This is a genomic window from Tenacibaculum sp. 47A_GOM-205m (genome assembly GCF_000518405.1).
GTDB lineage: Bacteria > Bacteroidota > Bacteroidia > Flavobacteriales > Flavobacteriaceae > Polaribacter > Polaribacter lutimaris.
The window spans coordinates 57,672-173,014 of the sequence record NZ_JADN01000008.1; the positions used below are offsets into that span (position 1 = coordinate 57,672).

Genomic DNA, 115,343 nt, shown 5'->3' on the forward strand with positions numbered 1-115,343 from the left:
GTTTAGATAAAAACGATATGAATAATGATGGTAATTTAGACGGGGTTGTTTTAGAAAGCGAATTACCTATTAATACACCAGAAAATAAATTTAGTCTGGGGTTACATTATGGAGGGAAGAAGTTTTATGGGGCTCTTTTCGGACGTTGGGTGCAAGATTACGACTTCTTTTCAGGAATCAATGTTGCTGCTAAAACGCAAGATTTAGATGGAGATGGAGTAAATGAAATTGTTGAAAATACACGTGTAGGAAGAACATGGAATTATGGTCCTTTAGGTGGGTTTACTGTAGATGCTAATTTAGGGTATAATTTAAATGATAATATATCTGTTGGTATGAATGTTACTAATATTTTCGATGCAAGTATAAGAGAATTTGTAGCTTCTCCAGAGGTTGGAAGGTTAGTTTCATTCGAGCTTAAATATAACTTTAACGCATTTAAGAAAAATTAAAGTCTAATCCGTTAAGCTTATAAAGTATGCCGAAAGTAAAAGTAAACAATATAGAGCTTGATTATGAAGAGTATGGAAAAGGCGAGGTTCTTTTGTTTCTTCATGGATTAGGTTCTACCAAAGCAGATTGGGATGCGCAAATCCCTTTCTTTTCAAAAAAGTATCGTGTTGTGGTAGTAGATCTTAGAGGGCATGGAAAAACTTCTATTCCCTCTAAAGATTACGGAGTCGAGTTCATGACCGAAGATATTAAACAATTACTAGATGTTTTAAAAATAGAAAAAGCCACGGTTGTAGGTTTTTCTATGGGAGGAGCAGTAGCTTTTCAATTGGCTTCCAGTTATCCTGAGTATATTAATAATCTGGTTATTGTAAATAGTGGTCCCGATTTTAATAATATGGGTAAAATAGGTGAAGAGTTGTTGAGTTCACGAACAGAGTTTTTAAAAACTAAAGGATTACTTCCTTTGGCTAAAGAAATTGCTTATAACATGTTTCCTGAAGGTAATCAAATTGAAATAAGAAACCAATTTGAAGAAAGGTGCAAGGAGAATGATTATAGCGCGTATTATAACTCATTTGTTACGTTGATGAATTGGGGTTTAGGAGATAGATTAAATGACATTACAGTTAGAACACTAGTGGTAGCTTCTGATATGGATTATACGCCTGTTTCTTTCAAGGAAGAATATGTAAAGAGAATGCCAAATGCAACGCTGTCTGTGATTGAAAACTCAAGACATGGAGCGGTAATAGATCAACCAGAGGCTTTTAATAAAATACTCGAAAATTTTCTGAATCATGAATAAAGTAGCGTTGATAACAGGAAGTACTAGCGGTATCGGTTTAGGTGTTGCAGAAGCTTTTGCGAAAGCGGGTTACAATATTATGTTTCATGGTTTGGAAGCAGATGGAGATACAATAGCAAAAAGCGTAGGAGATAAGTATAATGTAAAAGTTTCTTTTTCAAATGCGAATTTACTTGTTGCTGATGAGGTTGAAGAATTAATAGAGCAAACAATAAAAGTATTTGGAGGGCTGCATGTGTTGATTAATAATGCGGGAATACAGTATGTAGCTCCAATAGAAGATTTCCCTAATAATAAGTATGAAAATATTATTGCTATTAATATGAATGCTGCTTTCTATGCTTCAAAAAAGGCGTGGAGCTTTATGAAAGATCAGAAATTTGGTAGAATTATCAATGTTTCGTCAGTTCATGGGTTAAGAGCTTCTGAGTTTAAAACAGCGTATGTGACAGCAAAACATGGTGTAATTGGTATGACTAAGGTTTTAGCGTTGGAAGGTGCGCCTCATAATATAACCTGTAACGCAATTTGTCCTGGATATGTAAAAACACCGTTAGTAGAAGGGCAAATAAAAGATCAAGCCAAAGCGCACCATATGTCAGAAGAAGAAGTAGTTGAAAAAGTAATGCTAAAAAAACAAGCAGTAAAGCAGTTTGTTTCGTTAGAAACGATTGCAGATATGGCTCTATTGTTAGCAAAAGACACTTCTTCAACTATTACTGGAACTTCATTTGCTTTAGACGGTGGCTGGAGTGCGCAGTAAAGTTTAATGAAAATCTTTGTTTCATTAATTTAGTATATACAAGAGCAGAAGTCTAGCTTACTAAATTGTTAGTAGGTTGGGCTTTTGTATAATTTTAAGTTTAGGTAAAATGAAAAATCCGATTTACAATGTAAATCGGATTTTTTTGGCTCCTCAACCTGGACTCGAACCAGGGACCCTCTGATTAACAGTCAGATGCTCTAACCAACTGAGCTATTGAGGAATGTTCTTGTAGAACAATCTATATGTGTTGTAGAAATTATCGGCTTCTACGTTGCCTTTGGCTCCTCAACCTGGACTCGAACCAGGGACCCTCTGATTAACAGTCAGATGCTCTAACCAACTGAGCTATTGAGGAATTTAAAACATACTTGTCTTAAAATGCGAGTGCAAATTTAAGTCCTTTTTTTATATCTGCAAATTATTTTTAGTAAAAAGTAAAACTATTTTTTCTTAATGCTGAAATTCAGTGCTTTATTTTTGATGAAAAGAGGTGTCTTTAACTCAAATTTAACAAAAACTAAAAACTCGTTAAAGAGTTTAAAATTAGGCTAAAAAGGAGTGCTATATTTGTTAAAAGTTGTACTTTTGTCAACATTATTCTTATAGACAGAAAAGTATAACAAAATATATGGACAAGTTTTCGTTCTTAAACGCAGCACACGCAGGTTTTATAGGTGATTTGTATGAACAATATCAAAAAAATCCTGATGCGGTAGAACCAAGTTGGAGAAGTTTTTTTCAAGGATATGATTTGGCTAACGAGAATTATTCATTAACAGATGAAGAAGTTTCGGTAGAAGTCCCTGAAGAAGTACATAAAGAATTTTTAGTAATCGATTTAATCAACGGTTACCGTACACGTGGACATTTGTTTACAAAAACAAATCCAGTTCGTAACAGAAGAACTTATACACCAACGTTAGAAATTGAGAACTTTGGGTTAAATCAAGGAGATTTATCCACAGTTTTTAATGCAGGTGAAATTTTAGGTATAGGTCCTAAAAGTTTAGCTGAGATTATAGATTATTTAAAATCTGTATTCTGTGAGAGCATCGGAGTTGAGTATATGTATGTACGCAACCCTGAAGAGTTAAAGTGGTGGAATGAGCGTTTAAACAAAAATGCAAACCATCCTAATTATGATGTAGAATCGAAAAAGTATATTCTTACCAAATTAAACCAAGCGTCAACTTTTGAAAGCTTCTTGCAAACAAAATATGTAGGACAAAAGCGTTTCTCTGTTGAAGGAGGTGAAACATTAATTCCTGGGGTAAGTGTAGCGCTTAGAGATGCAGCTGAATTGTATGGGGTAGAAGAATGTGTGTTAGGAATGGCACACCGTGGACGTTTGAATACCTTAGTAAACATCTTTAAAAAACCAATTCGCGATTTATTTAGCGAGTTTGAAGGGAAAGATTTTGAAGACCAAGATATTGATGGAGATGTGAAGTATCACTTAGGGTTAACCTTAAGTAAAGCGTATCAAGGAGGTCAAAAAATGAAAATGAATTTAGTTCCTAACCCATCTCATTTAGAAACAGTAGATGCTGTTGCTGAAGGAATTGTTAGAGCTAAAATAGATAAAGATTACGAAGGAAATGAAAACAAAATCCTTCCAATCTTAGTGCACGGAGATGCTGCAATTGCAGGTCAAGGAATTGTATACGAAGTTGTGCAAATGGCACAATTAAACGGATACAAAACTGGAGGTACTATTCATGTAGTAGTGAACAACCAAGTAGGATTTACTACTAACTATTTAGATGCACGTTCAAGTACGTATTGTACAGACGTTGCTAAAGTAACTTTATCACCAGTATTACATGTAAATGCCGATGATGCAGAGGCTGTTTGTCACGCAATGGAAATGGCAGTTGAATATCGTATGAAATTCAATAAAGACATTTTTATTGATTTATTAGGATATCGTAAGTACGGTCATAACGAAGGAGATGAACCTCGTTTTACCCAACCTAAACTATATAAAGCAATTTCTAAGCATAAAAACGCTAGAGAAATTTATGCTAATAAATTAATTGCAGAAGGTAGTATTACTACAGAATATCTAAAAGAGATTACTGAAGAATTTAAGGCACATTTAGAAACTGAGTTTGCTGAGTCTAAAAAGAAAGAAACAGCAAAAGTTCAAGAGTTTATGCCTGATGTTTGGAAAGGTTTTGTACGCAAACAGTTGCAAGATATGTTGCAACCTGTAGATACAACTTACTCGGTAGAAGACTTAAAAGGAATTGCAAGAGTTATTTCAAAAACACCAGAAGGACATAAATTCGTTCGTAAAGCAGAACGTATTTTAAACGGCCGTGAAAAAATGGTTTTTGAAGATAACTTGTTAGATTGGGGTACTGCTGAAAATTTAGCGTATGGTACGTTATTAGAAGAAGGATATGATGTTCGTATTTCTGGAGAAGATGTAGAAAGAGGAACATTCTCTCACCGTCATGCAATTATGCGTGATGAGGAAACCTTAGAACGTGTTAACTTATTAAATACAAACCCTAAGAATAAAGGAGAGATGACTATTTACAACTCTCATTTATCAGAATATGGAGTGTTAGGTTTCGACTATGGGTATGCTATGGCAACTCCTAATACGTTAACAATTTGGGAAGCTCAGTTTGGTGATTTCGCCAACGGAGCACAAATTATGTTCGACCAATATATTTCTTCAGCAGAAGATAAATGGAAGTTACAAAACGGATTGGTAATGTTATTACCTCATGGGTACGAAGGTCAAGGACCAGAGCATTCATCAGGTAGAATTGAACGTTTCTTACAATCATCATCAACAGATAACTGGACAATAGCAAACTGTTCTACACCAGCAAATATGTACCACATTTTGCGTCGTCAAATGAAACGTGACTTTAGAAAACCATTAGTTGTTTTCACTCCAAAGAGTTTATTACGTTTACCAAGAGCAGTAAACCCTATTGAAGATTTAGCAAACGGAACTTTCCAAGAAGTAATTGATGATACGATTGATACTTCTAAAGCTAAGAAAATGGTGTTCTGTACAGGGAAGTTTTACTATGATTTATTAGAAGAGCGTGAAAAACTTGGTAGAGAAGATGTAGCTTTAATTCGTATTGAACAGTTATTCCCATTACATAACGATAAAATTAAAAAGGTGATGGATAAGTATCCAAATGTAGAGCGTTACGTTTGGGCACAAGAAGAACCTAAAAATATGGGAGCTTGGAGTTATATGTTAGAACGTTTTGAATTAGCTAGGTTAGAATGTGCTTCAGAAGAGTATCGTTCGGCACCAGCAGCAGGTTCAAGTGCACGTTTTAGAAGACGTCATCAAGCTATTATTGATAAGGTTTTTGATTAAAAAATAAATGCGTTAGGGATTGAAGCAAGCTACCGTGTAGCGCGAAAAGCCCGACCCGATAGGGAAACGCCCAAATAAAAGAAATAAAATAATTCAGATATATAAAATTTAGAACTGATGGTTTTAGAAATGAAAGTTCCTTCTCCGGGGGAATCAATTACAGAAGTAGAAATCGCAACTTGGTTAGTTGAAGATGGTGATTACGTTGAGAAAGATCAACCAATTGCCGAAGTAGATTCTGACAAAGCAACGTTAGAATTGCCTGCGGAAGAAAGCGGAATAATCACTTTAAAAGCTGAAGAAGGTGATGCTGTAGCAGTAGGAGCTGTAGTTTGTCATATTGATATGAGTGCTGCAAAACCTGATGGAGCAGCAGCACCAAAAGCAGAGACACCAAAAGCTGAAGAGAAAAAAGAGGCGCCAAAAGCTGAGCCTGCTAAAGAAACGTATGCTACAGGTACAGCATCTCCAGCAGCTAAGAAAGTTTTAGCTGAAAAAGGAATGAGTGCAGCTGACGTTAAAGGAACTGGTAAAGATGGTCGTGTAACAAAAGAAGATGCTGTAAAGGCAGTTCCATCAATGGGAACTCCAGGTACAGGTGCACGTACTAGTGAGCGTAAGAAATTATCTATGTTACGTCGTAAGGTTGCTGAGCGTTTAGTTTCTGTAAAGAATGAAACAGCAATGTTAACTACGTTTAACGAAGTAAACATGCAACCAATATTCGACTTACGTAACGAGTATAAAGAAGAGTTTAAAGCGAAACACGGAGTAGGTTTAGGGTTTATGTCATTCTTTACCTTAGCAGTTGTAAGAGCTTTAAAAATGTATCCAGATGTAAACTCTATGATAGATGGAGATTACAAAATAAGTCACGATTTCCAAGATATTTCTATTGCAGTATCAGGACCTAAAGGATTAATGGTACCTGTAATTAGAAACGCAGAAAACTTAACGTTTAGAGGTGTTGAAAGTGAAGTAAAGCGTTTAGCATTACGTGCACGTGATGGACAAATCACAGTGGATGAAATGACAGGTGGTACTTTTACAATCACTAACGGTGGTGTATTTGGTTCTATGTTATCTACACCAATTATCAACCCTCCACAAAGTGGAATTTTAGGGATGCATAACATTGTAAATCGTCCAATGGCGGTGAATGGAGAGGTAGTTATTCAGCCAATTATGTATGTAGCATTATCATATGACCACAGAATTATTGATGGTCGTGAGTCTGTTGGGTTCTTAGTAGCTGTTAAGGAAGCCTTAGAAAATCCAGTAGAATTGTTAATGGATAACAATCCTACTAAAGCATTAGAAATGTAGTCGAAAATTTCGACTTATAAATATCTAAATCCCGCACAGATAGTGCGGGATTTTTTTATTTAGTTTTGATTCTAGATGATAAATAATTATATTAGTTGAAATGCTTTTTAATTGCTTGAAATGAAAAATATTGTATTTATAATTTGTTTGCTCATAGCTTCTTTTAACACCTACTCTCAACAAGTTGAATTTGAAAATGAATTTGGACAAGAAAATGTAAAAATTTTAAACTCACTTCTAAAAGATTTTGAAACCAATACGTTAAAAAAGGAATATCCGAATGTTACATTAGAAAATGCTTATAAAGAGTTTCTAGAAGCTATTGTTGAAGAAAATTATTCGGTTCTAGAAAAAAGTAGAGGTAGTTTTAAAGAAAATAACTTTAAGCTACATATATATTGTGTTCCAGATTCTGCTTGGATTGAAAAAAGGCTGCCTTCTTCAGAAAAAAAAGGATTTTTAATAAAAGAAAGGTATAAATACTTAACAATAAATAATACGATTGGATATACAGAATCAACCATATTTTGCTGTGATAATAAGGATAAAACACTTGAGCTTTTGAAAAAGGATAGAGTTCAGGTACATCTTTCAGGATTGTATATAAAGGCTTTAAAAAAGATATCTAACAAATCAGAATTTATTAAAAACTATCTTCACTACATCCAAATTACTGCTGATCCAATTCATCCTAATACAATGTCAAATTATATTCTCATGAATGATATTGATGTAAACGATTATTTTGTGAAAAGGATATTATTTATAAATAATGTTTATAGATAAGACGGGGTTTTTATTTTGATTTAATTTTTTAGTAACTTTAGTATCTATAAAATCAGGTGATTATGAAAGTCATTAAAGAAGGATTTACCGTTTATCATAATTTTCCTATAAAGGCATTGTCTAATGAAGTTTTTAAGGCTATTACCAATCCTCAAGACTTGGTGCATTGGTGGCCGCTTAAGTGTACCGGTATACCTAAACTTGGAGCTGAATATAATTTCTTTTTTGGAGAACCTTATAATTGGTATGGTGAAGTAGTAAAATATGAAGAACATTCTTCTTTTTACATAAAAATGACAAAGTCTGATAAAGATTGGAGTCCTACAACGTTTGGTTTTAACTTGTATGAAAAGGATGATGGAATCACTTGGGTACACTTTTTTCACACTGGTTGGATAGAAGAGAATGATCATTTTAAACACTCTTCGTATTGTTGGGCATTATTACTAAATGGACTTAAAAATTACGTTGAAAAAGGAATCATTATACCTTTTGAAGATAGAAATTAAAAAGATATATAATATGAAACTAGGGGCGTTTTCAATTAGTTTATCGGTGAAGGATATTGATAAATCGAAAGAGTTTTATGAAATGTTAGGGTTTACAGTTTTTGCAGGTCAAATAGAAAAGAATTATTTGATTATGAAAAATGGGAATTCGTTAATTGGTTTGTTTCAAGGTATGTTTGAAAATAATATTCTTACGTTTAATCCAGGGTGGGATGAAAGTGCAAACAAGTTAGATGATTTTGATGATGTAAGAACCATTCAGCAACATTTAAAAGAAAATCACATCAAATTGAAAAGAGAAGTTGACGAAGGCACTTCAGGTCCCGCAAGTATTATATTCTTTGACCCTGATGGAAATACCATTTTAATAGATCAACATGTGTAAAATAAAAAGCGGAAAACTTATATAAGTTTTTCCGCTTTTTATTTTATTGTTATAACTTCTACTTCTTACCCCAAAAAGAACTAAAGGCAATAGCTACTATACCAATAATTATGGTAATATATGAGCCAGTATTGTCTTGTACTTTTAATAAATCCACATCTCCTACAGAAAGTTGAGTTTCTGGTTGTATAAGAGTATAAACTCCATAAGCTAAAATTACGATGCCAGCAATTAATACTATTGATTTAAAGTTTTTACCCATAATTAATTGTTTTTCATAAAGATATGAAAAAACAACTTATAGTTCAAAACCAATATTAACGCCTAATTTATTAGCAATTAATTGGGTAATTCTTTTTTTAACTTCAGGTATTTTAACACTTTCTAAAACTGTGTTGGCAAAAGCATACATTAATAAAGCGTTCGCTTCCTTTTTAGGAATTCCTCTTTGTTGCATATAAAATAATGCTTGGTCGTCTAATTGACCAATAGTACAACCATGTGAACACTTAACATCATCAGCAAAAATTTCTAACTGTGGTTTAGCATTTATGGTAGCTTTATCACTAATTAATATATTGTTGTTTTGTTGATAAGCATTGGTTTTTTGAGCTTCCTTTTCAACAATAACTTTTCCGTTAAACACTCCAGTAGAGCGATCTCCGTAAATACCTTTATAGTCTTGGTGGCTCTCACAATTAGGTTCAATATGATTAACCAAAGTATGATGATCTACATGTTGCTTACCTTCAATAATGGTAATTCCTTTCAAAATTGAGTTGATATGCTCTCCTTTTTGATAGAAATTTAAATTATTACGAGTAATATTTCCACCGAAAGAGAAGGTGTGTACAGAACAGGTACTCTCTTTTTGTTGCTCAATGTAAGTGTTGTCTACTAAAGAAGCATTTTCATTGTCGTTTTGAATCTTATAATAGTCTACTGTAGCATGTGTATCTGTAAAAATTTCAGTTACAGAATTTGTTAAAACAGCATTACTATTAAGGTTTTGATGACGTTCTATAATTTGAACATGTGCATTTTTTTCAACAACAATTAAGTTACGAGGTTGTAACATTGCTGCATTTTCTTTTCCTGTATTAAAGTTGATAATTTGAATAGGTTTTTCAACTTCAACATTTTTAGGAATGTGAATAAAAGCACCTTCGGAAGCAAATGCAGTGTTTAAAGAAGTTAAATTATCTTGCTTAGCTATTTTATTAAAATACTTCTCTATTACGGGTTTGTATTTGTCTTTTGAAAAAGCAGCTGATAATAAACAAACATCTTTTCCGTCATGAGTAGTGCTTGATAAGAAAGAACTGTATTTACCATCTACAAAAACAATTTTATAGCTGTCAATTTCATGAATAAAATACTTCTTTACATCTGCTAATTCTACTGCGGCTTCACGATCAGGAAATATGCTGTAATCTTCTTTTAAAATTGAATTTAAAGAAGTGTATTTCCAAGCTTCTAACTTTTTAGTAGGAAACCCTAACTTTTCAAAGTTCTGTAGTGCTTTTGTTCTAATTTCGTGTAAATCAGAGTTGATGTTTATACCGTTTTCAAAAGCTACGTATGATGATAATATTTTTTCTTTTAACTCCATTGTTTCTTACTGTCATTACATCCTAGCGGTAATTAAAATTAATTACGCTAATTCGTTTTTAATCCAATCGTATCCTTTTTCTTCAAGTTCTAAAGCAAGAGAAGCATCTCCTGTTTTAACGATTTTTCCATCGTGTAAAACGTGTACATAGTCAGGAACGATATAATCTAATAAACGTTGGTAGTGTGTAATAACTACTACTGCGTTGTCTTTAGATTTTAATTTATTAACTCCATTAGCAACAATACGTAGTGCGTCGATATCTAAACCAGAATCTGTTTCATCTAAAATAGCTAGTTTAGGCTCTAACATTGCCATTTGAAAAATCTCATTACGTTTTTTTTCACCTCCAGAAAAACCTTCGTTTAATGAACGAGATAAGAACTTACGATCGATTTCTAACAATTCTGATTTTTCACGAATCTTTTTTAACATGTCTTTAGCAGGCATTTCTTCTAAACCTTTTGCTTTACGAGATTCGTTAATAGCAGTTTTGATAAAATTCGTAACAGTTACTCCAGGAATTTCTACAGGATACTGGAATGATAAAAATACACCTGCATGTGCTCTTTCTTCAGGAGCTAATTCGCTAATATCTACACCTTCTAATTCAATAGAACCAGAAGTCATTTCGTAAGTTTCATTACCAGCAATTACAGATGATAAGGTACTTTTACCAGCACCGTTAGGTCCCATAATTGCATGAACCTCTCCTGCTTTTACTTCTAAGTTAATCCCTTTAAGAATATCTTTACCTTCTACTTGTGCGTGTAAGTTTTCTATTTTTAACATGTTTCTATGTCATTTCGCTTTTTTATCAAAAAGCATTTTTATTATTTTGAAGTTTTCAAATTAACAGATACGTTAATTATCCAACACTTCCTTCTAAACTAATTTCTAATAATTTTTGAGCTTCTACAGCAAACTCCATTGGTAACTTATTTAGTACTTCTTTACTAAATCCGTTTACAATTAATGCAATGGCTTTCTCGGTATCAATACCACGTTGGTTACAATAGAATAATTGGTCTTCACCAATTTTACTAGTGGTAGCTTCGTGTTCTATTTGAGCCGATTTATTTTTTACTTCAATGTAAGGGAAGGTGTGAGCACCACACTCATTACCCATTAATAAAGAATCACATTGCGAGAAGTTACGCGCGTTTTCTGCTCTAGAATTAATCTGAACTAATCCGCGGTAACTATTTTGTGATTTTCCAGCAGAAATTCCCTTAGAAATAATAGTTGATTTTGTATTTTTTCCTAAGTGAATCATCTTGGTACCTGTATCTGCTTGCTGGTGGTTATTGGTAACTGCAATTGAGTAAAATTCACCAACAGAATTGTTTCCTTTTAAAACACAACTAGGATATTTCCATGTAATTGCTGATCCTGTTTCAACCTGAGTCCAAGAAATTTTAGCATTGGTTTCACACAACCCTCTTTTAGTTACAAAGTTGAAAACACCACCTTTTCCTTCTGAATCACCAGGAAACCAGTTTTGAACTGTTGAATATTTTATTTCAGCATTGTCTAAAGCAATAAGCTCAACAACTGCTGCGTGTAATTGATTTTCGTCACGTTGTGGAGCGGTACATCCTTCTAAATACGAAACATAACTACTTTCGTCAGCAACAACTAAAGTACGCTCAAATTGCCCTGTTCCTCCTTCGTTAATACGGAAGTAAGTTGATAGTTCCATTGGACAACGAACCCCTTTTGGAATATAACAGAAAGATCCGTCAGAGAATACTGCTGAGTTTAATGCAGCATAAAAGTTATCAGTTGGTGGTACAACTGAACCAATATATTTTTTTACTAATTCTGGGTGCTCTTGAATTGCTTCAGAAATAGGCATAAAAATAATTCCTTTTTCAGCAAGTGTTTCTTTAAAAGTAGTAGCTACAGAAACAGAATCCATTACAATATCAACTGCTACGTTAGCTAATTTCTTTTGTTCCTCTAGAGAAATTCCTAATTTTTCAAAAGTGGCTAGTAAATCAGGGTCAACCTCATCTAAGCTGTTTAATTTAGGTTTCTTTTTAGGTGCTGAGTAGTAAGAAATATCTTGAAAACTCGGTTTTTTATAGGTAACATTAGCCCACTCTGGTTCTTCCATTTGTTCCCAAATTCTAAAGGCTTCTAAACGCCATTCAGTCATCCATTCTGGCTCGTTCTTCTTTTTAGAAATGGCACGAACGACATCCTCGTTTATCCCATTAGGAAACTTTTCACTTTCAATATCAGTATAAAAACCGTACTCGTATTCTTTGGTTTTTAATTCTTCTCTTAAATCGTCCTCGGTGTATTTACTCATCAGTTTTTTTGTATTCTTTTTGATGTATAGGTTTTATAGAGAAAAGCTTTCTCCACAACCACAAGTTCTGTTAGCATTAGGATTGTTAAACACAAAACCTTTACCGTTTAAACCTCCAGAATATTCTAAAGTTGTACCCACTAAGTATAAAAAGCTTTTTTTATCGACAACAATTTTTACCTCATTGTCTTCAAAAACTTTATCATTTTCTTGTTGGGTTTTGTCAAAAGTTAAGTCGTATGATAATCCTGAACAACCACCACTTTTTACTCCAACACGAACAAAGTCGGTTGTAGTATCAAATCCATCATCCGTCATTAGTTCAATGACTTTCTTTTTTGCTGTGTCTGAAACTTTTATCATCGTTTAAATAGATTAAATCTAAGTGAATTGCAAAGATAATGACAAAATATGATTTATATCATGTTTTGAAATGAATATAGTTATTAAACAATAAAATTTGTTTATACCTTAAAGCCTGTAGTAAATTATTGTTATATTATTGCTGAAAATCAGGATTGTTTATAAAATTATTATCAGAAAGACTCAAAAGAAAAGTTTTTAAATCGGCTTTGTCTTTGTCTGAAAGTTGAACACCTCCTTGGTTTACTTTTTTCATCAAAGGATCGATAGTTAATGATTGTTTTAATCCTTCAGAATAGTGATTAATTACCTCATCTAAAGTAGTAAATCTACCATCGTGCATATAGGGAGCGGTAAAAGCTAAGTTTCGTAGTGAAGGACTTTTAAACTTTCCATTGTCATTTGGATCTCCTGTAACAGCACCTAAACCTAAATCATTAAAGGTTTCGTCTAGCCCGTTGTTATGAAATTGATTGTCTGTCCAAAGTGGATTGTTGTCGCTACCATGACAATGAAAACAATCACCGCGAGCTTCATCCATGAAAACATTAAAACCGTTCAATTCTTCAGGAGTTAATTCAGTCTTACCTAAAAGGTATTGATCAAATTTTGAGCTTCCTGAAATCAAAGTTCTCTCAAACTGAGCAATTGCTTTTGTTACATGAGTTGAATCTATTTTAGAGGTTCCAAAAGCTTGCTGAAAAAGTGTTGGGTATTCAGTATGTTCTTGTAGTTTTTCTGCAACATTCTTCCAGTTGCTATGCATTTCAATTGGATTTCGAACGGGTGAAAAAGCCTGATGTTCGATGCTGAACTCTTTTCCATCCCACATAAAACGTTCGTCAAAATTCCATGCTAAATTAAATAAGGGCATTGAGTTTCGCGTTCCTAGTTTGCCATCAACACCTTCACTAAAACGAGTATTATCAGTAAAAGCTTTTTTGGGATTATGACAAGAGGCACAAGATTGTGTGTTGTCTTTTGATAAAATAGGGTCAAAAAATAATTTTTTGCCCAAAGCAATTCCTTCTTCGGTTAACGGATTATTTGTTGGGATAATTGGGGCAATTAATTTTTGCTGAAAAATTTCGGGGATTTTTAAACTTACTTGGACTGGAGTATATACATTTTCTATTTCTTCTTTTGAGGAGCAACTCATTAAAAGAAATAAGAATGAAAATAGGTATATACTTTTTTGTTTCATGTTTATTGTGTAATGGTTCCTAAACTAAAAACACCACTTCTTCCGTTTTCAGAAATATCTTTTTGAGCCTCAAAATCACCCATCAAATCAACGCTTTTTTCGTTTAAATTCCAGTCGTTAGGGGATTTAAACCATCCGGCTGCATTCATTTTAATTTCAATAGTAGCGTTGTTTTTTAACAAGATTGAGCCTGTTTCAATTGAAATAGAAGTGTCAACAATAGAGTCTTTTTCACTGTTGTAAGCTCTAACTGCATGGAAGTTGTAAGGATTTTTTACGCCTAAAGTATCTTTGTATTGACCATCTAGTTGCATAAAATGATATCCTCCACCCATCATATCAGGCACATTCCAATCTACAGAGTTTAAGTCGGTATAAGCACTGCTTATATTGTCTTTATCAATGAAGCCAAAAGTAAATAGCAGTTTATAACTTCCTTCTGATATTTTTTCTGGAAGAGCTAGTGTTAAATTATCAGGTTTGTTAATGTCTACTAGTTTATAACTATCAAATTTAGTAGTGTCGCTAGCGCCGTTAACAAGACTTACGCGAGAAATTAAATAACGTAGTCTACTTATGGTTAATTTACTTCCTGTTTTATTGGTAAACTCAGTGTTTTCTAAATCAGATCTTTCAATGATTGTACCATCCCAGTTTTGGGTAAATTTCAATTTTACTGAAATTTCTTTAATAGGTTCGTCATTGTCTGAGCTACAAGAAAGTATAACTAAACTGAATATAGTAAGGATTATTTTTTTCATTGGTTTATTTTATGTTAACAACTACTAAATCAGAAAAACCTTTGTTGGTTTCAATATCATAATTTGAACTCCAAGACTCCCCAACCACAATAATCTCTTGATTATTTAATTGAACAATTCCGTTGGCAGTATCAATTTCACTACCTCCAATAGATTTTTGCCATTCGAGTTTTCCGTTAGTAGCTATTTTTAGCACCCAAATATCGTTATTTCCGTTGTTATTCGTAAGGTTTTTATCACTACTTCTTGAATTTCCTACGATAAAGAAACCACCATCTAGAGCAGGAATAATTCCTTTAGAAACATCAAATGAAGTTCCTCCGTATGTTTTTTGCCAGATTAAATCTCCATCCGTGTTAATTTCAATAGCCCAAATATCTGAAGAACCATGGTTGCTGCTCACTTGTTGATTATTACTTCTAGTATTGCCTGTAAGAATAAAATTATTTTGAGGTGTTTTGGTAATAGCAAAAGCTTCATCTATTTCACTACCGCCATAATTTTTTTCCCAAAGAAGCTCACCTTGATTGTTAATTTTTACCACCCAGAAATCATAACTACCTCGGTTATTTGAAATGTCAACATCATCGCTGTCGCTAGAACCTACCAATAAAAAATTATTATTTTGAGTTTCTATCACATCGTATAGGGTATCGGTAAACGTACCACCATAGTAGCGAGACCATTGTTTTTCTCCATTAGAATCGAGTTTTATCACCCAATAGTCACCTCCTGCATGCCTATTAGTACTACGAGAGTTTCCTTCGCCTCCAGAAGCACTTACGTCTAACGTGCCACTGAGTAAAAAACCGTTATCAGAAGTTTGAATTATTGAAAAAGCTTGATCGGTTCCAGAAAAACCATAAGTTTTTTGCCAAAGTAAGTTCCCGTTACTGTCGGTTTTTAGTAGCCAAAAATCATAAGAACCGAAGTTTTCAGTTACATCTCCATCAATACTTCTACTAAATCCAGTGATTAAAAAGCCTCCATCAGCAGTTTGGATGATATCTTTGCCACGATCGTCATCACTCCCTCCATAGGTTTTAGTCCAAGTTAATTCGTTGTTACTATTGAATTTTAGTAGCCAATAATCATAACTACTGTTTGTTTTGTCGGTAATATCGTAATCAGTGCTTTGAGTGTGTCCAATAACAGCATAACCTCCATCAGTAGTACTAATTACTGAATGCCCAGCTTCGTTTAACGTACCTCCATATGTTTTTATAGATTGAATAGTGCCCGAATAGTTATTGGTTGGAGGATTATCATCTTTAGAACAAGATATAATCAGTAATATAAAAACGATATAAAATTTAGTAAATTTCATAAAATGGTTAAGGTTATTTTTTCTTCAAAATAAATAATCCTTTTTCAATATCACTCACTACAATATTTCCACTGTTAAAGAAAGGATACACACTCCAAACCCCATTAAAATCAGGGTTATTGTTTTCAGGATAAGTATCAAAATACCCTATTTCAGTCATTGTTCCTGAAGCAATGTTTGAAATGTCGTGCATTCTAACGCCAGCTCTGTAATTAGCTAGGTAAAAAGTATTGTTTTTTACATACCCATTATGGTCAATAGCTTCTGTAGGTCCATAGTATTCATTTAATAACTGAGGATTGTCTAAATCAAGCATATCAAAAATTAAAATTCTTGTTTTACTTACATTTCCTTTTAACTCATCATATTCGTCGCCAACAATAAAATAACGTTGATCATCGGTAAACCATCCTTGATGTGTGTAAGCTTCATTGTTATAGGAAATCTTAGAAATATTAACAGGGTTGGCTTTATTGGTAACATCAACTACTACAACTTCATTAGTTCCATTTACTTCTCCATTACTTCCTACTAAAATTTCCTTTCCTGTATAATCACTATCAGGACCTTTATAGTTGATTACTTGTGCATCGTGAGAATATCCGTCAGCAGCATACCCATCAGCTGAAACTGGATTTTTTGGGTCCTGTATATTAATAAAAAGTGGTCCGCCACTATATTGTGTGCTGCCAACTACGTAGGCAAATCCTGAATCTTCATTAATTACAATGTTGTGTGCTTTACCAAAAGTTGTAAAATGTGCATCAGTAGTAAAGGTTGCAGGAGGATTACTTACGTTACGAAGCCTAGTTAAATCAAAAACCTGCATTCCGTGAGCATTATCTCCTCTGTTATTATCGGCAACAATAAACGCATGATTGTTATATACTTTAATATCTCTCCATGGACTGCTAATGGTTGCTGTAGGTAGTTTTCCTAAATATATAGGGTTTTCAGTGTTGGTAATATCAATAAAGGCAGTACCGTTATCTAATCCCATAATAGCATATTCTTTGTTGGTTGTGGAATCTGTCCATCCCCAGCAATCATTTCCTTCAGCAGCTTGAAAAGTGTTTATTGGAATATGAAGTAGTAAGTCATAACCGTTACAAGGAAATTGCCCTGCAAAACCATTTTCACAAGGAATTTTATTTGTAGTTACACCATTATCACTATCGCATACATCACCAATGCCATCATTGTCTGTATCTTCTTGATTGGGGTTAGCAGTATCAGGACAGTTATCTTTTGTGTTTACTATTCCATCGTTATCTAGGTCTTCATCAATAAGTTTTATTTTAGGAGAAGAACAAGCTGCAAATGCTGCAAAACAAATAAAAAAGAAAATAATTTTATAAAGTTTCATGAAAAGGGATTTTAAAAGCACTAAATTAGGTAATTAACTGTAGATATAACATTCAAAAACAGCAAAACCCTATTTTTATTTTATGTGGATTCATTGAAGGAAATGAGTTTGTTTATTTACTTGTCATTATCTTTGCAACATGTTAGAAGATAAAAACCAAGAAAGAACTTCGTTGGCTGAACTTGGAGAGTTCGGATTAATCAACCATTTAACAAAACACTTTAAAATGTACCATTCTTCAACAATAAAAGGTGTTGGAGATGATGCTGCTGTAATTAGTGCATCTGATAAAGAAACTGTTATTACAACAGATTTGTTAGTAGAAGGGGTGCATTTTGATTTGAGCTATATGCCGTTAAAGCACTTAGGTTATAAAGCTGTAATGGTGAATTTGTCTGATGTATACGCAATGAATGCAACAGCCGAACAAATTACAGTATCAATAGCAGTGTCTAATCGTTTTCCTTTAGAGGCTATTGAAGAGTTGTATGCAGGAATTCAGTTAGCATGTGATACGTATAAAGTTGATTTAATTGGAGGGGATACTACTTCGTCAACCAAAGGAATTCTTATTTCTATTACTGCGATTGGAACAGCAAAAAAAGAGGATATTGTATATAGAAATGGAGCTAAACCAACAGATTTAATTGTAGTTTCTGGTGATTTAGGTGCTGCATATTTAGGATTGCAAGTTTTAGAGAGAGAAAAACAAGTATTTCAGGTGAATCCTCAAAATCAACCTGATTTAGATAATTACACGTATATAATTGAGCGTCAATTAAAGCCAGAAGCGCGTAAAGATATTTCTGAGTTGTTAAAAGAATTGGAAGTAAAGCCAACTTCTATGATAGATATTTCAGATGGGTTATCTTCTGAAATTATGCATATCTGCACCCAGAGTAAAACAGGATGTAAAATTTATGAGGATAAATTACCGTTAGATCCACAAGTGATTGCCACTTCAGAAGAATTTAATATGGATAGTACGATGATTGCTTTAAGTGGAGGAGAAGATTATGAATTGTTGTTTACAGTTTCAATTGATGATTACGATAAAATAAAAGGAAATCCCAATTTAACAGTTATTGGTCATATTACAGAGAAAGACCAAGGAATAAATTTAGTAACTCGTGCTAATCAAGAAATTGAATTAAAAGCTCAAGGTTGGAATTCTTTTAAAGATTAATTAAGAGAAAATATTTTTTATAAAGCACACTATGTCAGTGTGCTTTTTTAGTTTAGAAAAATAACATCTTTAAATTATTTAAGATCATATATTCTGGTATAAAAATTGTATCTTGGTCAGACAGAAAATTGAATATTAACAAAAAATCAAAAAAGAGAATGGGAATTTTTTCATTTATTAAAAATGCCGGAGCTAAAGTTTTTGGTGTAGGAAAAACAACTGAAGAAGAAGCTGCTGAAAAGGCTGCGAAATTAGTAGATGCAGTACATAAATTAGAGCTTTCTGTTGAGAATCTAGCAATTAATGTAGATGACGATAAAGCTGCTGTTACAGGAGAAGCAGCAGATTTAGCTACAAAAGAGAAAGTAGTTTTAGTAGTAGGAAATACTGAAGGGATTGCTTCTGTAGAGGATAATATGACAGTTAAAGAAGTTGAGGTTATTGAAGAAGCTGCTATGGCTCAGTTTCATACAGTAGTTAGTGGAGATTCATTAAGTAAAATTGCAAAAGAGTTTTATGGTGATGCAATGAAGTATCCTGTAATTTTCGAAGCAAACAAACCAATGTTAACACACCCAGATAAAATTTATCCAGGGCAAGTATTAAGAATACCACCTTTAGTGGACTAATCAAAAGTTAATCAACCAAAGGGAAAAGCACTGCATTTGCAGTGCTTTTTTAGTTGTAAAATATGTTATTTAGTTGTGAGTATAGGTTAAAAAAGTAACAGAAAAGAAGAAATTAATTGTCATCTTTGCAGCTGTTTTTAAAACTAGAAAAATGAACCAAAGAGCGTTAGCACTTACGGCAGCATCTATTGCAACACTTATTTACGGAGTTACATTTACAGTGGCCAAGGAAGTGATGGAAGGATATATTCAACCTTTCGGTTTCATATTACTTCGTGTTGGAGGAGCAGCTATAATTTTTTGGTTGTTAGGGCTTTTTGTAAAAGCACCATCTATAGAGAAAGCAGATTATAAAAGAGTGGCAATGGCGGCTTTTTTTGGTATTGCTTTTAACATGCTAACTTTTTTTAAAGGGCTAAGTTATACAACACCAATTAATGCATCGGTAATGATGGTAACTACGCCTATTTTAGTATTGATTTTTGCTAGTATTCTTTTAAAAGAGAAGCTTATTTTAAGAAAAATTGTGGGAGTTGTTGTTGGTATGGTGGGAGCTGTAATTTTAATAGCTTATGGAAATCCACTTAAAGGAGGGGCAACAAATATGGTGTTAGGTAACTTCTTGGTGTTTATTAATGCAGCGTCGTATGGTATGTATTTGGTGGTTGTAAAAAAACTAATAACAAAATACAATCCCATAGTTTTTGTAAAGTGGCTATATCTTTTTGGGTTAATAATGGTGCTTCCTTTTGGTTTCTTTGAATTGTTAGAAGTACAGTGGCAAACAATGCCCGTTTCAATTTTCTTAAAAGCAGGTTTTGTGGTGTTGTTTACGACCTGTATTACTTACTTGTTTAACTTATTTGCTTTGTCAAAATTAAAACCAACAACAGTAAGTGTTTTTATGTACTTGCAACCTGTAGTAGCGGCTATTTATGCATTGATAGTAGGAAGTGATCATTTAGATGTCGTTAAAATAGGAGCTGCGTTATTAATATTTTTTGGAGTATTTTTAGTAACAAAGCGTCCTGCTGAAACTCCCAATAAATAAACGTATCTTTGCCGATTATTAAACCGAAGTTATGATACAATCTATGACGGGGTATGGTAAATCCGTACTACATCTACCTTCTAAAAAAGTTACGATTGAAATTAAATCGTTAAACAGTAAAAATTTAGACTTAAACACTCGAATTCCTTCTTATTACAGAGAAAAAGAACTAGATGTTCGTAAAAAACTAGCAAGCAGTTTGGTACGAGGTAAGGTAGATTTTTCTATTTATGTAGAAATGACTGCGGATGAAACTTCAACTACGGTAAATACTGGTGTGGTACGAGAGTATATGCAACAGTTAAGAAATGTAACACAAGTAGGTTCTTCTAATGATGTAGAGTTAATGAAAATGGCAGTAAGAATGCCAGATGCATTAAAAACAGAACGCGAAGAATTAGATGAAGAAGAGTGGAAGCAAATAGATATTCATATTGATGAAGCTTTAAAGGAAATTATTCAATATAGAAGAGACGAAGCACAATCGTTAGAAGAAGATTTTAAAACAAGAATAGCAAATATTCAATCAGCTTTAGAAGAAGTTAAAAAGTTAGATGGTGATAGAATAGAACATGTTAAAGAACGTTTGCAAAAAGCATTAACAGATTTAAAAGTTGAGGTTGATGAAAATCGTTTTGAACAAGAGTTAATTTACTATTTAGAAAAGTTAGATATTAACGAAGAAAAAGTACGTTTAGCTAATCACTTAGAATATTTCTTACAACAATTAGCAACAGAAGATTCAAATGGAAAAAAATTAGGATTTATTGTACAGGAAATCGGAAGAGAAATCAACACAACAGGATCAAAAGCTAATTTTGCACCGATACAAAAATTAGTTATTCAAATGAAAGACGAGTTAGAAAAAATAAAAGAGCAAATTTTAAACGTTTTATAAAAATGTCGGAAGAATTTAAAGGGAAATTATTTGTGTTTTCAGCACCATCAGGTTCAGGTAAAACCACTATTGTACGTCATTTATTGGCGCAAGAACGTTTTAATTTGGAGTTTTCTATCTCTGCTACATCTAGAGAACCAAGAGGAGAAGAAGTTGATGGGAAAGATTATTATTTTATATCAGCAAAAGAGTTCAAGCAGAAAATAAAAAACGACGAGTTTTTAGAGTGGGAAGAAGTATATCGTGATAACTTTTATGGAACGTTAAAAACTGAAGTTGAACGAATTTGGGCACAAGGAAAACATGTAATTTTTGATATTGATGTTGTTGGAGGATTACGTATTAAAAAGAAGTTTCCTGAGGAGACTTTAGCTGTTTTTGTAAAACCACCTAGTGTTGATGAATTGAAAATTCGTTTGAAGAAAAGAAGTACCGAAAGCGAAGATAAAATTAACATGCGTATTGCTAAAGCTTCGGTAGAATTAGCAACAGCACCACAATTTGATAAAATCATCAAAAACTACGATTTACCTGTAGCTTTACAAGAAGCGGAAGATTTAGTAGATGATTTTTTAGGAATAGAAAAGAAAGTGAAAAACTGATAAAGAACAAGTCTAGTATCTATAAATATGAAAAATATCGGATTATACTTCGGAACTTTTAATCCAATTCATATAGGGCACTTAATTATAGCCAATCATATGGTTGAGTATTCTGATTTAGATGAAATTTGGATGGTGGTAACACCTCACAATCCATTTAAAAAGAAAAATTCTCTGTTAGATAATCATCATCGTTTAGATATGGTGTATTTGGCTACTGAAGAATATGAGAAAATTCAACCGTCAGATATAGAGTTTAGGCTTCCTCAACCAAATTATACAATCAATACGTTAGCGCATATTTCTGAAAAGCATCCAAATTACACATTTAGTTTGATTATGGGTGAAGATAATTTGAAAAGCTTGCATAAGTGGAAAAACTATGAGGCTATTTTAGAAGATTATAATATATATGTGTATCCTAGAGTTTCTGAAGGAATTGTAGAAAATCAGTTTAAGAATCATAAGAAAATTCATAGGGTTGATGCTCCAATAGTAGAAGTCTCTTCAACCATGATACGAAATGCAATAAAAGAAGAAAAAAACTGTAAACCTTTACTTCCTTTTAAAGTTTGGAAGTATATAGATGAGATGAACTTTTATAAAAAATAGTTTCGCCACTTTTTCGTTGTATATTTGAATCCCAAACAAGTATAAAACGTGTCAAAAAACAAGAAAAAAAGAAAGCTTAAACAGAAGCTTACAGATAAGTACAGGCTGGTAATTTTAAATGAAGATACATTTCAAGAACGATTTTCTTTAAAATTATCAAGGTTAAATGTATTTGTTTTTAGCGGAGTGTTTTCAATACTTCTTATAGTTTTAACAACGCTATTAATTGCATTTACAGGAATACGAGAGTATATACCAGGTTACTCTTCTACAGCATTAAAAAAGAAAGCTACTAGGTTAACTTATGAAGCCGATTCTTTAAGAAATAGGTTGGCAGTTATAGAAAGTTATACTAAAGCATTAAAACCAGTGTTAACGGGTGATATTGAACCTGAAAAAATAGACTCTATAACAACCGAAATGCAAACAATCGTTGTTGATGAAAGTAAGCTACAGGCCACAAAACAAGATTCACTTTTTAGAGAAAAGATAGATAATAAAGATCTTTTCCCATTGTATGAAGGAGGAGAGAACAGAATTAAAAACGTATTCTTTTCGCCTTTAACAGGTACTATTTCTCAGCCTTTTGATTTGAATGAAAAGCATTATGCAATTGATATCGTGGCACAAACAGGTACACCTGTAAAAGCTGTTGCAGACGGAACTGTAATTTTAGCTGAATGGACAGCAGAAACAGGATATGTGATAACAATTCAACACCCTAATGAATTTATTTCTGTGTATAAGCATAACGGAACCTTGTTAAAGGAGCAAGGTGATGTAGTAAAATCAGGAGAGGCTATTGCAAGTGTAGGATCAACAGGAGAGTTAACTACTGGGCCACATTTGCATTTTGAATTATGGAATAATGGATTTCCAGTAAATCCAACAAATTATATAGATTTTCAGTAGATGAGTATAAAATCAGTATTAGCAATTCCTTTCGCGAAAATTGTACGAAAGCAAGTGTACAAATGGGCAAATAATCCGCATAAAACACAAGAAAAAGTATTTCAGTATTTAGTTGCAGAAGGATGTAAAACAGCTTTTGGGAAAGATCATGATTTTGTGTCAATCAATAATTATGAAGATTTTAAAAAACGTGTTCCTATTAATGATTATGAAGGATTACGTTCTTATGTAGATAGAGTGGTTGAAGGAGAAGAAAATGTTTTGTGGAAAGGAAAACCATTGTATTTTGCTAAAACTTCAGGAACAACTTCGGGAGCGAAATATATACCGATAAGTAAAGAATCCATGCCAACACATATTTCTGCAGCACGCAACGCTTTGTTATTTTACATAGCAGAAACAAATGACGCTAGTTTTGTTGATGGAAAGATGATTTTTTTACAAGGAAGTCCAGTTTTAGAAGATAAAAACGGAGTGAAATTAGGGCGTTTAAGTGGAATAGCAGCACATTATGTTCCAAATTACCTCTTAAAAAACCGTTTACCGAGTTGGGAAACCAACTGTATTGAAGATTGGGATACCAAAGTAGATAAAGTAGTTGAAGAAACGTTGCCAGAGAATATGACGGTGATAAGCGGAATTCCGTCGTGGGTACAAATGTATTTTGAACGCTTAAAGGAGAAAACAGGTAAGAATGTTTCTGAACTCTTTCCAAACTTTAATTTTTTCGTGTATGGTGGAGTAAATTTCGAGCCTTACAAGAATAAGTTTGAAGCGTTGATAGGAAAAAAAATAGATTATGTAGAGTTATATCCTGCTTCTGAAGGATTTATTGCATATCAAGATTCGCAAACCGAAAAAGGTATGTTGCTACAATTAAATTCAGGAATGTTTTATGAATTTATTCCAGCAAATGAATTTTTTGATGAGAACCCAACAAGAATATCGTTAAAAGATGTTCAGTTAGGAGTAAACTATGTGATTATATTAAACACTTCTGCTGGTTTATGGGGGTATAATATTGGTGATACTGTAGAGTTCACTTCTTTAAAGCCTTATAGAATTAAAGTAACAGGACGTATAAAACACTTTATTTCTGCTTTTGGGGAGCATGTAATAGGAAAAGAGGTTGAAAAAGCATTAAATGATGCTATAAAAGGAACAGATGTTAACGTAAGTGAGTTTACAGTAGCCCCGCAAGTAAATCCAGAAAGTGGACTACCATATCATGAGTGGTTTATTGAGTTTGAAAATGAACCTGAGAATTTGGATGAGTTAGCATCTAAGATTGATGCTTCTATGCAAGAGCAAAATGTATATTACTTCGATTTAATTGAAGGTAAAATTTTACGCCCTCTTATCATTAGAAAAGTGAAAAAAGGAGGTTTTCATGAGTATATGAAATCCATAGGGAAGTTTGGAGGTCAGAATAAAATCCCACAGCTATCAGATAATAGAAAAATAGCGAATGTATTACAGAACTTCTTAGTTGAATAAAAAATAAAATGAAAATTGTAGCTACTAACATAGGAGAAAGAAAAGAAATTGATTGGAAAGGAAAAATCGTGACGACAGGAATTTTTAAATTCCCTGTTGAAACTCCTATTTTTTTAGATGTTGAAAAAGTAAAAGATGATGCTATTTGTGATAGAAAGTATCATGGAGGAATAGACCAAGCAGTGTATGCATATTCAGAAAAACATTATGCATATTGGAAAGAGTTATACCCTAATTTAGATTGGGAACTTGGAATGTTTGGTGAAAACTTGACTGTTTCGGATTTAGAAGAAAGTCAATTGCATGTAGGAGATACTTTTAAAGTGGGAGAAGTTATTATTGAAGTTACGAAGCCGCGTCAACCATGTATGAAACTTGGTGTACGTTTTAATAACATGAAAATTGTAAAACAGTTTTGGCAACAAAACTTACCAGGAGTCTATTTTAAAATACTTCAAACGGGTTTTGTAAAAGTTGGAGATAAGTTTGAACAGATTAAAAGCTGCCCTCAAAACCCAACCATTGAAGAAGTTTATATGACAAAAAGGAAAGAAAAAGGTATGTAGTTAATTGTTTTTATGCAGGAGTATTCCAGCCATGTATAAAGTTCTTAATAATTAAACTAAAGAATTCAAAAGTTACAATTATAGCTGTAATCGCTCCAATTATTCTTAATGCTTTCTTATTCATTCTGCTTTTGTTCTAACTCAAACACTTTTTGTAGCATCTTATCGTCTTGTTGATCCACCTTATACAAACCTTCGTCACTAAAAAGTTCGCGAGCTATCAACACTTTTAAGTTACTACGAAGTTGATTTTTTGTTCTTTCAGAAAGTCTGAAATCTTTAATTTCTTCTAGGAATTTATTAGAAATGCTATGGTCTTTATCAAAGTTTTTAATAAAATCATCTACCGTTATAGTGGCTAGTTTTTTACGGTTATCGTCTACATACGAAAAAGCAAAATCATTTAAAGGACGGAAGAATATTGTAGGAATGTAAGAAGAGGTGTCTACGGCAACAAAGTAATCAGGGATGATTCCACCACCGCCGTATACTATTTTTCCTTTAGGAGTTGTGTATTTTAAACTATCTACAGTTTTGATACTGTCTTTGTTGAAAAGCTCACCGTTTTCTAGTCGGTGTTCAAAGTCATGACTGTATTCTTCAGAGTCAGTTTCTGCTTTATAAGGTTTTTGAATAGATCGTCCTGTTGGAGTGTAATACCTAGCAGTAGTTAATCGCACTGCAGAACCATCACCTAAATCCATTTCTTGTTGCACTAATCCTTTACCGAAGGAACGACGCCCGATAATTATTCCTTTATCATTATCCTGTAAAGCACCAGCCACAATTTCAGAAGCAGAAGCAGAATTTTCGTCAATTAGAACATACAATCCGCCATGTTCAAAATCACCTTTATTTGTAGCAAAAGACTCAACAACATCACCTTTATTGTTTTTAGTGAATACAATAAGTTTTTTATCTTCTAAAAACTCATCTACAATGTCATTAGCAATATCTATAAAACCACCACCGTTACCACGAAGATCTAAGACTAAGTCGGTCATTCCTTTCGTAAGTAATTTGTTTAAAGAGGTTTTAAATTCTACATAAGTGTTACGAGCAAAACGGTCTAGTTTTATATAACCAACACTATCGTTTAGCATATACGCAACATCAACACTTTTAATATTTACTTTACCACGATTAATAGTGATATCAAAAATACTGTCGTTGGTTTTTCTATAAATCTGTAAATCAACTTTAGTATCTGGCTTCCCTTTTAAAGCTTTCATTATTTGGGAAGTTTGTAGGTTTCTTCCGTATAGCGTATCCTTATCAGCAAGTAAAATTCTATCACCTGCTTTTATACCAGCTTCAATACTAGGGCCTCCTTTAATAGGTTCAATAACTGTTATAGTATCACCAATCATACGAAATTGAACACCAATTCCAACAAAATTACCTTGCATGTTTTCGGTAACTAATTGCAAGTTTTCCTTTGGAATATATACAGAGTGTGGGTCTAATTTACCTAGCATTTCAGCAATGGCACCATCTAATAGTTCGTCAGTGTTTACATTATCAACATAATCACTTTGAATGTAATCTATCAAGCGTTTTATTTTACGTTCACTAGAAGTGCTTTTATTGATAAAGTTGCTTGAGCCTCCACCGCTAAAAAAAGTTCCGATAAGAATACCGAAAACCACTGCGATAGATAAATATATAGGTAAATTATTCTTGTTCATTTGGTAAATATGTCAATTCAACACCTGCTTTTTCTAAAAAATCCAATCCTGATCGATCTTTGTATGCTTGTGAATATACTACACGTTTTATTCCTGCCTGATGTATCAATTTACTACATTGTTGGCAAGGTGATAAAGTTATATACAAGGTAGCACCTTTGCACGATTGTGTAGAAGAAGCTACTTTTAAAATAGCATTGGCTTCGGCATGCAATACATACCATTTAGTGTAGCCTTCTTCATCTTCGCAAAAATTTTCGAACCCAGAAGGAGTGCCATTATAACCATCAGAAATAATCATTCTATCTTTAACAATTAAGGCACCTACTTTTTTGCGAATACAGTGAGAAAGTTGTCCCCATTCTTTTGCCATTTTTAAATAGGCAATGTCATATTTTAATTGTTTTTTTTTCAAAATATTTAGTGTGATTTTTTCTTAGTTAAGCTAAGGTAATTAGATTTGAGTTGGTTAGGCGTTAATTTTTTACCAAAAAACACGGTCAAACATCATTTGTAAAGCGAAACCGATAACGATAGACGACATGATTAAAATCCAATCACGACGGTTTACACTAAAGATTGATTGTACTAGAGCTCCGATTAATAAAATACCTAATACAATAATAATTTGTGCTACTTCTACACCTAAAGCAAACTCTACTAAAGGTAAAAACTTATCAGAAGTTTTACCAATCATAATTTTAAAATAGTTGGAAAAACCAAGTCCGTGAATTAGTCCAAAAAATAAAGCAAAAAATAAATTCTGATTTTCTTTTCCTACCGATGCTTTTTTAGCAGTTAATACATTCATTAATCCAGTAATAAAAATGGTTAGTGGAATTAAAAATTCAATTAAATCTGCTCGTACGTTCAAAATCCCGTAAGCCGAAAGAGCTAACGTTATTGAGTGTCCAATAGTAAATAAAGTAATTAACCACAAAACTTTAGTCCACTGCTTAAATTGATATACAACAGCTAATACGATTAAAAATAAAATGTGGTCATAGGCTTTAAAATCAAGTACATGAAACAAGCCCATTTTAAAGTAGAAGATAAAATCGTTCATTCGGGGTTTTAAATTTTTATTTGTCGATCTATTTGTTGGTCTAAAGATATAAAAGTTTCGGTTCTTGAAACTCCTTTTATGGTTTGAATATCCTTATTTAACAAGTGCATTAAATCTTCATTATTCTTACACAGTATTTTAATAAAAATAGCATAGTTACCCGTGGTATAGTGGCTTTCTACAATTTCAGGAATTTCTTTTAAACGTTTAATAGCTGAAGAGTATAAACTGGCAGAATCTAAAAATACGCCAACAAAAGCGGTAGTAGTATAGCCTAGAGCTTTGGGGTTTAACACCATTTTATAACCTTCGATCAAATCTGATTCATCTAATTTTCGTAACCGTTGATGAATCGCAGCGCCAGATATCCCTACTTCTCGAGCAATACTTAAAATAGGAGTTCTAGCGTCATTAACCAATCTTTTGATAATGATTTTATCTATTCCGTCAATTTTCAATTTTTTTGCCATGTAACAAAAATAGAAAAAGTTAATTAGAGTACGTTTTTTAATATTCTGTACCTTTACAGTTATGTATGCGTTGGTAGATTGTAATAACTTTTATGCTTCTTGCGAACGGGTTTTTAATCCGAATTTGCAAGGAAAACCAGTAGCCATTTTAAGCAATAATGATGGTTGTGTTATTTCAATGAGTGATGAAGCAAAAAAGTTACAGCTTCCATTTGGGGCACCAATTTTTAAGTGGGATCAGTTCTGTAAAAACAACAATATCTCGGTACTGTCCTCAAACTATCCACTATATGGTGATATGAGTGCTAGGGTGATGAAGATTTTAGAACAATTTTCTCCAGATGTAGAAGTATACTCTATTGATGAAGCTTTTTTACAATTCAAAGGTTTTGATGAGTATGATTTTAATTCCTACGGGAAAGAAATTAGAGAAAGACTATTGAAGTGGACGGGGATTCCAACCTGTGTAGGAATTGCACCAACAAAAGCGTTAAGTAAAGTAGCCAATAAAATAGCTCGTAAATTTCCAAAAGAAACAGGAGGAGTATATGTAATAAATTCCGAAGAAAAAAGAATTAAAGCATTACAGTGGACTCCTATAGAAAGTGTTTGGGGAATTGGAAGAGGTATACAGAAGAGGTTGCTCGCCAAAGGATGTAAAAAAGCATATGATTTTACCCAGTTAGATGATAATTGGGTATTGAAAAATCTTTCTATAACAGGCTGGAAGTTGAAAAAAGATTTAGAAGGAGAGTCTAAAATAGAATTAGATGAACCTACTAATAAGAAAGCAATAGCAACAACCCGAAGTTTTGAATATATATTTTCTGACTTAGATAATATTAAAGAAAGAATTTCAACCTTTGCAGTAAGTTGCGCAGAAAAATTACGCAAACAAAACTCTAGTTGTCATATGGTGATTGTTTTGCTACGAAGTGATTATCATAAAAAAGATACTGAACAACATCGAGTAAGTAAAACAGTTGTGTTTCCATATCCAACAAACTCTACATTAACGATAAGTAAAAGTGCAGTACAAGCGGTAACAACTATATTTAAAGAAGGAATAAAGTATAAAAGAGCAGGAGTTATTGTAACAGGATTGGTTCCTTCAGATAATTATCAGATAGATATGTTTGCAAGCGAAAATCCGAAGCATGCCTCTTTAATGAGTGCGATTGATAAAATTAATCAAACTTATAAAGCAGATAAGATTAAATTAGCCAATCAAGATTTACAACGTACTTGGAAGATGCGTCAAGAACGATTATCGCCCAAATACACTACAAATATTAACGATATTATTAAGGTAAAATAAGTTTAGTTAAATAACAAACAATAAGATGTTACGAAAATTAAAGCCAGTAAAAGCATCAGAGGCATTGACTTTTTTCTTACCAAAAGAGTTAAATGAAAGTGAAGGAGCTATTTTTATGGATACAGGTATTTCTGCAGGGTTTCCTTCACCTGCTGATGATTTCAGGGAAACGCGTATTTCGTTAGATGAAGAACTTATTAGAAATAAAGAAGCTACTTTTTTTGCACGAGTAAGTGGACAATCGATGATTGGTGCAGGTTTGGATGATAATGATTTATTGGTGATTGATAGAAGTATTCCACCTACAAATAACAAAATAGCAGTATGTTTTTTAGATGGTGAGTTTACCGTAAAACGTTTGCGAGTTGAAGGTAGTGAAGTTTGGCTACAACCTGAAAACCCAGATTATCCAATTATAAAAATCACTGAAGAAAATAATTTTATCATTTGGGGAATTGTAACCAATGTAATTAAGAAAGTATAAAAAAAATCCAGCATTTGCTGGATTTTTTGTCTTTGTTCTTTAGTACAAAAGGTTTATGCCTAGAATGTCTTAACAAAACTCGTCGTAAGCAGCCGCTAAGTTCTGAGCAATTGCTTCAGCAGAACGTCCTTCAATATGATGACGCTCTAACATGTGTACTAAATTTCCGTCTTTAAATAAGGCAATTGCAGGTGATGATGGAGGGAAAGGAATCATATATTCTCTTGCCTTCGCAGTAGATTCTTTTTCTACTCCTGCAAAAACAGTTGTTAAATGTGTAGGAGTTTTATCAGCTCCTAAAGAAGCAATAGCTCCTGGTCTTGCAGTACCTGCTGCACATCCACAAACTGAGTTTACCATTACTAACGTAGTTCCTTCTTTTGCTAAAGCATTGTCAACATCTTCAGCAGTATATAAAGCTTCAAAACCAGCGTTGATTAATTGGTCACGCATTGGTTTTACTAATTCTTCTGGATACATATTTTTGAATTAAATTTTAAAGCAAAGATACTGCTTTTCATGGCAACAATCAACTTGAAATAGCCATGGTTGTAGTTGCTTAATATTTTATCTTTGCATTTTTAAATTTTATAAATGGGAAAATTTGCAAAATGGCTTGGGGCTGGAGCAGGCTTTACATTAGGAGGCCCAATTGGGGCTATTGTAGGATTTGTTGTGGGTAGTTTTATAGATGGGATTTCAGTAGAAGATTTTAAAGAAGAACAACAAGAGTATCAAAAAAGACAACATCAAGGAACAAGAGGAAGAGCTACATCAGGAGACTTTGAAATTAGCTTACTAATATTAGCATCGGTAGTTATAAAATCGGATGGTAAAATAGACCAACGAGAGTTAGATTATGTTCGTATGTACTTTGTAAAAATGTACGGAAAAGAACGAGCAAATCATGCATTTAAATTGTTTAACGGAATTATTAAAAAACAAATTTCAACACGTCAAGTTTGTTTGCAAATCCGCCAGTACATGTCGCATGCTACGCGATTACAATTAGTTCATTTTTTATTCGGAATAGCACAAGCAGATGGACAAGTAACGGGTAATGAAGAGCAAGAGATTAGAAAGATAGCAAGTTACTTATACATCAACGAATATGATTATTCATCAATAAAAGCCATGTTCTATAATGAATCTGATAGCGCTTATAAAATGCTTGAAATAACTAAAGAAGCTACGAATGACGAGGTGAAAAAAGCATATCGAAAAATGGCTAAAAAGCATCATCCAGACAAGTTGCAAAACTTAGGAGAGGAGCATAAAAATGGAGCAAACGAAAAGTTTCAAAAAATTCAAGCAGCTTACGAACAGATTAAAAAGGAAAGAGGAATTAATTAGTTTGTTTGCTTAAAAATAGAATTCACAATAAAAACGCCTTTTTTAAGGCGTTTTTTTATATCTCAAACTCAACAATTACAAGAAAATACGTAATTTCGCACATTCAATTAATAAACCGACAAAATGAGTAAGAAGTTTACTGAATACAAAGGATTGGATTTACCAAAAGTAGCAGAAGAAATATTAAACTATTGGGAAGAAAACAACATCTTTGAAAAAAGTATTACTACACGTGAAGGAAACGAACCATTTGTGTTTTTTGAAGGACCACCTTCAGCAAACGGTTTGCCAGGAATTCATCACGTAATGGCACGTGCCATTAAAGATATTTTTTGTCGTTATAAAACCCAAAAAGGATACCAGGTTAAGCGTAAAGCAGGTTGGGATACGCATGGTTTACCTGTAGAATTAGGAGTTGAAAAAGAATTAGGAATCACCAAAGAAGATATCGGAACAAAAATTACAGTTGAAGAATACAACGAAGCTTGTAAAAAAGCTGTAATGCGTTATACCGATATTTGGAATGACCTAACTCAAAAAATGGGATATTGGGTAGATATGGAAGATCCATATATTACCTATAAACCAAAATATATGGAATCGGTTTGGTGGTTGTTAAAACAAATCTATAATAAAGATTTGTTGTACAAGGGCTACACAATTCAACCGTATTCACCAAAAGCTGGAACAGGATTAAGTTCGCATGAGTTAAATCAACCAGGAACGTATCAAAACGTTACAGATACTACAGTAGTAGCTCAGTTTAAAACGATAAAAGAAACATTACCAGACTTTTTACAAGTTGATGGAGATGTACACTTTTTAGCTTGGACAACTACACCATGGACACTTTCATCTAATACAGCATTAACGGTCGGACCAAAGATTGATTATGTTTTAGTTGAAACAAAAAATCAATATACTGATGAACCAATAAAAGTAATTTTAGCTAAACAACTTATCAAGAAGCAATTTGATAAAAATTTTATAGAGGTTAATGATTTTAAAGGAAGTGCTTTAGAGATAATAAGTAATTATGTTTCCAATAGTCCTTCTTCAGAAGATCAAAGTTTTTCATTTGCAATTGAAAACTTTTCTGTAGGGTTTGATAATGCATTAACTGATTTTTTCACAAAAAAAGGGGCGTTCAATTTATCAAATCTTCATCTATCTTCCGAAGAAATAATAATGAGGAAGCTTACAGCATTAGATAAACTACTAAAAAAGATTCCTTATAAAATAGTAAAAGAATTTAAAGGAGCCGATTTGGTAGGTATTAAATACGAGCAATTATTACCATTTGCTTTACCATATCAAAATCCAGAAAATGCTTTTAGAGTAATTTCGGGAGATTTTGTAACTACCGAAGATGGTACAGGTATCGTACATACAGCCCCAACATTTGGTGCTGATGATGCTTTAGTTGCAAAACAAGCAACTCCAGAAGTGCCGCCAATGTTGGTGTTAGATGAAAATGAAAACCCAGTTCCACTAGTAGATTTACAAGGGAAATTTCGCCCAGAAATGGGAGAATATGCAGGTAAATATGTAAAGAATGAATACTATACAGATGGTGAGGCTCCAGAAAAATCGGTAGATGTAGAATTAGCAATTCAACTAAAAAGAGAAAACAAAGCCTTTAAAGTTGAAAAATATGTGCACAGTTATCCGAACTGTTGGCGTACCGATAAACCAATTTTATATTATCCATTAGATTCTTGGTTTATCAAGGTAACCGATGTAAAGGATAAAATGTTCGATTTAAACGAAACTATTAACTGGAAGCCAAAATCAACAGGAGAAGGACGTTTTGGTAACTGGTTAAAAAATGCGAATGATTGGAACTTATCACGTTCTCGTTTTTGGGGAATTCCATTACCAATTTGGCGTACTGAAGACGGAACAGAGCAAATCTGTATCGGTTCTGTAGCTGAATTAAAAGAAGAGATTCAAAAGTCAGTTAATGCTGGCGTAATGTCTGAAGATATTTTTGCTGATTTTGAAGTAGGAAATATGTCAGAAGATAACTATGATAAAATTGACTTACACAAAAATGTAGTAGATAAAATTATTTTAGTTTCTGCCTCAGGAAAACCAATGAAGCGTGAAAGCGATTTAATTGATGTATGGTTCGATTCTGGTTCTATGCCATATGCACAATGGCATTACCCATTTGAAAACAAAGAATTAATTGATAATAAAGAAAGTTATCCAGCGAATTTTATTGCAGAGGGAGTAGACCAAACTCGTGGGTGGTTCTACACTTTACATGCTATTGGAACTATGGTGTTTGATTCTGTAGCTTATAAAAATGTAGTGTCTAATGGATTGGTGTTAGATAAGAACGGACAAAAAATGTCAAAGCGTTTAGGAAATGCTGTTGATCCGTTTACTACGTTATCAGAATATGGTCCAGATGCTACACGTTGGTATATGATATCAAATGCAAATCCTTGGGATAACTTAAAATTTGATTTAGCAGGAATAGAAGAAGTAAAACGTAAGTTCTTCGGAACTTTATATAATACCTATTCATTCTTCTCTTTATATGCAAACATTGATAACTTCACCTATAGTGAAGCTGAAATAGCTATTAATGAAAGACCGGAGATAGACCGTTGGATTTTATCTGAATTAAACACGTTAGTTCAAAAGGTAGATAAATTCTATGCAGAATACGAACCAACCAAGGCAACTAGAGCTATTTCTGATTTTGTACAAGATCATTTAAGTAACTGGTATGTACGTTTATGTAGAAGACGTTTCTGGAAAGGAGAATATGCGCAAGATAAAATTTCAGCATATCAAACGTTATACACTTGTATGTTAACGGTAGCTAAATTAGGTTCTCCAGTAGCACCTTTCTTTATGGATCGTTTGTATAAAGATTTAATAAAAGCTACAGGAAAAGAAAGTTTTGAAAGCGTACATATAGCAGAGTTTCCTAAATATAATGCTGATTTAGTAGATAAGTCGTTAGAGCGAAAAATGGAAAATGCACAAACAATATCTTCGTTAGTACTATCTTTAAGAGCTAAAGAAAAAATTAAAGTACGTCAACCGTTACAAAAAATTATGATTCCTGTATTGGATGCAACGCAGAAGGAAGAAATTTTAGCAGTAGCAGACTTAATAAAATCAGAAGTTAATGTTAAGGAGATAGAATTATTAGACGATGCTTCAGGGATTTTAGTAAAACAAATCAAACCAAATTTTAAAGCTTTAGGGCCTAAGTTTGGTAAAGATATGAAGTTGATAGCTAATGAAATACAAAGCTTTACACAAGAAGACATCTTCAAAATAGAAAAAGAAGGAGAAATTTCTGTGGAAGTTAATAATAAAATGATTACTTTAGGAACCGCTGATGTAGAGATTTCATCAAAAGATATCGAAGGTTGGTTGGTGGCTAATGCAGAAGGGTTAACCGTTGCTTTAGATGTTACAATAAACGACGAATTACGCAAAGAAGGTGTGGCAAGAGAATTGGTAAACAGAATTCAAAACGCACGAAAAGACACAGGTTTAGAAGTAACCGATAAAATAAAATTAACCATTTTACAAGCTGATGATTTAAGAGAATCGGTATTGGCAAATGAAAACTACATTAAAGCAGAAACATTAACAAACGAACTAGTTTTTGTTGATGATTTAAAAAATGGTACAGAAATTGAGTTTGATACCATTAAAAGTAGAATGTTAATTGAAAAAATATAGCATTATGGATGATGTTAAAATAAGATATTCAGATAGTGATTTACAAGAATTTAAAGAAATCATCTTAAAGAAAATTGAAAAAGCAGAAGAAGACTTAAAATTATTACAAGCTTCTTATAAAAACGGATCTGATAACGGTACCGATGATACTTCACCACAATTTAAGTCGTTTGAAGAAGGATCGGATACGATGGCTAAAGAAGCAAATATGCAGCTAGCTATTCGTCAAGAAAAGTTTATTCGTGATTTAAAGAATGCCTTAGTTCGTATTGAAAATAAAACGTACGGTATTTGTAGAGTTACAGGTAAATTAATTCAGAAAGAACGTTTAAAGTTAGTGCCTCATGCTACCTTAAGTATTGAAGCAAAACGAAAGCAATAAACCGTAAAAAAAATAGATAAAGCCTCTTTTAGAGGCTTTTTTTGTATGAAAAAATATACATTCTTATTATTTCTAGTCAGTAGTCAACTTCTTTTTAGTCAAGAAAAAGTAGTGCAGAGAAGAAGCATGACAGCACATGAATTGGAAGTTCTTACTTACGGACTGGATGATATTGTTATAGAGAATTCTGAAAATAATGAGTTAGAGGTAATTCTATTTGATGAAAATCCGCATACACATAACATTCTTTTTAAAGAGAAAGGAGAAATTTTAAAAGTAAGTTTTGAGCTAAATATTCCTCTACTACAAGATAAAGTTTTTAGAAAGTACATTACCAGAAGACTTGAAAGAGCTCGTGTAGTGATAAAAGTTCCAAAAAATAAACATATCACAGTTCATGGTAAAACGATTGGAGTAACCTCAAAAAGCTATTTAGGAGATTTAGAAGTGTATATTGAAAGAGGAAATGTAAAACTGAATACTATTTCAGGAAATAGTAAAGTATATCTTTTTCAAGGGAATGTATTTGCTGATACATTTAAAACGGATTTAAGCCTTACTACAACTAAAGGAGTAATTTTAGTTAATGACAAAAAGAAAGTTTCTCCATTTCAAGAAAAGTATCCGCCTTCCTTAAAATCATTTACTGTAAATTCTATTCACGCTAATATTACTGTAAAAATTAAGAAAACCTGATAAAAATACATTACTTTCAATCAATAAAAAGAGAACAATATGATGAAAGAAAATTAGGTGTGTTTTTCTGAAATTTAACTGTAAAAAACATAAGAATAGTTTTCTTATTTTTGTTTCCATTAATTTGAAATAATGTCTAAAAAACACATCGCAATACTTACCGTAGTTTTGGCAATTTTAATTGACCAAATAAGTAAAATATATATCAAAACTCATTTTCAATTAGGATATGAATTCAAGGTGTTGGGTATGGATTGGTTCAGAATCCATTTTACCGAAAATAACGGTATGGCTTGGGGCTTTGAATTCGGAGGTAAAGCTGGAAAGCTATTTTTAACATTATTTAGAGTAGTTGCCGTTACAGGTATTGTATATTGGTTATGGCAAACTATTAAGAAAAAATCGCATACAGCAGTAATTATAGCTATTTCGTTAATTTTAGCCGGAGCGGTAGGTAATATTATTGACTCTGTTTTTTACGGAATAATTTTCGATACTTCATATCATAATGTAGCCACACTTTTTTCTGATAATCCTTACGGAGAATTGTTTCATGGAAAGGTAGTTGACATGTTGTATTTCCCAATATATGAAGGGGAAAGCTTCACGTTTTTCAATGCTATTTTTAACGGAGCAGATTCTTGGATAACCATTGGTGTTGCGTTATTGTTTATATTTAATAAACAAGCATTTCCCAAAGAGGAAGAAGAAACTAAGAAGGTTTCATAATTCTCACATACTTTTTTTATATTTATAGAAAAAGAAAACGATGCGTTTACTAAAATACCTTGCTGTTTTTGTACTAGGATTTTTAATTGCAAAATTTTGGTATGAAAAGAAAGAGGAAAAGTATGAACAAGAAGAAATTCAAGTTGTTTTAAACGGAATTCAAAACTTGAGCAAGTTAGTGGTTTCAGAAGGAAATTTTTCTGAAATGTATAGCTTTACCGATGCAAAAAAGTATTTCTATGGATACGTTACCTTTGAAAAGAAAGCAATGCTCTCAGTAAATGCTAAGGTTGAAGTAGGGTATGATTTATCGGAATTAGAAATTCAAATAGATAGTGTAGGTAAACAAATTATCATCAATAAAATTCCTAAAGAAGAAATTCTTATTTCTCCCGATATTAAATATTTCGATTTACAGCAGAGCCAGTTCAATACCTTTTCTAAGCAAGAACTAAATAAGCTGAATGCTAAAGCTATTGAAAAAATTCAATCGACAATTACAGTATCTCGACTACAAAAAGATGCTAAAACACGTTTATTTGAAGAATTGTCTAAAATTTACCAGCTCTCTAAAATTTACAATTGGAAAGTGGTAGATAATACCAATTCAAGGGTCTTTGACTCGTTATTGCTAAAAGATTAATGAGGTAATTTCTTACTTAATAACCCGTAAATAAAAGTGCCTAAAAGGGCTCCTAAAAGTACAATAACCATTGGGAGTATTCCGTGTCCTATTAAAACAAAAATAGGAGCAGGACACGCACCTGCTAGCGCCCAACCTAAACCAAAAAGAGTTCCTCCAACTAAAGTTCTAATAAAGCCTTTTTTCTTTTCTTTAATATTGATTTGATTACCTAAATAGTCTTTAATTTTTCCACTTTTAAAGAAATACATAAATACAGCAGAAATAGTTACAGCAGAACCAATAATTCCATACATGTGAAATGATTGAAATTTGAACATTTCGTAAATACGATACCAAGAAACCGCTTCAGATTTAGACAAAATAATTCCGAAAACTATACCTATAACTAAAAATTTCAAATTCTTCATCTTAACCAAATATTAAAGGGAATAGTACCCAAATCATAATTAAACCACCCACAAAAAAACCAATTACAGCAATTAAAGAAGGTAATTGAAAACTACTCAATCCTGTAATAGCATGCCCAGAAGTACAGCCATCAGCATAACGCGTTCCAAAACCAATTAAAATTCCGGCAACCAATAAAATTGCGAAACCTTTTAAGGTCAACATGTTTTCTATACTATAAATTTCGCTTGGAACATACGCTTTTCCAGCATCAGCAAAACCTAGTTCCGCTAATTCGCTAACGGTGGTAGGGTTTAAATCAATTCCTGGTGTAGCAGATAAATAATTAATAGCGATATAGCCTCCAATTAACAAACCAACTAAAAAGACAATAGCCCAATCACGTTCTTTCCAGTCTTTTTTAAAATAATCAGAGATTTTGCCTGCACCAGCCATGGTACACATAGTTTCTAAGTTAGTTGATACCCCAAAATTTTTTCCGAAGTAAAAAAACAAGAAAAGTATTATTGAAATAAGAGGGCCAGATACATACCAAGGCCATGGTTGTAAGATAAAATCCATTTAATACAGTTGTTTTATAAAGTGCAAATATAAAGGATAATTCTTGTTTTAATGTTTGTGTACTAAGAATACACAGCCTATATTTTCTTATTAATATAGAGAGTTTATTTAAAAAGAAGTACTTTTGAACTCTAGAAAGTTTACTTAATTTCAGTATAAGATGGGAATAGATTTTGTGGTTACTTGGGTTGATATGGATGACCCTAAATGGATTAAAGAGTTTTCAAAATTTTCTGATAAAATAGATAATTCTGTTAACGAAAAATCAGAAGCACGTTTTCGTGATCATGGTTTTTTAAAATATTGGTTTAGAGGTATTGAAAAATTTGCTCCTTGGGTAAGAAAAATTCATTTTGTAACTAGTGGACAGAAACCTGAGTGGTTAGATGAAAATCACCCTAAAATTAATTTAGTAAGTCATTCTGATTATATTCCGGAGGAGTTTTTGCCAGTTTTTAATTCTAATTTAATTGAAATTTACATGCACAAAATTCCTGATTTGTCAGAACAATTTGTGTATTTTAATGACGACTTTTTTATAATTAACGATGTTCCTGAAACTCGTTTTTTCGAAAATGGATTGCCGAAAGATATAGCTACTTTTAGAACAAATACAGGTATTTCTCAGTTTGAAAAAATGTTAAAAAATAACATACGACTTATCAATAAACATTTTGATAAGAAGGAAGTTTTTAAAAGAGATCATGACAAATGGTTTCATCCTTCGTATGGTTCAAGAGCGAGAATTACAAAATTATTAAAGTACTACAATAAGTTTGTAACACTTCGTACTCCACACAATGCACAGCCTTTTTTAAAGTCTACTTTTGAAGATGTTTGGAAGCACTGCGGAAATGAACTTACAGGAATGTCTACACACAGATTTAGAAGTGATAATGACTATACGCCAGAATTGTTTAAGACTTGGCAGATATGCAAATCAAACTTTATACCATATAATACGTATCAAGATACTAAGATGTTTTCTTTGGTTATAAAGTCGAAACAAGCAATTAAAGCTTTAAGAGAGCAATCGTATAAATTAGTTTGTTTAAACGATAATATACATATAAGAAACTATGATAAAGTAATGAGTGAAATTAACGACGCTTTTGAAAGTATTTTACCAGAGAAATCAAGTTTTGAAAAATAGAAGGTAGATTTTTACCTTTTAAAACTTAAAAAAAGCCTAATGTTTTAAAACATTAGGCTTTTTAATATGATTATTTTTCCATTTCAAAATCCTCCATGAACTTAGTGGTATAATTACCAGCTACATAATCTGGATGATCCATTAATTGTCTGTGGAAAGGAATAGTTGTTTTTACACCTTCAATAACATACTCATCTAATGCACGTTTCATTTTGTTAATCGCTTCTTCACGAGTTTGTGCAGTAACAATTAACTTAGAAATCATTGAATCGTAGTTTGGTGGAATCATATACCCAGCATATACGTGAGTATCGATACGAACACCATGACCACCTGGAGCATGATAAGAGGTTATTTTTCCTGGAGCAGGTCTAAATCCATTATAAGGATCTTCTGCATTAATTCTACATTCAATTGAGTGTAATTGAGGCTTGTAGTTTTTACCAGAAATTGGTACACCAGCTGCAACTAAAATTTGCTCACGAATTAAATCGTAATCAACAACTTCTTCAGTAATAGGGTGTTCTACCTGAATACGAGTATTCATTTCCATAAAGTAGAAATTACGGTGTTTATCTACTAAGAACTCAACAGTACCAGCGCCTTCATATTTAATGTACTCAGCAGCTTTAACAGCAGCAGCTCCCATAGCATCACGTAATTCTTCTGTCATGAATGGAGAAGGAGTTTCTTCAGTTAATTTTTGGTGACGACGTTGTACTGAACAATCTCTTTCAGATAAGTGACAAGCTTTACCGTAAGCATCACCAACTACTTGAATTTCGATATGGCGAGGCTCTTCAATTAACTTCTCCATATACATATCGTCGTTTCCAAAAGCTGCTTTAGATTCTTGTCTTGCAGAATCCCAAGCGTCTCTTAAATCTTCAGCTTTCCAAACAGCACGCATTCCTTTACCTCCACCTCCAGCAGAAGCTTTTAACATTACAGGGTATCCTGTTTCTACAGCGATTTTCTCACACTCTTCAAAAGTGGTGATAACACCGTCACTACCTGGTACACAAGGTACACCAGCAGCTTTCATGGTAGCTTTAGCATTTGCTTTATCTCCCATACGGTCAATCATTTCAGGAGAAGCCCCGATGAACTTAATATCATGTTCTTCACATAATCTTGAAAACTTAGCATTTTCAGCTAAGAAACCGTATCCAGGATGAATTCCGTCTGCGTTTGTAATTTCAGCAGCAGCAATGATACGATCCATTTTTAGGTATGATTCGCTACTTGGTGCAGGTCCAATACAAACCGCTTCGTCAGCAAATCGTACGTGTAAGCTTTCAGCATCTGCTTTAGAGTAAACAGCTACTGTTTTAATACCCATCTCTTTACAGGTTCTAATTACACGTAGCGCGATTTCGCCTCTATTGGCAATTAATATCTTTTTAAACATGTCTTTTAGTTTATGAGTTTATTGGGTTTAGCTGTTTAAGAGTTTAGTGCATAACTAAACTTCTAAACTTAAAACTTCTAAACCAAAAATTATGATGGGTCTACTAAGAATAATGGTTGATCAAATTCTACAGGAGAAGAATCATCCACTAATACTTTTACGATTTTACCAGATACTTCTGATTCAATTTCGTTAAATAATTTCATTGCTTCAATAATACAAACAGTATCACCAACTTTTACTTCAGTTCCTACTTCAGCAAAATTAGGCTTGTCTGGAGAAGGCTTTCTATAGAAAGTACCAATGATAGGTGATTTTATAGTTACATATTTTGAGTCGTCTTCAGTGTTAGCAGGAGCAGCTGCAGCTGGTGCTGCTGGTTGAGCAACAGGAGCTTGAGCCATCATTTGAGGAGCTTGAGCCATAGGAGCAGCAGCTTGAATAATAGTAGTTTCAGCAGCTTCGCCTCCAGTTTTAATGGTGATTTTAATATCTTCCATTTCTAGTTTTACTTCACTTGCACCTGACTTTGCTACAAATTTTATAAGACTTTGAATTTCTTTAATGTCCATTTTCCTAAATTTTAGTTGTTTAGTTTATGAGTTATATGCCCATTTTAAATAGATAGCTCCCCAAGTGAAACCACCACCAAATGCGGCAAAAATTAAATTATCTCCTTTTTTCAACTCTTTTTCATAGTCGGCAAGTAATAACGGTAAAGTAGCAGAAGTAGTATTTCCGTACTTGTGAATATTCATCATTACTTTATCATCTTCTAAGCCAACTCTATTAGCAGTAGCTTCGATGATTCTTTTATTAGCTTGATGTGGAACTAACCACTGAATGTCTTCTTTTGTTAAGTTGTTTCTGGTTAACATTTTTTCAGAAACATCTGCCATGTTTGATACGGCAAACTTAAACACAGTTCTACCTTCTTGGTGAACAAAGTGTTGCTTATTTTTTATGGTTTCTTCTGATGGAGGTAAGATTGATCCACCAGCATCAATTTTTAAGAATTCACGACCAATACCGTCACTTCTTAAGTATTCGTCTTGTAATCCTAAACCATCATTATTTGGTTCAAATAAAACAGCACCTGCACCGTCACCAAAAATTATACAAGTAGCTCTATCAGTATAATCAATAATTGATGACATTTTATCAGCACCAATTAATAATACCTTTTTATAACGACCACTTTCAATATACCTAGCAGCAGTAGACATACCATATAAGAAACTAGAACAAGCAGCTTGTAAATCGTATGAAAAAGCATTAACAGCTCCAATTTTAGAGGCAGTATAAGCTGCTGTAGAAGCTACTGGCATATCTGGTGTAGCGGTTGCTACGATTACCATGTCTATTTCTTCAGGGTTTGTGTTTGATTTTTGTAGTAAATCTTCGGCTGCTTTAATAGCCATGTAAGAAGTACCAAGGCCTTCACCTTTTAAAATTCTTCGTTCTTTGATTCCTGTTCTACTGGTAATCCACTCATCGTTGGTGTCTACCATAGTCTCAAGCTCTTTGTTGGTTAGAGCGTATTCGGGAATATATTTTCCTACCGCCGATATAGCTGCAGTTATTTTAGTCATAGTTGTTTGTTTTGTAGTAAAACGAGTTTTCAAAGTAATGAAAATTATTTCACTTTTTTGTAGAAAAAAACATCAAAAAATACACTTTTTGACGTAAAAACATAAAAAAACCCTCAAAATAGAGGGTTTTTTAATTTTTTAAACTAGTTCTTAAGCCTCAGCAGTAGCGCTTTCTAATACTACTTGACCTCTGTAATAAAGTTTTCCTTCATGCCAGTGAGCTCTGTGGTATAAATGAGCTTCTCCAGTTGTAGGATCAACAGCTATTTGAGGAACAGAAGCTTTATAGTGAGTTCTTCTTTTGTCTCTTCTAGTTTTAGATATTTTTCTCTTTGGATGTGCCATTTTATGTCTTATTTATCTGTTAGTAAATCCTTTAATTTATCCCATCTTGGGTCTGTTGAGTCTTCTTCAACAGTTTTCTCTTCGTTTATTCTTAATTCTTCTAATCTCTTTAAAGCATCTGACTGCATTGAACCATCAGTTACACTTGGGTGTACTCTTTTGGTTGGAACCGATAACACAATTAATTCATATATATATTGTGCAACATTGATTTGATATGCTTCGTGTGGAAGGATCAAAATTTCATCGTGCTCGTCATTAAACTCAGGTCCAAATTTAACAACTAAATCTAAACTACCATTAATAGGTAGGTCAAATAATTCATTAGTGACATCACAAGGAACATTAACGGTTCCATTTACAGTAAAGTTAAGCTCAAATAAAGTGCTTTTTTTTACAAAGGTGATATCAGTTTTAATGTTTACGTCATTAAATTCATCAAACTGAAAAGCTTCAAAGAACGTTTTGTCAATTTGATATTCAAATAAATGACTTCCTTCTTTTAAACCTACAAAAGGTATGTTGAATTGTTTTAAGTCTTTCATCTACAACTATCAATTTGAGCGTGCAAAGATATAAAAAATGTTTTTATTTTTATATTTTGTGTAAAAAAAATGCACTATTTTACGTTTAAAGCATTTTTAGTGAGTTCTTGGTACTCTTTTCGGTTCTTAAATATTTGTAATGAGGTAAATAAAGCTTCTTTAAACGACGTTTCATTTGCTTTATTTTTACCTGCAATATCAAATCCTGTTCCGTGATCTGGAGAAGTTCTTACCTTAGCTAAACCTGCGGTGAAATTTACACCATTTCCAAAGGATAAAGCTTTAAAAGGTGCCAAACCTTGATCGTGATACATTGCTAAAACACCATCAAATTGTTCGTAAGTTTTAGAACCAAAGAAACCATCAGCTGCATACGGACCAAAAACTAATTTACCAGATTCCTTAATTTCTGCAATCGTTGGACGAATAATTTCATCGTCTTCAGTACCTATAATTCCGTTGTCTCCACAATGTGGATTCAAACCTAAAATGGCAATTTTAGGTTTGTTGATGTTGAAATCTTGCTTTAATGAATTATACATGATTTCAACCTTCGATTTAATAAGTTCAGGAGTAATGGTTTCGGCTACTTTTGAAACAGGGATATGTCCTGTTATTAAACCAATACGCAATTCATCTGTCATTAAAATCATCAAACTTTTTCCGTCTATGTTCTCTTCCAAGTATTCTGTATGACCTGGAAAGTTAAATTCTTCCGATTGAATATTTTCTTTACTAATAGGAGCGGTAAGTAAGACATCAACTTGATTTTTCTTTAAAGCAGCTACTGCTCCTTGCAAAGATTTTAAAGCATATTTACCACCTTCTTCAGTAATTTTACCTAAATCAATTTTAGCCTCCTCTTTCCAAACATTCAATAAATTGACTTTTCCGTGAACTAATTTATCTATTGAAGTAATTCCATGGATACTATTATTAAGATTCAACGCTTTTTTGTGGTATGAAATCAGTTTGTTTGAAGCAAACAACACAGGGGTACAGAAATCTAACATTCGTTTGTCTTCAAAAGTTTTTAAAATAATTTCGATACCAATTCCGTTGATGTCTCCAACTGAAATTCCAACAATAATTTTGTTTGCTTTATCCATAGTTTACTTTCGTAGGTAAAGTTGTATTTTTGATGCTAACAAAAGTAACTAAATTTTTATAGAATGTTTACCGGAATAATAGAAACTCTTGGAACGGTTAAAGGAATAGAGCGTGAAAAAGAAAATTTACACCTTACAATTCAAAGTACAATTACCAACGAGTTAAAAATAGATCAAAGTGTGGCTCATAATGGAGTTTGTTTAACAGTAGTAGCAATTAATAATGATGAATATACCGTTACAGCAATAAAAGAAACTCTAGATAAAACCAATATAGGTGATTTACAAGTAGGTGAAGAGGTAAATCTTGAAAGAGCTATGAAATTAGGTGCTCGTTTAGATGGACATATTGTTCAAGGACATGTAGATGGAACAGGTGTTTGTAAAAGTATAGAAGATGCTGATGGAAGCACAGTGTTTACATTTTCATATAACTTTGATGGAAGTAATGTAACGATTGAAAAAGGTTCTATTACTATTAACGGAGTGAGCTTAACGGTTGTGAACTCTAAAAAAGATGAATTTAGTGTGGCAATTATTCCTTATACCTTTGAGAATACTACGTTTAAAAATTTTAAAGTTGGTAGCAAAGTAAACTTAGAGTTTGATGTTATAGGAAAGTATGTTGCTAGACTTTACGGATTAAGAGAATAGTGTTAATTTAAAAAACTACATAAAAATTGCGTTAAGAAATGGAATTATTCAAATCTATTGCCTTGTGTTTTTCAGGAGGAGGGTATAGGGCTGCTTGTTTTTCTTTAGGAACATTGTCTTTGTTAGAAAAAGTTGGGTTACTAGAAAATGTAAAAGCAATTTCTACTGTTTCTGGAGGAACAATTACGGGAGTTAAATATTCACAATCACAATTAGAAGGAAAAGATTTTCAAACATTTTTTGAAGAGTATTATCAATGGTTGCACAAAGATGAGTTAGCAGGTAATGCGCTTGATCATTTAAGATCTCCTTTAATATGGAATCAACTAGAAAATAAACATAAAAGAAAAAACCCGATTAACGCCTTTGCTATTGAGTATAATAAATTTACAAATCATAGAACTTTAGGTGAGGTTCAAGATGCTATTAATGAAGGAGAAACGCATTTAAAAAGAGTCATTTTTAATGCTACGGATTTTGATAGTACACATCAGTTTAGATTTCAAAATATAAAAGGAAATAGAAAAAGGTTTGGAAATGGGAAAGTACATAAGAAGTATAAAGATGTTATTGACGATATTAAGTTAGGAGATGTAATTGCAGCTTCAACTGCTTTTCCGGGTGGATTTGAACCTATGGGTTTTCCGTACGATTTTAGTTCTAAACATGACGCTTTAGAAGAAATAGGTTTGATGGATGGAGGAATTGTGGACAATCAAGGAGCTTCTGTGTTTGTGTCGGAAGCAAATGGAGAAAAAGGCGAAGAACACGATATGTACTTTTTGTGTGATGTTTCTTCACCTTACCCAGGTGAAGGGTTTAAGTTTGCGTCAGATTCAAGGTTTAATAAGTACGTTTCTTATATTTCAAGCGCTTTTACATTATTATTTATATTACTAACTACGGTGTTTTTCGGAATGCAAAAGTGGTGGGTGTTGTATACAATTAGTGTGGTTATACTTGCATTTTTAGTTTGTATTCATTTTTTGTTTTTTTCGTTATCTAGATTAATGCAAAAGGAAACAGGTATAGATCAAAAATTATACTTACCACCAAGAAGAGTAGGCTTTTATGTATTAAACAGAGCAAAATCTTTGATGCGTATGGCAAGTGTGGTTTTTCTTAAAAATGATAGAAGGCAACATGCTAATGCTATTTATAGTACATTTCCCAATAAAACTGTTACGTCTACCGTGTATGAATTGCGATGTGAAGATGTTTTAGGAAATCAAAGAAATAGACCAGAAAATAAGAAGAACTGGAAAGAAATAGCTGAATTTACAGGAGAAATAAGTCCTGCTATTATTGAAAACTCTAGAAAGAGTACTTCTTTTGGAACAACTTTATGGTTTACCAAAAAAGATAAAGCAGAAAATATGTTAGATAATGTTATTGCTTGTGGTGAATATACCGCATGTTATAATTTATTATCGTATATGATTGTTCAATATGGAAATCAAGTAAAAGAAATGTCTCTTTTTAACGAGCTAATGCTTTTGTGGAAAGAGTTTCAGGAAAATCCAAAGTTTTTAATAGAACAACGTAAACAAAAAACCTTATAGATCTCTATGAGGTTTTTTGTTTTATGATAAATATCATGGGAATCAACGGGTTATATTCGTATCTTTGAGAGAATGTATAAAACTACGAGTTATGGATATATCGGTTTTTTTATTAAAATTTTGGGGCTGGTATTGTATCATTTTCTTTTTTGTATTGAGTTTTAACCCAAAAAGGGTAAAACAAATAGTAGATAATTTAAAAGATGCCCGATTTTTAATTATTCTTTCGCTTTTTGCAATTATTATAGGGTTACTTAATGTGTTAGCTCATAATATTTGGGAGCCAAACATTAAGTTGTTAGTAACTTTATTTGGTTGGTTAGCCTTAATTAAAGGAATTATTCTATTTACTTTTCCTAAGCAAACCATTAGCTTATTAAAACAAACCAATTTAAAGTTTATACAGGCATTATATGTCTTACTGTTTTTTTTAGGGCTGTTCTTGTTAAATGAAGCTTATGGAATTGTGCCTTTTTAAACTGAATTCTGACCTAAAATGAGAAAAAAGATTTTACTACTAACCGATTTTTCAGAAGCGTCATATAATGCAATTGTGTATGCTTTGGAGCTTTTTAGGGCAGAAAGGTGTAGTTTTTATGTGTTAAATGTTTTTAAAACAACATATAATTTAATAGAAGACTTGGTTCCTCCAAAACCTGGAGAGAAAGGTTATGATGAACCAAAGAAAAAGTCGTTAGAAGGACTTAATAGAGTATCAAACTTAATAGCATCAAAAGAAGAAGGGAATCCTTTTCATGAGTTTGATTATATATCACAAAAAAATAAATCTTTATTGAATGCAGTCGAGGAAATAGTGGAGCAGAAAGATATAGAAATGGTTATAATGGCTACGAAAGGACTAACTAGCGATAATAGTTCTGTATTTGGAAGTAATGCAATACAGGTGATGGAGAAGATTCGTAATTGTCCTGTTTTAGTAGTGCCAAAACAAGCTAAGAAGCAAATACCAAAAGAAATTGTTTTTCCTACGAGTTATAAAACCCATTATAAAAAAAGAGAATTAAATTATTTAATAGATATAGTTAGCGCTTGTAACGCTTCTTTAAGAGTGTTGCATATTACTAATAATGGCGATATAGATGAGAATCAAGAAGAGCACAAAGAGACGTTAAAAGAATACTTTGAAGGAGTAAAATATTCTTTTCACACATTGTCTTGTGTTACTGTGTCTACAGCAATAAAGTGTTTTGTTGAAAGTAGAGATAGTGATATGGTGGCTTTTGTAAACAAAAAGCACGCGTTTTTTGATACTATATTCTCAAAGCCTTTAGTAAAAGAAATAGGGTACAAGTTAAAAGTACCTGTATTAGTATTACATGATCTAAGAAATTAAAACGAAAACGATGAAAAATGTAGGTGTTTGGTTAGACAAAGAAAAGGCTTTTGTTGTAACCATTGAAAATGGAACAGAGGATATGAAAACAATAGAATCTAATATAGAAACATTTCATATTCATGGAGGTTCAGGAACTCGATTTAAAGGAGGACCACAAGACGTAGTTCAAGATAGTAAGTATTTAGAGAGAGAAAAACATCAAACAAAAAGATATTTTAATAAGCTTGCAGAAGAGGTTAATAGTGCTGATTCACTAGCTATTTTTGGCCCCGCTGAAACTTTTGAAAAATTTAAGAAAGAGCTAGAAAGCTCTCACCAAGAATTAGATGCGAGGGTTAAAAAAGTGCAAAGAGTTGATAGTATGACAGACAATCAAGTAAAAGCGTTGATTAGAGATTTCTTTAAAGATGAGAACTAGTCCTGATAAAATTTCAATAGTAAAGAGTTCTGGAGAAGTAGTACAATTTTCAGTAACCAAGTTGAAAAAATCTTTAAAACGAACTGGTGCCGATGATGAAGTGGTAGCGTATATTTTAGAAACCGTTCAAGATGAATTGTATGAAGGAATAACCACAAAAGAAATTTATAATAGAGCTTTTGCTTTGTTGAAGAAAAAGAAAAATGTGTTTGCTTCTAAGTATAAGTTAAAGAAAGCAATATATGAGTTAGGACCCACAGGATTTCCTTTTGAACATTTTATAGGAGCTATTTTAAAGTATTCAGGTTATAAGGTGGCGGTAGGAGAAATTTTACAAGGTGAATGTGTACAACACGAAGTAGATGTTGTTGCGCATAAAAATAATGAAACCACTGTTGTAGAGTGTAAGTTTCATAGTGAGCAAGGTCTTGTTTGTAATGTTAAGGTTCCTTTGTATGTTCATTCTCGTTATCGCGATGTAAAAAATCATTGGAATACATTTAAAAAACATGATACAACTTTAACTCAAGGATGGGTTGTAACGAATACACGGTTTACAAAAGATGCAACTCAGTATGGTAACTGTGCAGGGTTGTACTTGTTAAGTTGGGATTATCCTGTAGAAAATAGTTTAAAAGATATAATTGATCGTTTAGGGCTATATCCTATTACAGTTTCAACTTTGTTGACAAAAAGAGAAAAGCAGTTTTTATTAAATAGAGATGTGGTGTTGTGTAGAGAGTTGATAAAAGATAGTTTTTACTTAGATCATTTAGGTGTTTCCGATACTAGAAAGAAAAGAATTCTTGCAGAAATACAACAATTGTGTAATACTTAAAACAAGTAATGATGCTTAATTTTGCAAAAGTCCATTTTTTAGGAGCAGCAGGTACAGTTACAGGATCTAAATTTTTGCTTGAAGCATACAGTAAGAAAATTTTGATTGATTGCGGTATGTTTCAAGGACTCAAAGAGCTTAGAGAGTTAAATTGGAAAGAGCTTCCTATAGATGTAGATCAAATCGATATAGTGCTATTAACGCATGGACATTTAGACCATGTGGGTTTTTTACCAAGATTATATAGACAAGGGTTTAGAGGAAAAATTATTGGAACAGCTCCTACTTTAGCAATAGCAGGAATTATCTTAAAAGATAGTGCAAAGATTCATGAAGAGGAAGCAGAAAAAGCAGCTATAGAACATTATAGCAAACACAATCCTGTACTTCCTTTTTATACAATTACCGAAGCTGAAAAAACAATAACCTTATTTGAAGCTGTAGAGGAGGGAGAATGGATTTCTTTTTCAGATAAAATATCATATAGATTTCAATATAACGGGCATATAATAGGAGCTACTTTCATAGAATTAGATATTAATAAAAAGCGATTTGTGTTTTCTGGAGATGTAGGAAGAGTGAATGATTATTTGTTAGAAAAACCAAAAAAACCTGAGTGGGCAGATTATCTTTTTTTAGAAAGTACGTATGGTCATAAACTGCATCCCACAGAAGATCTAGAAGAAATTTTATCAGAAGTAATTAAAGAAACCATTATACAAAAAGGAAATTTAATCATTCCTAGTTTTGCTGTTGAACGTTTGCAAATGTTAATGTATGTTTTATGGAAGCTGTATAAGAAAAATAAAATTCCAAACATTCCCATTTTTGTAGATAGTCCGATGGGAAATAATGTTTTAGAGGTTTTTAAACGATATCCGCAATGGCATAAATTACCAATGGATGAATATGCAGCGATGTGTAACCACGTTAATATTGTAGAATCGTATAGAGAAACTTGGGAAACAATTGATGACTCTAGGTCAAAAATAATAATAGCAGGAAGTGGTATGGTAACTGGTGGTAGGGTTTTAACTTACTTACAACAGATGATTGATGATCCTACTACAACGATTTTGTTGGTTGGGTATCAAGCGGAAGGAACTAGAGGTAGGCAATTACAAGAAGGATGTCATGAAATAAAGTTTTTTGGACGATATTTTCCTGTAAAGGCAAGAGTTAAAAGTATAGAAAGTTTATCTGCTCATGCAGATCAGAATGATTTGTTAGATTGGTTAAGTGAGATAAAAAATATACCTGAAGAAGTATTTCTTATACACGGAGAACAAACCGCTTTAGATGCTTTTAGGGTGAAAATACAAAAAGAGAAAAATTGGAATGTTTGTATACCAAAATTACATGCTATAAAAGAGTTAATGATATGAAACGAAATGTTTAATCGTAAAAGCTAGCTCAATGAAAACAACAAACACACATTTAAAATATGTTGAGTGGTTGAGTGCAGAAGATATGCATTCAACTTCAAAACAATGGCTGTCTGAACTTTCTTTTTTGAAAGATGAACAACTCTTTTTTGAAGATTTAATTCGAAAATATATTTTTGAATTAATAGCTCCTGATCAGTTTAAGAAAACAACTAAAATAGTTGAAGACTTAGGGTCTTCTAGAAAAAAAACAGACGAGTTAATCAAGCTTGTAGAGGCTCATGAAAGAGGTTTAGAGATAATGGTAGATGGAGTAGATCAGGTTATAGAGGAAGAGGTGTACAAAAATGAACACAAAAGATTAATTATTGAAGTAAGTGAGTTTTTAAAAGGGTATCGTAAGTTAAAAGAAACTCTTTTTAATACTGTAAAAGAGATTGCCAAATCAGACAAAAAAAGAATTGAGTAATAAAAGCGGAGCTAGTTACTAGCTCCACTTTTTATTTTATGAGGTAATATAACGTTTAACTACCCATAAAGGTACATGTAAATCTTGTGTAAATAACTCTTCAGTAACACTTCCTACTAAAAGAGAAGTAAAGTTATTGTGTCCTTTATCGGCAACAAATAAAATATCTGTTTTGTTTTTTTCGGCAATAGCTCTAATTTTTTCAGGAATACTATCTTCACCAGCAGACGCTTTTAGAGTTTCAATTTGTTGATTTTTTGTTTTTTGAAGTAATTTTTCAAATTGTTGATCAACGTGTTTTTCTACTTTTTCTCGAGCTTTATCAATTTTTATGTAAGGAAAAAATAACTGAGGTATTTTAAAAACATTAAGTGCTTTTAAAGTAGATTTTTGTTTTGAACTCATGTCTGAAGCAGTATGAAATGCTTTTAGTGAGGCTGATGAAAAATCAGTAGCTACCATAAGATTTTCAGGGTTAAAGTTCGTTTCTTTAGGAATTAAAAGAACGTTGCATTTTGCCATACGTAATAACTTTCCTGAAACCGAACCAGATCCTTTATAAGTGTTTTTGTTACCTACAATAATTAAATTAGTGTGGTATTTATTAGCAACGTAGCTAATTAAACTTTCAGTATAAGCATCGTCTGAAACTAACAGCTCATAGTTGCAATCAGCATTAAAATGTTTACTTATGCTGTTTTCAAGCTCTTCTTCTATAATTTCTTCAATGTTAATGTTTTCCAGCTGTTCAGAAAACAAGTTGCTTATTTCATATTTTTTTACATTATGAATAAAATATACGTTTTCTGTTCCGTAATTTTTAGCTAACATGCTACAATATTTAATTAGCGTGATGTCTAATTCAGATAAATCTAAGGCTACAAGTATGTTTTTTATCTTCATAATTTAAGCTTTTTGTTTTTTTGAATCTATTAATCTTTTTACAGTTTCCTGGTATTCTTCCTTCTCTTTTTGGTTTAAACGTTTTAAATGTTCTTTATAGTCTTCTTTTAATCCTTTAAAAAGAGAGTAACACATTAATAATAAAAGTAAGGTAAAAGGAAGACCTGTGGCAATAGAAGCTGTTTGGAGTGCTTTTAAACCTCCTCCTAATAATAAAACGGCAGCTACAGCACCTTCTGCAAGTGCCCAAAATATTCTTTGTCCTACAGGGGCTTCAATTTTTCCGCCAGAAGTTAAACTATCAACCACTAAAGAACCAGAGTCTGATGAGGTAACAAAGAAACTAGCAATAAGTATAATAGCAACAATATTTAAAGCCATTGAAAAAGGGAAGTCTTCTAAAAACACAAAAAGAGCGGTAGCAACATTATCATTTACACCATCGGCAATTGTAGTATCTCCACCTAAAATTTCGTGTAACGAGGTTGCTCCAAAAGCAGTAATCCAAAACAGCGTAATTAATGTAGGAACAATTAATACTCCTAAAATAAATTCTCTAATAGTTCTTCCTTTTGAAACACGTGCGATGAACATACCTACAAAAGGAGACCAAGCAATCCACCATCCCCAATAAAAAATAGTCCATGAGTTTTGCCATTCTGTTCCTGTATAAGCTTCAGCCCAAGTAGAAAGATTAATTAAATTGTTAACATAGCTACCGGTGTTTTGTACAAATGATTTTAAGATAAAAATAGTAGGTCCTAAAATTACTACAGCGAGTAATAAAAGTACAGCAATACGCATGTTCATTTCACTTAAAAATTTTACTCCCTTATCAACTCCTGAAACTACAGAAATGGTAGCAATTAATGTAATTCCGACAATTAGCCATATTTGTAATGAAATACCTGAATCTAAACCAAAAACATGTTCTAAACCGGCTGCAACTTGTTTAACACCAAGTCCAAGAGAAGTTGCTAACCCAAAAACAGTAGCTAGAACAGCAAAAATATCTATAATATCACCGATTCTACCGTGAATTCTATCTCCTAAGAAAGGGTAGAATACGGAACGAATTGTTAATGGAAGCCCTCTAGAGTATGTAAAATAAGCTAAAGATAAACCAACTAAAGCGTAAATTCCCCAAGCATGCAATCCCCAGTGTAAAAAAGTAACATTCATGGCCTCTTTGGCGGCGGCTGCGGTATTTGGATCAGCTAATGGAGGAGAAGAAAAATGATAAACAGGTTCAGCAATACTCCAAAAAAGTAGTCCAATACCCATACCAGCACTAAAGAGCATTGAAAACCAAGAAGTCGTTGAAAATTCAGGTTTTGCCTTTGCTCCACCTATACGTAAACTTCCGTATTTACTAAAAGCTAAATAAAGCATGAATGTAACAAAAATGTTTACGGATATGATGAATAACCAACCAGTTTTGTTAGCTATAAAATTCTGTGCTGTATCAAAATATGATTGGGCTCTTTCTTTAAAAAGTAAAGTTAAAGCTACACTTAGTATTATTACTATTGAAGATGTGAAGAATACAGGTCCGTTAACTTCAAGTCCAAAGATTGATTTCCGTTCGTCACTTCTAATTATTTTTTTTGCTTTTTTCATGTGTTAATGTTTTGCGCTATTTATTCTATTAAAAATAGTATCCGATATTTATGTTAAATCTCATGTCCCAATCAGCATTAGGTGTTCCGCTAGCTAAAGCATTTGTCCATACTGGACCTAACCAAGGGTGATCTTTTCCTGCTGCAAAATCTACATAAGTATAAACATTGCCGGCAGTTACTAAGAAGCCAAATACATTCATTAAGCTGTCTTCAAAATTTACAGCTGCTTTATCCATATAGCCAAAATCATTATAAACTTGTATGCTAGAAATAGGTTTCCATTTCACAGGAAAAGTGTAAGCAGCACCTAAGGTATATGTTGTTGCTTCTGAAGCAGTAAGGTAAGGAGCTCCGTAAGCAGTTAAAGCAATAAGATTGCTATAGGTAGTGTTTTTAGTGTTGTATTTATAAGTAGAAACTTGAGCTTTAGCATCAAAGTTTTTAGCATTTAGTTGATAGTGTAAGGCAAAAGCATGATGGCTAGATGTATCTTCAGTATCTAAATTATAGAGACCTCCATATTGTACAGAAAGCCCTATTTGGTGTTGAATGTTTTTATTACCGAAGTGATAATTTACTTTACCATTTAATTGATTTGTTTCCTTGTATCTTAAATCTAGATTACCATCTCCATCAATGTCTATAGAGGCAACATCGTACGAATATCGGCTATCAGAAACATCAGAGTTGCTTCCAAAATTTAGTTCTTCAGCATTTTTAAAAAAAGCCAAGGCGTATTCCCATTTTTCTCCTTTATGTGTAAATTTTACTCCCATATCATGATCGTCTTCTAGTCCTAAGTAGTAGTTAATACCAAAAAACCAACTATGAGAATTGTATTGAGTAATACCAAAAGGCACTTGCGTTAACCCTAATTGGATATTGTCTTTTTCGTTAAAGTCATACCCTAACCAACCTTGTTTAAGCATACCGCCACCAAAACTTTGTGAATAAAAGCGGTATTCAGCATTTAGCTTTATTCCTTTATATTTTGCTTTAGCATTAATTCTGAAGACGTCGAAACCGAAATCGCCTCCACGCTTTTTTTGACCGTCTTTCCAAGAAGATAGGTTGTAGTTAAATCGAAGTGCTCCGCCAATTTTAACCTCAGGTTTTTCTTGTGAAAACATAACTGTAACAAAAGAAAAAGCAACTAAGACTAGGCTTTTTTTTAAGAAATTCATTGTTGTAATAATAAATGTGAAGAAAGTATACTCGTAAAAGTACATTTTCAGTTTAAGAGCTAAGGAAAACTCTTTTTAGCTTGATAAAAAAAGGAGATTTATTTTGAAGGAGGAATGAATTTATCTGATTGATTTCTGAAAACCAAAAAGTTAAAGCTGAAAATTCTTTTGTTCTTTTTGTCTTTAAGTTTTTTTATCATAAGGCTACAAATGTACTGATTAAAAAGGGGTTTTCAAAAAGAGGTTTTTTGAGTGATTTGAAAAACTTATAAGTGTTTTTTGATGCTTAAAAATATTGATTGAGGTGTTTTAAAAGGTGATTATCATTTTTATGTTTTTAAATTTCAGTATATTAGTATATTAAACATCATGTGTAAATGAGAACTTCAATGGGAAGAAAAAACTTGTATGGCTATATCATAAACAGTATTATGGTTATAGTACTTGGTATTATTTATTGGAAACAAATGGATTATACTACTAATAGATTCTTGAATTGGGTTTCATTGGTGTTAATAGTTCTCATTTTAGGAATGTTAACAATTGTTTTTTTGGTTTTAAAAACACAGATTAAAGCAAAAGAGAAATCGCAAGAAGAGCTTTTAAGGAATCAAAGATTATTACAATCAATAATAAACAACACAACCAATGTCATTTCTGTAAAAAAAATAAATGGTGAGTATATACTAGTAAATGAGAAGTACCAATTAATTTTTGGTAAATCAGAGGAAAGTTTAATAGGAAAAACGAACCATGATATTTTGCCAAAAGAAATTGCAGATAGATATCTTGAAGCCGATTTAGAGGCAATAAAAGCTGGAAAAGAAATTCAAATAGAAGAAGTAGTAGAACAGCCTGATGGACCACATATATATTTGTCTGTAAAATTTCCCTTATTTGATACTTCTAACAGGGTATATGCTATTGGAAGTATATCTACAGATATTACAGAAAGAAAGGCAATTATGGAGTCGCAAAAAGAAGCGGATACCTTTTTTAATATCTCTACAGATAGTCTGGTTATAGCATCTAATGAGAAGTTTTTAAAAGTTAATACTTCGTTAAGTAATCTTCTAGGATATACAAAAGAAGAGCTTTTAAGTGAGTCGTTTGCTTCTTATATTTTTCCTGAAGATCTTGAAAAGACAAATGAGGCTATTAAAAAGCTAGAAATGGGGGCGAACTTAGTAAGTTTTAATAATAGATGGATTTGTAAGGATAAAAGTATTAAGTGGTTGTCTTGGAACGCTACTTCAGATAAGAATACAGGAACATTGTATGCTGTGGCTAGAGATATTACTAAAGACTTGTTGCTTCAAGAAGAGAATGAAAAAAGAATGAATGAGTTGTATGAGAATCAGCAAAAATTGAATATGATTATAGAAAATATTAGTGATGGTGTGTTAGTTGCTAATACTGATAAGCAGGTTATATTGGCTAACGAGGTTGCTAATGAGCTTTTTGGTATAGAAGATGATTCAAAAATATCTATTGACTTTTCTGATCATTTTAAAGTGATAAACTCATATGATGGGAAAGTTTTTCCTATTCAAAACCTACCAGCTGAACTAGCTTTAGAAGGTAAAATTACCAACGATATTGATGTGTTGCTGATGAATAAAGAGACGAATGAAATAAGGAGAGTATTGTTGAGTGGAAGACCTATAATTGATAATGAAAATTATATCGCTGCTGTAGTTGTAACTATTAAAGATATAAGTAGGTATAAGAGGTTAGAAGCAGAATTAAAAAGAAAAGACCAAGAATCAAGAAGAAGAATTGGTTTCAAAAAAGATGATTCAAAAAAGAAAGAATAAAATTGTTAGAAGAGTTAAGAGAAAGTTATTTATTCTTTTCAGCTTTTTTCTTTTCTTTTTCTAATTTTCTAAAATACCCTCGAGTTAAAAAATTGTGTTTAAAAGCTTCCATGTTTTCATTAAATTTTTCTGTTCCTTCGTTTATATTTTGAAGTGTAGATTTTAGACTATTAACCAAAGAGGTATCCTTTGTAATATAGTTAAGAGCTCCTTCACTAGAGTTAAAATCATCAACTAGAACATTAATATTTCCTATAAGGCTATCAATTTTTACACTTGAAGCATCGATGTTATGTACAATAGATTTTAATTTTTTACCAGAAATAGAATCATTAATTAACATGCCTAAAACAGTGTTATCATCTGTTTTTAATGAAGTTATTATATGGTTTAATTCGTTAATAGTGTTTGATGCTTGGTAACTTATTCTTTTTAGGTTTTTAACAGACTGTTTCATGTCTTTTGCCATAATTGTGTCGTTTAGTAAAACACCTAAAGTTCCTTTGCCCTCTAATAGTTTGTCGGTTATTTTTAAAAGATCAGCTGTAAGTATTGCTGCATTTTCATTAGTAACACTTAATGTGTTTAAAATATCATCTGTTCCAATTTTACTATAAGAGCTAATAATATCTCCATTTTTAATTAATGCTTCTGTTTTTTTTCCTGGAACTATATTTACAATCATATTCCCAACTAATCCGTCAGAACCTATAGTAGCAACAGCATTCTTCTTTATATGAATGGCTATTTTTTTATCAATTACCATATTTACTTTTATGGTAGAATCATTAATCATAGTTATATTTTTTACAGTTCCTATGTTTATTCCTGAATAACGAACATTATTTCCGTTTTGCAATCCGTTAACATTTTGAAAATAAGCGCTGATGGTAAAGTTTTCTTGAAACATGCTTTGGCGTTGCCCGATGAGGTAAATAGCAAAAACAAAAATAATTGTACCTATAGATACAAATAGTCCCAATCTAAATTTTTGTGAGTTTGTTGTTTTCATAATACCTATTTAAAAAAAGCTTTAATCTTTGGGTCTTCAGAGTTAGATAATTCTTTAAATGTTCCTGTAGCATAGTCGATGCCATCAATAAGTAATATCATTCTATCTGAAATAACTCGAGCACAATCAACATCGTGAGTAATAATAAGTGACGAGGTATTGTATTTTTTTTGAATATTTTGCATTAAGATAATAATTTCTTTCGCAGTAATAGGATCCAGTCCACTTGTAGGTTCGTCATATAAAATAATTTTTGGCTGTAAAATAAGGGTTCGTGCTAAAGCAATTCGTCGTTTCATACCTCCAGACAATTCAGAAGGCATCATGTCTATTGTGTGTGTCAATCCAACATTGTCTAAAGCTTCAATAACCAGTTTTTCAGTATCAATTAATTTTTTATTTTTTCTTGTACGGCCTCGCAATGGAAATTCTAAATTTTCACGGACAGTCATAGAGTCATATAGCGCACTACCTTGAAATAGAAAACCTATGTCGGTACGTAAAATATCTAATGCCTCTTGGTCTAGTTTAGTTATATCATGATGCATCACTGAAATAATACCTTTATCAGCTTCCATTAATCCTACTAAACATTTAATCATAACCGATTTTCCAGACCCTGATTTTCCCATGACTACTAAATTTTCGCCTTCATAAAGCTGCATATTAAACCCATTAAGCACATGGTTATCTCCAAAGGCTTTGTATAAGTCTTTAATTTCTAGAACTACTTTTTTGTTAAGGGTATTTGTCATAATTCAAAAAAGATATCAGTTACAAAAACAGCTATAAAATCAATAATAAAAAGTAATAAAGAAGCAGTTACTACAGCTGTGTTTGTAGCTTTACCAACACCAGCGGTTCCTTTTTTACAGTTATACCCCTTAAAGCAACCAATAATTCCTATTGCAGCTCCAAAGAAAAACGACTTTATTGTAGCTGGAACTACGTCTCCAAACTTTATAGCATCAAATACTTGATTAAAATACAAAATAAAAGAGACATCTCCTTTTGTGCTTTCAACTAAAAAAGACCCAAACAAAGCAACAGTATCAGCTATAATTACTAGTAAAGGGAGCATGAGGGTAACGGCTAAAACTCGAGTAACTACTAAGTATTTAAAAGGATTTATGCCAGAAACTTCCATAGCATCTATTTGTTCGGTAACACGCATAGAACCTAATTCGGCGCTAATACCAGAACCTATTTTTCCTGCACATACTAAAGCAGTGATGATAGGGCCTATTTCTCTTATAATTGAAATACCAACCATAGAAGGCATCCAAGATACAGCACCAAATTCCATTAAAGTTGGGCGAGTTTGCAAAGTAAGAACCAAACCTATTATAAAACCAGTAATACTAACTAATAGTAATGAACGATAACCTATTTGATAGCATTGCAACATTAACTCTTTAAACTCAAAAGGTCGTTTAAAAGCCTCTCTAAAGAAACGAGCGGTAAAAAAAGCTAACTCGCCAGTTTCTATAAAAAAAGATTTCAACTGCTTAATCATTAAATTAAAACGTAGCATAAATTGAGTTTAATGTTGTAATTGAATGTATATCAATTAATTATTATTAAAAATAATGAAAATTATACTATAAAAATGATAATTATCATCTAAAATCTCTAACTATAAACATATCTTTATTACAAAATACGTAAACACAAACAAAACTCGAAAATGCTTAAGATTATTAAATTGGCTTTAGTTCTTATCTTTTTGATTGTTTTAAAAGAATACTACCCCGAAAAAAAAAGAGAGGAAGAAAGGATGAGTACTAAAGTTTTGGTTCAATCTATTTTACCTATTAAGGTAAAAATTGATCGGAATATTATTGTAGAAAACTACTTTGAGTACTTAGACTCCATTGTTGAAAGGTATGATTCTTTAGTATCATATAAATTGACTGAACATCTTTTAGTTCGAACTAATTCTTGGATAATAGATACACTTCAAAATACCGATTATTATCGAAAGAAAGCTTTAGACTCTTTTGTTTTTAGTCAAAAAAAAATGATTGTATTGCCAAAAGGAGCATCGATAGTTATTCCTGATTCTATAACCGCAAAAGAGATGCTTGATTCTTTTCAGAAAACTAGAATAGATATTAATATTCCTGAATTTAAACTTAGAATATATGAAGATTCTTTAAAATTGTATGATTTTCCTGTAAGAGTAGGGAGAAATGAAAAAAAGTACTTAAAAATGTCTGATAGGGTTGAGGATTTAAAAACCAAAACTGGGAAAGGTTTTATCATAAATTATGAACGTAAGCCGCGATATGTAAATCCAGTAAATAATCTTGAATATTTAACAACTAGAAGAGATGATAATAAAATAACTGAGTTACCTCAAATTCCTTTTATTGAAACCGAGATAAACGGTTTGCGTAATGGTCAAATGATACATCCAACAACTAATCCCATAACTTTAGGAAAGGCATATTCTAATGGTTGTATAGGAACAAAAGAGGCTGATGCTTGGGTTATTTATTACCACGCGCCAATTGGCACCAAAATAAAGATAAGATACGATTTAGAAATTTTAGATAAAAAAGGAGGTAAAAAGTATTTAAAGAACATTTATAAGAAATAAGCCTTTTATTTAAAAAGTATTATAACTGAGTTCATTTTCTGTTGTTCTTCCGTTGTTCCAACGGCTTAGATTATAAATGGTGGTATTAGCAATGTTGGTTATAGCTTCATAGGTTAAAAAGGCATGATGACCTGTAATAAGTACGTTTGGCATTGCTATTAATTTTACTAAAAGATTATCCTTTTGTGCTTTTTTAGAGTTATTATTAAAAAAAATACCTTTTTCTTTTTCGTATACATCAATACCTAAAGCACCAATCTTTCCGTTTTCTAATCCTGCTATTATGTGCTCTGTATTTATAATGGCACCTCTAGCTGTATTGATAATTATGACGCCTTCTTTCATTTTAGAGATTAAATCATTGTTAATTAAGTGATAAGTTTCGGTGGTTAAAGGAGTATGCAAAGAAATAACATCTGCTTTTTTACATAAAGTATTTAAAGTTACATATTGTAGCTGATAAGAATCCGCTAACTCTTTATTTTCTTTAATATCATATCCCAATAATTTGCATCCAAACCCATGCATAATTCTACACATAACAGAACCTATTTTTCCTGTTCCAATAATGCCTATTGTTTTATTGTTTAAGTCAAAGCCAATAAGGTTTTCTTGAGCAAAATTAAAATTACTAATACGTTTGTTAGATTCAATCAACTTTCTATCTAAAGCTAACAAAAGCGCGGTAGCATGTTCGGCGATAGCATAAGGAGAATAAGCAGGTACATTAGCTACCTTAATATTGAGGTTTGAGGCAGTTTTTAGATCTACATTGTCGTATCCTGCCGATCTTAAAGTTATATGCTTAATTCCTAAACTGTCCAATTTTTTTATGATAAGGGAATCAGCTTCATCTGCTGCAAATATAGATATGGCATCATACCCTTTAGCCAATGTTACTGTTTTTAATGATAAAGCTTCTTTTATGAATGTTAGCTGAAGCTTCTCTTTATTAGCTTCTTTTAAGTAAGGTATTTCAAAACTTTTGGAACTATATACAAGTACTTTCATGATAAAAACAATTAATTAAGTTGAAGCTAAAATATTGATTTATAGGTTTGTTTTCAATGATATTTGTCATTTTAAAAGAGTGAGTTTAACATAAAACGTTTAGTTTTTTTAGTGAAAACGAAAGAATATAAGCTTTTATTAAAAACTTAAACATTAGCAAAAAAGAGTACTATAATTAAAATAAGAAGTCCTATTAAAAAACTACTATAGGCCAGTTCTAAATAAAAATAGCCACGCTTCATTTCTTTTTCTAAAAGAAACATAACTCGAACTTGATTGCCTATTTGCAACTCTTGACTCTTTAGAACTTTGCTATAGGCTTTTTCATATTGTTCTAAAGTTTTGTTGCTAGACATACCTACCATAAAAAGATTTTCTTCCTCTTTTTTGTATTTGGAAACAATATTCCTTTTAAAACGCCTGTAAAAAGAAATACTGTTTGGTTTAGAGGCAAGTATAGAGAAAATTAAGGATACAAAGGAGGTTGTAATCAATATAGTTGCAATTCTAATTCCGAAATTAATTTCAGTAATATAGTTGAAGAAAATAACAGAAGCAGAAAGGATAGTTGCATTTACCTTTAACATAATTGAAGCCTTTCTGTCAATTAAATTTAAGGTGCTGAGGTAGAATTTATTTTGATTTCTTTGATAGGTAGCAAAAGATTTTCTAGGCTCTTTTTGGGTGTCAAACATGCCTAGTTCCTCTTTTATTTTGTGTTGTTTAGTAGTAATCATCTTTATAAGAATTACAAGATGAAACGTTACTGAAATCGCTTTAGTTGATAAAGAGGAGTTGTAGATTAGTTTTGTTTCATCTTTAGTTGGTTAAATGTGAAGAGAGGTAATTGTTATGTGAGGAGATATAAATTTACGAAAAATAAATTTTTTAGAGAAGTAAAGTTGATTTTAAGGGGTGAAAATGTAGTGGCTTTATTGAATAAAAAAATTGAGATTAGTATTATTTCTTATCATTTAAACGTTTTATTCCAGTAATTTGGTAGTTGTAGCCGTTAAAACTTTTAGTAATTTCTACTCTTTCTAACCAATAGAAAGTGTCCTTATGTATTAAGGGAAGTAATAGGAAGTTAGTTTTTTTAAATTTTACCTTCTTATTTTTCTGTTTTTTAAATTTTATAAACATATTAAAAATAATTTCATCTATATGGCTTTTGTAAAAGGGTGTTTTTATGAGTCAAACTTAAAAGAAGTAGGAGATAAAACTTTACGGATTATCGTAATTGTAGCCATATACTAGTTGGTGAAAGAGAGGTTTGTATAAGGTTTAAAATAAAAAAAGCATTTACAAAAAATGTAAATGCTTTAAAACAAATGTGGTCCCACATGGGCTCGAACCATGGACCCCCTGATTATGAGACAATTTAAAATCTTTTTCAATAATTTTCAATTGTCTTCATTTTGTTGTTTTTCAAAGGTTTATGATTTTGTTGTTTTTCAGTCTTTCTCATATAGTTGTATTTTTTAGATAAAATGTTGCAGATATGTTGCAGGAGCATTTAAAACTTGTTACTAATTTATGTAAGAATGTAACTGTTGCAGTTTTTGCAATTAGAATAAAAATATTATCTCCATTAAAATATCTCCATTAAAAGATAGAAAAACACCATTTTTAATTTCCATACCTTGAAAGTAATGTCTTTCAAATTTCTTGTAATTGTAAATAACGTATTCTATATTATTTCTTATGATGGTCTTTTCGTATTCTAAATCAAATTCATATTCTTCATATTGACTTCCTATAACAAATTGAGATAAATTAATTTGACTCATAATGACTACCAAATTAAATAACTCTACCTAAATAAAGCTTTAACTGAAAAATGTGTTATATCATTTTGGTTCTCAGCATTAAGGTTTCTATTTACATCGTCTAGATAATCTCTCCTAACCAAAGTAAAGTTAATTGATGAAATATTATATAGTTTAAGCTGTTCTATTTCTTTTACCGATAAATGATAAACAGCTGTACTTTGTTTATCTGAATAGCCTTTTATATTTCTATCAATACATTTTATGGTCTTTCCATTTTCTAGTCTTATTAAAATATTTCCTTTAAAAAGGGTGTTAGAATCATAAACATAATTATCACTATCATCATATTCAAGATATAATAAACCTATATTATCCTTTTTAGCGATTATTACTTTAAGTTCTTTATCATTGTAAATTCCTTGACCACTTGGTCCAAAAGGATTACTATTTAATTTAAAGTTAAATGTCCTAGTTGATTTATAAGAATTTTCATTAACATATATTCTCCCTTGGTTTTCTGTTTCTTTTTCTATTATTCTATTTAACTTATTTTTAAATTCATCTAAAAATGTACTCTTTTCATCTTGAGCAACTATTCTTAAAATGAAAAAAAACAAAAACAAATACAGTATTTTATTTTTCATAATTGCAAGGTTTTAATATTAATGTTTTACTTGATTTTTCGATGAATAATATTTTAACATCGAATTTTGTGTTTTTAAATTTTTCTATTGTTAGAGAATCGAAGTATTTATACTTCTCTTTAGGTACTATTCCTTTAATTTTAGGATATTCTAAATCCATACTTTTTGGAATATGAATTATCTCTTTGATGTTAAAAGTTATCTCAAAATTGTTTTCATAGACTTTTGTTATAAAACCAGATATGTGATGTTGGTCTATATGGAAATCTTCTAAAACGCCCCATATATATTCTTCAAATAGAGTACTTCCAGAATAAAATAATTCTTCATTATTTTCTTTTTTAATTTTATATTTAGAAAACTCTATCTCTTCTAATTTTTCATATAATGGTATTCTATCGTAACCAAAGTATTTATTGTAAATAGATGGAAAATCTAACTCTTCGCCGCCGTTTAGTAACCATCCTTTTTGCAAAGAAGGAGCTGAAAACTCCGTCGCAGTAATTCCTCTTAACTTAATACAGTCCTGTAATAAATTTTCAAAAGATGGTTTTTGTGAGTAGTTATTTTCGTATTCTTTCATTATTTTGTTTAGTATGGATTTTAAAGGCATAGACTAAACTTTTACAAGTGGCTCAAGTATTACTTTATCCATTTCTTTGTCAATAAAAACAATCCTTGTATTTATTAATTTACCTATATAATTTTTGATTTCATCATCTTTAGTTTCTCGTATATTTTGGAATAAACTTTTAATAGGTAATATTCCTATTTTTCCTGGGAAGTTTTTGTAATCAGATATAGGAACTCCGTAATCAGGAACTATTATATTAACTGAATAATATTCTTCTTTTGTGTCTAAAATGTATACTTGTACAGGGTAGTTATATTTAAACCTCTCTTCAACTTCAAGCCACAAATTGGTGTTGAAATCAGTAAGATTTGCTTGAGGTTCGTCTATTTTAGTAGATGTGTTAACAGCTTTATTGGTAGTGTTATTTTTCTCTAATTTTATATCTTTAAATAATGCTGCTTTTATAAATGTATTATTATAAACAAAGTCATAATCAACTCTCTGATTCTTGTTTGATTCCCAATAGGTAACTAGATAAGAGTATATTTCCTCAGTTTTTTTAATTTTTATATTAGATAGTTTTTGTATAAAATAATCTATAAACTCATTAAAAGAAGGAGGTTTACCTAAAGCTTGTTCTAAATCTTTTATGTAACCTTCTAATATTTTTTGGGTGTTTTTTTCATTTTCTATGCTTAGTTCTAAGCTTTCTTTTTTTCTTTCCATTTAATAAATATCATCTCTTCAGATATAAGTTTATCTAAAGCTTTTTCTTCTTTTTCTTTTGTTTTTTTCTTCCTAAGTTCTTCCTTCTTTTTTCTTTTAAGAGCCTTCTCTTTTTTTTGTTCTGTTACGCCGTTTAAAAACTTTATAGCTCCAATAAAAAAAGCTATATAAAATAAATACCTTATAGCTTCGCCAATCTCATGACTAGATAATGGTTCTTGATATTCAATTAGTAGTAAAATGTTTAACATAGTGCTAATTTATATATTTATCATATATGATAACCAAAGAGATTTAATAATTATCATTTTTGATAACATATTAAAATCTTCTAATGACAGATAAAGAAAAATTACAATTAGCTATTGGTAAGCGTATTAAAGAGATTAGAGAATCTAAGAATATTGCTCAACAAGATTTAGCTGCTGCCTGTAATTTTGAAAAATCTAATATGGCAAGATTAGAAGCAGGTAAGACAAATCCGACTTTATATACACTTCAAAAGATTGCTGATAGTTTAGAAACTCCTTTATCAAAATTGGTTACTTTTTAATTGCACAGCAATAATAAGATAGAATTATTTTCTTTGGTGGTATTTGCAACCTTGCAAAGTTTAGAAAAGATTATCGTGCTTGTTCTCCCAAATAATTAAATCAGAAGTTAAAGAGATAGATTTTTTTGCTTTTTTAGCACCATTTATAATGTAGTTGCCAGCTATTTGTTTGTCAAATTTCTTGTAGAAAAATGATTTTATTCTTGATAGATGAACATAAATTTCGTTACTGTTTAAATCTATAATTTTGTCAATACTTAATAGCATTTTATCATAATCGTCTCTTGTAGATAATTGCTTATAGTAATCTATTAATTCTGTCTTATAATTAATTAAATCGTTTAAATAAATACCTTCTTTATGATTTAGAAATAATAAGTAAATACATTTTGTGAGCGTACTCATTTTTATTTCTAAATCATTGAATTGAGGTAGTGATATTTTTAAATCTTCATTAACAATGATTGAGCTTAAAAAAGAAGTTGAATCTATTGTTTTTCTTTCCTCTTTTATGAAGTTTTCAAGAATAGGTAAAATGTGTAGGTATTGACCAGATTCTTTTAGTTTATCTATTTGCGATGAAATAGTTTTTATTTGTTTTTTTGCTTCATCATTTAGTGTAATACCAGAATCTTCTAAATCTTCGATACTAATAGGCTCATATAAACCCTCATTATTGACTAAACTTGAGATGTATTGTTGAAGGAAGTTAGAAGAAAGTGTTTTAACTTCGGTAAATAAATAATCACTTCCGTTAATAAGTAAAATTCCAGACTGATTAGTATCAAAAGAAAAAACACTTTCATTTTTGTATAAATAGCCTTTTTTTAAAAAAGGAAATAAATAGCTTGTAACATTTTCAATCGTCTTTTCTTCTGCCTTATTTTTAGTTAATGTTTTTACAGTAATATTAGATTCAGTAAATATCTTTTGATATTCATTTGACTCTTCAATGTTTATAAGATAAATAGTCTTATACAAACCTATATTAAAGGATTTGTATGCTTTTGTGTTTGTATTATCTATAAACTCTTTAGTTAGCATTAACCTAAATTTTCAGATGAAACCAAACTTACAGGTTTAAAAATTAAATTAAAAGAAAACGCTATTAATATTAATCTGAAATAAATTTAATATTTCAATTTATAGGATTTTTATAGTGATGTATGCAGGCTTACATTAACCCGTTATCTGCAAAACTAAGAAAATCACTTTTTGTAACTATTAAATGGTCTAATATAACAATATCTAAAATTTTACTTGCTTCGATAATTTTATTTGTAAGTCTTTTGTCAGCTTCACTAGGAGTTAAATTACCACTTGGGTGATTATGTGCTAATATAATTCCATGAGCGTTGCATTTTAAAGCAACTGAAAATAACAACTTAATATCTACTATTGAACTTGCTGTACCTCCTTTAGATAGAGGATAAATTCCTAAAACTTGGTTGTTTCTATTTAATAATAATACTTTAAACTCTTCTTGTAATTCTAATGTATTCTTATTCCAACAAGCCAATAAAACATCGTAGGAGGTTTTACTGTTTGTTACTCTAAATTTTTCTGTATTATTGGTAGTGTATGACACTTTTACTTCTGCTATATTCATAATTGTAAGAGATTTGTAATACCACCAGAACAAATAAGATATCTATTATCTAAGTTCTTAGAAAAAGGTTAAGATTATTATAATTTATTTTTCTGGTGGTAAGAGATAATTTTACCAGTTCTGTCGATTCCCTATAGAAAGAATAGACAGACTTGATAAAAATGTTACATACTTGGTTCTAAAATCCCATTCTGTGAGAAGATGTTATCAGCTTTGAATGTTTCTTGAGGAATATGTTCTACTTCTTCAGGAGGTAAGAATACATAAGTATGAGTTAACTCAATGACCTCTCCTGTATCTTTAATAGTGTATTCATAAGGCTCACAATCTTGCTTCTTTATGCTTCCATCCATTTGAGTGCCAATTAAACCTTTACAGATGGCTTCGTCAAATGTTGAAGGTACATAAGCCTTTTTTGCTGTGGCGTAGAAGTTTCCTGTAGATTTTGACCTAATCATTTCTATACCTCCTTGCACTTCCAGAACATAAAATGTAGTTCCATCTTCTTTTTGTCGTTCCTTGTAGTTGATAATTGTTACCATATCTTTTTAATTTTTAAGTTGAATATTTCCTTTTGAAACAATAAAATGACAAGCAGAAAAACACAGCTATCAACTTGTGTTTATTATATGCGCTCGAAAATTTTAATGTATATATAAAGGGAGGGGGGAGTTTTTCTCCCCAGAAATGGGTGGGGGTGTTGTATGGGGTAGTTTATAAGAATGATTTTTGTGTAAAAATTATATGTATTATAAAAATTATATGTATTATAATGGTAAATTTGTTAATTAAATAATTTTCATTATGGCTTTAAAATCATTGTTAGAGAAATTGAACCTATCAAATCAAGAAGGGATATTTTTCTATAATGATATTTATAATGAAAAAACTGATTTTCTATCAGTTAGAATAAAAGAAGTTTTTTACAATCAATTAAAGCCTGATGCTTTTTTCTGTATAAATAATGAACCTCTTATTTTGTTTTTTGATAAAAATAAAGAAAGAGATTTAAAAAGATTAGAAAAGCAAATATGGAATCTCAATCAATCACCAGTCGTTTTTATAAATAATGGTAATGAATGGGTAATAAAAAATGGATTTAAATTTCTTAATGAAGAGGGAGAAAAAACATTAAGTACATTAAGTAATAATCTTTCAGATTTTGAATATTTTGAAATTATTACAGGCAAGAGCTGGGAAAAATACCAAAGGGAGTATGACCAAAAGAATAGAGTAGATTCTTATTTGTTAAAAAACATTGAAGATACAAGGGCATACTTAACAGATGAAAAACAAGGAAATTTAAATGATAAAGTTGCTAATTTTCTTATAGGTAGAGTTATTTTTGTTAGGTACTTAATTGATAGAGATGTAGAGTTAGATAAATATGGTATATCTAAGAAAGAAGATTTTTATGATATACTTACTGACCATAAAAACACGTACTCTTTTTTTAAACAAATAAAAAGTGATTTTAATGGTAACTTATTTCCTTTAAAATACAAGGTAGATGATGTTGACATTTATGAAGAGGACCAAGTAAGTATAAATCATCTTTCGGTTATATCTAAACTTTTAAAAGGAACTGAAATAAAAACAGGGCAATCATCGCTATTTGATATTTATGATTTTTCAATAATACCTGTTGAGTTTATTAGTAATGTATATGAAAAATTTATAGGAATAGATAATCAAGCAAATAATGGAGCTTATTATACTCCACTTTTCTTGGTAGACTATATTCAAAAAGATACTGTTTCAAAATATTTAAGAGAAAACCCAACCAAATATAACTGCAAAGTTTTAGACCCTGCTTGTGGTTCAGGCATTTTCTTAGTTGAAGCATACCGAAAAATCATTGCTCAATATATAAAGAATAATCCTTTAAATTTAGATAATGACAAAGAGTATGAGCAATACAAAGAAATATTAAAAACATTATTAACGGACAATATTTTTGGTATAGATAAAGACGAAAATGCTATAAGTGTAGCTGTTTTTTCTTTATATATTACATTATTAGACCATCTAAAACCAAAAAGAATTATTGGTTTTCAATTTCCTGTTTTAGAAGATAATAACTTTTTTGTTGCTGATTTTTTTGATATAAATCATAATTTTAATTCAATATTTTCAGAAAAACATTTTCAATTTATTTTAGGTAATCCGCCTTGGAAGTCAAAAGGTCACCCGCCTGAAAAGCAAATGTTTGAAGAGTATGTTGAGAATAGGAAAAATACTGAAAAATCTAAATTAGAAATTGTTCATAGAGAAATTGCTGAATCATTTATAGTAAGAGTTTCAGATTTTAGTTTTGATGAAACAGCTTTTATTGTAGTTAGTAAGATTTTATACAAAACCGAAAAAAAAGGTGTTTTTAGAAATTACTTTTTAAATAATTTTTCGATTAGGAAAGTAGTTGAATTATCTTCGGTAAGGCATCAAGTTTTTAATTCAAATGCTGTTGCGCCTGCAACAATTTTATTCTACAAGAAAGAACAGGATAACGAAAAATTAAGAAATAATGTAGTAGAACATATTTCTTTAAAACCTAATGTGTTTTTTGGAACCTTTAAATTAATGGTTATCGAAAAATATGATATAAAAAAAATTGCTCAAAAATTCTTTATAGATGAAGATTGGGCTTGGAAGGTTTTTGTTTATGGAAATGTTTTAGATTATTATCTTGTAAAAAGATTGAAAGAATATAATACAATAGGAGATGTAATTTCTAATAGTGATAATTTTGTTGTTGGTCAGGGACTTAAGTTTAAAGATGGAAATAGAAAAGTAGATACGTCTAACTTTGCTAATTTTAAGTTTATAGGTTCATTAGATAAAAGAACAACTAATTATAAAAATCATATAGAACCTTTTTATGTTAAACAAAACTTTAGTGATTGGGATAAAAGACAGGTAGGTTATTTCCCTGATAACCCTCTTATATTTGAGTCTCCAACTTTACTAATAACAGGAGGAGTAACTAAATATTTTAGAGCATTATGTGCTGTACTATATGAGAACGCGTTATTTAAAAGTTCTTTGACTGCAATAAAAGCATTATCAAAAGAAGGTGTAGATGAATTAAAAGGAATATCAGCAATACTAAACTCATCTTTCTTTTCTTATTACATGTTATCTACAGGTTCTTCATCAGGAATAGAAAGAGAAGAAACTCATGATTCTGAAAAATGGCAAATTCCTTTCACTTCCTCTAGAGAAATAGTTGATACAGTTTCTACAATTGAAGAATTATTAAAAAAATCTAACGAAAGTCTTTTAAAAGATAATTCTATCGAAGTACAAATCGAAAATTATAAGCGTACTTTAGAGAATATGATAATTGATTTATTTGCTTTTTCGAATCAAGAAAAAAGTTTAATAGATTATACTAATAATATTTCGATTCCCCTTTTACTAAAAGGAAAAGAAGGAGTTTTAAAAAGAAAAAAAATATTCAGGAAAATTATATTTAAAGAATCTTCTTTAGAAGATTATGCTAAAATCTTTATTTCCCATTTTGGTAAGCGATTTAATTCAGATGGAAACTATTTTGAGGTAGAAATACTATATTCAAACCATACTATTCTAATGAAATTCAAGATTATTAGTAAACCGTCAGAATATGATAATTGTATAGTTTGGAAAAATAAAGATGGCAAAAAACTATTAAAAACCATTGCAAAACTTCATTTTGAAAATTTAAGTGATAACCTATATCTTCAAAAAGATATTAAAGGCTTTGAAGAAGATTATTTTTATGTAGCAAAACCTAATCAGTATAAACTATGGCATACTGCATTAGCTCATTTAGATTTATCAGAGTTTATTAATGCTTTAAATAAATCTGATGAGTAGTTTGAACGCTTCTAAATTTGATAAAAAGAGTCTTTATCAACAGAGAGATTTTGAGTATGTGATATCTGTTATTTATACGTGTTATAATAAAATGCTTCAAAACTATTCTGTAATCGAAAATAATGAAAACAAAATAAGAAATAGACTTTATAAAGATTTTTTAAAGCCTGTTAAGGTTAAGGAAGGATTATCAATTGATAAATGGATTTTTCATCCTGAAGTACCTGAAATAGATGATAGCTACCATGAATATGGGAGGACTGATATAATGTTATATCTTTCAGATGAGTATCTTAAAAGTGAGAATGCATATTATGTTATAGAGTGTAAAAGAATAGATGGAGGAAAAACTTTAAATGATGCATATATCCAAAATGGAATGAATAGATTTATTGGTGAAAAATATCCTGTTTATAATAATAAAGCAGGTATGCTTGGTTTTGTGGTTAAATCAATAAATATTAATGATAACAGTGTAGAGAATCTTAAATTAAAGAAGAATAATGTTATTTCTAATGCTAATTTTGAATATATATCTCAACATACAACAAGTAGTGGTAAAGATTTCTGTATCTATCATCTAATGCTTGATTTCTCAAGTAAAATTAAATAACCCAACCTCTATAAATAGAGATTGGGCACACATCAACTTAAAAACCAATGATAAGAATTACCATTGATAGCTTTAGAGATTGAATTTGTAAAGTCAAAAACGTTCACATTTCTATCTAAAAAAGTATCAATGTAACTACTCTTATTAGCCGAAGTGAATAAGTTGTATAAATTCCACAGATTAATACTACCGCTTTCATTTTTACAAAATCTTTCATCTTGGTAAAAGTCTTTTGCAATGGTAGAAATTTGTCCATCATTTAATTGTAATGGTGGTATTCGCAGTTTTTCATCTTTGGATAAAAATTGATACATTTTAGCTCTACCTATAAGTTGAGCAAATTGAGTTTCTGTAAGATATTTATTCGTTAAGCCCTGTATAGATTTTAAATGTTTTTCAATTTGATAAGATTTAATTAGGTCTAATATCTTTTCTTTTAATTCTGTGTAATTGGACACGCGTATTTCGCTTTTAAATCCATCAGTAGAAACACATAGATTGCAACATACCATATTTTGGAAGCCAATGAATACTTGAAATTTTTCAAATGACTTTTTGCTGTACAAATTTTCTCTATTATAGGCTCTAACTCCTCCTACCACCAGAGAAATTAAATTACCATTAACGCTCTCTTTAATTGAAGGAATCCTCGTTATAAAAGCCATTCTCTCAAAGTATTGAGTTTTTTCATTATCGAATAAATCTTTGGCAGGTTTGTGTATAGCTTCAGGAACTCTTCCTTTTATTTGATGGCTAACTCTTATTTCAGGTAAACCTATGTTATGCTGAGGGTAAACGCTCATGATACAATCTTGTGTGATTTCTATAAACTCTTGATGGCTTATAGTTCTTTCGTTATCCTTTGCAAATACAGGGATAATACAATCATTTTTTAAAAAAGAAAGGCTTACCTCTTTAGTGTTAGCCTCTATAAATGGATTTTGTTTAAATTCTTCTTTTATTCTCTCTTGTGGTAATATAATCGGATTGTTTTTGGTTAATCCATTTCCTACAATAATATTATTCAAGGGGGGATTATTACCCTTGTAAACTGGTATTAGTTCCATTGTGTAAAAAGTTTAATTTTAATGTGTAATTAGTTCAATAGTTACTTAAAAAAGGAGATGATTTTTTCAGTAATTGAAGTATCTAATCCAATATCAGGATTAGTTTGAAAAAAGAACAGTTTTTGTTCTTTTAAAAAATCATCTTCATCATCTAAAATGATATATTTTATAGGGGTTTTAAAGTGCTTTTGATTGTCTTTTATCCAATTTTGAATTTCAACACCTCTCAAGTTTGGAGTATCAGGTTCAAAAATTGATAAATCTTCTGTTTTACCAAATATTTTACCTGTAAAACCAATAGATTTAAATAAGTCTTGTAGATTTTGTAAACTCCTTAATATTCTCCACGAAGAAGATATAACTACTTTAGTTTCTGTTTCATTTACAATCCTATTTAAGTATTTAACACAAACAGGGTCAAAAAAACGCTTAACAGAAGTTCCTAAAACTTTACAGTTTTCAGAACTATGCCATTGCCTACTATTAAGCACACCATCGATGTCTAAAAATAGAATATTCATAAGACTAAAATAGTAAAATATATTAATGAGTTAAGTGATTACTAGCTCCATTTGAACTAAAGTTTTTATGATTAGTTAATTGTTCCAATTGTTGTTTCTTATTTCTGAATTGTGGCTCTAATTTTTGTTGGAAATCAGAATACTTATTATAAATATTTGACAGTTCAGAAATAGATAAACAAGAGTTAATTTGTTCTATCACTTCTTTTACGGAAATAGGTTTTGAATTACACCATTTTAATAAGCGTTCTCCAGTTTTAGAGGTAATTATAAATTCAGGTTTATTCATAAACAAACCTGTTCTATCTTTACTTGCTTTGGCTAAATGTTGGTCGTTTACTAATTCAAAATTTACGGTTAATTCATATTCAAACCCTTCACGAGTAATTTCTTTAGTACCATGTTTTACAACTTTAGTTCTACCATTGGAACCTATGTCTAAGGAATAATCAATTTTTCTTCTGGTGGTTGTAATAATATGGCAAGAAGACTGTAAGATTTTATCAATAAAGGCTTGATGTCTTGGAGTGACTTTTCCCCAATCTTGGAATCTACCTCCTAATTGTTCATGGATTTGTAAGCAACCACCTGTACCATTCCATTCATGTGTTATACTATCAATGATAATAACCTCCATATTAGATTTTTCACACACTTCAATAGCCTCAATGTATCTTTCTGGACTATAAGGTGCTTTTAGGTCTAGCACATTAAAATTCCCTAAATCTGAATATAAACTAGCAGAGCTATTTTCTGTGTCAATCACAGCTATTTTAGTCCAATCTTGAGTCATTCCATAGGCTAATAGTAAAGCTGAATGAGTTTTTCCAAATCCACTAGCTCCAGATATTCCTAATCTGAGTTTTACATTTTGTCTTTTACTTTTTTTTAATTGCATAATTTTATGTGTTAAGGTTAATATTTATTTGTTTCATATAAAAATGAAAAAGGTTAATTTCATAATGAAACCAACCTTAGTTGTTGTGTGTTATAAGTCTATAAACTTTCGGTTTTCCTTGTCTAAATCTTCATTTGAAAATTCTTTAAGGTAGGCTATTGTAACAGAAACGTCACCATGAGCCATCATTTCTGTGATTTTCTCAATAGGAGTGCCTGTCATTTTTAGCACAGTAGCAAAAGTATGTCTAGCGACGTAAGAAGTTGGTTTTTTCTGTAATCCAGATAATCTTGCTAATTCTTTAAGTTTTCTATTGTATCTCCTAATAACTTTGTGTCTTCTGTTGTAAACTTGAGTAGGTGTTAAATCGTCTTGTAAAAGAATAGGGAAAATGTATTCTGTATCTCTGTTTTGACTTCTGTAATAATTTAAAATTTCTTCTAGCGGCGGAATTATTTCAAGATTCAATTTACCTTTTGTTTTAGAACGGGTATAGTATATTCTTCCATTTTGAATATCCGACCACTTTAAATGCATCATGTCTTTAAAATTCATCCCTCTAGCATAAACAGAAAACATGAAATAGTTGTGGGCTTCTACAAGATTTGGGTATTGGGATAAATCAAAGTTTTTAATTTTTTTATACTCATCTAATGTTAAAGCGATTTTTCTTGATTCAGATTTAAGGCTAGAGAATTTATATTCATTAAAAGGGTAAGGTTCATTTGGTATAATGCTTCTTTTTCTAGCTTTATTATATAGTGCTTTTAAATGACGCATTTTGAATTTTATTCCTCCATTTGTATTATTATTTTCTCTAAGATATACTTCATATTTCTCTAGAAACGTTGGAGTAATATCTTTAAACTTTATTGTGCCACTCCTAAATTTAATTAAAGAGTTCATAGTTCCTTTATATGCTTGTGCATTACCAATTTTACCAGACCTTGTTAGTTCTTCTATTATTTCTTTGAAGAAATCTATAGCATTAATCTCTACATTTTTTTTAACACCTCTAAAATCTTGTTCAAACTCTTTTAGTGAAAAATCAGATTGTGTTAATTGATAGTTTCTTATAATCTCTAGTGCTCTAGATTTTAATTTTAATAACATTTCATTTTCTAATTGATGGTTTGGATGTTTTTTAGTTAGTTCACCATTAATGAAGTGTTCTTTTTTACATTGTAAACCAAGACTTATATTTTTTCTTTTACGGTCTTTTAATATTCTTAAATAGATTGCATGCTTACCATTAGACAATGGTTTATTATCAAGCATCAATTTTATTGTTGCCTTTATCATAATTAATAAAATCTTTGAGTAAACTGCCTCAGAAAAGAGGCAGTTGTTACATGTGTTGCAATAGTTACATACTTACAGTTTTTTGTATGTACCTTTTTTTACTTTTCGAATAGCTTTTTTTCTTCGCCATTGAGCCAATTTATCGTCAACCGTTCTCTTGGGAATACCCTTTTTACTTCCAGACTCTATTGCATCCTTTCTTGAGAATTGTTGATTTAGAGAGTCTAAAATTTCTTCATCTTGTATAGATAAAACTCCATTGTCAATAGTGTTAAAAGTGAATTGGCTATGTCTTAATAAGGTTTTTGTTAAATACAAAGCAGTAATAAAGTCTTGATTTGAACATATAATATTAGTTTGCTCATTCATTGTTTCCTTATTTCTTAGCACTGTTAAAATCATAGCTATTCTAAATAGAACTAAACCATGTCTATGAAGGTTTGATATAAAAGCTTCTGAATGATTATTGATTATATCATTTCTAATGGGTCTTATTCTATCTAAAAACTTCTTCTGTTGGCTTTTTGTAAAAGAAAATTCAATTGGTTTTTCAATTGCTATTAGTGAACCGTAGAGATTAAATATTTCCTCGCCGATAGTTTTAAAAACGACCTTATTGTCTCTAGTTTTTAGAGCAAAAACGTCTTTAAAATCACTGACTTCATCAAAGTTGTATATTATAAACCTAGAAAAAAGTCCGTTTTCTCTTGATTTAATCAGAGGTTTTAATTGGTCAGGAGTTCCTGAGATAACCATGGATAGCTTAGGTTCTTTAATGTCTTCATACATCTTGTCAATTTTTCTACTGATTGAGAGAGGTTCGTGATGAAAAGCTTTGCGCAAAACATCTGAGTAATTACTCCAATCATTATTTAACATGTTACTCATAGTGTCTGCTTCAGATTCCATTATTAATACCCCATGTTGACTTGAACCTAGGAAGTTATACATTTCAGCATTACTAATATTAGCAGGTAAAATCTTTACTTGTAAATTAGGACAAGGTTCGGTATTATCTTTATTCTTTTTCTTGTCTTGCTCACAAACTGAGTTTTCAATTTTACTGTCATTAAGTATTTTGTCGTGAATTTTTTCAATTAGTATTCTTGAATTATTCATTACTCCCTTTCCTGATGCTGGTGGTGCAATAATTATTACATATAAATGTGGATAAACAGTATCACCATCGTAAATTCCAAATACATTAGGAATACAATTACTTAGAACTCCTAAGCTAGACAACAGTACTATGTCTTTTTCTCTGCCATCAAATAAATCAGTTAAAGATTTTAATGTGTCAGGCAGCTTTTTATAAACTGACTTTTCTATTAATCTTCTCTGCATTTTTGGTTCTTTTTTAAATGTTCAAGTATTTCAGTTTCCAAAGTTTTTTTGCTTTGCGATGTATTTGAAAGCATCCAATTATTTAGGTTTTCTTTACTGAAATATATTTTACCACCATTAGGTTTGGTAAATTCTATAGCCTTTTTAGCTGTTAGTTTGTATAAGAAAGATTCACTAACATCTAAGTAAACTAAAGCTTCTTTAAAGCTTAATATCTCCTTTTGCATAATTAATTGTGCGTTTGGGATATTTTGATGATTATTTTCTCTCATTTTAATAATATTTAAGAGATGCCTTGAGCTCATTCAATTTAGGCATCTTGTTTGCGAGAACAAAACTATTGAGAGAAGGAGGTTTATATTGAAACATGAAAAACCTGTTTTTGAGCTTTTTTTGTTTCAGTAAAAGGAATGCTATTTGAAGAAAGTAAATCTTTGATTTTTATAATGTCTTATATTTTGATGGTCTATTAACTCTAGACTATCTTTAATATTTCCGATTTCTATTATAGGATGATTATTATTGGAAGGTATTTGACAAATATGTAAAAAGACACCGCAGAATTTTAGAGATTGATTTTCTGAAATGTTTGGATAATTATTTTCAAAAAATGAGAATATAGATATTACAACTTTTGATTTAATATAGTCTTTCCCTTTTTTGTAGTTAAATTGATTTGTAAGTTTAGTTAACTCGTCTTTCTTTTTAGTAAAATTACATTTGTTTATATCGTAATATTTAGCAAGTGCTTCATGTATTTCATCTAAAACAAAAAAGTTTTTTATAGTTTTTGATTGATTTGAGTTATACTTAAAAGAAATAGAGTGTAAATCTTTTTTGTTAGAAAATGAGTGATTTATTACGTCTAGTAATTTTATGAGGTCTTTTTTTTCATCTATAAAGTCTTTGTGTAAATCATCATCTAACTCACCATTATATAGTAGGTAGTTTTTTTGAGAAAGAGCAACTAGTGTTAAAAATTCATTTATATAAGATTCTAGATTGAATTCTTGTAAAAGTTTTTCTAAATGGTTTAAAGAAGTTTTAGGTAGTTGTATGATACTTTTAGATGTATTGATGCTTTCATCAAATAAGATAAACGTAATTTCTTTTAGAGGGAAAATTTCTCTAGAGATTAACTCAGATTCAAATTCTGTATAGACATAGTCCTCTATGTATTTTTTAAGTTTAAAAGTATTCATAGACCATCAAATTTACAAAATGTTGCAGGTATGTTGCAGGCAAAATAAAAAAGCACTTACAAATAATATGTAAGTGCTTGAATTTAAAAGTGGTCCCACATGGGCTCGAACCATGGACCCCCTGATTATGAGTCAGGTGCTCTAACCAGCTGAGCTATAGGACCTGTTTTATTTGGACTGCAAAAATAAAAACTTTTTTAAATAAATAACTATTTTTTTAAACTTTTCTACTCATTAAATTTTCACCGAAAACACGTAAACCCTGTTTTTGTTGCTCACTTATGTTTAGGTGATCAAGGCTTTCAAAAGCCTTATTTGTGTAGTACTCAATAAGTTTAAAAGTTTCTTCAGGAATATTATTGTTTCTAAAAATGGTTGAAACAGTATATATTTTTTCTGAATTGTTTTTTTCTTTTCCGTTGTAAAGATTTAATAAGTTTTCTTTATCGTTAGAGTTGGAAACTTCTAAAGCTTTTAAGTATAAGTAGGTTTTTTTGTTTTCTATAATGTCACCACCTACTTGTTTTCCAAAAGATTCTGGGTCACCGAAAGTATCTAAATAGTCATCTTGTAATTGAAAAGCGATACCTAAATTTAAACCGTAGTCATATAAATGTTGAGCCTGATCTTCGTCAGCTTTTGCTACAATAGCACCCATTTTTAGAGCGGCAGCAACTAAAACTGATGTTTTCAACGTAATCATTTTGATATATTCATCGATGGTTACATCATTTCTTGTTTCAAAATCAACATCCAGTTGTTGCCCATCACAAACTTCTAAAGCAGTTTTACTGAACAGTTGCGCTAATTTTTGAAAAACAACTGGCTCATAGTTTTCAAAATATTGATATGCTAAAATTAGCATAGCATCTCCAGAAAGAATAGCGGTATTAATATTCCATTTTTCATGAACAGTTTCGTTTCCTCTACGTAAAGGCGCATCATCCATAATATCATCATGCACTAAAGTAAAGTTGTGAAAAACTTCAACAGCTAATGCGGCTGGTAATGCTTGTTTATAATCACCAGAAAAAATATCTGAAGCAATAAGAGTAAGCATAGGACGAATTCTTTTTCCTCCTAATTGAAGTATATAATCAATTGGTTCATAAAGGTTTTTAGGTTCTCTAGAAAATTTCTGAGATTCTAAATAAGCTATAAAGTCTGATTGATATGATAGTATGTCCAAATCTGAAAATTTTTGTAAAAATACGGTAAACAAAAATTCTAAATGTATGTCTGTGTTAAAAAAAGATTAAAACTTAGGAAACTTTTTTTGTTTCTAAAGTTTCCTGTTGTATTTTTGCCGTCAATTATGAGAAATAAAATTATAAATAAAGCAGGAGAAATGTTTTTAACCTTAGGGTTTAAAAGCACAACGATGGATGATATAGCGAAAGAACTTGGTATGTCAAAAAAGACACTATATAAGTACTTTCCTAATAAAACAACTTTGGTAGATGCTAGTACCGAAGCGGTTCATAACACAATAGGAGAAACTATTTGTGCAATAAAAAGTAAAAATTACAACGCAGTAGAAGAAGAGTTTGCTGTAAAAGCAATTTTTAAAGAGATGCTTAAAAATTCAAAAGCATCACCTATGTATCAACTTAAAAAGTACTACCCAGAAACCTATGCTAAATTAATGGAACGCGAGGTATGCATGTTTAGAGATTGTATTGTAAGTAATTTAACAAAAGGAATAGAACAAGGATTGTATAGAGCAAATATTGACAAAGAGCTAATGGTGAATTTTTATTTCACCTTGGTTTTTGGTGTTTTTGAAAGCGAATTATATGGAGACGAAGTTCAAGAAATAATGAAAATTGAATATGAAATTTTAGAATATCATATCAGGGCAATAGCCACTGATGAAGGAGTGAAAGAATTAGAAAAACAACTAAAAATTACGAATCAAAACTAAAAACAATGAAAAAATACATAAGTAGTGTATTTATATTCTTTTTTATAGGGGGTATTATCGCCCAGGAACAAGAAAAAGAAATGAGCTTATCAATGCAAGAAGCAATTGATTACGCTATAAAGAACAGTTACGAGAATAAAGTTTCTTTAAATAATATTGAGGCAGCAAAAAAGAAAAAATGGGAAACTACAACTATTGGGTTGCCGCAAGTAAATGGTGTAGTCGATTATCAAAATTGGTTAAAACAACAAGTTCAATTAGTAGATTTTAACAACGATGGAGTAGATGAAGAATTGATTTTTACCAAAAAGCAAACTACAAAAGCTTCGGTAACATTGAGTCAGTTAATTTTTGATGGATCTTATTTAGTAGGATTACAATCTGCTAAAACCTATTTAAAAATTTCAGAACAAGCTAAAGAGAAAACAGAATTATCAACTCGTGAAGCTGTAGTAAATGCTTATGGAAATGTGTTGGTTACCGAAAAATCGATAGAAATTTTAGAAAGAAATAAAGCTGTACTTGAAAAGAACTTAGATGAAACTCAAAAAACCTATGACAATGGATTAACTGAGTTAGAAAATGTAGAGCAACTTCAAATAACACTTGGAAACGTTGAAAGTAACTTAAGAAATGCAGAAAGATTAAGAGAAATAGCATATCAAATGTTAAACGTTTCGTTAGGAAATTCTATTGATACTAAACTGACATTGACATCTACTTTAGATAATTTAGTTGTGGATAACACCGATTTGAGTTTGTTAGCTACTCAGTTTGACATTGATAATCATATCGATTTCAGAATTGCCCAAAACGATAGAGAAAGTAAACGTTTATTAATGAAGCTAGAGCAAAGTAAGTACTTACCAACTCTATCAGCATTTGTAAATTATGGGGTAACAGCTTTTTCTGATTCATTTACCTTTTTAGATAGTAATCAACGTTGGTTAGGTTCATCTTTGTTAGGAGTTAGTTTAAACGTTCCAATTTTCAGCTCTTTTGGAAGAAATGCTAAAGTAAAACAAGCAAAAATAGAGTTAGAGAATGCTGATATCCGATTAGAAGAAGCAAAGCAAAAATTAAATCTGCAAGTTGAAACAGCTAAGAGCGAATATCAATTAGGAATAGAAAACTATGAAACAGCTAAGAAAAATTTAGCCTTAGCAGAGCGAATAGAAAAAAAGCAGCAAGTAAAGTTTTTTGAAGGAATTTCTTCAAGTTTCGATTTATTACAAGCACAAAATCAGCTATACACACAACAAAACAATTACGTACAATCAATGTTGAACGTAATAGCTAAAAAAGCACAATTAGAAAACGCATTAAATATACCACTAAAATAAAATCTACTATAATGAGAAAAATATATTCATTATTCGCAATTACATTGCTTTTAGCTTCTTGTGGAGGTAAAAAAGAGCAATCAGTACAAGATGTAGTTGCATCTAACGACTTGGCTAAAATTAGAGAGAAAAAAGCATCAGTCGAAGATAAAATACAAACATTAACAGAAGATATTAAACTTTTAAATAGCAAAATATCTGAGTTAGACACAAATAAAAAAGTTCCTTTAATTACTGTACTTTCTGCTAAAGAAGAAGTTTTTAATCACTATTTAGAGTTACAAGGAAACGTACAAACAAAACAAAATGTACTAATCTACCCAGAAATGCCAGGTCAGTTAGTAAGAATTTATGTTAAAGAAGGTCAGCAAGTAAGAAAAGGGCAAGCTTTAGCGAAAATTGATGATGGAGGATTATCGAATCAATTAGCACAAGTTGAAACTCAAGCAGCTTTGGCAGAAACCACATACAAACGTCAAAAACGTTTATGGGAACAAAAAATAGGGTCAGAAATTCAGTATTTACAAGCTAAAACAAATTACGAAGCTCAAACCAATGCTGTAAATCAGTTAAGAAGACAGTTAGCAAAATCAGTAATAACAGCACCTTTTTCTGGAGTTATAGATGATGTAATTAAAGAACAAGGAACTGTTGTAGCTCCAGGTATGGGATCTGAAGTGTTTAGAATAGTAAACCTTAAAGATATGTATATAGAAACAGATGTTCCAGAAAGCTATATCACATCAATTAAAAAAGGGAAAGCAGTAGAGGTTGAGTTTCCAGTTTTAGGAGAAAAAATAACTTCTAAAATTCGTCAAGCAGGTAATTTTATCAATCCAGCAAACAGAACTTTTAAGGTTGAAGTTGGAGTTCCAAATACAGATGGTAAGATCAAGCCAAACCTAACTGCGAAACTAAAAATTAACGATTATTCTAATGAAAAGGCAATTTTAATTCCTCAAAGTATTATTTCTGAAAATGCCAATGGTGAGCAATACATTTATGTTGTAGAAAACATAAAAGATGAGGTAGGAACAGCTAAACAAGCCATTATTAGTACAGGAAAAACACAAGGAGATATTATAGAGGTGTTGAGTGGAGTTGAGAGCGGAGTAAAAATTATTGACGAAGGGGCGCGTAGCGTTAAAAACGGACAGGAAGTGAAGATTTTAACAGTTTCACAAGACGCGAAATAACCCATAAAAGTTGTACAACTCATGACTGAAAAACAAAAAAAACAAGTAGATAAAGAATTCGGTTTATCTTCTTGGGCAATAAATAACAAAACAACCATCTACGTGATGATGGTAATCATACTTATATCAGGTATATCTGCCTTTTTAAGTATGCCAAGAGAGAATTTTCCTGAAATTAAAGAAACAAAAATATATATCAGTTCTTTATATCCAGGAAACACTGCCGAAGATATAGAAAAGCTAATCACTGATCCTATTGAAGATAGGCTTAAAACAGTGAGTAATGTTGTTGAAATAACTTCAACATCACAAGAAGACTATTCGATGGTAGTGGTAGAGTTTGATGAAAAAATTACAGTAGATCAAGCTAAACAAAAAGTAAAAGATGAAATTGATCAAGAAACATCAGGAGAAGATTGGCCTACGTTTAATGGAGCTAAAGTAGAGCCTAATGTTTTTGAATTGAGTCTTTCTGAAGAAATGCCAATTTTAAATATCAACATTTCAGGAGATTATCCAGTTGATAAATTAAAAGAATTTGGTGAGTACTTAGAAGATGAAATAGAAGACTTACAAGAAATTAAAAAAGTAGATATCCGTGGTGCTGAAGAAAAAGAGGTTGAGGTAGCGGTAGATATTTACAAAATGATGGCGGCTCAGGTAAGTTTTCAAGATGTAATCAATTCAATTAACGGAGGTAACTTAACCATGTCGGCAGGAAATTTAATTGCCAGTGGTCAACGACGTACGGTTCGTATTTTAGGTGAAATTGAAAACCCACAAGAATTACAAGATTTTGTAGTAAAATCTGAAAAAGGGAACTCTATTTACTTAAAAGATATAGCTAAGGTTTCTTTTAAAGATAAAGATAAAACTACCTATGCACGTGAGTTTGGTGAAGCAGTGGTGATGTTAGATGTGAAAAAGCGTTCAGGAAAAAATATGGTAGAGGCTGCTGAAAAAATCCAGAAAATAGTAGAAGATACCAAAGCCAATATATTTCCAAGTAATTTAAAAGTAACCATCGCTAACGATCAATCTTCAAAAACTATTGGTCAAGTAGATGATTTGGTAAATAACATCATTTTTGGGGTAATCCTAGTAGTACTGGTTTTAATGTTCTTCTTAGGGTTTAAAAATGCTTTATTCGTAGGGTTTGCAATCCCAATGTCTATGTTTATGTCATTAATGATATTAAGTTGGGCGGGTTACACGATGAATACCATGATTCTTTTTGGGTTAATTATGGGACTTGGAATGTTAGTAGATAATGGTATTGTAGTTGTTGAAAACGTATATCGTTTAATGGATGAAGGAATGCCTAGAATTGAGGCAGCTAAGAAAGGTATCGGTGAAATCGCATTTCCAATTATTATATCAACTTTAACAACAGTAGCAGCTTTTGTTCCTTTAGGGTTATGGCCAGGAACTATGGGGCAGTTTATGAAGTATTTTCCAATAACATTGTCGGCTGTTTTAGGATCATCTTTATTGGTTGCTATTTTCTTTAATTCGGTTTTGGTGTCTCAGTTTATGAGTGTTGAAGATAAAAATATGCCGTTAAGACGTATTATTATTTTATCGGTTACCATGGCTGTTATAGGGCTGTTAATTGCTTTAATGGGTGGAGTATATAGAGCTCTTGGTACAGTAATGATATTTACCTCAATTATGTTGTGGATGTATCGATTGTTTCTTAGACCATGGGCAAATGCTTTTCAGAATAGAATACTGCCACGTTGGGAACGTTTTTATGAAAAAACACTTCGAGTTGCATTAAAAGGTTGGAGGCCTTATATTATTTCAGGGTTGACATTTTTATTATTGATTGGAGCAGGTTATGGTTTTAAAACATCTATTGAGAATAAAAGAACCAAGGTAGAATTCTTCCCAGATAATACACCTAATCAGATTATAGTATATATCGAATATCCACAAGGAACCGATATTGAAAAAACGAATCTGATTATGAAAGATTTGGAAGAACGAGTTTATAAAGTGTTAAATGCTCCTGAGTATGTAGACAACGGGTATAACTTTATGGTTGAAAGTGCGGTGTCTCAAGTGGGTGCAGGTTCTGGAAATCCACAAACAGATGGAGGTTCTACTGCAGAAATGCCTCATAAAGGAAAGATTACAGCATCCATGCGCGAGTATAAATACCGTAGAGGAGCAGATAGTAAAGAATTACAAAAGAAAGTAACAGAAGCTTTACGTGGTATTTATCCTGGATTAGAAATTTCTGTTGAAAAAGAAGCGGTAGGACCACCTGCGGGATATCCAATTAATATTGAGCTAGAAGGAAAAGATTACGGTGAATTAATTAATACTGCTGAAAAAATGCGTGATTTTATCAATGCTAAAAGTATTGCAGGTATTGATGAATTAAAGATTGATGTGAATAAGTCAAAACCATCAATGTTAGTAAATGTAGATCGTAAAAAAGCAGGAGAGTTAGGGGTGAGTTCATCTCAAGTAGGAAGCCAATTGCGTAATGCTATTTTTGGATCAAAAGCGGGGATTTACAAGGAAGATGGAGACGATTACGATATTTATGTACGCTTTAATGAACAAAATAGGTATAATAAAAGTGCGATCTTCAATCAAAAGATTACTTTTAGAGACATGGCTACAGGAACCATCAAAGAAATTCCTATATCAGCGGTAGCAGAACAAACAAATACTTCAGGTTTTAGTGCAATTAAGCATAAAGATGTAAGAAGGGTTGTAACAGTGTATTCAGCCTTAGCCCCTGGGTATACAGATGCTGCAGCAATTGTGTCTAAAATTCAGCATGAAATGAAGTCGTTTACTGAAAAACCAGCGACAGTAAAAGTTGATTATACAGGTCAAATAGAGGAGCAAAACAAACAAATGGCATTCTTGATGAAAGCATTTTTTGGAGGATTAGGATTGATCTTTTTAATATTAATCTTCCAGTTTAATTCTGTTTCAAAACCTGCAATTATCATGTTAGCAATCTTTTTAAGTTTGATTGGAGTTTTTGGCGGATTGATTATTACAGCAAAACCATTTGTAATTATGATGACCATGATGGGAATCATTTCACTTGCGGGTATTGTAGTAAATAACGGGGTAGTACTCTTGGATTATACTCAGCTATTAATTGACCGTAAGAAAGCAGAGCAAGAATTAGAAGAAGATGAGTATGTTGATATAAATACTTTAGAAGAAGCAATCATCAGGGGAGGTAAAGCACGTTTGCGTCCAGTATTATTAACTGCAATTACCACAATTTTAGGATTAATTCCTTTAGCTACAGGATTAAATATCAACTTCTTTACATTAGCAAGTGAGTTAAATCCACATATATATGTAGGAGGAGATAACGTAGTGTTCTGGGGGCCTTTAGCATGGACAGTTATTTACGGACTATTCATAGCTACTTTCTTAACACTAATAGTAGTGCCGATATTATTCTACTTAATCACTAAATTTAAAATGTGGTTACGTAGCGTTCTATAATTGATTTTTTGTTAACTGTAAAAAGGGTTAAAAGCAATATGTTTTTAACCCTTTTTTATATTTTCGTACTATGAATAAACAGGTTTTTACAGTTGAGCAGATTAAGCGAAAAATGGAGCATTATTGTGTATACCAAGACAGATGTCATAAAGAGATAGAAGCTAAACTAAAAGAATACCGTTTAATTCCAGAAGCTAGAGAGCATATTTTATTACATTTATTGGAGCATAACTTTTTAAATGAAGAGCGTTTTGCTAAAAGTTTTGCTAGAGGGAAATTCAGAATTAAAAAATGGGGAAAAGAGCGAATTGTTAGAGAACTAAAGTTTCGTGATATCTCTGCTTATAATATAAAATCAGCATTGAAAGAAATTGATGAAGAAGAATACATCAAAACCTTATATGAATTAGTAGAAAAGAAGAATGCATCTGTTACGGAAACCAATCACTTCAAACGAAAAAAGAAAATAGCCGATTACTTGTTGTATCGTGGTTTTGAAAGTAATTTAATATACGAAGCGTTAAAAACTATTGATTCTTAAATAAACTATCAAGATTAATTTCTTTATCAAATTTTTTCTTAGTGTATACAGTGTTTATTTTATCATTAACACTACCAAAAATCACCATAATTTTTTCTACTTGGCTGTTTACTTCACTGGCAGAAATAGAAGGGATTAAAGTCATATCAGCCAAACGTAAAGTTTCGTTTTCAAAAACATTAATACGAGCTTTAAAAGCAGGAGTTTTAAGAGCTTCTATGTTTAAGCTATCTTTTAGTTGCTTAGATATTTTTTTTAGCTCAACAGCGTTGTTTAAAGCCTCGGTAGGTGTCGTGTTTTTTAACTCATGTAAAAAACCTTCAACAGTAAAATACTCTTTCCAAGGTTTAATTTCTTTCAAGTAATCATCGTTTATTTTTGAGTAATCTGAATGCTTAACCGAAACATGCATTTCAGTTTTTGTAGGTAATTCCGTTTTTTGTTCTTTCTTTTTTTGACAAGAAGAAAGGAAAAGAATTAACGTAGCAGTAACATATAAAAAACGACTCATTTTATTTGAAAAATTAAAACGATAAAAATACATATTTTACTTGGTATTACCTGTAGAATTAAATTAGAAGTTTGAAATCAGTAGGTTAGCATTCTGTATTGTAGATAGTTAAAAAAGAACAAATACTTTTTGCGAAATCTTAAATTTAATAACTTTGCGAGCATATATTTTTGAACAATTAAAAATGAGTGATACTATATTAATTTTAGGAGCTTGCGGGCAAATAGGGACAGAATTAACCCAAAAATTACGTTCTATTTATGGAAAAGATAATGTAATAGCTTCAGATATTAGAGAAGGAAATGCAGAAATGATGAGTTCTGGTCCTTTTGAAATCATCGATGCTACCAACCAAGAGCAAATTTTAAGTGTTGTTCAAAAATATAAAGTAACCCAAGTGTATTTAATGGCGGCAATGTTATCTGCAACTGCAGAAAAATATCCATTGAAAGGTTGGGATTTAAATATGACTTCTTTGTTAGCCGTATTAGAGTTAGCAAAAGAAAAACATATAGAAAAAGTATATTGGCCTAGTTCTATGGCGGCGTTTGGACCTACTTCGCCAAAAATGAATACACCACAACAAACTATTATGGAGCCTTCTACAGTGTACGGAATTAGTAAGGTGGCAGGTGAACATTGGTGTAATTATTACCACGATAAATATGGGGTAGATGTACGAAGCATTCGTTATCCAGGAATTATAAGCTGGAAAACTTTGCCAGGTGGAGGAACGACTGATTATGCTGTTGATATTTACTTTGATGCATTGAAAAAAGGAACTTTTGAGTGCTTTTTATCAGAAAATACACGTTTACCAATGATGTATATGGACGATGCTATTAATGCTACTATTCAATTAATGCAAGCAGATGAAGAGAATATTAAAATAAGAACTTCATACAACTTAGCGGCAATTAGTTTTACACCAGCTGAAATAGCTACTGAAATTAAAAAATACATTCCAGAGTTTACCATTACATATAATCCAGACTTTAGACAAGCGATTGCAGACAGTTGGCCTCAAGTAATTGATGATTCAGCAGCAAGAAAAGATTGGGGATGGAGACATCAGTTTGATTTAGCTTCTATGACTAAAGACATCATTACAAATTTACAAGCAAAAGCTGAAGAGTCAGCAGAGGTGTAAGGTTACATTCTTTCTTTCGTCTATGGTATTCAAGTTTTATAGTTAAGTGTAACTTAGGTTACGAATTTTATAGTATAGAAGGAATATTTTTGCAATAGCAACATGTTAATGATGAAAAAAATTATAGAAGAAAGCTTAGAAAGAGCATTGTCATATACTGAGTATAGAAATTTAGTAAGCGATTTGTTAACGCAAGGCAAATCTACAGGGCCGAATCAGTCTGATGATTTGTTAAATTATAGTAAGTTAAATGACAAGCGTATGAAGCGTTTGGATAAAACAATTCAACTTACCAAGGAAACAATTGCTAAAATTAAAGACGTAAAAGAACCACAAACTTGGTTAGTATTAACTGAAGGGTGGTGTGGTGATGCAGCACAAAACATCCCTGTGATTCATAAAATAGCGGCTGAAAATCCAAACATCAATTTTAAATTAGTTTTACGTGATGAAAACTTGGAATTAATGGATGAGTTTTTAACGAATGGAGGAAGGTCAATTCCTAAATTAATAGCTTTAAATAAGGAAAACGAAGTAATTAACACTTGGGGACCAAGACCTACGATGGCTACGCAAATGGTTGCTGATTACAAAGCAAGAAAAGGGAGCTTAGATGCCGAGTTTAAAGAAGATTTACAAGTTTGGTACAATAAAAATAAAGGAGAAAATACTCAAGAAGATATTGTCTCAATGTTGAAATAATTGAGCTTAAAAATAATAACAATTCCCCTTTTTGATTTTATTCAAGAAGGGGAATTGTTTTTTCTATCTTTGCGCCCATAATGAATTAATATGTTTGTAGAATTCAATTCTTTATCAGAAGAAGCCAAAGTATGGATATATCCATCAAGTCGAAAATTTTATCCTCAAGAAATTGACGAATTAAAAGAAAAATTAAACAGTTTTGTAGAGGCTTGGAAACAAGATGATGCTGGTTTTAAAGCTTCTTTTGAATTGAAATACAATCGTTTTATTATTTTTTCTGCGGAAGAAGATGCTCAATTGACTAACGCAGATATTGATCAGCAAGTAGCTTTTATTTTACAATTACAGCAAGAATATGAAGTTGAATTATTAGATAAAATGAACGTGTGTTTTAAGCAAGGAGAATTCATCCAGTACAAAGATGTAAAAGAGTTTAAAACGCTGCTTAAAAAGAAGTCCGTATCCGCTAAAACAGTTGTTTTTGATAATTTAGTGCAAACCAAAGGTGAATTAGAAAATTATTGGGAAGTACCAATTACTGAAAGTTGGTATAGTCGGTTTTTATAATATATTTATTTTTTTTAATCCCTAGCTATGAAAAAAATTACTGTATTTCTTTTTTTATTATTTACATCGTTATCAACTTTTGCTCAAGATTTAGAAGCGACAGCAACTATAGTTGAATCAATTCTTTGTGCTGATGATTGTAATGGTGTTATTGAAGTTACTGCTACTGGAGGTTCAGGAGCATATGAGTATTCTATAGATGGAGGAAACACTTTTGTAACTTTAAATACTTTTACCAATTTATGTGCTGGCGTTTATGAGGCATTTACCAGAGATTCTGAAGGAGCAATAGTTTCACAAACATTAACTATAGATGAGCCACCAATTTTATCTGCTTATGTTAATATAACGGAAAATTCTGCTGTAGTTACTGCTACCGGAGGTTCAGGGACATACGGGTATAGTTTAAATAATGAAGGTTTTGTAAGTACAAATACTTTTACGGGTTTATCCCAAGGAGACTACTTAATAATCGTTAGAGATAGTAATGGGTGTTTGATCTCTTTAGTTTTTGCCATTACAACTTCAAATAATTCCGTTCCAGTTGCTAATGATAATTCTGTATCAACAACCAAAAATAATCCTGTTACTATTGATCTTGGAGCTAATGATGTGATAGGTGATGATGGGGCAGCAACAAACGCTTTTGTAATTCTTACACAGCCTAACAATGGTGCCTTATCTGATACTGGAGATGGGGTTTTTATATATACTCCAATTACAGATTTTGTAGGTGAAGATACATTTACATACTCGCTTACTGATGCAAATGGAGATAGTGATTCTGCTACGGTAACTGTTACTGTGGAAGATACTCCAAACCCAATGGCAGCATCTGTAATTATGGGCAATGTAACATGTTCTGCTGATTGTAATGGTTATATTGAAGTGACTGTCACAGGAGGTTCAGGTAATTATGCTTACAAGTTATTTAAAGAAGGGATTGAAGTTGTAACAAGCAATAATAGTAATGTTTTTGATGGGTTATGTGCTGGTGAATATTATGTTGAAGTTAATGATGGGATAAATGTACATCAAACCTCAAGCATTATTATTAATGAACCGAATCCAATTGTAATAACCGCTACTATTATACCAACAGGAAATGAGCCAAGTGGAGTAATCAAAGTTGAAGCAACAGGAGGAATACCTCCTTATTTTTATGAATTATTGAATAATACTGGAGTAGTATTAGCTACTGGTCAAAATGCTATTTTTTCTGATTTATCAGAGGGTAGTTACATAGTTAGAGTTTTTGATGCAGTTGGGTGTTTTACTGTTTTAAATGTTGATATTATTAAAGAAGATATAGATACTAGTATTGAAAGAAACGGAGATGATTTAATGGCTTCCTTAGAAGCGGATTCTTACCAATGGTTTAATGCTCAAACTCAAACTAAAATAGAAGGAGCAACAAGTAAATCTTTTAAAGTTACTGAAACAGGAAGTTATAGAGTTGAAATGACAATTTCTAGCACGTCTAAAAGTGCTAAAAGAGGAATACAAGTTTATTCTTCCCCAACATATCAAGTGGCAGAATTAGGATTAGCTGAAGAAAATTTTGAAGTGTTACAAGTATACCCTAATCCTGCGTCTAAAATGGTAGTTTTACCAAATAAGGTTAGAAATTTAAAGTATAAAATTTATAATGTTTTAGGTAAAGAGGTTAAATATGGAAGTGTATTAAATCAGAATTTAAACATTGAAGAATTATCATCGGGTATTTACTACTTAAAAATAAAAGATTTCAAAACGGTTAAATTGTTCAAACAATAAAAAAGAAAAAAGCGAGTTTTTACTCGCTTTTTTCTTTTATACTATTTACAAATTCATCAAGACTCTGAGCATTATCTACAGAAAAATCTCCAATCTTGGTTCTTCGTAATACAGATAAATGTGCTCCAGACTTTAACGCTTCTCCGTAATCATTAGCAATTGAGCGGATATAAGTTCCTTTGCTACACACAATTCTAAATTCAACATTTGGTAAATCAATCTTTGTGATTTTAAACTCGTTAATTTCTACTTCACGAGCTTTGATTTCAGTGGTTTCACCTTTGCGAGCTAATTCGTATAAGCGTTTTCCATCTTTTTTAATAGCAGAAAAAATAGGTGGTTTTTGCTGAATTTTCCCTGTAAATTGCTCAGTAGTTTTATGTAGCAATTCTTCCGTTATATGCTCTGTAGGAAACGTCTCGTTGATTTCTGTTTCTAAATCATAACTTGGTGTGGTAGCACCAATAACAAACGTTCCTGTATATTCTTTTATTTGACCTTGATATTCATTAATGTTTTTGGTTTGTTTACCAGTACAAATAATTAACAAACCAGTAGCTAAAGGGTCTAAAGTTCCAGCATGTCCTACTTTAATTTTTTTAATATTAAAGTGTTTACGAATATGCCAACGAAGCTTATTTACCACCTGAAAAGAAGTCCATTCTAGTGGTTTATCAATCAATAAAATTTGTCCGTTTTTGTAATCTTCCGCAGTCATTTAGAAAAATAAAGAATAGCCAATGGCAATTAAACCTACAATAGCACAGTATAAAGAAAAATACGATAATTTACTTCTCTTAACTAAAGCTATCATCCAAGTACATGCTAGTAAACCAGATATAAAAGCTGCAATAAATCCAGCAGATAAAGGAACAATTTCCGAGCTCTGAAAATTAATTTCTCCACTTAAAATATCTTTAGCAACTTTTCCTAAAATTAAAGGTACAACCATTAAAAAAGAAAAGCGAGCGGCTCTGGTACGATCTACTCCTAACAATACTGAAGTTGAAATAGTAGCACCTGAACGAGAAATACCAGGTAACATGGCAATAGCTTGGGAGATTCCTATGATTACAGCGTTTTTAAAAGAAACACTTTTATTGGTGTTTTTAGCTTTGTCAGCTAATAAAAGCAATACAGCAGTTATTAAAAGCATGAATCCTACTAATAAAATTTTTCCGCCAAAAAAGCTTTCTAATTCTTTTTCAAAGGCTAACCCAATTACTACAGCGGGAATCATAGATAAGATGATTTTTACCGAAAATTGCATTTCCTCATTCCATTTAAACTGGAAAAGGCCTCTAAAAATTTCAGCAATTTCTTTTCTAAATACTACAATAGTACTTAGCGCTGTTGCAGCGTGTAAAACTACTGTAAAAGTTAAACTTTCTTGAGGTACAGAAGTGTCTCCAAAAATGGCTTTGGCTAACTCTAAATGTCCACTAGATGATACGGGTAAAAATTCAGTAAGTCCTTGAATAATTCCAAGGATAATCGCTTCTAATAAATCCATGTTTATTTTTTAGGATTGGCAAAAATAGCATAAATTTCTATACCCAATCCGATAATTACCAAGGTAGGAGCTAAGCGAATTCTTTGCCAGTTATAAATATCAGGATTAAAAACGTTAGGATCGTCACTACCGCCACCTGCCATTAAAATAAATCCTAAGGCAATTACGGCAATACCGATTAACATAATCATGTAATTTCTCTTGCCGAATAAAAATTCTTGTTTTGGTGAATTATCTTTTTTCATAAATAGTTTACTAATAGTATAAGTCGTTTGTTTGTAGATTTAAAAAGCGCTGTGTAGCAAAGAAAGTGCTAATCCATGTAATGAAAAAGGCAATTAATATAATTCCTCCTGCTACATAGCCCAATGCTACGTAATCTGTAAACAATTCTAAAGTTGGAATGTATTTGTCTACATAATAAATTAAAACAGCTAATCCACTAATAGCTATAAAAGCACCTAGTAATCCTAACCTAATACTCTGCCAAATAAATGGTTTACGAATAAAGCTTTTTGTAGCACCTACCATTTGCATGGTTTTAATATTGAATCGTTTTGAGTAAATAGATAGTCGAATAGAACTGTTGATTAGAATGATGGCTACTAACCCAAAAAAACCACTTAATACCAATAACCAAAAACTAATACGTTGAATATTTTTAGTTAATAATTGCACTAATGGTTTATCGTAGTTTACTTCAGCAATGAACTTATTTTTCTCAAAAGTTTCTTCAAGTTCTGTCATTTTTTCTGGAGTTACATAATCTGCCTTTAGATAAATGTCGATTCCATTTTTTAAGGGATTGTCTCCTAAAAACTGCAAGAAATCTTCTCCTAAATCTTTTTTGTATTCTTTAGCTGCTTCTTCTTTAGGAATGTAAATTACCTTATTAACAAAAGCTTCCTTCTGAATAGATTCTTTCAGCTTTTTTACACTTTCATTAGTTACTTCGTCTTTCAAAAAAAGTGTCATCACTACTTTTTCTTTAAAGTGATTAGCTACTTTGGTAGACTTTAATAAAACCAATCCTAAAACACCTATCATAAAAAGTACCAGAGCAATACTAACTACTACTGATATATATGAAGATTGTAAACGGCGTTTTTGAAAAGAATCAAAAGAGGTTGTCATTGTTACATGTTGATTTTAAGACGTTGCAAGATAGTGAATCAAATTTCAAATATCAATCTTCAATTATCACTGCTTGTTGAAATTGTTTATTCTAGTCGTTTCCTGAAATCTCTTGGCACAATTCAATTAATACCCCGTTAGTAGATTTAGGATGTAAGAAAGCTACTAGTTTGTTATCAGCTCCTTTTTTAGGAGTTTCGTTTAAAATTGTAAAACCTTCACTCTTTAAACGTTTAATTTCTTCTTTTATGTTATCTACAGCAAAAGCAATATGATGAATTCCTTCACCTTTTTTTTCTATAAATTTTGAAATCGGACTGTCTGGGTTGGTAGCTTCCAATAATTCAATTTTATTAGGTCCAGATTTAAAAAATGAGGTTTTTACTCCTTCGCTAGCTACTTCTTCAATTTTATAGTGTGATTCTCCAAAAAGAGCGGCAAATAAAGCATTCGATTTTTCTAAGTCCTTAACGGCGATACCAATATGTTCAATTTTATTCATAGGGTAAAAGTATAAAAAACTCTTCTTAAAAGCTTCATAAAAAACAAGAGTATATGGCATGAAAAATAAACAGTTTAAATATTGGTGCTTTTAGGGTGTTTTTCCCTTTTGTAAATACTATATGAGTTGTTAAATGGTTGAAAACATAGTTTTTAATAAGGTTTTTTTAAAAGGCTATTTTTTTTATTAAAAATTAACCTCCTATATTTAAGAAATCAAAAAATCAATTAATCATGAAAAAAACTAACCTACTACAACTAATGTTTGTAGCTCTATTAATGAGTTTTATTGCTTCGTGCGACAATGCCAATCAAAAGTGTGATTGTGATGATTGGCAATCTCAAGTGCCAGAAGGAACATTTTGTTATGTAGATAAAGGAAGACCTTCAAACATGTTAAAGTATAATGAAATTGTAAACATGTTAGAGTCGTATGATAAAACAAGGAAAGAAGTGTTAGAGAAATCGTTAGGTTTTGAAGATACAAGGGTAAACAGTTATCCGATTCAACAATTAAAAGATTATTTAGGTTATATTGAGAATTTATGTGCTCAAAAAGAAATTCCATTAACGGGAATTAATATCATTTCAACTGCTTATCCTGAAAATTATTCTGGATCTAAAACGGCAGGTTATCAAACATTAATTTTCATGCCAACAACAACTATAGATGGTGAAGAGTTTGTGACATTTGACCCGTTAAAGTCTAAAAAAGGAGTGCCTGTAACTTTTAAATCTATTTTAGCAAAAAGAGGATATAATTGGTCTTATGATAATAGTAGAATTTCTAAAGAAGAACAAAAAGCAGGGATAATGAATTTTAATCCACCGCAAGATGATTTAGAAGATAGTTCAGGGTCAAACAGGTTAAAGCCTACACCACCATATTAAAAGGCTAAAAAATATGTATTATCTATCTTTTTTGTTTATTAGTTTATCTTCAATTTTGTACATATATAGATATATTAAAGATTCTACATTTAAAAAAATAAGATTTTTTATATTATATCTAATTTTTACAGTTTTAGTAGAAATTGTTGTAGGTTTTGCTTTAAATGAGGGTGTTGATAATACAAACTATATATATAATGTCTATAGTTTAATAGAGTTTAATTTACTCTTTATGTTTTATAATGAAGTGTCCAATGATAAAATTACAAAAAGAACTATAATAAGTTCAATTGCATTGTTTAATGTTACGTGTTTTATTTGGTATTGGTATCACAATTTTAATTTTTCTAATTTTAATTCATTTGTTATTGTCTTAGGTGCTTTTTTAATGGCTATAATATTGTTTTTATCATTGAGAGAGATCTTGTTGTCAGATAAAATAGTAAACTATAAAACAGATATAATATTTTGGATCACAACTGGTTTGCTGTTATATTATTTAGGTTCAATACCTCTTATGGGAATATATAGTTTCATGGAAAAAGGAGTGGCTTTTTTTCAAATACACAATATACAATTTGTAGTAACTATTCTTTTACATAGTTGTGTTATAATAGGTTTGTTATGGAGTTGGAAGAAAGTCGAATAATAATTGTTGTAATAACTACAATTTTAACAATTTTAGGAGTTGTTTTTTTAGTGGTATTGTTTACTGTTTTTCAAAATCGTAAGAATAAATTATTGTTAGAACGTGCTGAAAACAAAAAACGGTATGAACGAGAAATAGCTGAAACCCAAATAGAAATTCGAGAAGAAACATTGAGAAATATTAGTTGGGAGTTGCATGATAATATTGGGCAACTCCTAACTTTAGCTAGAATACAATTACAGCATGCTTCACCTGAAAGTATGGGAGAAATCTCTGAAATTATTGCGAAGAGTTTAACAGAAGTTAGAGCTCTGTCAAAAATAATTAACCCTGATTTTATTAATAGTGTAAAGTTAAAGAAAGCCTTAGAATTAGAAATAGCCCGTTTTAATAGATTAAATTATATTGAAGCAAGTTTAGAGGTAATAGGTAGAGAACTGGAAATTAATCAAAAACATGGAATTATTATTTTTAGGATACTCCAAGAGTTTTTTTCCAATACCATTAAACATTCTAAAGCAACTAAGTTAGAAGTGTTTTTAAATTACAAAGATGATTCTGTTGAAATTAGAGCACAAGATAACGGTGTGGGTTTTGATATGGTTAGAATAGGTTTAAAAGGTATAGGTTTACAGAATATAAAAGCAAGAGCAAAATTGATAAATGCAGAAGCAAAATTCAAATCAGAACCTCAAAAAGGAACAAGTTTAATAATAAATTATTATATTTAAAGAGCCTTAGTGTATATTCCCCAACAACTAATACTAATCTAACTTATGAAATTATGAAATACTCAGTTGTTGTTGTAGATGATCATACGTTATTGTCACAGGCTATTGAAGGTATGGTAAACACCTTTGATAAATTCAAAGTGCTTTACACTTGTAAAAATGGAAAAGAGGTTGAAGAAAAATTTTCTGCCTCACCTAAAAATATACCTGATTTAGTCTTAGTAGATGTAAATATGCCTGTGATGAATGGTATTGAAACTACCGAATGGATTGTGGAAAATTATCCGCAGGTACATGTCATGGCCTTATCTGTAGAAGATGCTGACGGAACTATTTTGAAAATGTTAAAAGCTGGGGCTGTTGGTTACCTGTTAAAAGATACCAAAAAAGAGATACTAGAAAAGGCTCTTCTAGAAATGATGGATAATGGTTTTTATCACACCAAAAATGTTACTACTTTATTACTAGATTCAGTCTCTGGAAAGAAGGAAAGAAATAATCTCGCATTCAAAGAAAATGAAATTACTTTTATGAAGTTGGCTTGTTCTGAGTTAACCTATAAAGAAATAGCCGAAAAAATGTTTTTAAGCCCAAAAACAATAGATGGTTATCGTGATAGTTTGTTTACTAAATTAAACGTAAGAAACAGAGTAGGATTGGTAATGTATGCCATAAAAAATAAAATTTATACTCCGTAATTTTATGCTTAAATTTGCAGCATGGAAGAAACAAATAGACAACGAAAAATTGCAGGAGTATTGCAACAAGATTTGGTAGACGTTTTACAACGTGCTGCTCAAGATGGAATGAAGGGAGTGATTATATCGGTATCTAAAGTTTCGGTTACTGCCGATTTAGGAGTAGCTAAAGTGTACTTAAGTGTATTTCCTTCAGAAAAAAGAGATGAGATTATAGAAGGGGTGAAATCTAATACTCCTTTAATTCGTCATGAATTAGCACAGCGAACAAAAAATCAACTTAGAAGAATGCCAGAATTGCTATTCTTTGGTGATGATAGTTTAGATTACATTGAAGATATTGACAAATCTTTAAAAGGAGAGGACATTGATCCAATAAAAAATCCAGATATCTTACCTCGTCGCCAAAAACGTTAATAAATTTTCTTTACTTTGGCTAGCTAAATTTATTAATGGTTGAATTTTTCACTATACATAGCTAAACGATACTTGTTCTCAAAAACAAGTACTAACGCAATTAATATTATTACGGCAATTGCTGTTTTTGGTGTTGTAGTAGGTGCTTTGGCGTTATTTGTGGTTTTATCAGGTTTTTCAGGGTTAAAAACTTTTAGTGACTCTTTACTAAATGCATCGGATCCTGATATAAAAATAACTGCAACTCAAGGAAAATCTCTCGAATATTCAACAAAACTTCATGAAATTCTACAACAAGAAGAAGATGTGAAAGCGTATTCAAAAGTTGTAGAAGAAAGAGTTTTTTTAAAATATAAAGACAGAGATCATATTGCTCAAATAAAAGGAGTAGATGCTAATTATTCATCTATAATTCCTGCAGATTCTATATTAACGGTTGGAACTTGGATAGATGAACAGTATGAAAACACAGCTGTTGTTGGTTATGGAATTTCGTATAAATTGTCGTTAGGAATTTTTAATTTCGGAGAGCCTTTGCAGATTTTAGTTCCGAAACCAGGAAAAGGATTTATCAATGCTAACAATGCTTTTCGATCGGTATCTACACAAGTAGTTGGTGTGTATACAGGCTCAGAAGAGTTTCAAAATAAATATGTGTTTACCGAACTCTCGTTAGCACAAGAATTGTTAGGGTATAAAGAAAATCAAATAACGGGAGTTGAATTAGCTTTAAAAAAAGGAGTTGATTTAGATTCATTTCAAGAAAAACTACAAGCTGCTTTAGGGGAAGATTTGAAAGTACAAACTCGTGCACAGTTAAATACGTTGTATTATAAAGTAATTAATACTGAAAACTTCATATCGTATCTAATTTTTACACTGATTGTAGCTATTGCTTTATTCAATGTAATAGGTTCAATAATAATGATGATTATTGATAAACGTAAAAACCTAAAAACATTATTTAATTTAGGAAGTAGCGTAGAGGAAATAAAAAAGATTTTCATTTATCAAGGTTTTTTATTGACCCTAGTTGGAATGGCAATAGGATTGGTTTTAGGAGTTCTTTTAGTGTTGATTCAGCAACGTTTTGAATTATTAATGATTACAGAAAGCTTAGCTTATCCAGTTGAATTTAGGTTGGTGAATCTATTAGTAGTTATTGTTACAATTTCGACTTTAGGTTATTTGGCAGCTAAAATTGCAAGTTCAAGAATTTCTGTTAATTTTATAGAAAAATAATTTCTATGAAAAAAAGTCTTTTACCCTATATGCTTATAGGGGCAATCATGTTAGTGATTTCATGTGCTTCTAGCAATTTTGATTACTACAAAAACACACCATTTAAAGAACTAGATAGTTTACAGTCAACAAAGAAAGTCGTGAACTTTTCTTTTGGTTCTGAAATAAATGATTGGAAAACATATGATAAGCGTGAAGTTAAAACTGGTTTTTTATCGTTTTATAAAAAAATAGAAGATAAGAGGGTTGATTCTAGTTATGCAACGGTTAATATTATAGCATATAATAATGATGTTAAAAAGAGATGGAAAGAGACAACTAATATTGAAAATTATTTAGAAAGGTTTATTGCATTAAAAGAAAAATGGAGGTTTAAAGACTTTAAATATAGTTTACATACTACTAAGCATAAGAAGTATGGTAAATTATATATAGTTAAGTACGGAGACGAAAGAAAGTATAAATACACTAATGTGGTTTTCTTATTTTTTTATAGGAATAAAGGTTATACAATAGAGTATTCAGCTTTAAACGAGCATTATGATAAGTTTTTACCAGAGGTAGAAAAGTTAGTAATGGCTTTTAAAATAAATGAATAGTTTTTATAGAAAAATAAAAGACCAAGACTTTATAAATCTTGGTCTTTTACATATTAGTAGTAGCTAGAGTAGTCTTATTCTTTTATGACTATTGTTTTTGTTTTCTCATCTTTCTTCAATAGTATTTTGTATTTAGTTTTTGCTTTTTTGTTTTTTTCATAAGTCAAATGATATTTAGTTGAAGCAAAACTCCATCCAGGATATTTTTTTACAATTTCTTTTTGTAAAGATAGTGGGAGTCTTACGTCATAAAAATATTCATTACAGTTTAAAATATCACCTTGTTGATTATAGGTGATAGCAATCTTGTTTTTACCTTCTTTAAGTACTACATCGTAATTAGAAGGATCGTTTTTAGAATAAACATTTAAATTTTCAATGTTGAATTCTAACATTTTTTTGCGAAGCATTTTTATCTGCAATGATTGATCTGAGTTTTCAACAGCATTTACAAAAGAACTATTGCTTTCAACTGTTGCTTTTTTTTTGTTTAGGTTAGAAGATACGTCGTTTACAGCCAAAAAATTTTGTTGAGCAAACATTAGGTTGGTTAGACCGAGCATAATTAAACCAATTACTTTAGTTTTCATAAGTTAAAAATTATTATGATTAGACTTAGTTATTGGGGTTATTATGGGGTAAGTGAAATAAATAAGGAGTTTATAAAGGTAAAATAAAAGACAGTTTTTCAATTAAGATTACCATAGACAGATAATAATCTGCTAATAGACAAATGATAGACAAAATAGTATTGAAGAGAGTTTTTATAAGGATTGAATAAAAGCATCTAAGTTTATGTCTTCTGTAAGGTGTAATTTTTTTCTAAGTCTATAACGGCTAGTGTTAAGAGAAGCTAGAGTTATATTTTGTAAAGTAGCAATACTACGACTGTTAATTTTTAATCTAATAAGCGAACACAAACGTATTTCATTTTTGCTTAAATCTGGGAATTTAGTTGTTAAATTTCGGTAGAAAGAATCGCTTAATTTATCGAGCTTTTCATAAAACATTTGAGTGTCTGCATCGAAAGTAACTTTGTTATTTATTTCTTGTTCTAACTCATTTAAAAGCGCTTCTCTTTCTGAGTTTTGAGTTTGTTTTAAAGCATGCACTTTATCGGCTACGTATTTTATCCACTCTTGTTGTTGTGATAAGTTAATGGCAAAATCAGATAAATCACGTTTTTTAGATTGAATTTCGGAATTGAGCTTTTCAACTTTTAAGCTTTCAACTTCTAGTGTACGTTCTGCAAGTTCTTGTTTGTTTTTTGCATTAATAATATGTTGTCTTCTTCTTAAAAATAATGATGCTAGTAGTAGAATTATAAACGAAAATGAGAGAGTAACAATCCAAAATTTAGATTGTTGGCTTTTTAGTTGGTTTTCTTTAACCATTCGTTCTAGCTCAAAGTTAAGAGCAACCCTGTCTAATGTTGCATTATTGAGTTCTTTTCTCCAAGTGGCATCGGTAATATCTTCAAGGTTTTGTATACTGTCAGAAAATTGTTTCATCACTTTTAAAGTAGCATAAGCTTGTGTTGTTAGCCCTAAGGCATTTTGTAAGGTTTCTTTGGTTTGTAAAAATTCTAATTCAGAATCAGGAGTTAACCTTCCTGAAATTTTTTCTTCTGTAATTATTTTCTCTAACCTATTAAAGTTGGTGTTCGCTTCTGTAAACTTCCCCAATTTTATATTAGTGTTCACTAATTGTGCCCCGGCGCTAATTAAGCGAGGTGTGTCACGATTTTGTGATTTTTCATTTATAGCATTTTTAAAAAACTTGAAATTTTCAGCATATAATGGTGCTGCTAAATTATACTCTCCTTTTTCATAGTAGATGTCGGCAATATTATCTCGAACACTTCCTAGAAGTGTATGATTAGGGAAGTTGGTTAAGGTAATTTCGTAGGCTTTCTTAAAATAAGGAAGTGCTTTGTCGGGGTTGCTTTTATTCCAGTAAAAAAATAACCCATAATTATTAATGGCAGAAGGGTAGTAAATTTTATTAAAAGTTTTAGAGTAGTTTATGTTGGCTTTATGAGCATACTCTGCGCTATCAAGAATTGAAAGTTTGGCATAATCAGCAGCTAAAACACTGTAAGCATGATTATGCATTTCTATTAATGAGTTTTTTTCTTCGGAAGAAAGCTTACCCTCGTTTTCAACATAGAAATTTAAAAATTGATTATACCATTTAATTGATTCCTTCGGAAATCCAACCTTGTAAAACCAATTCCCAGCATCAAGAAAACTTTGAATTTTTAAATAGTAATGGTCTTCAATTTGTGGAAGTAAGTCTAGTTTTCGATACAGAAGAGATAAGTATTTTTTTAATTGAGTTTCAGAATACGAATCTCTAGTATAAGTTTTAATATCATCAACAGGAAATTCTTCATTCATTTCGTTATTAATTTGATGATATAGTTTTAAAGCATCTGTATTGTTTAATGGAAGCTCTTGTGAGAAACCAAAAAATGGTTGTAGGAGTATAGTAACCAGTAGTATATATACAAGTTGATACTTCAAAATAAGGTGTAAATGGTTAGTTAAACCAAATATACAGCTTCTTTTGCTGGTTTAAAAGTAAAAAGTAATTCATTGAAAATGAATAAGCTAAAAAGGGGATTTACACTATTATCCTAAGGTGACAGTAGCATCTCCAAACTTAGTTTGTACTTCGTCAAAAGCAGCAAAAACATCTTTAGGATCATCTGAAGTTACCATTTTCATACGGTGTTCTTTAAAATGCGGAATTCCTTTAAAATAGTTGGTATAATGTCTTCTGGTTTCTACAACTCCTAAATGTTCGCCTTTCCAGTCTATAGCCATTTCTAAATGACGACGTGCCATATCAACACGTTGAGAAATTGTTGGTCCTGGTAAATGCTCTCCTGTTTTAAAATAGTGTTTCACTTCATTAAAAAACCAAGGATATCCAATAGAAGCACGACCAATCATACAACCATCTAATCCATAAACGTCACGCATTTCCATCGCTTTTTCAGGAGAGGTAACATCTCCATTACCAAATACAGGTATATGCATTCTTGGGTTGTTTTTTACTTCGGCAATAGGAGCCCAATCGGCTTCACCTTTATACATTTGTGCACGTGTACGACCATGAATAGAAATGGCTTTACAACCTACATCTTGCAAACGTTCGGCAACTTCAAGAATTCTGATCGAATCATGATCCCAACCTAAACGAGTTTTCACAGTAACAGGTAATTTAGTGTGTTTTACCATGGCTTCGGTAAGGGAAACCATTAAATCAATATCTTTTAAAATTCCTGCACCAGCTCCTTTAGATACTACTTTTTTTACAGGGCATCCAAAATTGATATCGATAATATCAGGATTTGATTTTTCAACAATTTCCACTGTTTTTAGCATAGATTCTAAATTAGCGCCAAAAATTTGAATCCCCACAGGGCGTTCTTTTTCGTAAATATCTAACTTCATTACGCTTTTTGCCGCATCGCGAATCAATCCTTCCGAAGAAATAAATTCAGTATACACTACATCAGCACCATTTTCTTTACATAAAGCTCTGAATGGTGGATCACTTACATCTTCCATCGGCGCTAATAATAGCGGAAAATCAGGAAGTTCTATGTTACCTATTTTTACCATGCTGCAAAGTTACTTTTTATTTTTTTATTGTGTAAATTTTTAATTGTACATCGTTTTTCAAAGAAGTATCTTTGCAAGTCACAAGTAGTTAGATTACGACGAATGAACCCATAATGGGTATTTAGTAAATAATGCGGTTTTGTTAAAACGGATTTCCTAAGTGTCTAAAATGGTTTGAGAAATTTTTATATTGATGAAGAACATTAGAAATTTTTGCATTATTGCACATATTGATCATGGTAAGAGTACTCTTGCCGATAGATTATTAGATTATACAGGCACAGTTACTGAGCGTGAAAAGCAAAACCAGTTACTAGATAACATGGATTTAGAGCGCGAACGTGGAATTACAATTAAATCGCACGCGATTCAAATGGATTATGTTTACGAAGGAGAAAATTATATTCTAAACTTAATCGATACTCCTGGTCACGTAGATTTTTCTTATGAAGTTTCTCGTTCTATAGCAGCTTGTGAAGGTGCTTTGTTAATTGTTGATGCAGCACAGAGTATTCAAGCACAAACTATTTCTAACTTATACTTAGCGTTAGAGAATGATTTAGAAATTATTCCTGTACTAAATAAAGTAGATTTACCTTCAGCAAATCCTGAAGAGGTAACTGATGATATAGTTGATTTATTAGGATGTAATCCTGAAGATGTAATTCATGCAAGTGGAAAAACAGGTTTTGGGGTTGACAATATTTTAAAAGCAATTATTGAAAAAATTCCTGCACCTACTGGGAACCCTGACGCGCCATTAAAGGCATTGATTTTCGACTCGGTGTATAACTCATATCGTGGAATTGAAACCTACTTTAGGGTAATTGATGGTTCTATTAAAAAGAATCAACAAATAAAATTCATGGCAACTGGAAAACAATATGGTGCTGATGAAGTAGGGACTTTGAAGTTAAATCAAGTTGTAAAAAATGAGATTAAGACAGGTGATGTTGGGTATTTAATTACAGGAATTAAAGCAGCGAAAGAAGTAAAAGTAGGAGATACAATTACTGATTTTGCAAATCCAACAACTGATAGAATTGAAGGTTTTGAAGATGTGAAGCCAATGGTATTCGCAGGAATATATCCCGTAGATACAGAAGATTATGAAGAATTACGTGCTTCGATGGAAAAGTTGCAGTTAAATGATGCTTCATTAGTATTTCAACCAGAAAGTTCTGCAGCATTAGGGTTTGGTTTCCGATGTGGTTTCTTAGGAATGTTACACATGGAAATTATTCAAGAACGTTTAGAACGTGAGTTTGATATGACCGTTATTACTACGGTTCCTAACGTAAGTTACCACGCATTTACTAAGAAAGACCCTGATGAGGTGATTATTGTAAATAACCCATCAGATTTACCAGATCCATCAAGATTAGATAGAGTAGAAGAGCCTTTTATTAAAGCTTCAATTATTACCAAAGCAGATTTTGTTGGGCAGGTAATGTCACTTTGTATAGAAAAGCGTGGGCAAATTGTAAATCAAACATACTTAACTCCAGAAAGAGTTGAATTAATTTTTGACATGCCTTTGGCAGAAATTGTATTCGATTTCTATGATCGATTAAAAACGGTTTCTAAAGGATATGCATCATTTGATTACCATCCAATTGGAATGAAACAATCGAAGTTAGTGCGTGTAGATATGTTATTAAATGGACAAATAGTAGATGCACTTTCAGCTTTATTACATGATAGTAATGCGTATTCAATTGGAAAACGTATTTGTGAGAAGTTAAAAGAATTGATTCCGCGCCAACAATTTGATATTCCTATTCAGGCTGCTATTGGAGCAAAAATTATTGCTCGTGAAACCGTAAAAGCTTTACGTAAGGATGTAACGGCTAAATGTTATGGAGGAGATATTTCTCGTAAACGTAAATTATTAGAAAAGCAGAAAAAAGGTAAAAAACGTATGCGTCAAGTAGGAAACGTAGAAATTCCACAGCAAGCGTTTATGGCTGTACTGAAGTTGAATGATTAGCTTTTATAGATTTATAGATAAAATATAATATTTAAAAGCCGTTTTGATTTAATCAAAACGGCTTTTAAATTTTTATACTTAGGAGAAACTAATCTCTATTTCCTAAAACTTGTAAAGCCCAATATAGTAACATAGCTAACGACCCTAATGCAGCGACTAAGTATGTTCTTGCAGCCCATTTTAAAGCATCTTTAGATCCAGCTAATTCTTCACGACTTACCATATTCTTGTTTTCTAACCAAGCCAAAGCTCTATTACTAGCGTCATATTCAACAGGTAAAGTGACAAAACTAAAAATTGTACCTAAAGCCATAAAAGCTAAACCAGCCAAAGCAATATAAAAACCTATACCTGTACTCCCAGAGGCAGCACCAAAAGCAATACCACCAATTACCATCCATTGAGAGAAACGAGAAGTAATACTAACCATTGGTACTAGTTTAGAACGCATTTGTAAGTATTGGTAAGCTGTAGCATGTTGTACAGCATGTCCTACTTCGTGAGCGGCAACTGCTGCAGCTGCAGCATTACGTTGGTTGTATACAGCTTCACTAAGGTTTACTGTTTTATTTTGAGGGTTATAATGGTCAGTTAATCTACCAGGAGTAGAAATTACTTGTACATCATAAATACCATGGTCTGCTAACATTTTTTGAGCAATTTCTGCTCCGCTCATACCATTACGTAAGTGAACTTGCGAATATTTTTTAAATTTACGCTGTAAAGTGTTACTTACTAACCAACTGAATAAAGATATTATACCTATCAGTACATAAAATCCTATCATAATTTATATAGTTTTAAAATTTTGTATCATTTTTGCTGGATAAATTTACAACATAAATTATTCCAAATTAGTTAAGGAAATTAAAAATGTCAAAATGACAACACAACCTAAAATTTTAATAGTTTATACAGGAGGAACCATTGGTATGGTTAAAGACTATAATACAGGAGCTTTAAAGGCTTTTGATTTTAGTCAGATTTCAAGTAAAATACCAGAATTACAGCAGTTGAATTGTGAAATCTCTACTATTTCTTTTGATGAACCGATAGATTCATCAAATATGAATGTGAGTTATTATATCCAGATAGCTGAAATAATTTCTGATAATTATGACAAATTTGACGGATTTGTAGTGTTAACAGGATCAGACACTATGTCTTATACGTCTTCGGCGATAAGTTTCATGTTTGAAAATTTACAAAAACCAGTGATATTTACTGGGTCGCAATTGCCTATAGGAGATTTACGTACCGATGCAAAAGAAAATTTAATAACCTCTATTCAAGTAGCTTCTACTTATGAAAATGGTAAACCTATAATTCAAGAAGTAGGATTGTATTTTGAGTACAAATTATATAGAGCTAACAGAACTACAAAAATAAATGCTGAACAGTTTGAAGCATTTGCATCAATGAATTATCCGCCTTTGGCAGAAAGTGGAGTGCATTTAAACTTCAATCATCACTTATTGTTAAAACCAAATAAAGAAGAAAAAAAGCTGGTTTTTAGAAAAAAATTAGATAACCATGTAGCTATTTTAAAACTTTTCCCAGGTATAACAGAATCAGTAGTAAGAAGTTTTATAAATATTCCAGAGTTAAAAGGAATTATTTTAGAAACCTATGGCTCAGGTAATGCACCTACCGAAAAATGGTTTGTTGATTTATTGGAGGATGCTGTAAAAAGAGGGATATACATTGTTAATGTAACTCAATGTACAGGAGGAAGTGTAATTTTAGGGCATTATGAAACAAGTTCTGAATTAAAACGTATTGGAATTGTTGATGGTAAGGATATTACTACTGAAACAGCTGTAGCAAAAATGATGTATTTATTAGGAGAAAAGCTGTCAAAAGAAGAATTTAAGTGTTATTTTGAAAAATCCCTCAGAGGAGAAATGGCTTAAATTGTAAATAAATCGTTAAATTTACATTCGTAACTGCTTGAACTACTAAGGAAAAGCGTTAAAAAACAGGTTAGTAGTATAAATACTAGAGATTTTTTTTAATCTCCCAACATTTTTTTGTTACTTGCCACTCTGAAAAATTTAAAAACGTAATAAGTACAATAAAAGCATTACTTATTTGTAAAAAAATAAGTTTTTAGCAGTAAAATTTGTATTTTTAACCCGTTAACTATTTAAAATTAATTATAACAAAATGAAAAAAGTAGTAAATATCCTAACTATTGCAGGATTTATGTTTTTAGGAGCTATTCAATCAACTTATGCTCAAGACGCAGCAGCGGCAGAAGGATCAGAAACTTTCCACCAAATTTTAAAAAGATATTTTATCGAAGGTGGTCCAGGTTTTATGGGAATTGTATTAGTAGCTTTAATCTTAGGTTTAGCTATCGCAATTGAAAGAATTATTTATTTAAATATGGCTACAACCAATACAAAAAAACTAGTAGCTAGTGTTGATGAAGCTTTAAGTTCAGGTGGAGTAGAGGCTGCTAAAGAAGTTTGTAGAAACACAAAAGGTCCTGTTGCTTCTATCTTTTATCAAGGTTTAGAAAGAGCTGATGAAGGTTTAGATGCTGCTGAAAAAGCTGTAGTAGGATATGGTGGCGTGCAAATGGGATTATTAGAGAAGAACATTTCTTGGATTTCATTATTTATCGCTTTAGCACCGATGTTAGGGTTCATGGGAACTGTAATTGGTATGATTGGAGCTTTCGATGCGATTGCAGTAGCAAACGATATCTCTCCAGCGGTAGTAGCAGGTGGTATTAAAGTAGCACTTTTAACAACAGTATTCGGTTTAGTAGTAGCAATTATATTACAAATTTTCTATAACTATATTATTTCTAAGGTAGATAGTATCGTAAATAACATGGAAGATGCTTCTATTTCTTTAATCGACTTATTAGCAAAGTATAAAAAATAATAGAAGTATGAAGAACAATAGATTAATAACAATCGTTGTAGCATTACTTTCTCTTGTTGGAATTGTTTTATTTTTAACGACTTTAGGAGTAAATGAAGACGATAAGGCGGCTATGTCAGATGCTGTATCTCCTTTAGTTACTTATTCTTTAGTATTATTAGGATTAACAGCAGGAGTTACGGTGTTAGCTTCAATATTAAGTTTGTTTAAGAATCCAGCAGCTTTGAAAAAAGCATTGTTAGGTTTGTTAGGAATGGGAGTTTTATTAGTGGTTTCTTATATACTTTCAGCAGACGGACAAGTTATTGACGCAAACGAAAAAGTAATTGCAGCAGCAGGTAGTAGTGTTTCTAAGAATACTAGTACAGGTATTTGGTTAAGTGTTATATTAATATTGATCGCAGGAGGTTTCTTCGTGTGGGATTTATTAAAAGGATTAGTTAAATCATAGATTATTATGGCAAGAAGAGAAAACCCAGAAATTAATGCAGGTTCGATGGCAGATATTGCCTTCTTGCTACTTATCTTTTTCCTTGTAACAACAACGATGGATGTGGATTCAGGTATCCCTAAAAAGTTAGCTGAAAAAACTGAAGTTGAACCACCAATCGTTAAAGAAAAAAACATCTTTCAAGTAAGTATTAACCGAAACAACCAACTTTTAGTTGAGAATGAAGTTATGGAGTTAAAAGACTTAAAGGATGCAGCTGTAAAATTTATAGATAATGGTGGAGGTATTGGTAACCCAATGCCAGGGAAAGAAGCTGGAGCTGCTTGTGACTATTGTAAAGGAGCAAAAGATCCAGAATCATCAGATCACCCTAACAAGGCTATTATTTCTGTTGAAAGTGATAGAGGTACTGAGTATGGTACTTACGTTGCTGTTCAAAATGAATTATTAAGAGCATACACTGAGTTACGTAATAGATTATGCCAAGAAAAATATGGTATGAGTTTTGACGAACTTGAAAAAGCTTTTATTGATAGTGCAAGAAAAGATGAGTCTTTAAGAAAGAAAGTAGAAGATATTAAGGCGAGTTACCCTCAAATTATTTCAGATACTGATCCAACAAATGTTAAATAATAAAACAATATAAGAGTATGTCTAAGTTTAGAAAAAAGAAGAAAGGGATGCCTGCTTTATCTACGGCGTCTTTACCAGATATTGTTTTCATGTTATTATTTTTCTTCATGGTTACAACTACTATGAGAGAAACAGATTTATTAATTGATTCACCTCGTTTACCTAGTGCAAGTGAAGTAAAAAAACTTGAGCGTAAAAGTTTAGTGAGTACAATTTATGTTGGTAAAGCAAAAGACGCTAAATATGGTACAGGATACAATAGAATTCAGTTAAACGATAAGATTGCTACACCAGATGATGTGCCTTCTTTTATTTATCTTGAAAGAGATAACGTTTCTGAAGCAGAAGTACCATTTATGACAACTTCTATTAAGGCAGATAAAGAATCTAGTGTTGGTACATTAGCCGATATTCGTGAAAAATTAAGAGATGTTAATGCTCTTAAATTAAGTTTATCTACACACAAAGGAAGTGTAATTAATAAGTAATAATTACTTTTAAATAAACATAAAAAGAGCAATCGATAGATTGCTCTTTTTTTATACAAAAAAGTTATCTTTATCGTTACATAATTATTATGAAGTACACAGCATTTATATTTTTAGTAACATTCTTTTCTTTTAATGTTTTTTCCCAAAGAGATTCTCTTAATGTAGGGGATAAATATTTGGAAGACCAGTTGTATATTGATATAACCTACAACTTGCTTCAAAATCAACCGAAAGAGCTAGGAAAGACAGGTTTTTCATATGGTTTAACTCTAGGTTATATGAGAGATATACCAATTAGTAAAAATGGAAGGACTGCTTTTGCAATTGGCTTAGGATATAGTTATGATTCCTTTGATCATGACCTTAAGGTTATAGATGATAATGGTGATTATGAAATAGACCCTAATCTAAGTTCAAATAAAATAAAACTTCATAATATAGAAATACCCATTCAATTTCGATGGCGTTCTTCAGATGTTAATACTTATTCTTTTTGGAGATTATATGCAGGAGTTAAAGTTACGTATAACATAAGTAATGAATTTCGATACAAAATAATAGATCAAAGTTTTAGCTTTTCAGATGTTGAAAACTATAATAAATGGCAAACAGGATTAGCTTTATCAGCCGGTTATGGTACTTTTAATTTTCACGTGTATTACAGTTTGTCACCCATGTTTAAAAATGCAACACTTAATGGAGAGTCTATTAATAGTAGAATAGTTAAAGTAGGATTAAGTTTTTATCTTCTATAAAATAAAATAAGCTAAAAAGGGGCTAAATAAGCCAATAAAAAAACCTATATATACTTCTTTAACTGTGTGAGCTCTTAATTGTAATCTAGAGCTTGCTAATAGTCCTGAAAGTAATATTAATGAAATTATTACGGGAAGTATATAAATACCCTGCAATTGTTGAAATAATAAAAAGTATCCAATGGCAATTCCCATAGATAACAAATGTAGGCTACCTTTTATTTTAAATGGAAAAAGCATATAAATTAAACCTAGTCCAAAAACAGTTCCGTAGAATAAATAACTTAGGTCTTTAACGATACTCATATTTGCGAATAATTTCCCTAAGAACATAAACAAGGTCATCATTAAAAACACAGGAAGCTTTCGTTCATTTATAGTATGTACTCTGAATGACTTTATGTATCCTATTGACCTAAGAAATACAAGTAAAAGTAATGGAATTAGATAAGTAGCAATAATTACGACAGATAAAACTGTTAACTGTTGCTGTTTATTTAGTGTTATTGGTGAAAATATAAAATACAAAAGAATGCCTATAGTAGGCATTACAATTGGATGCAAAATAGTTGATATGAATTTATACCAACGCATTAAATTTCTTTACGTAAACGAGCAACAGGAATGTCTAATTGCTCTCGATATTTAGCTACAGTTCTTCTTGCAATAGGATATCCTTTCTCTTTTAAAATTTTAGAAAGCTTTTCGTCTGTTAAAGGTTTGCGTTTATCTTCTTCACTTATAACAGTTTCTAATATCTTTTTAATTTCTTTGGTAGAAACATCTTCTCCTTGATCGTTTTTCATAGATTCAGAGAAAAAATCCTTAATCAGTTTTGTTCCGTACGGAGTAGATACATATTTGCTACTAGCTACACGAGAAACCGTAGATACGTCCATGTTAATTTCATCAGCAATATCTTTTAAAATCATTGGTTTTAACTTACGCTCATCTCCTGTTAAAAAATATTCTTCTTGACGGTGCATAATAGCATTCATAGTTACTAAAAGCGTTTGTTGACGCTGTTTAATGGCATCAATAAACCACTTCGCAGCATCTAATTTTTGTTTGATAAATAGCACAGCATCTTTTTGCGATTTAGTTTTCTCCTTAGAGTCTTGATAGCCCTTTAACATGTTGTTATACTCTCTAGAAACATGTAATTCAGGAGCATTACGTGAGTTCAAGGTTAAATCTAAATTCCCGTCAATAATTCTGATTGAAAAATCAGGAACTATTTGCTCAGCAATTTTGTTATTACCAGCATAAGAACTTCCTGGTTTAGGATTCAATCTGCTTATTTCATTAATAACATCTTTAAGTTGCTCTTCAGAAATGTTATACTTCTCTAGTAATTTTTGATAGTGCTTTTTAACGAAATGATCGAAAGATTCTTCTAAAATCCGAATTGCCAAAGCTCTGCTTTCTGTTTCAGTTTTCGACTTTAACTGAATAATCAAACATTCTTTTAAGTCTAAAGCACCAACACCGGTGGGATCAAGTTTTTGAACAACATTCACTAAAACATCCTTAACTTTTTCTTCCGTAGTAAAAATGTTTTGAGTAAAAGCTAAATCATCAACTAAATCGATAATGTCTCTACGAATGTAACCGCTATCGTCTATACTTCCTACTAAAAACTCAGCAATAGCACGTTCATCGTCATCAATTCTAAAAGTATTTAATTGATTGTTTAACGATTGATGAAAACTGGTTCCTGCTGCATAAGGCACTTGTTTTTCATCATCATCGGAAGAATAGTTATTCGTTTGAGTTTTATAACTAGGATATTCGTCGTCGCTTAAATATTCATCAATATTAATATCATCAGTATCAATCTTTTCATTGCCCGAATCATCATAATCAATATCGTTGGCTAAAGTATCTTCAAAATTCTCTGGTTCATCTTTACCTGTATCTAAAGCAGGATTTTCTTCAATTTCTTGTTTCAAACGTTCTTCAAAAGCCTGTGTAGGCAATTGAATTAACTTCATCAACTGAATTTGTTGAGGAGATAATTTTTGAAGTAATTTTTGATGTAAACTTTGTTTTAGCATATATACAAAGATATGAAATAGGACAAAAAAAATCGCCATCCGCTGAGGAATGACGATTGATATTTATAAGTTTTATGATTTTTTTAAAATTCAGCGTTTTGTGGTGTTCTTGGGAAAGGTATAACGTCACGAATATTACCCATACCAGTAGTAAATAATACCAAACGCTCAAAACCTAAACCAAAACCAGAGTGAACTGCAGTTCCGAATTTACGAGTGTCTAAATACCACCATAATTCTTCTTCAGGAATGTTTAATGCAGCCATTTTTTCTTGTAAAACTTCTAAACGCTCTTCTCTTTGAGATCCTCCTACCATTTCACCAATTCCAGGGAATAATACATCCATTGCACGAACTGTTTTTCCATCTTCATTTAAACGCATGTAGAAGGCTTTAATGTTTGCAGGATAATCAAATAAAATCACTGGACATTTAAAGTGTTTTTCTACTAAGTAACGCTCGTGTTCTGATTGTAAATCAACACCCCATTCGTTCACAGGGAATTGGAATTTCTTCTTTTTATTTGGTTTAGAATTACGTAAAATTTCAATAGCCTCAGTATAGCTTACACGTTTAAAGTTGTTGTCAACTACAAATCGTAATTTTTCGATTAAGCCCATTTCACTACGTTCTGCTTGAGGTTTCTTTTTCTCCTCTTGCGCTAAACGATTATCTAAAAAGGCTAAGTCGTCTTGACAGTTATCTAAAACGTATTGTAATACATATTTAATAAAGTCTTCAGATAAGTCCATGTTTGCATCTAAATCGTTAAATGCAACCTCTGGTTCAATCATCCAAAATTCTGCTAAGTGACGCGTAGTATTTGAGTTTTCAGCTCTAAAAGTTGGTCCAAAAGTATATACCTTACCTAATGCCATAGCATAGGTTTCAGCTTCTAATTGTCCAGAAACGGTTAAGTTGGTTTCTTTTCCAAAAAAATCTTTGGTATAATCAACTTTTCCTTCTTCGTTTAAAGGAGCTTTATTTGCTTCAAAATTGGTAACCTTAAACATTTCACCAGCACCTTCAGCATCAGAACCTGTAATAATTGGTGTGTTTACGTAATAAAAACCTTCTTTTTGAAAGTATTGATGTACTGCAAATGATAATGCAGAGCGTAAACGCATTACAGCGCTAAATGTATTCGTTCTTACACGTAAATGCGCATTTTCACGTAAGAACTCAAAACTATGTTGCTTTGGCTGAATAGGGTATTCATCAGGATTAGAATCTCCTAAAATTTCTAAATCAGTTACTTGAATTTCTACGGTTTGCCCTTTACCTTGACTTTCAGTTAAAGTACCATGGATACTAACAGCAGCCCCTGTATTTATTCTTTTTAATAAAGTTTCGTCAGCATTTTCAAAATCTACAACACACTGAATATTATTAATAGTAGAACCATCATTTAGCGCAATAAAACGATTGCTTCTAAAAGTTCTTACCCATCCTTTTACGTGTACTTCTTGTAAAATCTTGTCAGATTGTAATAATTCTTTAATGCTACTTCTTTTCATCTGTTTTAAATATGATAATTTGTTGATGTGTCAACAATGAAATTTAACTATATCACTGTGTTTTTTATAATAACCTACGTCATCGACGTTTAAGTCTTCAATAAAATCAAGCAAAGATACTTTTTTGCTATTAATTGAGCAATGAAGACAAGGTAAGAATATGCTAGATGTTTATTTATCTTCGTCTTTAGGAGGTAGAATTTTAAACTTAGTTTCTTTTAAAACTTTCTTGTTTGCTATCTTCTTTTCAAATGAAAGAAGAAGAGAAGGTAACAATAATAAGTTAGAAACCATTGCTAATAATAATGTTACCGATACTAATCCACCCAATGCTATTGTTCCTCCAAAACTAGAAACGGTAAACACCAAGAATCCGAAGAAAAGTACAATAGAAGTATAAAACATACTTACGCCTGTTTCACGTAAGGCAGAATATACTGCGGGTTTAATTTTCCAATTATTACTTAATAGTTCTTGTCGATATTTTGCTAAGAAGTGAATTGTATCATCTACTGAAATACCAAAAGCAATACTAAATACTAAAATGGTTGATGGTTTTATAGGAATATCTAAGAAGCCCATTAAACCACCAGTGATTAATAAAGGAAGCATGTTAGGTATTAATGAAATTAATATCATTTGTGGCGAACGGAACATCCACGCCATAAAAATTGAGATTAGCACAATAGCTAATGATAAAGAAATAACTAAGTTTTTAATTAAATAGTTCGTTCCTTTTAAGAAAACTAAAGCCTTACCTGTTAGTGATACGTTGAAGTTTTCACTAGGAAATTGTTTGTTTATTACTGCTTGTAAACGCTCTTGAATAACATCCATTTTATCTGTACCGATGTCTTTCATAAAAGTAGT

121 protein-coding genes and 3 tRNA genes (2 of these 124 cut by a window edge) are annotated in these 115,343 nt (G+C 31.3%); 61 read left to right on the forward strand and 63 right to left on the reverse strand.

Annotated elements, in window-relative coordinates; translation table 11 throughout:
* The 3 genes in view from N534_RS0109015 to N534_RS0109025 are tightly spaced (at most 26 nt apart) and all read left to right on the forward strand, a layout consistent with a single transcriptional unit that may run on beyond the window.
* A protein-coding gene (locus N534_RS0109015) for a TonB-dependent receptor (RefSeq protein ID WP_028892176.1) crosses the window boundary here: on the forward strand, nt 1–452 show its final stretch. Its footprint begins 2,017 nt before the window's first position; 452 of the gene's 2,469 nt are visible here — the last part of the coding sequence; the start codon falls outside the window, past its left edge; the stop codon is at nt 450–452.
* A gap of 26 nt (nt 453–478) precedes the next feature.
* Nucleotides 479–1,261, forward strand: a complete 783-nt coding sequence (locus tag N534_RS0109020) for an alpha/beta fold hydrolase (RefSeq protein ID WP_028892177.1) — start codon at nt 479–481, stop codon at nt 1,259–1,261.
* The gene (locus N534_RS0109025) at nt 1,254–2,024 is read left to right on the forward strand and encodes a 3-hydroxybutyrate dehydrogenase (protein WP_028892178.1); all 771 of its coding nucleotides are present in this window, start codon (nt 1,254–1,256) and stop codon (nt 2,022–2,024) included. Before N534_RS0109020 ends, N534_RS0109025 begins: the two co-directional genes overlap by 8 nt.
* A 146-nt stretch (nt 2,025–2,170) precedes the next feature.
* Here N534_RS0109025 and N534_RS0109030 read toward each other — a convergent pair.
* Nucleotides 2,171–2,247, reverse strand: a tRNA-Asn gene (locus N534_RS0109030).
* A 58-nt stretch (nt 2,248–2,305) separates the two neighbouring features.
* Nucleotides 2,306–2,382, reverse strand: a tRNA-Asn gene (locus tag N534_RS0109035).
* A 273-nt stretch (nt 2,383–2,655) separates the two neighbouring features.
* On the opposite strand from N534_RS0109035, the gene N534_RS0109040 reads away from it, so the two are divergent.
* The 5 genes from N534_RS0109040 (at nt 2,656) to N534_RS0109060 (ending at nt 8,388) form a co-directional block, all read left to right on the forward strand.
* Nucleotides 2,656–5,382, forward strand: a complete 2,727-nt coding sequence (locus tag N534_RS0109040) for a 2-oxoglutarate dehydrogenase E1 component (RefSeq protein WP_028892179.1) — start codon at nt 2,656–2,658, stop codon at nt 5,380–5,382.
* Nucleotides 5,383–5,499: 117 nt separating this feature from the next.
* On the forward strand, nt 5,500–6,708 hold the full coding sequence (odhB, locus tag N534_RS0109045; protein ID WP_028892180.1) for a 2-oxoglutarate dehydrogenase complex dihydrolipoyllysine-residue succinyltransferase: 1,209 nt from the start codon (nt 5,500–5,502) through the stop codon (nt 6,706–6,708).
* 120 nt (nt 6,709–6,828) lie between these two features.
* Nucleotides 6,829–7,494 carry a hypothetical protein gene (locus tag N534_RS0109050; RefSeq protein ID WP_028892181.1) on the forward strand — a complete coding sequence of 222 codons (666 nt, stop codon included), beginning with the start codon at nt 6,829–6,831 and terminating at the stop codon, nt 7,492–7,494.
* 62 nt (nt 7,495–7,556) lie between these two features.
* The gene (locus N534_RS0109055; protein WP_028892182.1) at nt 7,557–8,003 is read left to right on the forward strand and encodes an SRPBCC domain-containing protein; all 447 of its coding nucleotides are present in this window, start codon (nt 7,557–7,559) and stop codon (nt 8,001–8,003) included.
* A 13-nt stretch (nt 8,004–8,016) separates the two neighbouring features.
* The gene (locus tag N534_RS0109060) at nt 8,017–8,388 is read left to right on the forward strand and encodes a VOC family protein (protein WP_028892183.1); all 372 of its coding nucleotides are present in this window, start codon (nt 8,017–8,019) and stop codon (nt 8,386–8,388) included.
* Between the two features lie 58 nt (nt 8,389–8,446).
* Here the strand turns inward: N534_RS0109060 and N534_RS0109065 are convergent, their stop codons facing one another.
* The 9 genes from N534_RS0109065 to N534_RS14660 form a co-directional block, all read right to left on the reverse strand.
* Entirely contained in the window at nt 8,447–8,650 is a 204-nt protein-coding gene (locus N534_RS0109065; RefSeq protein WP_028892184.1) for a hypothetical protein, read from the reverse strand.
* Between the two features lie 36 nt (nt 8,651–8,686).
* Nucleotides 8,687–10,000, reverse strand: a complete 1,314-nt coding sequence (gene sufD, locus N534_RS0109070) for a Fe-S cluster assembly protein SufD (RefSeq protein WP_028892185.1) — start codon at nt 9,998–10,000, stop codon at nt 8,687–8,689.
* Between the two features lie 42 nt (nt 10,001–10,042).
* The gene (gene sufC / locus N534_RS0109075) at nt 10,043–10,792 is read right to left on the reverse strand and encodes a Fe-S cluster assembly ATPase SufC (protein ID WP_028892186.1); all 750 of its coding nucleotides are present in this window, start codon (nt 10,790–10,792) and stop codon (nt 10,043–10,045) included.
* A 76-nt stretch (nt 10,793–10,868) separates the two neighbouring features.
* Nucleotides 10,869–12,317 (reverse strand): Fe-S cluster assembly protein SufB, encoded by a 1,449-nt coding sequence (gene sufB / locus N534_RS0109080; RefSeq protein ID WP_028892187.1) that lies wholly within the window; start codon nt 12,315–12,317, stop codon nt 10,869–10,871.
* A gap of 33 nt (nt 12,318–12,350) precedes the next feature.
* The gene (locus N534_RS0109085; protein ID WP_028892188.1) at nt 12,351–12,680 is read right to left on the reverse strand and encodes an iron-sulfur cluster assembly accessory protein; all 330 of its coding nucleotides are present in this window, start codon (nt 12,678–12,680) and stop codon (nt 12,351–12,353) included.
* A gap of 136 nt (nt 12,681–12,816) precedes the next feature.
* Nucleotides 12,817–13,884: a cytochrome-c peroxidase gene (locus N534_RS0109090; RefSeq protein ID WP_028892189.1), complete on the reverse strand. Its 1,068-nt coding sequence runs from the start codon at nt 13,882–13,884 to the stop codon at nt 12,817–12,819.
* 2 nt (nt 13,885–13,886) lie between these two features.
* Nucleotides 13,887–14,645, reverse strand: coding sequence for an MbnP family protein (locus N534_RS0109095; protein WP_028892190.1), 759 nt, complete (start codon nt 14,643–14,645; stop codon nt 13,887–13,889).
* A 4-nt stretch (nt 14,646–14,649) separates the two neighbouring features.
* The gene (locus N534_RS0109100; protein WP_028892191.1) at nt 14,650–15,972 is read right to left on the reverse strand and encodes a hypothetical protein; all 1,323 of its coding nucleotides are present in this window, start codon (nt 15,970–15,972) and stop codon (nt 14,650–14,652) included.
* Between the two features lie 13 nt (nt 15,973–15,985).
* Nucleotides 15,986–17,338, reverse strand: a complete 1,353-nt coding sequence (locus N534_RS14660) for a choice-of-anchor B family protein (RefSeq protein WP_081728306.1) — start codon at nt 17,336–17,338, stop codon at nt 15,986–15,988.
* Between the two features lie 139 nt (nt 17,339–17,477).
* On the opposite strand from N534_RS14660, the gene thiL reads away from it, so the two are divergent.
* The 9 genes from thiL (at nt 17,478) to N534_RS0109150 (ending at nt 25,291) form a co-directional block, all read left to right on the forward strand.
* Nucleotides 17,478–18,524, forward strand: coding sequence for a thiamine-phosphate kinase (gene thiL / locus N534_RS0109110; RefSeq protein ID WP_028892192.1), 1,047 nt, complete (start codon nt 17,478–17,480; stop codon nt 18,522–18,524).
* Between the two features lie 158 nt (nt 18,525–18,682).
* Nucleotides 18,683–19,153 (forward strand): peptidoglycan-binding protein LysM, encoded by a 471-nt coding sequence (gene lysM / locus N534_RS0109115; protein ID WP_028892193.1) that lies wholly within the window; start codon nt 18,683–18,685, stop codon nt 19,151–19,153.
* 151 nt (nt 19,154–19,304) lie between these two features.
* Complete coding sequence (locus N534_RS0109120; RefSeq protein ID WP_028892194.1) at nt 19,305–20,204, forward strand: DMT family transporter; 900 nt, start codon at nt 19,305–19,307, stop codon at nt 20,202–20,204.
* 31 nt (nt 20,205–20,235) lie between these two features.
* The gene (locus tag N534_RS0109125; protein WP_231517316.1) at nt 20,236–21,102 is read left to right on the forward strand and encodes a YicC/YloC family endoribonuclease; all 867 of its coding nucleotides are present in this window, start codon (nt 20,236–20,238) and stop codon (nt 21,100–21,102) included.
* 2 nt (nt 21,103–21,104) lie between these two features.
* Complete coding sequence (gene gmk, locus N534_RS0109130; protein ID WP_028892196.1) at nt 21,105–21,704, forward strand: guanylate kinase; 600 nt, start codon at nt 21,105–21,107, stop codon at nt 21,702–21,704.
* Nucleotides 21,705–21,731: 27 nt separating this feature from the next.
* On the forward strand, nt 21,732–22,316 hold the full coding sequence (gene nadD / locus N534_RS0109135; RefSeq protein ID WP_028892197.1) for a nicotinate (nicotinamide) nucleotide adenylyltransferase: 585 nt from the start codon (nt 21,732–21,734) through the stop codon (nt 22,314–22,316).
* 48 nt (nt 22,317–22,364) lie between these two features.
* On the forward strand, nt 22,365–23,228 hold the full coding sequence (locus N534_RS0109140; RefSeq protein ID WP_028892198.1) for a M23 family metallopeptidase: 864 nt from the start codon (nt 22,365–22,367) through the stop codon (nt 23,226–23,228).
* Nucleotides 23,229–24,725 carry a GH3 auxin-responsive promoter family protein gene (locus N534_RS0109145; RefSeq protein WP_028892199.1) on the forward strand — a complete coding sequence of 499 codons (1,497 nt, stop codon included), beginning with the start codon at nt 23,229–23,231 and terminating at the stop codon, nt 24,723–24,725.
* Between the two features lie 8 nt (nt 24,726–24,733).
* Nucleotides 24,734–25,291, forward strand: a complete 558-nt coding sequence (locus N534_RS0109150; RefSeq protein WP_028892200.1) for an MOSC domain-containing protein — start codon at nt 24,734–24,736, stop codon at nt 25,289–25,291.
* A 116-nt stretch (nt 25,292–25,407) separates the two neighbouring features.
* Here N534_RS0109150 and N534_RS0109160 read toward each other — a convergent pair whose 3' ends face one another.
* The 4 genes from N534_RS0109160 to N534_RS0109175 all read right to left on the reverse strand — a co-directional run bounded on the left by N534_RS0109160 (nt 25,408) and on the right by N534_RS0109175 (nt 28,515).
* The gene (locus tag N534_RS0109160; RefSeq protein WP_028892201.1) at nt 25,408–26,979 is read right to left on the reverse strand and encodes a S41 family peptidase; all 1,572 of its coding nucleotides are present in this window, start codon (nt 26,977–26,979) and stop codon (nt 25,408–25,410) included.
* The gene (locus N534_RS0109165; protein WP_028892202.1) at nt 26,966–27,397 is read right to left on the reverse strand and encodes a dCMP deaminase family protein; all 432 of its coding nucleotides are present in this window, start codon (nt 27,395–27,397) and stop codon (nt 26,966–26,968) included. The genes N534_RS0109160 and N534_RS0109165 overlap by 14 nt, the downstream gene beginning before the upstream one ends.
* A gap of 66 nt (nt 27,398–27,463) precedes the next feature.
* Nucleotides 27,464–28,045 carry a HupE/UreJ family protein gene (locus N534_RS0109170; RefSeq protein ID WP_028892203.1) on the reverse strand — a complete coding sequence of 194 codons (582 nt, stop codon included), beginning with the start codon at nt 28,043–28,045 and terminating at the stop codon, nt 27,464–27,466.
* An 8-nt stretch (nt 28,046–28,053) separates the two neighbouring features.
* Nucleotides 28,054–28,515 (reverse strand): Lrp/AsnC ligand binding domain-containing protein, encoded by a 462-nt coding sequence (locus N534_RS0109175; RefSeq protein ID WP_120186168.1) that lies wholly within the window; start codon nt 28,513–28,515, stop codon nt 28,054–28,056.
* A 61-nt stretch (nt 28,516–28,576) separates the two neighbouring features.
* On the opposite strand from N534_RS0109175, the gene N534_RS0109180 reads away from it, so the two are divergent.
* Both N534_RS0109180 and N534_RS0109185 read left to right on the forward strand, forming a co-directional pair.
* Nucleotides 28,577–29,833, forward strand: coding sequence for a Y-family DNA polymerase (locus N534_RS0109180; RefSeq protein WP_028892205.1), 1,257 nt, complete (start codon nt 28,577–28,579; stop codon nt 29,831–29,833).
* 25 nt (nt 29,834–29,858) lie between these two features.
* Nucleotides 29,859–30,317, forward strand: coding sequence for a LexA family transcriptional regulator (locus N534_RS0109185; RefSeq protein WP_028892206.1), 459 nt, complete (start codon nt 29,859–29,861; stop codon nt 30,315–30,317).
* Between the two features lie 69 nt (nt 30,318–30,386).
* Here the strand turns inward: N534_RS0109185 and N534_RS0109190 are convergent, their stop codons facing one another.
* Nucleotides 30,387–30,797 carry a BrxA/BrxB family bacilliredoxin gene (locus tag N534_RS0109190; RefSeq protein WP_028892207.1) on the reverse strand — a complete coding sequence of 137 codons (411 nt, stop codon included), beginning with the start codon at nt 30,795–30,797 and terminating at the stop codon, nt 30,387–30,389.
* 114 nt (nt 30,798–30,911) lie between these two features.
* Here N534_RS0109190 and N534_RS0109195 point away from each other — a divergent pair, with 114 nt between their 5' ends.
* From N534_RS0109195 to N534_RS14665, 6 genes are all read left to right on the forward strand, one after another.
* Nucleotides 30,912–31,670, forward strand: coding sequence for a TerB family tellurite resistance protein (locus N534_RS0109195; protein WP_028892208.1), 759 nt, complete (start codon nt 30,912–30,914; stop codon nt 31,668–31,670).
* Between the two features lie 123 nt (nt 31,671–31,793).
* Nucleotides 31,794–35,384: an isoleucine--tRNA ligase gene (ileS, locus tag N534_RS0109200; protein ID WP_028892209.1), complete on the forward strand. Its 3,591-nt coding sequence runs from the start codon at nt 31,794–31,796 to the stop codon at nt 35,382–35,384.
* A 4-nt stretch (nt 35,385–35,388) separates the two neighbouring features.
* Nucleotides 35,389–35,766 carry a TraR/DksA C4-type zinc finger protein gene (locus tag N534_RS0109205; RefSeq protein WP_028892210.1) on the forward strand — a complete coding sequence of 126 codons (378 nt, stop codon included), beginning with the start codon at nt 35,389–35,391 and terminating at the stop codon, nt 35,764–35,766.
* Between the two features lie 45 nt (nt 35,767–35,811).
* Nucleotides 35,812–36,462, forward strand: a complete 651-nt coding sequence (locus N534_RS0109210) for a hypothetical protein (protein WP_156025590.1) — start codon at nt 35,812–35,814, stop codon at nt 36,460–36,462.
* Nucleotides 36,463–36,594: 132 nt separating this feature from the next.
* The gene (locus tag N534_RS0109215) at nt 36,595–37,191 is read left to right on the forward strand and encodes a lipoprotein signal peptidase (RefSeq protein WP_028892212.1); all 597 of its coding nucleotides are present in this window, start codon (nt 36,595–36,597) and stop codon (nt 37,189–37,191) included.
* Nucleotides 37,192–37,231: 40 nt separating this feature from the next.
* Nucleotides 37,232–37,834 carry a DUF4230 domain-containing protein gene (locus tag N534_RS14665; protein WP_051435886.1) on the forward strand — a complete coding sequence of 201 codons (603 nt, stop codon included), beginning with the start codon at nt 37,232–37,234 and terminating at the stop codon, nt 37,832–37,834.
* Here N534_RS14665 and N534_RS0109225 read toward each other — a convergent pair.
* Together N534_RS0109225 and N534_RS0109230 are read right to left on the reverse strand one after the other, a co-directional pair.
* On the reverse strand, nt 37,831–38,244 hold the full coding sequence (locus tag N534_RS0109225; RefSeq protein WP_028892213.1) for a DUF6691 family protein: 414 nt from the start codon (nt 38,242–38,244) through the stop codon (nt 37,831–37,833). The two genes, N534_RS14665 and N534_RS0109225, sit on opposite strands and share 4 nt — an antisense overlap.
* Nucleotide 38,245: 1 nt before the next feature.
* Nucleotides 38,246–38,806, reverse strand: coding sequence for a YeeE/YedE family protein (locus N534_RS0109230; protein ID WP_028892214.1), 561 nt, complete (start codon nt 38,804–38,806; stop codon nt 38,246–38,248).
* 160 nt (nt 38,807–38,966) lie between these two features.
* Here N534_RS0109230 and N534_RS0109235 point away from each other — a divergent pair, with 160 nt between their 5' ends.
* Nucleotides 38,967–39,959 (forward strand): Stealth CR1 domain-containing protein, encoded by a 993-nt coding sequence (locus tag N534_RS0109235; protein WP_028892215.1) that lies wholly within the window; start codon nt 38,967–38,969, stop codon nt 39,957–39,959.
* 70 nt (nt 39,960–40,029) lie between these two features.
* On the opposite strand, the gene accC is transcribed toward N534_RS0109235, so the two are convergent.
* The 6 genes from accC to pdxA form a co-directional block, all read right to left on the reverse strand.
* Entirely contained in the window at nt 40,030–41,370 is a 1,341-nt protein-coding gene (gene accC / locus N534_RS0109240) for an acetyl-CoA carboxylase biotin carboxylase subunit (protein ID WP_028892216.1), read from the reverse strand.
* Nucleotides 41,371–41,459: 89 nt separating this feature from the next.
* Nucleotides 41,460–41,942, reverse strand: a complete 483-nt coding sequence (accB, locus tag N534_RS0109245) for an acetyl-CoA carboxylase biotin carboxyl carrier protein (RefSeq protein WP_028892217.1) — start codon at nt 41,940–41,942, stop codon at nt 41,460–41,462.
* 24 nt (nt 41,943–41,966) lie between these two features.
* Complete coding sequence (locus N534_RS0109250; protein WP_028892218.1) at nt 41,967–42,962, reverse strand: beta-ketoacyl-ACP synthase III; 996 nt, start codon at nt 42,960–42,962, stop codon at nt 41,967–41,969.
* Between the two features lie 150 nt (nt 42,963–43,112).
* Nucleotides 43,113–43,307, reverse strand: coding sequence for a 50S ribosomal protein L32 (rpmF, locus tag N534_RS0109255; protein ID WP_028892219.1), 195 nt, complete (start codon nt 43,305–43,307; stop codon nt 43,113–43,115).
* Between the two features lie 8 nt (nt 43,308–43,315).
* Entirely contained in the window at nt 43,316–43,852 is a 537-nt protein-coding gene (locus N534_RS0109260; RefSeq protein WP_028892220.1) for a DUF177 domain-containing protein, read from the reverse strand.
* A 74-nt stretch (nt 43,853–43,926) separates the two neighbouring features.
* On the reverse strand, nt 43,927–44,961 hold the full coding sequence (gene pdxA, locus N534_RS0109265; RefSeq protein WP_028892221.1) for a 4-hydroxythreonine-4-phosphate dehydrogenase PdxA: 1,035 nt from the start codon (nt 44,959–44,961) through the stop codon (nt 43,927–43,929).
* Between the two features lie 63 nt (nt 44,962–45,024).
* Here pdxA and N534_RS0109270 point away from each other — a divergent pair, with 63 nt between their 5' ends.
* From N534_RS0109270 to N534_RS0109305, 8 genes are all read left to right on the forward strand, one after another.
* Nucleotides 45,025–45,615: a riboflavin synthase gene (locus N534_RS0109270; RefSeq protein WP_028892222.1), complete on the forward strand. Its 591-nt coding sequence runs from the start codon at nt 45,025–45,027 to the stop codon at nt 45,613–45,615.
* A gap of 38 nt (nt 45,616–45,653) precedes the next feature.
* The gene (locus tag N534_RS15095; RefSeq protein ID WP_051435887.1) at nt 45,654–47,177 is read left to right on the forward strand and encodes a patatin-like phospholipase family protein; all 1,524 of its coding nucleotides are present in this window, start codon (nt 45,654–45,656) and stop codon (nt 47,175–47,177) included.
* Nucleotides 47,178–47,268: 91 nt separating this feature from the next.
* Nucleotides 47,269–47,655 carry a hypothetical protein gene (locus tag N534_RS0109280; protein WP_028892223.1) on the forward strand — a complete coding sequence of 129 codons (387 nt, stop codon included), beginning with the start codon at nt 47,269–47,271 and terminating at the stop codon, nt 47,653–47,655.
* An 18-nt stretch (nt 47,656–47,673) separates the two neighbouring features.
* Entirely contained in the window at nt 47,674–48,531 is an 858-nt protein-coding gene (locus N534_RS0109285; RefSeq protein ID WP_028892224.1) for a universal stress protein, read from the forward strand.
* A gap of 10 nt (nt 48,532–48,541) precedes the next feature.
* The gene (locus tag N534_RS0109290; protein WP_028892225.1) at nt 48,542–48,952 is read left to right on the forward strand and encodes a hypothetical protein; all 411 of its coding nucleotides are present in this window, start codon (nt 48,542–48,544) and stop codon (nt 48,950–48,952) included.
* Nucleotides 48,942–49,790 carry a restriction endonuclease gene (locus N534_RS0109295; RefSeq protein ID WP_028892226.1) on the forward strand — a complete coding sequence of 283 codons (849 nt, stop codon included), beginning with the start codon at nt 48,942–48,944 and terminating at the stop codon, nt 49,788–49,790. Before N534_RS0109290 ends, N534_RS0109295 begins: the two co-directional genes overlap by 11 nt.
* Before the next feature lie 11 nt (nt 49,791–49,801).
* A complete protein-coding gene (locus tag N534_RS0109300) occupies nt 49,802–51,175 on the forward strand; it encodes an MBL fold metallo-hydrolase RNA specificity domain-containing protein (RefSeq protein WP_028892227.1) in 1,374 nt (457 codons plus the stop codon).
* A gap of 31 nt (nt 51,176–51,206) precedes the next feature.
* Nucleotides 51,207–51,644, forward strand: coding sequence for a hypothetical protein (locus tag N534_RS0109305; protein ID WP_028892228.1), 438 nt, complete (start codon nt 51,207–51,209; stop codon nt 51,642–51,644).
* Nucleotides 51,645–51,680: 36 nt separating this feature from the next.
* On the opposite strand, the gene N534_RS0109310 is transcribed toward N534_RS0109305, so the two are convergent.
* Genes N534_RS0109310 through N534_RS0109320 form a run of 3 tightly spaced genes read right to left on the reverse strand, consistent with a single transcriptional unit; the run spans nt 51,681 to nt 55,353 of the window.
* Nucleotides 51,681–52,547 (reverse strand): universal stress protein, encoded by an 867-nt coding sequence (locus N534_RS0109310; protein ID WP_051435888.1) that lies wholly within the window; start codon nt 52,545–52,547, stop codon nt 51,681–51,683.
* Between the two features lie 3 nt (nt 52,548–52,550).
* On the reverse strand, nt 52,551–54,167 hold the full coding sequence (locus N534_RS0109315; RefSeq protein ID WP_028892230.1) for a BCCT family transporter: 1,617 nt from the start codon (nt 54,165–54,167) through the stop codon (nt 52,551–52,553).
* 28 nt (nt 54,168–54,195) lie between these two features.
* Complete coding sequence (locus tag N534_RS0109320; RefSeq protein WP_028892231.1) at nt 54,196–55,353, reverse strand: hypothetical protein; 1,158 nt, start codon at nt 55,351–55,353, stop codon at nt 54,196–54,198.
* Nucleotides 55,354–55,730: 377 nt separating this feature from the next.
* Between N534_RS0109320 and N534_RS0109330 the strand changes: the two genes are divergently transcribed.
* Nucleotides 55,731–57,170 (forward strand): PAS domain S-box protein, encoded by a 1,440-nt coding sequence (locus N534_RS0109330; protein WP_081728307.1) that lies wholly within the window; start codon nt 55,731–55,733, stop codon nt 57,168–57,170.
* A gap of 25 nt (nt 57,171–57,195) precedes the next feature.
* On the opposite strand, the gene N534_RS0109335 is transcribed toward N534_RS0109330, so the two are convergent.
* From N534_RS0109335 to N534_RS0109345, 3 genes are read right to left on the reverse strand one after another with little or no spacing between them, the layout of a single operon-like run.
* A complete protein-coding gene (locus tag N534_RS0109335) occupies nt 57,196–58,182 on the reverse strand; it encodes an MlaD family protein (RefSeq protein ID WP_028892233.1) in 987 nt (328 codons plus the stop codon).
* Between the two features lie 5 nt (nt 58,183–58,187).
* On the reverse strand, nt 58,188–58,937 hold the full coding sequence (locus N534_RS0109340; protein WP_028892234.1) for an ABC transporter ATP-binding protein: 750 nt from the start codon (nt 58,935–58,937) through the stop codon (nt 58,188–58,190).
* Complete coding sequence (locus N534_RS0109345) at nt 58,934–59,716, reverse strand: ABC transporter permease (protein ID WP_028892235.1); 783 nt, start codon at nt 59,714–59,716, stop codon at nt 58,934–58,936. The genes N534_RS0109340 and N534_RS0109345 overlap by 4 nt, the downstream gene beginning before the upstream one ends.
* Nucleotides 59,717–59,869: 153 nt before the next feature.
* Here N534_RS0109345 and N534_RS0109350 point away from each other — a divergent pair, with 153 nt between their 5' ends.
* On the forward strand, nt 59,870–60,784 hold the full coding sequence (locus N534_RS0109350; RefSeq protein WP_038005872.1) for a L,D-transpeptidase: 915 nt from the start codon (nt 59,870–59,872) through the stop codon (nt 60,782–60,784).
* 9 nt (nt 60,785–60,793) lie between these two features.
* Here N534_RS0109350 and N534_RS0109355 read toward each other — a convergent pair whose 3' ends face one another.
* The 7 genes from N534_RS0109355 to N534_RS0109390 all read right to left on the reverse strand — a co-directional run bounded on the left by N534_RS0109355 (nt 60,794) and on the right by N534_RS0109390 (nt 65,762).
* Nucleotides 60,794–61,795, reverse strand: a complete 1,002-nt coding sequence (locus tag N534_RS0109355; RefSeq protein WP_028892237.1) for a 2-hydroxyacid dehydrogenase — start codon at nt 61,793–61,795, stop codon at nt 60,794–60,796.
* Nucleotides 61,796–61,941: 146 nt separating this feature from the next.
* Nucleotides 61,942–62,532 carry a hypothetical protein gene (locus N534_RS0109360; RefSeq protein WP_028892238.1) on the reverse strand — a complete coding sequence of 197 codons (591 nt, stop codon included), beginning with the start codon at nt 62,530–62,532 and terminating at the stop codon, nt 61,942–61,944.
* An 831-nt stretch (nt 62,533–63,363) separates the two neighbouring features.
* Nucleotides 63,364–63,585 carry a hypothetical protein gene (locus tag N534_RS0109370; protein WP_028892240.1) on the reverse strand — a complete coding sequence of 74 codons (222 nt, stop codon included), beginning with the start codon at nt 63,583–63,585 and terminating at the stop codon, nt 63,364–63,366.
* Nucleotides 63,586–63,608: 23 nt separating this feature from the next.
* Nucleotides 63,609–64,211 carry a hypothetical protein gene (locus N534_RS0109375; protein WP_028892241.1) on the reverse strand — a complete coding sequence of 201 codons (603 nt, stop codon included), beginning with the start codon at nt 64,209–64,211 and terminating at the stop codon, nt 63,609–63,611.
* Nucleotides 64,201–64,794 carry a hypothetical protein gene (locus N534_RS0109380; RefSeq protein ID WP_028892242.1) on the reverse strand — a complete coding sequence of 198 codons (594 nt, stop codon included), beginning with the start codon at nt 64,792–64,794 and terminating at the stop codon, nt 64,201–64,203. Before N534_RS0109380 ends, N534_RS0109375 begins: the two co-directional genes overlap by 11 nt.
* Before the next feature lie 33 nt (nt 64,795–64,827).
* On the reverse strand, nt 64,828–65,511 hold the full coding sequence (locus N534_RS0109385) for a hypothetical protein (protein ID WP_028892243.1): 684 nt from the start codon (nt 65,509–65,511) through the stop codon (nt 64,828–64,830).
* Nucleotides 65,487–65,762 (reverse strand): hypothetical protein, encoded by a 276-nt coding sequence (locus N534_RS0109390; RefSeq protein ID WP_028892244.1) that lies wholly within the window; start codon nt 65,760–65,762, stop codon nt 65,487–65,489. Before N534_RS0109390 ends, N534_RS0109385 begins: the two co-directional genes overlap by 25 nt.
* An 83-nt stretch (nt 65,763–65,845) precedes the next feature.
* Here N534_RS0109390 and N534_RS0109395 point away from each other — a divergent pair, with 83 nt between their 5' ends.
* Nucleotides 65,846–66,064: a helix-turn-helix domain-containing protein gene (locus N534_RS0109395; protein ID WP_028892245.1), complete on the forward strand. Its 219-nt coding sequence runs from the start codon at nt 65,846–65,848 to the stop codon at nt 66,062–66,064.
* Between the two features lie 60 nt (nt 66,065–66,124).
* On the opposite strand, the gene N534_RS0109400 is transcribed toward N534_RS0109395, so the two are convergent.
* From N534_RS0109400 to N534_RS0109410, 3 genes are all read right to left on the reverse strand, one after another.
* Nucleotides 66,125–67,108 (reverse strand): hypothetical protein, encoded by a 984-nt coding sequence (locus tag N534_RS0109400; protein ID WP_028892246.1) that lies wholly within the window; start codon nt 67,106–67,108, stop codon nt 66,125–66,127.
* A gap of 130 nt (nt 67,109–67,238) precedes the next feature.
* The gene (locus tag N534_RS0109405; RefSeq protein WP_028892247.1) at nt 67,239–67,673 is read right to left on the reverse strand and encodes a RadC family protein; all 435 of its coding nucleotides are present in this window, start codon (nt 67,671–67,673) and stop codon (nt 67,239–67,241) included.
* 164 nt (nt 67,674–67,837) lie between these two features.
* The gene (locus tag N534_RS0109410; protein ID WP_028892248.1) at nt 67,838–68,215 is read right to left on the reverse strand and encodes a hypothetical protein; all 378 of its coding nucleotides are present in this window, start codon (nt 68,213–68,215) and stop codon (nt 67,838–67,840) included.
* Nucleotides 68,216–68,477: 262 nt separating this feature from the next.
* On the opposite strand from N534_RS0109410, the gene N534_RS0109415 reads away from it, so the two are divergent.
* Nucleotides 68,478–71,531: an N-6 DNA methylase gene (locus tag N534_RS0109415; RefSeq protein ID WP_028892249.1), complete on the forward strand. Its 3,054-nt coding sequence runs from the start codon at nt 68,478–68,480 to the stop codon at nt 71,529–71,531.
* A complete protein-coding gene (locus tag N534_RS14675) occupies nt 71,524–72,144 on the forward strand; it encodes a hypothetical protein (protein ID WP_051435889.1) in 621 nt (206 codons plus the stop codon). The genes N534_RS0109415 and N534_RS14675 overlap by 8 nt, the downstream gene beginning before the upstream one ends.
* Before the next feature lie 32 nt (nt 72,145–72,176).
* Here N534_RS14675 and N534_RS0109425 read toward each other — a convergent pair whose 3' ends face one another.
* The 9 genes from N534_RS0109425 to N534_RS0109465 form a co-directional block, all read right to left on the reverse strand.
* Nucleotides 72,177–73,211 (reverse strand): DUF3871 family protein, encoded by a 1,035-nt coding sequence (locus tag N534_RS0109425; protein ID WP_028892250.1) that lies wholly within the window; start codon nt 73,209–73,211, stop codon nt 72,177–72,179.
* Nucleotides 73,212–73,252: 41 nt separating this feature from the next.
* Nucleotides 73,253–73,732 (reverse strand): HAD domain-containing protein, encoded by a 480-nt coding sequence (locus N534_RS0109430; RefSeq protein WP_028892251.1) that lies wholly within the window; start codon nt 73,730–73,732, stop codon nt 73,253–73,255.
* 22 nt (nt 73,733–73,754) lie between these two features.
* On the reverse strand, nt 73,755–74,630 hold the full coding sequence (locus tag N534_RS0109435; protein ID WP_028892252.1) for an AAA family ATPase: 876 nt from the start codon (nt 74,628–74,630) through the stop codon (nt 73,755–73,757).
* A gap of 90 nt (nt 74,631–74,720) precedes the next feature.
* On the reverse strand, nt 74,721–75,932 hold the full coding sequence (locus N534_RS0109440; protein ID WP_038005875.1) for a site-specific integrase: 1,212 nt from the start codon (nt 75,930–75,932) through the stop codon (nt 74,721–74,723).
* A gap of 72 nt (nt 75,933–76,004) precedes the next feature.
* Entirely contained in the window at nt 76,005–77,276 is a 1,272-nt protein-coding gene (locus N534_RS0109445) for a DUF3987 domain-containing protein (protein WP_028892254.1), read from the reverse strand.
* The gene (locus tag N534_RS0109450) at nt 77,261–77,548 is read right to left on the reverse strand and encodes a helix-turn-helix domain-containing protein (protein WP_028892255.1); all 288 of its coding nucleotides are present in this window, start codon (nt 77,546–77,548) and stop codon (nt 77,261–77,263) included. Before N534_RS0109450 ends, N534_RS0109445 begins: the two co-directional genes overlap by 16 nt.
* Before the next feature lie 141 nt (nt 77,549–77,689).
* Entirely contained in the window at nt 77,690–78,478 is a 789-nt protein-coding gene (locus tag N534_RS0109455) for a hypothetical protein (protein ID WP_028892256.1), read from the reverse strand.
* 90 nt (nt 78,479–78,568) lie between these two features.
* Nucleotides 78,569–78,642, reverse strand: a tRNA-Ile gene (locus N534_RS0109460).
* Nucleotides 78,643–78,695: 53 nt separating this feature from the next.
* On the reverse strand, nt 78,696–79,667 hold the full coding sequence (locus N534_RS0109465) for a polyprenyl synthetase family protein (protein WP_028892257.1): 972 nt from the start codon (nt 79,665–79,667) through the stop codon (nt 78,696–78,698).
* Nucleotides 79,668–79,793: 126 nt separating this feature from the next.
* On the opposite strand from N534_RS0109465, the gene N534_RS0109470 reads away from it, so the two are divergent.
* The 5 genes from N534_RS0109470 to N534_RS0109490 all read left to right on the forward strand — a co-directional run bounded on the left by N534_RS0109470 (nt 79,794) and on the right by N534_RS0109490 (nt 86,968).
* The gene (locus N534_RS0109470) at nt 79,794–80,402 is read left to right on the forward strand and encodes a TetR/AcrR family transcriptional regulator (RefSeq protein ID WP_028892258.1); all 609 of its coding nucleotides are present in this window, start codon (nt 79,794–79,796) and stop codon (nt 80,400–80,402) included.
* A 5-nt stretch (nt 80,403–80,407) separates the two neighbouring features.
* A complete protein-coding gene (locus tag N534_RS0109475; protein ID WP_028892259.1) occupies nt 80,408–81,745 on the forward strand; it encodes a TolC family protein in 1,338 nt (445 codons plus the stop codon).
* 11 nt (nt 81,746–81,756) lie between these two features.
* The gene (locus N534_RS0109480) at nt 81,757–82,941 is read left to right on the forward strand and encodes an efflux RND transporter periplasmic adaptor subunit (protein ID WP_028892260.1); all 1,185 of its coding nucleotides are present in this window, start codon (nt 81,757–81,759) and stop codon (nt 82,939–82,941) included.
* A 21-nt stretch (nt 82,942–82,962) separates the two neighbouring features.
* Nucleotides 82,963–86,427: an efflux RND transporter permease subunit gene (locus N534_RS0109485; protein ID WP_028892261.1), complete on the forward strand. Its 3,465-nt coding sequence runs from the start codon at nt 82,963–82,965 to the stop codon at nt 86,425–86,427.
* Between the two features lie 70 nt (nt 86,428–86,497).
* The gene (locus tag N534_RS0109490; RefSeq protein WP_028892262.1) at nt 86,498–86,968 is read left to right on the forward strand and encodes a regulatory protein RecX; all 471 of its coding nucleotides are present in this window, start codon (nt 86,498–86,500) and stop codon (nt 86,966–86,968) included.
* Here N534_RS0109490 and N534_RS14680 read toward each other — a convergent pair.
* Nucleotides 86,955–87,479, reverse strand: coding sequence for a hypothetical protein (locus N534_RS14680; protein WP_051435891.1), 525 nt, complete (start codon nt 87,477–87,479; stop codon nt 86,955–86,957). The genes N534_RS0109490 and N534_RS14680 overlap by 14 nt on opposite strands.
* A 184-nt stretch (nt 87,480–87,663) precedes the next feature.
* Between N534_RS14680 and N534_RS0109500 the strand changes: the two genes are divergently transcribed.
* The 4 genes from N534_RS0109500 (at nt 87,664) to N534_RS0109515 (ending at nt 91,677) form a co-directional block, all read left to right on the forward strand.
* Nucleotides 87,664–88,629, forward strand: coding sequence for an NAD-dependent epimerase/dehydratase family protein (locus tag N534_RS0109500; protein ID WP_028892263.1), 966 nt, complete (start codon nt 87,664–87,666; stop codon nt 88,627–88,629).
* A 111-nt stretch (nt 88,630–88,740) separates the two neighbouring features.
* Nucleotides 88,741–89,331: a thioredoxin family protein gene (locus tag N534_RS0109505; RefSeq protein ID WP_028892264.1), complete on the forward strand. Its 591-nt coding sequence runs from the start codon at nt 88,741–88,743 to the stop codon at nt 89,329–89,331.
* Nucleotides 89,332–89,421: 90 nt separating this feature from the next.
* A complete protein-coding gene (locus N534_RS0109510) occupies nt 89,422–89,901 on the forward strand; it encodes a hypothetical protein (RefSeq protein ID WP_028892265.1) in 480 nt (159 codons plus the stop codon).
* Nucleotides 89,902–89,928: 27 nt separating this feature from the next.
* Nucleotides 89,929–91,677 (forward strand): Ig-like domain-containing protein, encoded by a 1,749-nt coding sequence (locus tag N534_RS0109515; RefSeq protein WP_028892266.1) that lies wholly within the window; start codon nt 89,929–89,931, stop codon nt 91,675–91,677.
* A gap of 19 nt (nt 91,678–91,696) precedes the next feature.
* On the opposite strand, the gene truB is transcribed toward N534_RS0109515, so the two are convergent.
* The 5 genes from truB to mce all read right to left on the reverse strand — a co-directional run bounded on the left by truB (nt 91,697) and on the right by mce (nt 94,826).
* Nucleotides 91,697–92,395, reverse strand: coding sequence for a tRNA pseudouridine(55) synthase TruB (truB, locus tag N534_RS0109520; RefSeq protein WP_028892267.1), 699 nt, complete (start codon nt 92,393–92,395; stop codon nt 91,697–91,699).
* Nucleotides 92,396–93,190 (reverse strand): undecaprenyl-diphosphate phosphatase, encoded by a 795-nt coding sequence (locus tag N534_RS0109525; protein WP_028892268.1) that lies wholly within the window; start codon nt 93,188–93,190, stop codon nt 92,396–92,398.
* A 2-nt stretch (nt 93,191–93,192) separates the two neighbouring features.
* Nucleotides 93,193–93,435 carry a DUF3098 domain-containing protein gene (locus N534_RS0109530; protein ID WP_028892269.1) on the reverse strand — a complete coding sequence of 81 codons (243 nt, stop codon included), beginning with the start codon at nt 93,433–93,435 and terminating at the stop codon, nt 93,193–93,195.
* A 10-nt stretch (nt 93,436–93,445) separates the two neighbouring features.
* A complete protein-coding gene (locus N534_RS0109535; protein ID WP_028892270.1) occupies nt 93,446–94,324 on the reverse strand; it encodes an ABC transporter permease in 879 nt (292 codons plus the stop codon).
* Between the two features lie 91 nt (nt 94,325–94,415).
* Nucleotides 94,416–94,826, reverse strand: coding sequence for a methylmalonyl-CoA epimerase (gene mce / locus N534_RS0109540; RefSeq protein WP_028892271.1), 411 nt, complete (start codon nt 94,824–94,826; stop codon nt 94,416–94,418).
* A 233-nt stretch (nt 94,827–95,059) separates the two neighbouring features.
* Between mce and N534_RS0109545 the strand changes: the two genes are divergently transcribed.
* The 6 genes from N534_RS0109545 to N534_RS0109575 all read left to right on the forward strand — a co-directional run bounded on the left by N534_RS0109545 (nt 95,060) and on the right by N534_RS0109575 (nt 100,052).
* Nucleotides 95,060–95,716, forward strand: a complete 657-nt coding sequence (locus N534_RS0109545; protein WP_038005880.1) for a hypothetical protein — start codon at nt 95,060–95,062, stop codon at nt 95,714–95,716.
* A 624-nt stretch (nt 95,717–96,340) separates the two neighbouring features.
* Nucleotides 96,341–97,096: a sensor histidine kinase gene (locus tag N534_RS0109555; RefSeq protein WP_028892274.1), complete on the forward strand. Its 756-nt coding sequence runs from the start codon at nt 96,341–96,343 to the stop codon at nt 97,094–97,096.
* A 50-nt stretch (nt 97,097–97,146) separates the two neighbouring features.
* Nucleotides 97,147–97,794, forward strand: coding sequence for a response regulator transcription factor (locus tag N534_RS0109560; RefSeq protein WP_028892275.1), 648 nt, complete (start codon nt 97,147–97,149; stop codon nt 97,792–97,794).
* 21 nt (nt 97,795–97,815) lie between these two features.
* A complete protein-coding gene (rbfA, locus tag N534_RS0109565; RefSeq protein WP_028892276.1) occupies nt 97,816–98,211 on the forward strand; it encodes a 30S ribosome-binding factor RbfA in 396 nt (131 codons plus the stop codon).
* Between the two features lie 39 nt (nt 98,212–98,250).
* Complete coding sequence (locus tag N534_RS0109570) at nt 98,251–99,453, forward strand: ABC transporter permease (protein ID WP_028892277.1); 1,203 nt, start codon at nt 98,251–98,253, stop codon at nt 99,451–99,453.
* Between the two features lie 5 nt (nt 99,454–99,458).
* Nucleotides 99,459–100,052 carry a hypothetical protein gene (locus N534_RS0109575; RefSeq protein ID WP_028892278.1) on the forward strand — a complete coding sequence of 198 codons (594 nt, stop codon included), beginning with the start codon at nt 99,459–99,461 and terminating at the stop codon, nt 100,050–100,052.
* Nucleotides 100,053–100,126: 74 nt separating this feature from the next.
* Here the strand turns inward: N534_RS0109575 and N534_RS0109580 are convergent, their stop codons facing one another.
* The 3 genes from N534_RS0109580 to dusB all read right to left on the reverse strand — a co-directional run bounded on the left by N534_RS0109580 (nt 100,127) and on the right by dusB (nt 103,684).
* On the reverse strand, nt 100,127–100,642 hold the full coding sequence (locus N534_RS0109580; RefSeq protein ID WP_028892279.1) for a hypothetical protein: 516 nt from the start codon (nt 100,640–100,642) through the stop codon (nt 100,127–100,129).
* Nucleotides 100,643–100,816: 174 nt separating this feature from the next.
* Nucleotides 100,817–102,577 carry a tetratricopeptide repeat protein gene (locus tag N534_RS0109585; protein ID WP_028892280.1) on the reverse strand — a complete coding sequence of 587 codons (1,761 nt, stop codon included), beginning with the start codon at nt 102,575–102,577 and terminating at the stop codon, nt 100,817–100,819.
* 108 nt (nt 102,578–102,685) lie between these two features.
* Nucleotides 102,686–103,684 carry a tRNA dihydrouridine synthase DusB gene (gene dusB, locus N534_RS0109590; RefSeq protein ID WP_028892281.1) on the reverse strand — a complete coding sequence of 333 codons (999 nt, stop codon included), beginning with the start codon at nt 103,682–103,684 and terminating at the stop codon, nt 102,686–102,688.
* A 193-nt stretch (nt 103,685–103,877) separates the two neighbouring features.
* Between dusB and lepA the strand changes: the two genes are divergently transcribed.
* Nucleotides 103,878–105,674, forward strand: a complete 1,797-nt coding sequence (lepA, locus tag N534_RS0109595; protein ID WP_028892282.1) for a translation elongation factor 4 — start codon at nt 103,878–103,880, stop codon at nt 105,672–105,674.
* 88 nt (nt 105,675–105,762) lie between these two features.
* On the opposite strand, the gene N534_RS0109600 is transcribed toward lepA, so the two are convergent.
* Nucleotides 105,763–106,461: a zinc metallopeptidase gene (locus N534_RS0109600; RefSeq protein WP_028892283.1), complete on the reverse strand. Its 699-nt coding sequence runs from the start codon at nt 106,459–106,461 to the stop codon at nt 105,763–105,765.
* A 94-nt stretch (nt 106,462–106,555) separates the two neighbouring features.
* Between N534_RS0109600 and N534_RS0109605 the strand changes: the two genes are divergently transcribed.
* The 6 genes from N534_RS0109605 to N534_RS0109630 all read left to right on the forward strand — a co-directional run bounded on the left by N534_RS0109605 (nt 106,556) and on the right by N534_RS0109630 (nt 110,899).
* On the forward strand, nt 106,556–107,587 hold the full coding sequence (locus N534_RS0109605; protein WP_028892284.1) for an asparaginase: 1,032 nt from the start codon (nt 106,556–106,558) through the stop codon (nt 107,585–107,587).
* A 253-nt stretch (nt 107,588–107,840) separates the two neighbouring features.
* Nucleotides 107,841–108,569 (forward strand): MotA/TolQ/ExbB proton channel family protein, encoded by a 729-nt coding sequence (locus N534_RS0109610; RefSeq protein ID WP_028892285.1) that lies wholly within the window; start codon nt 107,841–107,843, stop codon nt 108,567–108,569.
* Between the two features lie 7 nt (nt 108,570–108,576).
* Nucleotides 108,577–109,020: a hypothetical protein gene (locus N534_RS0109615; RefSeq protein WP_028892286.1), complete on the forward strand. Its 444-nt coding sequence runs from the start codon at nt 108,577–108,579 to the stop codon at nt 109,018–109,020.
* A 6-nt stretch (nt 109,021–109,026) separates the two neighbouring features.
* Nucleotides 109,027–109,653 carry a biopolymer transporter ExbD gene (locus N534_RS0109620; RefSeq protein WP_028892287.1) on the forward strand — a complete coding sequence of 209 codons (627 nt, stop codon included), beginning with the start codon at nt 109,027–109,029 and terminating at the stop codon, nt 109,651–109,653.
* A gap of 17 nt (nt 109,654–109,670) precedes the next feature.
* Nucleotides 109,671–110,141: a biopolymer transporter ExbD gene (locus N534_RS0109625; RefSeq protein ID WP_028892288.1), complete on the forward strand. Its 471-nt coding sequence runs from the start codon at nt 109,671–109,673 to the stop codon at nt 110,139–110,141.
* 89 nt (nt 110,142–110,230) lie between these two features.
* Nucleotides 110,231–110,899 carry a porin family protein gene (locus N534_RS0109630; protein WP_028892289.1) on the forward strand — a complete coding sequence of 223 codons (669 nt, stop codon included), beginning with the start codon at nt 110,231–110,233 and terminating at the stop codon, nt 110,897–110,899.
* On the opposite strand, the gene N534_RS0109635 is transcribed toward N534_RS0109630, so the two are convergent.
* From N534_RS0109635 to N534_RS0109650, 4 genes are all read right to left on the reverse strand, one after another.
* Nucleotides 110,894–111,493: a hypothetical protein gene (locus tag N534_RS0109635; RefSeq protein ID WP_028892290.1), complete on the reverse strand. Its 600-nt coding sequence runs from the start codon at nt 111,491–111,493 to the stop codon at nt 110,894–110,896. The two genes, N534_RS0109630 and N534_RS0109635, sit on opposite strands and share 6 nt — an antisense overlap.
* Entirely contained in the window at nt 111,493–112,956 is a 1,464-nt protein-coding gene (gene rpoN / locus N534_RS0109640) for an RNA polymerase factor sigma-54 (RefSeq protein ID WP_028892291.1), read from the reverse strand. The genes N534_RS0109635 and rpoN overlap by 1 nt, the downstream gene beginning before the upstream one ends.
* An 83-nt stretch (nt 112,957–113,039) precedes the next feature.
* Nucleotides 113,040–114,473 (reverse strand): asparagine--tRNA ligase, encoded by a 1,434-nt coding sequence (asnS, locus tag N534_RS0109645; RefSeq protein ID WP_028892292.1) that lies wholly within the window; start codon nt 114,471–114,473, stop codon nt 113,040–113,042.
* A gap of 171 nt (nt 114,474–114,644) precedes the next feature.
* On the reverse strand, nt 114,645–115,343 hold the 3' portion of the coding sequence (locus N534_RS0109650; protein ID WP_028892293.1) for an RND family transporter. Its footprint extends 1,668 nt past the window's final position; 699 of the gene's 2,367 nt are visible here — the last part of the coding sequence; its start codon lies off the right edge, out of view; it ends in the stop codon at nt 114,645–114,647.

Coding starts and splice junctions, on each gene's coding strand:
- N534_RS0109020 (WP_028892177.1), top strand. CDS start 479: ATGCCGAAAGTAAAAGTAAACAATATAGAGCTTGATTATGAAGAGTAT.
- N534_RS0109025 (WP_028892178.1), top strand. CDS start 1,254: ATGAATAAAGTAGCGTTGATAACAGGAAGTACTAGCGGTATCGGTTTA.
- N534_RS0109040 (WP_028892179.1), top strand. CDS start 2,656: ATGGACAAGTTTTCGTTCTTAAACGCAGCACACGCAGGTTTTATAGGT.
- odhB (WP_028892180.1), top strand. CDS start 5,500: ATGGTTTTAGAAATGAAAGTTCCTTCTCCGGGGGAATCAATTACAGAA.
- N534_RS0109050 (WP_028892181.1), top strand. CDS start 6,829: ATGAAAAATATTGTATTTATAATTTGTTTGCTCATAGCTTCTTTTAAC.
- N534_RS0109055 (WP_028892182.1), top strand. CDS start 7,557: ATGAAAGTCATTAAAGAAGGATTTACCGTTTATCATAATTTTCCTATA.
- N534_RS0109060 (WP_028892183.1), top strand. CDS start 8,017: ATGAAACTAGGGGCGTTTTCAATTAGTTTATCGGTGAAGGATATTGAT.
- N534_RS0109065 (WP_028892184.1), bottom strand. CDS start 8,650: ATGGGTAAAAACTTTAAATCAATAGTATTAATTGCTGGCATCGTAATT.
- sufD (WP_028892185.1), bottom strand. CDS start 10,000: ATGGAGTTAAAAGAAAAAATATTATCATCATACGTAGCTTTTGAAAAC.
- sufC (WP_028892186.1), bottom strand. CDS start 10,792: ATGTTAAAAATAGAAAACTTACACGCACAAGTAGAAGGTAAAGATATT.
- sufB (WP_028892187.1), bottom strand. CDS start 12,317: ATGAGTAAATACACCGAGGACGATTTAAGAGAAGAATTAAAAACCAAA.
- N534_RS0109085 (WP_028892188.1), bottom strand. CDS start 12,680: ATGATAAAAGTTTCAGACACAGCAAAAAAGAAAGTCATTGAACTAATG.
- N534_RS0109090 (WP_028892189.1), bottom strand. CDS start 13,884: ATGAAACAAAAAAGTATATACCTATTTTCATTCTTATTTCTTTTAATG.
- N534_RS0109095 (WP_028892190.1), bottom strand. CDS start 14,645: ATGAAAAAAATAATCCTTACTATATTCAGTTTAGTTATACTTTCTTGT.
- N534_RS0109100 (WP_028892191.1), bottom strand. CDS start 15,972: ATGAAATTTACTAAATTTTATATCGTTTTTATATTACTGATTATATCT.
- N534_RS14660 (WP_081728306.1), bottom strand. CDS start 17,338: ATGAAACTTTATAAAATTATTTTCTTTTTTATTTGTTTTGCAGCATTT.
- thiL (WP_028892192.1), top strand. CDS start 17,478: ATGTTAGAAGATAAAAACCAAGAAAGAACTTCGTTGGCTGAACTTGGA.
- lysM (WP_028892193.1), top strand. CDS start 18,683: ATGGGAATTTTTTCATTTATTAAAAATGCCGGAGCTAAAGTTTTTGGT.
- N534_RS0109120 (WP_028892194.1), top strand. CDS start 19,305: ATGAACCAAAGAGCGTTAGCACTTACGGCAGCATCTATTGCAACACTT.
- N534_RS0109125 (WP_231517316.1), top strand. CDS start 20,236: ATGATACAATCTATGACGGGGTATGGTAAATCCGTACTACATCTACCT.
- gmk (WP_028892196.1), top strand. CDS start 21,105: ATGTCGGAAGAATTTAAAGGGAAATTATTTGTGTTTTCAGCACCATCA.
- nadD (WP_028892197.1), top strand. CDS start 21,732: ATGAAAAATATCGGATTATACTTCGGAACTTTTAATCCAATTCATATA.
- N534_RS0109145 (WP_028892199.1), top strand. CDS start 23,229: ATGAGTATAAAATCAGTATTAGCAATTCCTTTCGCGAAAATTGTACGA.
- N534_RS0109150 (WP_028892200.1), top strand. CDS start 24,734: ATGAAAATTGTAGCTACTAACATAGGAGAAAGAAAAGAAATTGATTGG.
- N534_RS0109160 (WP_028892201.1), bottom strand. CDS start 26,979: ATGAACAAGAATAATTTACCTATATATTTATCTATCGCAGTGGTTTTC.
- N534_RS0109170 (WP_028892203.1), bottom strand. CDS start 28,045: ATGAACGATTTTATCTTCTACTTTAAAATGGGCTTGTTTCATGTACTT.
- N534_RS0109175 (WP_120186168.1), bottom strand. CDS start 28,515: ATGGCAAAAAAATTGAAAATTGACGGAATAGATAAAATCATTATCAAA.
- N534_RS0109180 (WP_028892205.1), top strand. CDS start 28,577: ATGTATGCGTTGGTAGATTGTAATAACTTTTATGCTTCTTGCGAACGG.
- N534_RS0109185 (WP_028892206.1), top strand. CDS start 29,859: ATGTTACGAAAATTAAAGCCAGTAAAAGCATCAGAGGCATTGACTTTT.
- N534_RS0109190 (WP_028892207.1), bottom strand. CDS start 30,797: ATGTATCCAGAAGAATTAGTAAAACCAATGCGTGACCAATTAATCAAC.
- N534_RS0109195 (WP_028892208.1), top strand. CDS start 30,912: ATGGGAAAATTTGCAAAATGGCTTGGGGCTGGAGCAGGCTTTACATTA.
- ileS (WP_028892209.1), top strand. CDS start 31,794: ATGAGTAAGAAGTTTACTGAATACAAAGGATTGGATTTACCAAAAGTA.
- N534_RS0109205 (WP_028892210.1), top strand. CDS start 35,389: ATGGATGATGTTAAAATAAGATATTCAGATAGTGATTTACAAGAATTT.
- N534_RS0109210 (WP_156025590.1), top strand. CDS start 35,812: ATGAAAAAATATACATTCTTATTATTTCTAGTCAGTAGTCAACTTCTT.
- N534_RS0109215 (WP_028892212.1), top strand. CDS start 36,595: ATGTCTAAAAAACACATCGCAATACTTACCGTAGTTTTGGCAATTTTA.
- N534_RS14665 (WP_051435886.1), top strand. CDS start 37,232: ATGCGTTTACTAAAATACCTTGCTGTTTTTGTACTAGGATTTTTAATT.
- N534_RS0109225 (WP_028892213.1), bottom strand. CDS start 38,244: ATGAAGAATTTGAAATTTTTAGTTATAGGTATAGTTTTCGGAATTATT.
- N534_RS0109230 (WP_028892214.1), bottom strand. CDS start 38,806: ATGGATTTTATCTTACAACCATGGCCTTGGTATGTATCTGGCCCTCTT.
- N534_RS0109235 (WP_028892215.1), top strand. CDS start 38,967: ATGGGAATAGATTTTGTGGTTACTTGGGTTGATATGGATGACCCTAAA.
- accC (WP_028892216.1), bottom strand. CDS start 41,370: ATGTTTAAAAAGATATTAATTGCCAATAGAGGCGAAATCGCGCTACGT.
- accB (WP_028892217.1), bottom strand. CDS start 41,942: ATGGACATTAAAGAAATTCAAAGTCTTATAAAATTTGTAGCAAAGTCA.
- N534_RS0109250 (WP_028892218.1), bottom strand. CDS start 42,962: ATGACTAAAATAACTGCAGCTATATCGGCGGTAGGAAAATATATTCCC.
- rpmF (WP_028892219.1), bottom strand. CDS start 43,307: ATGGCACATCCAAAGAGAAAAATATCTAAAACTAGAAGAGACAAAAGA.
- N534_RS0109260 (WP_028892220.1), bottom strand. CDS start 43,852: ATGAAAGACTTAAAACAATTCAACATACCTTTTGTAGGTTTAAAAGAA.
- pdxA (WP_028892221.1), bottom strand. CDS start 44,961: ATGGATAAAGCAAACAAAATTATTGTTGGAATTTCAGTTGGAGACATC.
- N534_RS0109270 (WP_028892222.1), top strand. CDS start 45,025: ATGTTTACCGGAATAATAGAAACTCTTGGAACGGTTAAAGGAATAGAG.
- N534_RS15095 (WP_051435887.1), top strand. CDS start 45,654: ATGGAATTATTCAAATCTATTGCCTTGTGTTTTTCAGGAGGAGGGTAT.
- N534_RS0109280 (WP_028892223.1), top strand. CDS start 47,269: ATGGATATATCGGTTTTTTTATTAAAATTTTGGGGCTGGTATTGTATC.
- N534_RS0109285 (WP_028892224.1), top strand. CDS start 47,674: ATGAGAAAAAAGATTTTACTACTAACCGATTTTTCAGAAGCGTCATAT.
- N534_RS0109290 (WP_028892225.1), top strand. CDS start 48,542: ATGAAAAATGTAGGTGTTTGGTTAGACAAAGAAAAGGCTTTTGTTGTA.
- N534_RS0109295 (WP_028892226.1), top strand. CDS start 48,942: ATGAGAACTAGTCCTGATAAAATTTCAATAGTAAAGAGTTCTGGAGAA.
- N534_RS0109300 (WP_028892227.1), top strand. CDS start 49,802: ATGCTTAATTTTGCAAAAGTCCATTTTTTAGGAGCAGCAGGTACAGTT.
- N534_RS0109305 (WP_028892228.1), top strand. CDS start 51,207: ATGAAAACAACAAACACACATTTAAAATATGTTGAGTGGTTGAGTGCA.
- N534_RS0109310 (WP_051435888.1), bottom strand. CDS start 52,547: ATGAAGATAAAAAACATACTTGTAGCCTTAGATTTATCTGAATTAGAC.
- N534_RS0109315 (WP_028892230.1), bottom strand. CDS start 54,167: ATGAAAAAAGCAAAAAAAATAATTAGAAGTGACGAACGGAAATCAATC.
- N534_RS0109320 (WP_028892231.1), bottom strand. CDS start 55,353: ATGAATTTCTTAAAAAAAAGCCTAGTCTTAGTTGCTTTTTCTTTTGTT.
- N534_RS0109330 (WP_081728307.1), top strand. CDS start 55,731: ATGAGAACTTCAATGGGAAGAAAAAACTTGTATGGCTATATCATAAAC.
- N534_RS0109335 (WP_028892233.1), bottom strand. CDS start 58,182: ATGAAAACAACAAACTCACAAAAATTTAGATTGGGACTATTTGTATCT.
- N534_RS0109340 (WP_028892234.1), bottom strand. CDS start 58,937: ATGACAAATACCCTTAACAAAAAAGTAGTTCTAGAAATTAAAGACTTA.
- N534_RS0109345 (WP_028892235.1), bottom strand. CDS start 59,716: ATGCTACGTTTTAATTTAATGATTAAGCAGTTGAAATCTTTTTTTATA.
- N534_RS0109350 (WP_038005872.1), top strand. CDS start 59,870: ATGCTTAAGATTATTAAATTGGCTTTAGTTCTTATCTTTTTGATTGTT.
- N534_RS0109355 (WP_028892237.1), bottom strand. CDS start 61,795: ATGAAAGTACTTGTATATAGTTCCAAAAGTTTTGAAATACCTTACTTA.
- N534_RS0109360 (WP_028892238.1), bottom strand. CDS start 62,532: ATGATTACTACTAAACAACACAAAATAAAAGAGGAACTAGGCATGTTT.
- N534_RS0109370 (WP_028892240.1), bottom strand. CDS start 63,585: ATGAGTCAAATTAATTTATCTCAATTTGTTATAGGAAGTCAATATGAA.
- N534_RS0109375 (WP_028892241.1), bottom strand. CDS start 64,211: ATGAAAAATAAAATACTGTATTTGTTTTTGTTTTTTTTCATTTTAAGA.
- N534_RS0109380 (WP_028892242.1), bottom strand. CDS start 64,794: ATGAAAGAATACGAAAATAACTACTCACAAAAACCATCTTTTGAAAAT.
- N534_RS0109385 (WP_028892243.1), bottom strand. CDS start 65,511: ATGGAAAGAAAAAAAGAAAGCTTAGAACTAAGCATAGAAAATGAAAAA.
- N534_RS0109390 (WP_028892244.1), bottom strand. CDS start 65,762: ATGTTAAACATTTTACTACTAATTGAATATCAAGAACCATTATCTAGT.
- N534_RS0109395 (WP_028892245.1), top strand. CDS start 65,846: ATGACAGATAAAGAAAAATTACAATTAGCTATTGGTAAGCGTATTAAA.
- N534_RS0109400 (WP_028892246.1), bottom strand. CDS start 67,108: ATGCTAACTAAAGAGTTTATAGATAATACAAACACAAAAGCATACAAA.
- N534_RS0109405 (WP_028892247.1), bottom strand. CDS start 67,673: ATGAATATAGCAGAAGTAAAAGTGTCATACACTACCAATAATACAGAA.
- N534_RS0109410 (WP_028892248.1), bottom strand. CDS start 68,215: ATGGTAACAATTATCAACTACAAGGAACGACAAAAAGAAGATGGAACT.
- N534_RS0109415 (WP_028892249.1), top strand. CDS start 68,478: ATGGCTTTAAAATCATTGTTAGAGAAATTGAACCTATCAAATCAAGAA.
- N534_RS14675 (WP_051435889.1), top strand. CDS start 71,524: ATGAGTAGTTTGAACGCTTCTAAATTTGATAAAAAGAGTCTTTATCAA.
- N534_RS0109425 (WP_028892250.1), bottom strand. CDS start 73,211: ATGGAACTAATACCAGTTTACAAGGGTAATAATCCCCCCTTGAATAAT.
- N534_RS0109430 (WP_028892251.1), bottom strand. CDS start 73,732: ATGAATATTCTATTTTTAGACATCGATGGTGTGCTTAATAGTAGGCAA.
- N534_RS0109435 (WP_028892252.1), bottom strand. CDS start 74,630: ATGCAATTAAAAAAAAGTAAAAGACAAAATGTAAAACTCAGATTAGGA.
- N534_RS0109440 (WP_038005875.1), bottom strand. CDS start 75,932: ATGATAAAGGCAACAATAAAATTGATGCTTGATAATAAACCATTGTCT.
- N534_RS0109445 (WP_028892254.1), bottom strand. CDS start 77,276: ATGCAGAGAAGATTAATAGAAAAGTCAGTTTATAAAAAGCTGCCTGAC.
- N534_RS0109450 (WP_028892255.1), bottom strand. CDS start 77,548: ATGAGAGAAAATAATCATCAAAATATCCCAAACGCACAATTAATTATG.
- N534_RS0109455 (WP_028892256.1), bottom strand. CDS start 78,478: ATGAATACTTTTAAACTTAAAAAATACATAGAGGACTATGTCTATACA.
- N534_RS0109470 (WP_028892258.1), top strand. CDS start 79,794: ATGAGAAATAAAATTATAAATAAAGCAGGAGAAATGTTTTTAACCTTA.
- N534_RS0109475 (WP_028892259.1), top strand. CDS start 80,408: ATGAAAAAATACATAAGTAGTGTATTTATATTCTTTTTTATAGGGGGT.
- N534_RS0109480 (WP_028892260.1), top strand. CDS start 81,757: ATGAGAAAAATATATTCATTATTCGCAATTACATTGCTTTTAGCTTCT.
- N534_RS0109485 (WP_028892261.1), top strand. CDS start 82,963: ATGACTGAAAAACAAAAAAAACAAGTAGATAAAGAATTCGGTTTATCT.
- N534_RS0109490 (WP_028892262.1), top strand. CDS start 86,498: ATGAATAAACAGGTTTTTACAGTTGAGCAGATTAAGCGAAAAATGGAG.
- N534_RS14680 (WP_051435891.1), bottom strand. CDS start 87,479: ATGAGTCGTTTTTTATATGTTACTGCTACGTTAATTCTTTTCCTTTCT.
- N534_RS0109500 (WP_028892263.1), top strand. CDS start 87,664: ATGAGTGATACTATATTAATTTTAGGAGCTTGCGGGCAAATAGGGACA.
- N534_RS0109505 (WP_028892264.1), top strand. CDS start 88,741: ATGAAAAAAATTATAGAAGAAAGCTTAGAAAGAGCATTGTCATATACT.
- N534_RS0109510 (WP_028892265.1), top strand. CDS start 89,422: ATGTTTGTAGAATTCAATTCTTTATCAGAAGAAGCCAAAGTATGGATA.
- N534_RS0109515 (WP_028892266.1), top strand. CDS start 89,929: ATGAAAAAAATTACTGTATTTCTTTTTTTATTATTTACATCGTTATCA.
- truB (WP_028892267.1), bottom strand. CDS start 92,395: ATGACTGCGGAAGATTACAAAAACGGACAAATTTTATTGATTGATAAA.
- N534_RS0109525 (WP_028892268.1), bottom strand. CDS start 93,190: ATGGATTTATTAGAAGCGATTATCCTTGGAATTATTCAAGGACTTACT.
- N534_RS0109530 (WP_028892269.1), bottom strand. CDS start 93,435: ATGAAAAAAGATAATTCACCAAAACAAGAATTTTTATTCGGCAAGAGA.
- N534_RS0109535 (WP_028892270.1), bottom strand. CDS start 94,324: ATGACAACCTCTTTTGATTCTTTTCAAAAACGCCGTTTACAATCTTCA.
- mce (WP_028892271.1), bottom strand. CDS start 94,826: ATGAATAAAATTGAACATATTGGTATCGCCGTTAAGGACTTAGAAAAA.
- N534_RS0109545 (WP_038005880.1), top strand. CDS start 95,060: ATGAAAAAAACTAACCTACTACAACTAATGTTTGTAGCTCTATTAATG.
- N534_RS0109555 (WP_028892274.1), top strand. CDS start 96,341: ATGGAGTTGGAAGAAAGTCGAATAATAATTGTTGTAATAACTACAATT.
- rbfA (WP_028892276.1), top strand. CDS start 97,816: ATGGAAGAAACAAATAGACAACGAAAAATTGCAGGAGTATTGCAACAA.
- N534_RS0109575 (WP_028892278.1), top strand. CDS start 99,459: ATGAAAAAAAGTCTTTTACCCTATATGCTTATAGGGGCAATCATGTTA.
- N534_RS0109580 (WP_028892279.1), bottom strand. CDS start 100,642: ATGAAAACTAAAGTAATTGGTTTAATTATGCTCGGTCTAACCAACCTA.
- dusB (WP_028892281.1), bottom strand. CDS start 103,684: ATGGTAAAAATAGGTAACATAGAACTTCCTGATTTTCCGCTATTATTA.
- lepA (WP_028892282.1), top strand. CDS start 103,878: ATGAAGAACATTAGAAATTTTTGCATTATTGCACATATTGATCATGGT.
- N534_RS0109600 (WP_028892283.1), bottom strand. CDS start 106,461: ATGATAGGATTTTATGTACTGATAGGTATAATATCTTTATTCAGTTGG.
- N534_RS0109605 (WP_028892284.1), top strand. CDS start 106,556: ATGACAACACAACCTAAAATTTTAATAGTTTATACAGGAGGAACCATT.
- N534_RS0109610 (WP_028892285.1), top strand. CDS start 107,841: ATGAAAAAAGTAGTAAATATCCTAACTATTGCAGGATTTATGTTTTTA.
- N534_RS0109615 (WP_028892286.1), top strand. CDS start 108,577: ATGAAGAACAATAGATTAATAACAATCGTTGTAGCATTACTTTCTCTT.
- N534_RS0109620 (WP_028892287.1), top strand. CDS start 109,027: ATGGCAAGAAGAGAAAACCCAGAAATTAATGCAGGTTCGATGGCAGAT.
- N534_RS0109625 (WP_028892288.1), top strand. CDS start 109,671: ATGTCTAAGTTTAGAAAAAAGAAGAAAGGGATGCCTGCTTTATCTACG.
- N534_RS0109630 (WP_028892289.1), top strand. CDS start 110,231: ATGAAGTACACAGCATTTATATTTTTAGTAACATTCTTTTCTTTTAAT.
- N534_RS0109635 (WP_028892290.1), bottom strand. CDS start 111,493: ATGCGTTGGTATAAATTCATATCAACTATTTTGCATCCAATTGTAATG.
- rpoN (WP_028892291.1), bottom strand. CDS start 112,956: ATGCTAAAACAAAGTTTACATCAAAAATTACTTCAAAAATTATCTCCT.
- asnS (WP_028892292.1), bottom strand. CDS start 114,473: ATGAAAAGAAGTAGCATTAAAGAATTATTACAATCTGACAAGATTTTA.